The organism is Niallia yueguangensis (assembly GCF_052663115.1).
This window is the reverse complement of record NZ_JBQTCX010000004.1, coordinates 115,118-230,460: the sequence shown is the minus strand read 5'-3', so window position 1 is coordinate 230,460 and position 115,343 is coordinate 115,118. Positions and strand designations below refer to the sequence as shown.

Here is a 115,343-nt window from a genome sequence, read left to right as displayed (position 1 = left end):
AAAAACTGAAACCAATCGAACACTCGATCCGTCCAATTATTTGTTCAATGATTTCTGTAAACATATATTTTTGTCAGCAATGCATAAAGATGGATAATTTCTTTATTCTTTGCAGAGTGATTGATAGATAATAACGGCAAATTAGGGTTCATAAAGCGGTAGCTCCATTCTTTCGGCATCCAGCCTTTTTTTAGAGTTGCAAGCTCAATCCCTTTTGCATCATTAAATTGATAATCTGTAAATGCCAAGCTTTTTTTCATCATAATTTTATTTTTTTCATACATAAATTCAGTTTTCGTCACATTTTCTGTTTTTTGTTCTACTATTTTGCTGATCCTTTTTCCTTCTTTATTTTTAATTTCAATCACATTCCCTTTTATTGTAAATATATATTGAAGCATATCATGACTATTATAAAAGCCGTAGCTTTTTGGATAAAGCTTGTCCACAAAATAAGGAAGATACCAACGCAGCAGATGAAATTTTTCGTCTTTAATTTCTCCAACAACTATTCCTTCCTCGTCAAAAATCAACATTCTTAAAGAAGGTGCCGGAAGAAAAGTAAGTACAACCGTTTTTTTTTGCAAAAGGGATTTCTCTGCTCCTGTTGACCTAATAGCAGCTGCCTTTTGAGAGCGCTTTTGATGTATATAATAGAAAATATACGATGTTACACTGTAAACAACAAACGGAAAAAGATACCACAAACCATATTTACCGAAATGCATTTTTATAAAAAATATCACTAAAAACAAGAGAGGAATACAACTTATTAAACTAGCATTTAAAGAGGCTGCAGCAGTTTGTTTGTAATATTTTTGAATATCCATTACTTTATTCTCCTTACAGTAACAAAAGTTCAACAAATTGTGACGGAAGAAACATTTTTTTCTCAAGTGCATCTATTTTTATGTTCTTTGCTATCCACTTGCAAAGGAAGCTTAATAATATAATCTTCATTTACAAAAAAAGGTCCCTCTCCTTTTCAAGGATAAAGAGGCTAATAATAGTTATTCTATTATTTAAAAAATGAATCTATGAATAATTGGAGGAAGATTTTTTGAAGAAATTTTATTATTTACTATTATTATTGGCTATTATTGTTTTAATGATATCAACTTACTATTTTTATCAAATTAAAAAAACAGCGGATCAAACTCCACCTGATGATAGTCCGTATATAATTGTGTTAGGTGCAAAAGTAAATGGAGATACATTATCAAAAGCGCTGCGTTTTCGTGCAGAAGTAGCTTTTCAATATTGGGAAGATAATCAAAACACAAAAATAGTCGTTACAGGTGGACAAGGACGAGGAGAAAATATTACTGAAGCTGCTGCTTTAAAAGCTTATTTTCTTGATAAAGGAGTGGATGAAGATCATATATTAGTAGAAGACACTTCCACGACAACCTATGAAAATATTCAATTTTCACAAGAACTGTATGATATCAAGGAAGCAGTTATTGTAAGCAACGACTTTCACTTGTTTCGTGCAGTGACGATTGCCAAAAAAGAAGGAATAAAAGCATATCCACTTGCAGCTAAAACACCTGTAAGCGTCAAATTCCCTTTATATATACGTGAATATGCAGCTATTATTAAAATGAAGTTAAAAGGCTATTAAGTTAGGCTGTTTTCGTATAGATTGTTGCTTTTAAACGCGCAGCCTGCATACACTTCGTCCGTTTAGCGAGCGTCGAGCCTCCTCGTCGCATACGCTGAGGCCACTGAAAAAGTGAATGCTATAAAATATAGGTAGTGACAACCCAAGCAACGAAAAGGTTTTCGTTCGGTTTTCCGTGGCTTACCACACGCTTTCCGCGGGGCGAGCGCCGAGCCGCTTCGTCGCTACGCTCCAGCAGGGTCTCGCTAATCCCGCTGGAGTCGTGTGGACGCCTCTCCTAACCAACATGATGGTCGTTTTCAAACTCTCTATACCATTTTCACCACTTTGCATCAGCGAATTCTCGTTCAATGGTTTCTTTTCGCTTTGAAAATATTTGTTTGTCTTCTTGATGATGATGAAGATGATCTGTTTCTTCCACATACTCTTCCCACACATGTCTCTGATGCAGCCTCTATTTTACGAACTAAATGATTTTGTGGTACTAGTTAAATCTAAAGTGATCATTCCTTGTTGATCCCTTTGGATAGAATGATGTTTGGAAAGCATGTAGTCACCTCAAAAAATTTATTTTCTATTATTTAAAAACAAGGCTGTGTTCCATTCTATTGTTGATTTTGGTACTAGGTTGATTGGAGCGGAAGGCGTGAGACTCCTGCGGGATAAGCGAGTCAAAGGGAGACCCCACAGGAGCAAAGCGACGAGGAGGCTCCCGGACCGCCCGCGGAAAGCGAACGCCTGGAGCGGAAATTAACAGCTAAGTTTAAGAGAGCCTAAAACAAAAAAGACTGTAAGCAAACTCCCCTAAATGGGGTTTGTCTACAGTCTGAGGGGCTGTCACAAAAGGGTAAATCCATTGAAAATTGAAAAAAAGAATGTTGATATATCAGTAATCTTGAACATAAAAAGGGGCATCCAATAGCTGAAAAATCGACTTATTGGACAGCCCCTTTTAAAATTATTATTTAATAATCCGAAACACAAACGGAATTCGGTATTCTTTTCCTTCATAGCCTTTAATTGCGGCAATGATAGTAAACACAAGTATAAGCAAACCTATAAGTGGAGTTGTAACAAAACCAATCAAGATCAACATTAATATTCCGCTTATAAGAAGATAAACAGCATAGGATATCAAAAAGTTAAAGTACTCTTTCCCATGATAATCCACAAATTCGGAATCTCTTTTCAGCAGCCATATAATTAATGGCCCAACGATTACTGTAAACAGACTTGATACATAAATAAGCATAGCAAATAATTTTTCGTCATTGCTTACATTTTTTGAATATTCCATTATTATCCCTCCATAATAATAAAACTTGGTATTATTTCACTAACTAGTACAAATAATTGCCTCTGCTTATTAATACGGTCAGTCGTTAAAAATGTTTCATATAAATTTATAAATTTGTTGTCAGTTACAAGAAATATTTCTATCTTATAGACTTGTCCTGTATACTAATAAAGACATCCTATAAAATGTAAAAAAGATGTTGGAAAAACAAATGGGAGAGATTATTTTGAGTGAACTGGTTTCAAGTATTTTTGACTTTTTATCATCATTAGGTTATTTTGGCATAGCAATTGGCCTAATGATTGAAGTGATTCCAAGTGAAATTGTATTAAGCTACGGCGGGTACCTTATTCATTTAGGAGAAATCAACTTTATCGGCGCTCTGATTGCTGGTGTTATTGGCGGTACATTTGCGCAATTATTTATTTATTGGATTGCTTATTACGGCGGCCGTCCTTTTATTGACCGTTATGGAAAATACATACTAATCAAAAAAAAACATGTGGATGCTTCAGAGGCATGGTTTTTAAAATATGGGACTGGAATGATCTTTTTAGCAAGATTTATTCCTGTTGTCAGGCATGCCATTAGCATCCCGGCAGGATTGGCTAGAATGCCTGTCAGCAAGTTTCTTTTATATACAATCTCAGCCATTATACCATGGACGGTTCTTTTTTTAATGCTTGGAATGAAGCTGGGAGACCATTGGGACAATATTGAAACATATGCAAAACCGTATTTGACTCCCATTATTGTGATTGCCGCTGTTGCTATCTTGCTTTATTTTCTTTTTCAAATTCGCAAAAAATAATAATATAGGTAATTACAATTATTTAACATAAAATTAATATTTTCCTATTTCTATTTTAAACAATCTTTTGTATGATTATGTTTGTTGTTTAGTATAACAATATAATAATATCAACTGACGTCGTTGAGATGATAATACATGTTTAGGAAGTATGGGAAGGCAAATGGTGCGCCACCAAATTGGTTCTAGTGGGTTCGATTCCCACCCCGAAATTTTTTAGAAAGATAAAAAATTTCGAGGGTGGATTTCCTTTTGCTTTAAAGAAGAACTGCCCTCAAAAGTCAAATTGGAGGGATTTTTTTATGCTGAAGAAAAGAGAGATGGAAGACTGCCACGTATTATATGAACTAATGACACATCCAGATGTTTTCCCATTTGTTCGACAAAAAGCTTATTCTTACGAAGAATATCTTTTTTTAACAAAACAAACAATCGAAGCGGAAGAACGAGGAGAATTAATTTCACGAACAATCCTTGATGAATGGCAGCATCCAATCGGAACGATCAATTTATTTGATATTAAAAATAACGCTGGCTTTCTTGGTACATGGCTAGGGAAGCCTTATCATGGCAAAGGATATAACAAGCCGGCTAAAGAACAGTTTTTTGCAGAAATTTTTTATGAGATGAATATCGAAACGGTATTAATGAGAATTAGAGATCATAATGTACGTTCTCAAAAAGCAGCGGAAAAACTTCCTTATGTTGTATCAGCAAATGAAACGAGAAAAACGTTATTAAACGAACTTAATGCTAATGGCGCAAACTATCATTTATATGAAATTCCAAAAGATTTATATACCCTGCATACACGTCGAACTAGTACAATCGATGAAAAAATCACAGGCCGTTTAGAAGCATAAAAATAAGAAAGATTTGTTATTGCAGAGAAATAGACGCAGTAACAAATCTTTTTTGTTTATGAGGGCTCTAGCCCCTTAAATTAATGTTATAATACAATCGTTACTTAATAGAAAGAGGAAAAAAAATGAAACAAACACAAACAACAAAACAAAAATTACAGCAATTATTTATGATTTTACTGCCGATACTTGTAACACAAATTGGCATGTTCGGATTAACTTTGGTTGATACAATCATGGCTGGTCATTACAGTCCTATTGACCTGGCAGGCGTTGCTGTAGGTAGCTCGTTATGGATGCCTATTTATACTGGTTTAACTGGAATTTTATTAGCAATTCCTCCGATTGTGTCTCAGTTAATTGGCAGAAAAGAAGAAGCAAAGGCAAGTTTTTCTGTTGTACAAGCCGGTTATTTAGCGATAGCAATGGGCGTTATCCTTATTATTATCGGATATTTTGCGCTCGATCCAATCTTAAACAGCATGGGCTTAGATCACGAAGTACAAACTATTGCATTTCGTTATTTAACTGCATTAAGTTTTGGAATCATCCCTATTTTTATCTATTTTGTGCTTCGATCATTTATTGATACTCTTGGACAAACACAAGTCACCATGTTTATTACCTTGTCTGCCATTCCAATTAATATCGTTTTAAACTATGTATTTATCAATGGCATATGGTTTTTTCCAGAACTTGGCGGTGTTGGAACTGGCGTAGCAACTAGTATTACTTATTGGATTATTCTTTTAATTGCACTACATATTGTGTATCATCATCAGCCTTTTAGCCGTTTTAAGTTATTAAAAACGCTCCATCCTTTGTCGTGGACAAAATGGAAAGAATTATTAGTGATTGGTATTCCAGTCGGTTTTTCGATTTTTTTCGAAACAAGTATTTTCAGTGCCGTTACGATCTTAATGGGACATTATAATACGAATACGATTGCTGCACATCAAGCTGCTCTTAATTTTGCTTCCTTGCTATACATGGTACCACTTAGCATCTCTACAGCCCTTACCATTCTTGTCGGTTTTGAAGTTGGCAGTAATCGTTTAAAAGATGCAAAAATGTATAGCTGGATGGGTGTTAGTTTAGCTGTTGTCTTTGCCTTTATAAGCGGCATTATTTTATTTACGTTCCGAGCAGAAATTGCAAGTTTGTATACGAACGATAAGAATGTATTGCAACTAACGGCTCATTTCCTTATTTACGCAATTTTCTTCCAGCTTTCCGATGCGATTCAAGCCCCTATTCAAGGAGCACTGCGCGGATATAAAGATGTAAACAGCACATTTATTATGAGTCTTATTTCTTATTGGGTCATTGGCTTGCCGTTAGGCTACTACCTTTCTCAATATTCCAACTTTGGACCATTTGGTTATTGGATTGGATTAATAATTGGCTTAGCGACTGGAGCCATATTTCTTTCCAGTAGATTGTATTATATTGAAAAGAAACGTTTTGTGTTAAAAAGCGCATAATATCCATACTCTTTTAGAAAAAAGTGTTGCATTATCCTATAATGATGCAGCACTTTTTTCTTTTTCACTGACTACCCTGAAAATAAGCTCTGTTAAAAGGGGTTTTCCGAAGCTTATCGCTCGCTTTCCGCGGGGCGAGCGCCGAGCCTCCTCGTCACTTTGCTCCTGCGGGGTCTCGCCTGTCTCGCTAATCCCGCAGGAGTCGAGCGAACGCTTCTCCAAACCAATATCATTCTTAGCTCTAACTCCTTCTATCTTGACGCTGAATAAACACTACTTATTTTCATCTCCCATGGTGCGAATTTTTATTAACATGGGTGTCTCTGTTAAATTTCAGTGTTGATTTAGAATGGTCAGGAAATTCACTCGCTTTCTGCGGACGAACTGGCAAGCCTCCTCGCTTGTACCTCAAGGCCACTGAAAAAGTCCATAGGAAAGGAAAAAGATACGAATAACCTACTACATATAGAATGATAAACTCATTTATTATCTGTATATAGATAATAATTCAAGTTTTTTCAAAAATAATCAGTTTTTCAGTGGCCTATGTACCTCCCTGTGGGGTCTTTCCAGCCCGTTTTTCCGCAGGAGTCTCGCAAATTTCCTTCCAAAATCAACATTATCGTTTAACAGAGCCTTTTCAATAACAAATTGTTGTTATAAGCAACCTAAAAAATGAACAAAAATAAACACGATTTAGGCTAGGATGAATACGATAAAAAGAATGTAAAAATGATACATCGCGATTGATTAGGAAAGGATGAATTTCCAATGTTCCCATGGAATTTATTCCCTTTTAATAAAGATGCAAAATCGAAATTAAATCAAATGAAACCAGCAGATATCCAACAATATGTTCAAGAAATGATGGATAAATTAATGCCTGATTCTATGCAAAAAATGGATCCTCAAGATATGTTTCAAAGAATGTCTCCTACTAATGGAAATAATCAGCAAAATCAAACTAAGGTAAAAAAATTTGATTATGTCGCTTTTGAAACACATCACCATTGTTTTATTCGTATCCCGATTGTGGAGGAATCTTGGTTAAAAGTAGTCAGAATATATTATACTTCCAATCAAGTAATCATTGAACATATACCAGAACAACAAGATAAACATACGATTCTTCTGCCAACAACCGTAAGAAGAAAGGGCTCGACTGCTCATTATAAAGACAATATTTTAGAAATAAAAATTCAAAAAAACAACGACATGCAGTTTTCAGAGATAGATGTGTCAGACATTAATTAACAGGATAACGGATAGCTTATGTAGCATCGTTGTGGAGGAAGATAATGATGGGTTTTGATAATTTAAAAAAGATTTATCAATTTTCCGAAAAACATGGAGATGAAAATTATTGGAAGGATCTATTTCAACATCATACATTTCATAACTGGAATACAGCTAATTATTCTTCTATAACGAGTAGCTCCAATTTTCCTGCATGTGATGTTTATAGCAACAATTATTTTTTAGTCATTGAAATAGAACTTCCAGGAATGGATCTTTCTGCTATATCTATCAACTTGCAAGAGAATAATACGTTGGTTATAAGTGGTGAATATGCTACACTTCATGAAAATTGTGCTTACTATATAAAAGAAAGACAAAATCGTCATTTTTCGAAAAAAATCTCGATTCCTTTTCCTATAAAAGAGAAGGACATGAAGCATCGTTTTGTAAATGGTCTTCTTACGATTCAAATTGCTAACCATTAATAAACAGCAGATGTCCGTAAAGATTATTTTTCCATCATTCAATCTTTTATGTACAGGATAAAAGCAACTTTTTGGACATCAAATTTCTGTTTATTTCCATAGAATCGTCTATTCTCTCACAAAAATGATTTATCATAACAGTAAAATGGATTTTCTTTTCCCTCAAAATGAGTAGTTCCTACTTTATTATATCCATTTTTAACAAATAAGTTTTGCGCTTTATCATTTAAAGAATACGTATCTGTTTTTAAATAATAGATATCATGCTCAATGGCATAAACTTCTGCAAATGCCAGAAGCTCACTTGCAATTCCTCCCCCTCTAATTTCAGGATCTACCGCTAAGCGATGAATAACGAAAAAGTTTTTTTCCGCATATGTCCAATTAATATGTTCATAATTTTCGCCATTTTTGTTGTCTATTGTAATAGACCCAACTGGCCGATCGTCCTTAACAGCAATAAATAAGTTGTTGTTTTCGATATCTTTTTTAAAATCATCTTCTTGTGGATAGGTGCTCGTCCATTGATCATTTCCTTCGTTGCTCATAATATCAACCGTCTTTTCAACAAAATCCATAATAATTGGTAAATCACTTAATTGCCCTTGTCTTATTTTCACTTATCATTCTCCTATAACCATATTTCTTTTATTTTCCCCTTTCTATTTTAAAGTATTATAAAATGTTATGAAATGAAAAAAACAAAATAAGACTATTTTTGACTATTATGGTTATAGTAAGAAAAGCGTGAAACATCAGTCTAACGAACTTCAGAATACTTATGTTTTCATTGTAAAATGCTGGTTTCGTTCGGTTTTCCGAGGCTTACCACACGCTTTCCGCGGGGCGAGCGCCGAGCCTCCTCGTCGCTTTGCTCCTGTGGGGTCTCGCCTGTCTCGCTAATCCCGCAGGAGTCGTGCGGACGCCTCTCCTAACCAACATGATGGTCGTTTTTAAACTCCCTATACTATTTTCATCCACTAAATATAAGGGTTTTACTTATAATTTATTAATAAAACACTTCTTCCTCACATACGCTCCTGCGGGGTCTCGTCTTTCTCGCATTCCCACAGGAGTCTACGTGTATTCAGTCTGCTAAGGACTTCTTCTCCAATTTTTTATGTAAAAAACAACAATCTTTGAGAAAACAGCATTGTAAAAAAACCTAAAAGATCCAGAAATATCTTTTAGGTTTCATTCAATGACTATTATTTTCCAATAAATTGTTGTGTCCAGTAATTGCCGTTTTCAACATAACCTACACCGATATGCGTAAATTTATTGCTTAAAATATTTGCGCGGTGGCCTTCACTGTTCATCCATGCTTGGACTACTTCTTCCGGTGTTTTTTGTCCTTTTGCAATGTTTTCTCCAGCTGCTTTATAAGAAATGCCGAATTTTTTCATCATATCAAAAGGGCTTCCGTATGTTGGGCTATTATGGTCAAAATAATTATTTGTGCTCATATCTTGAGATTTTGCTTTTGCCACTTTACTTAATTCTGTATCTAACTGTAATGCTGGTAAACCATTTTTTGCTCTTTCTTTATTTGTTAATTCTACCACTTCTTTTTCGAAAGCACTTACTTCAGTTGCTGCTGTTGTTTCAGAAGCTGGTTTGCTTGCTGCTGGTGCTGGAGCATTTGCAGGTGCTGCTGCGTTATTTTTTGGTGCTTCTTCTTTCTTTACTGGCGCTGCTGCGTTATTTTTTGGTGCTTCTTCTTTCTTTACTGGCGCTGCTGCGTTATTTTTTGGTGCTTCTTCTTTCTTCGCTGGCGCTGCTGTGTTATTTTTTGGTGTTTCTTCTTTCTTTACTGGTGCTGCTGCTTTTGCTGGTGCTTGTTGTGAATTTTGTAATTCTGCTAAAACCTTATTAATGTCGATAGCATTCGATGTTTTATATTTATTTAAAATAGTATTTATTTGTTCTTGATTTAATTGTTTAGATTCTACTTTTACTTGATTCGCTGCAGGTTGACATTCTGCCGCTGATGCTTTGTTCACCATTGGACTAGACATTAATAATGCTGTAGCTGCTGCTGCTGATAAAATCATATTTCTTTTCTTCATATATTAAAATCCTCCTTGGATGTTGAACTTAGTAGTTTGTAAGATTGTTTGTTTCCGTCTTACAAACAAATCATAACACATGATTTTTGTCATTTTTGAGGAAATTTTTCTCAAAAACTCACAAAAATACTTCTATCTACAATAAAAATTCTATCTAAATAAGAGAATGCTAGATTTATCAATAGATAGCATGTATTTATTTTCCCTATAATTTCTATTGAAATATTATCCATAATTGGTTTCTACTATATTAACAACCCATAATTTAGATAGAAATTAGTATTGACACTTTTTCTTTAGCCTTTGAATTATGACTTTTATTACATAAAAATGACGAACAAAACATCCGAATGTTAAAAAAGACAATGTTTTTTACAGATTTCCGGAAAATTGATGGATACATTTTTTAAAAGGGATAATTTTAATGATGGAAGGAAAAATAAAATAGAAGGAATAATTGAAAGAATGGAGTAAATAAAATGAACACACCATATTGTTGTCCTAATTGTAAAACGAACAGAAGTCGTTTTAATATTATTGAACAAGTAGTACATTCCGTAAAATTAGATCCGCAAACTGGTGGTATTGTCGAAGAATATACTGCAGATAACTTATCACCTTTTCATATGGGCTATAATGGTCCCAGTTATCGAATACAATGTGCGGCATGTGGATTAGTGGAAGACGAAAAAACGTTTGCTAAATTTGGAGAGCGAAAGTAAGTTTGCAGTTGCATGTATTCAATAGTATATATTTTTGCAAACAAAACTCCCATGGAGACTCAGTTGACCTTGTCTCCATGGGAGTTTTTAGTGAAATAAATCTTTTGCTACAACTACTTTCCATTGTTCAAGTGGTGAGCAGCGCATTAAGGTTAGTATTGCATGTTGCTTAAACGGTTTTTTATTTTTTAGATACAACTGCCATTCTACTTCCACTTGAACCGAATTTTGTTTCATTGTTTCTTCTTCTGTCTTTTTTTCCTTGAGCTGTATTAATTGAATATTTTCTAAAGAAGATAGTTCTTTTTTCCAGTTAAGATTTTGCGCGGAAACATAAGATAAAATGAATTCATCTTGCTCTTTAACACCAGCAATAAAGGACTGTACTAGTTCCATTGCATTTAATTGATTTAAATAGCTTGGCAAAATTCCTGCTGCTTTATATACCATTAACATATGAGAAAGATCCATTTTATCTGTTTTATGAGTTGTGCTGCCAAGAAAATGAATGCAAAAGTGACCGGGAAAATTATTCTTTAATGCACCAGCACCATGAGGCATGCCGTGCATGGATGCAGCAATCCATTGATCATCTATCATTACAATAATAGCCCTCCTTTTCCAACTCCATTTCCCGTTATAAATATCTTTCATAATAGTTGTATCTGTTGGTGTTAACGGTTGAACATCTGCATGCTGGCTGCCAGCTCTTCTTTGTACTTGAAATTCTTTTCCTGTTTCGATATCAATAATTGAAAACTTGCTGTATCTCGGAATGAGGTAGTCTGCAGCTTTCCAATCCAGAAGTTGAAGCTCATAACTAATAGGAGAAAATAGCGTTTGTTGTTCGGCACTTATAGGGTCGTTTATCGTGCTAATGAAAAAAGAACAGAAAAATAACAGCATTATTTTTTTTATCATTTGAACCATCCTTCTTTTAAATCCTAATGAAAGTTTGCCCTTTTTTACAAACGATACTCTAAAGAAAACTTGGTAACAAAATGAAATTGTATACTCCTATTCCTATTCCTCTAATAGACTACAACGCATCTAATTGAGCTTCTATTTCACTCCAATTTATGCTTTCTCCAATAAACACCATGTTTAATGGCATCTTCATATATTCTTTCATAAAAATAGGTGTGCCATAAGAATATTGAAATAACTCTGGATAGTTTGACTGTGAAAAAAGAACATAGCCTTTTATTCTATAGATGGTTTCCGGCAAATTTCTTAAAAAAATGTCAAATTTATCAGCAGCAACCGCACGTTCAAACGTATAAACAAAAGAACTTAATTGCAAACGGGTAATTGTTGTTTTTTCCACTCTGCCATTAATATGTACATCCAATTCCTGTAATTTATGGTAGGGAACTTTGCTATAACTTGTTAAAATCGTAAAAGCTTGTGGATTAATCGACTGAATTTCAAAAGTAAGCGCTGCTTTTTCCTCTTCTTTTAATGTATCTTGTTTATTAATAAGGATTAAATTAGCATGTCGTGCTTGTTCTAAAAGCAATTGTTGGATAACAGGGCTATAACTTTTACGATTTAACCATTGTTTCCCGTCAATTACCGTGATTATTCCTTTAAGCTGCAGTTTGTCTATTAGAATTGGCGATAAAATACTATCCAATGTTTCAACTGGATGTGCTGCCCCTGTTGTTTCTAAATAGATGACATCAGGATTTTCTTCCATTAATAAAGTTTGAAGCTGTGCTTCTAATTTTTCTTGAATGGTACAGCATACACAGCCACCTAAAAGCTCCTTCAAAGGAATATCCTTGTCTACCTCATTGGAATCAATTGATATACTTCCAAATTCATTCATCATAACAGCTACTTTTCTGCCTGCTTCTTTTTCTTTTAATAGCAGCTCTTTTAATAAAGTAGTTTTTCCACTACCTAAAAACCCGGATAAAATGTACATTTCTGTTTTTGTCATTTTAGTTACTCCTTTAATCTGCGTTTTTAAAGGGTGAAAGCCCCCAGCTACTAGGAGAACTGACTATCCTACCTAGCCTATTTACTATAAAAAGCAGGGTGACACATAAATGTATCACCCCACGACGATTACTTTTTCATTTCCTCTTTTAGTACTTCTACCGCTTTTTTCATTTGTGTATCAGACTTTTGGATTTTGTCACGAAGCTCATTCATTAGCCTCACTGTCGTTTCCCCAGTAATTACGCCATTTTCCGTTAATTTCTCTTTTTTCTGGAATTCTATTGTTGCATTTTCAGTACTTTCATCAAAATATCCATTCGTATGATCTACCTTATATCCTAATGCTTTTAACATTTGTTGCGCTGTTTTTACTTCCTCTGAATTGCTGTCTTTTTTCAGTTTAGAATCAGGATTTATGATAGAAAGGCTTGCAAAGCTTGGCAGCTCTACTTTATAAGTTGGCTCAATCCCTTTGCCATGAATCCATGATCCGTTAGGTGTTAACCATTTATCTGTTGTGAATTTCAAATTGCTTCCATCGGATAAATCAGTAGCACGTTGTACTGTTCCTTTCCCAAACGATTTTACACCAACAAGTGGTACATCTGCCGATTGATTTACCGCAGCAGCTAATATCTCAGAAGCACTTGCACTCCCGCCATCAATCATAACAACAAGCGGAATATCTGTACCATTGTTATTTTCTGATACTGCTTTTTCCACTTTGCCATTTCGATGTTCTTCCTGGTAAATAATTTCTCCATTTGGAACAAATAAATTAGCTATTTTTTCTACTTCTGGCAATAAACCGCCTGGATTCTGCCTTAAATCCAGGACAATTCCTTTCATCCCTTTTTCTTGGAATTCATTTAATTTATTAACGAGCTCTACTGAAGTATTTTCAGAAAAACTCGTTATTTGTATTTCTGCAATTCCATCTTTTGTTAGCTTTCCGTAGACTGTTTCAATCGGAATTGTATCACGAACAATGGAAATATCCATCGGTTTTTGAACACCAGCTCTTTCAATTTCCAACTCCACTTTTGTTCCTTTTTTCCCTCTAATTAACAGCACAGCTTCCGAAGAACTCATCCCTTGAAGATTTTTTCCATCAACAGAAATAATTTTATCGTTCGGCTTTAATCCAGCTTTTTCTGCTGGTGACCCTTTGATTGGTGTAACAATCACAATATTGTCATTGCTTTGCTGAATCTCTGCCCCTATTCCTTCAAAAGAAGAAGAAATGCTTTCATGAAAACTTGCAGCTTCTTTCTCATTCATGTAATTAGAATAGGGATCATTTAAGGCAGAAAACATGCCGTCAATGGCTCCATTCACAAGATCCTTTGTATCGACATCTTTATAATAATTCTGTTTTAATGCATCATATGCTGCATATAATTTATTGAATTCGCTTCGATCTGTACCAACATTAACTGCTTTTTCATCACCAAATGATAAAGCTACTGTTGTAATACCAGCTGCTAATATAACTGTAAAAAAGAGAAGCATCACAAAATGAAATGTTTTCATCCTGATAAAACTTGATTCATTTTCTGATGGTTCCTTTACATTTTTTTCGTTTTCCAAATACTTTCACCACTTTCATTGACCAGAAACATTCTATTTGTAGTATTTTTTTTACAACTTATAAAGAAAAGCGGAAACACCTTGACCAGCCCCGAAGAAAATATTCTCTTTGCTCAAAAAGTTGTCATTTACTTTTAAAGCTAACTACAAAAATTAATGCTTTCTTAGCTTTTAAAAAAACGCTCTTTTCGTATAGATTGTTGTTATTTAACCTGCAGTCTGAATACACTTCGCTTTCCGCAGACAAGAGCCGAGCCTCCTCGTCGCATTGCTCCTGTGGGGTCTCGTCTTTCTCGCTTTTCTAAGCAGGAGTCTACGTGTATTCAGACTGCTCAGTGCTTCAGCCGTGTTTATTATTTTATTCAAAAACAACAAACTTTTAGAAAACAGCCTAAATAAAGATTAAAAAACAAATCGGAACTTTTTTGTAAAAAAGTATGAACAAATTATTAATATTTGTTCATACTGGTCACAATCGCTTCTTTATTATATTTTTCTCACTAATTGGAAATATTCTTCTAGTGTCCAACCATTCTCATATATATCTTTTGCTGATTTTTCCCCAACATAACGGAAGTGCCATGGTTCATATTTATAGCCTGTTACTGATTCCTTTCCTTGTGGATATCGTAAAATAAAACCAAAACGATGGGCGTTTTCACTTAACCACTTGCCTTCTTTTGTTTTGCCAAATTCATCTGTTAATAAAAAGTTAGAGCTTTCACTTGAAATATCCATCGCAAGTCCTGTTTGGTGTTCACTGTTTCCTGGATAAGCTACAGCTTGTATCGCCTTTTCTTTGCCTACTTTTTGAACTTCTGCATCATAGAGAACGGTTTGACGATTAAATGATCGATATCCTGAAACAGCATATAAGTTTATGCCAGCCTTTTTTGCTTCCTTAAACATATCTTCCAAACCTTTTGCCGCTTCTTTCCTTAAGTAGCTTTTTTCTATCTTTTCATCTCCAAAAGAAAAAGCAACATTCGGCCTTACTAAATCGTCGGGAGCATATCCATCAGGAAGACCAAATTCTTTATTTACTAATGAAACGGTATTAGTCGGATTTTGTATAATATTTCGTCCATCCACTACCTTTATTTCATTAAAATAAGAAGCTTCCAAAGTCCAAGGAAGTTCTTCCTGCGTTTGTTCCTCTTGTGGAGTTTCTTCTTTTTGAGAATCTTTTTCAGGCTGCTCTGGTGGATTTTCTGTTACATTCGTTTCTTTCTCTTCTGCTTTCTCATGTAAAAATGGAATTTTACTTTGTAATGAATCTAAATTTTTACATCCTGTTAATAGGAAAGCTAAAAGGAAAGTAACTACTGCTATTTTCTTCATTTTTTCACCTTAATTTTTATTAAATTTACATTTAATTACGTTATTTTGAACCATTATTTAATTGCTGCTTCTAACGCCACTTCAATCATGTCATTAAATGTTGTTTGACGTTCTTCAGCTGTTGTTTCTTCTCCTGTTAAAATATGATCGCTTACTGTTAATACAGATAACGCTTTCCGATTATATTTTGCAGCTAATGTATACAATGCAGCTGATTCCATTTCGATTGCTAATATTTGATATTTAGCCCATTTTTCTAATTCTGAATTATCATTATAAAACATATCAGCTGTAAATACATTACCAACTTTTAGGGGAAGGCCTTTTTCCAAACCTGAATCATATGCTTTTTTTAGTAACTCAAAATTTGCGGTTGGTGCAAAGTCAACACCGCCGAATGTTAATCGGTTCATTTGCGAATCGGTAGATGCACTCATTGCCAGAATGACATCACGAACCTTCACATCTTGTTGGATGGCTCCACATGTACCAACACGAATTAAGTTTTGCACATTGTAGCTAGCCATTAATTCATTAATATAAATAGAAATAGACGGAACACCCATACCTGTTCCTTGTACAGAAATTCTTTCTCCTTTATATGTACCTGTATACCCGAACATACTACGAACTTCATTATAGCATGTCGCATTTTCTAAAAAAGTTTCAGCAATATATTTTGCCCTTAAAGGATCCCCTGGCAATAGGACCGTTTCTGCGATTTCATTTTCTTTTGCTCCAATATGTACACTCATTTCTTAAACCTCCATAAATTAAAAAGCAATAGTTCATAATTATAGTATGATGATAATTTATCTACTAATTACTCCCTATTTGTACTATATCACATTCTATTTTTATGATAAACATATTTCATTTTAGGATAATATTACTCCCGGCGGATAAACTAAAGTTAGTTTTCCTTTTGAAGCGGAAAACAGGCTAGGAAAATAAACAGAAAAAAGGGGATATCCATGGGTAAAAAACATCGAAATCGTATAAATTCTCCGAAAAAAAATAATCATATTCCAAAAGAAGCGATTATTACAGAACAAGAAGCGCATGGAAAAGAATTTTCTGCAAACGAAAGAAAGAACTCTTAAAGAATATACTTGGCAACGAGCTTCAGTGGGAGAGAATGCATATCCACTGAAGCTTTACTGATTCCTAAAAATAATCCCTGTTAAAAGCGGTTTTCCGAAGCTTATCGCTCGCTTTCCGCGGACGAACTGGTAAGTCTCCTTGCTCGTACCCGTCTTGTGGGGTCTTTCCAGCCCGTTTTTCCGCAGGAGTTTCGCAAATTTCCTTTCAATCAACATTACCGTTTAACAGAGTCTATAAATAAAACACACTTCATGTCAAATTAAAAAAAATGATTCCTACTATTATTCATTTCCTTTAAAATTAACCTCACTCCCTCTTCAATTTTTGCCACTTCTACATTTGATACATTTAACTTCATAATCTTTTCCTGATGAACCCCTTTTAAATAATTTCTATCTATTGTATCTAATTGAATTTGTTGACTTCTTAAATTTTTAATTAGCTGGGGAACATTCACAGTTTTTGGCAAAATAAGATGTGCCATCATACATATGGAAGCCGGGCGAAGAAAAGTTCCATGCTCTAAATGGTTGGCTGCATACTTTTCAAGCGATTGATAAAGCATATTTGCACGTTCTAAGTAAGAAAGATTCACTTTATTTTTATGGCGTTCAAACATACCACTTTTTATGTAGATTTCTAAAGCTGCTTGAGATATCATCGAACTATCAATATCAGATATTCTTTTATATTGCTGGAAGCTCTCCATTAATAAGTCAGGTAAAACAGCTACCCCTACTCTTAAACCAGGAAAAATAATTTTTGAATAGCTTTTTAAATAAATAACTCTGTTATTTGTATCGTAGGAAAAAATCGGATCTATCTTCACATGTTGTTCGAAGTCCGCTAAATAGTCATCTTCTACAATGTAAACATCGTATTTCGTAGCAAGTTTGACGATTTCTTCTTTTTCTCTTTTGGAATAGGAGGTTCCCAATGGATTGTGAAATCTTGGCATGGTATAAAAAAATTTAATATCCTCTTCTCGAAAAATCCTCTCTAATTCGTCCAAGTTAATACCTCTTGCGGTTCGTTTTATCCCAACTGCTGGAACTCTATGGGCATTTAATTGTTCAATAAATAAGTGGTAGCTTGGCTGCTCGATTAAGATTTTTGTTTTGTTATTTGGAAATGCCAGCATACTCAATATGAAAAGTGCCTGCTGAACACCTGAGGTAATAAATATATTTTCCGTTTTGGTGAACACTTGATATATTTCAAGCTGTTTTTGCACCATTTTAATTAAGGAAGGCAACCCTTTCGGAGTTCCATACACAAACAAATCTTGCTGATACGTATCAATAGCTTTATTTAGACAATGTTGAAAATCTAAATAGGGAAATAGATTCCAATCTGGCGCTGAAGCAGCAAAATCTATCTCTTTTGTCAGAGTATTATTAGATTCAAACCTTTTTTTTACCACATAATATCCACTTTTAGGAACCGAGTACACCATATGTCTTTTTTCTAATTCCTTTAGTGCACTAATTACCGTACTTTTACTGCATTGGTGTCGTTCAGCTAGCGTACGAATAGAGGGAAGTTTTTCTCCTTCCTTTAACTGCCCTGATTGAATCAAAGATTCCAGATCATTTAACAGAGATAAATACTTAAACATAAATTTCTCCTTACCAACTGTACCGGTACAGATTGATTTTATTCATATTGTACACCATTTATACTTTACATAAAATACGGATATCCGGTCAGTTAAAAAAAGGAGGTCCCGAAAAATGTCTGTACAAAAAAAAGCATATGGTGCTGCTCTCTTATATGCTTTCATCATAGGTTTCTCGTTTATGTTCGTGAAAATAGCGTTAACAACAGCAAGTCCTATGGATACGTTAGCTCACAGATTTACCATTGCTTTATTAATCGCTACCATTCCAATTATATTCAGAAAGATCGAAGTAAAGATTACGTGGAAGGATATCCTGCCAATCCTTCCTTTGGCACTTCTCTATCCAACTTTATTTTTTACGTTTCAAGCGTTCGGTCTTGTATATACAACTTCTTCTGAAGCTGGAATTATACTAGCCGCTATTCCAATCTTTACTTTGATTCTTGCAACGTTTTTTCTAAAAGAATATTCCGGCAATATGCAAAAAGCTTCTATCTTTTTATCTGTAGTTGGTGTCATCTTTATTTTCATAATGAATGATTTGAATGTCGAGACCTACAGTTTAAAAGGATCTTTACTCATACTATTATCTGCATTAATGGCAGCTTTGTATAATGTTTTAGCTAGAAAGCTGACAAAAAAGTATTCATTATTTACTTTAACCTATGTCATGACATGCCTAGGATTCATTATGTTTAATGGGATTGCCATTACAAGTCATATAATGGAAAAATCCATAACTAGCTTTTTTTCACCATTCTTAAACATTTATTTCATTGCTTCAATCTTTTATTTAGGCGTTCTGTCATCTCTTTGTACCTCTTTTTTGTCTAATTATGCATTATCAAAAATAGAAGCTTCGAAAATAAGCGTGTTTAGCAACTTAGCAACATTGATCACCATCATTGCTGGTGTGGTTTTCTTACATGAAAAGATACAATACTATCACATCATTGGTGCAACAGTCATTCTTGTTGGCGTTATTGGTACTAATACGCCTGCCTATAAAAGGGCAAACTGACAACAGCCAGCGCGTTTCTTTAAAGAAACTTCCGCTGGCTGGATTAATATTTAATCCTTTTCATAAAGTATTTTGGAGATTCGATATAACCTGGTTTAAAACCTTCAAAACGAAAATATAAAAGAGTGATGCACATGCACATGTTCATCACTCTTCTAAGCTCCTAAATTCGTTAAAAATTCCTTTCAAGGATTGAATATTAAAATTATTCTTCCTCTTTTTGCTGAGAAGCGCTCGCTAGCTTGATAAATACATCGTTCATATTCTTCATCCGATGTTCTATTTTTTTTGCTGCGGCATCAAGCGTAAATCCTTCTTCTAGTAACTCCTGGATTAATAGGATTTTTTTTATATTTAAATAATTATATCTTCGAGTTGTTCCTTCGCCCTCTTTTTCAGACTCTAAAATTCCTTTTTCTTCCCAATATCGGATTTTTCTTGTCGGTACGCCTGTTATCTCAGACACTTCTCCTATGCCGACTACAAGCTTTTTTAACAAGTCAAAATCAAGCAATCCATCTAAATCTTGTTTATCACTCACATCTTTCCCTCCAATATCTATATCACTATTTTACAACAAATGTAGAATCGTTACAAATATTCCACGAAACTTATTGACTTGTTTTGTAATTTAGTTACAATATACGTAAGTAATATACATTAAGGAGGTGGCTTATTTGACGAAAAATCCTGATTATGAGCTGTTTAAAAAAGAATTTCCAGAACAGGCTAGAGTATTTGGTGAATTATTTCAAGCTGTGAGTTGTCATGCATTAGATGAAAAAACGAAGCAATTAGTATATCTCGGTATATTAACGGCAAATCGGTATGCCCCAGCTATACGAGTACATATTACGAAAGCATTAGAAGCAGGAGCAACAGCGGAAGAAATAAAAGAAGCCATGATGTTGGCAATCCCTGCAGGTGGCCTTTGTGATTTTCTTTCTATACTTCCAGAGATGCTGGATGAGCTAAACAAAAATTAGGGAGGTTTTACTTTTGGACGAATTGGCAAGTATTCAACATACAGTGAAGGAACAAAACTACTCATTTATTACAGCTATTTTATTTTGGTGTGGTCTTGTAGTTGTATCAAGTCTTTACCTAACCATTCCGCTACTTTCTATTTTTTCTAATAACTTTGATGTTACGGTTGCAGAAGCTGCTTGGACTAGCAGCGCTTTTTCCTTATTTTATGGCGTAAGTTCCTTATTTTACGGGCCTTTGTCTGATCGTTATGGGCGGAAACAAATTATTATATTAGGCTTAATTGTATTAACAGTTGTTTCTCCTATCTTAGGTTTTTTCGATAATTTATCTGCCTTAATTATCCTTCGAAGCATACAAGGAATTGCAGCGGCAACTTTTGCGCCAGTTGCTATATCTTACATTGTCGAAAGATTCCCTGTTAATAAAAGAGTAACGGCGATTGGATTTGTAAGTTCCAGTTTTTTAATGGCGGGGATTGTTGGGCAGGTTTTTAGCAGTTTAGTTACGCAGTTTTTAGGCTGGCAAAGTGTTTTTTATTGGATTGGGGCAATTTATTTAGCAACAGCAGTCCTTGTTGCTTTTTTCATCCCAAAAGGAGATATTCAAAACAAAAATGGAAATTTGCTCAGCTCTTTTAAACTGATAAGTTCGATCGAAGAGAAAAAAACATTAAGTCTTAGTTATCTCATTACGGTTACGCTGTTACTTGCTTTCGTTGGAATGTATACGGCATTAGGGAGTTATTTAATCGACAATTTTGGATTAAGCAGCCAACAAATTCTTTCCATTCGTTCTGTTGGTATTTTCGGTATGTTATTATCACCGTTTGTAGGGAGGTTCGTTGCCAAATTAGGGATTTATTATGTCCTTCGTGGAGGATTAGCACTTGCCGTTATTGGTCTGTCCTTGCTTGGTATTAGTTCAAATCTTCCTATACTGATCGTCATGAGCATTATCTTTGTCAGCGGTATATCTATTACAGTACCTACTCTTATATCATTAGTGGGGCAAATTAGCGGAAAAGCAGCAGGAATTGGTGTTTCTCTTTACACATTTATTTTATTTATCGGGGCTACGTTAGGACCAAATATTGCCATTACCCTTTTAAAAAGCGGCAGCTATATTTTAACATTTGAATTTCTGGCATTTCTGCTTAGTATTAGTTTGCTTGTTTCATTTATAATGAAAAGTCAACGAACTTAAATTTTTTTATCAGTGAAAAAGAGACTTGTAAGCTTCTCACACGTCTCCAATTAAATTCTTTAAGCATGTTGATCCATGATGGCATATAACTTTTGTTTCAAAACTGGTATTTCTTCGTCTGTAATCGTTACTCTCACAAACCGTTCATCCATATCAAAAGCTTCCGCAAATAACCCTCCTAAACCTCTTGCCTTTTTATCAATTTGAACAAGGATTTCCAGCCTATTTTCCTGAATGGATAAAAGCAATAGTTCTATTTCGTCCAGTCTGCCGTAAAAAGGACTTGTAACCGGCTTGTATTCTAGTTCCTGTAAAAAAGGTAATTGCTTTCTTTCATGAAAGGAAGCTGCTTTGCATCCTACTTCTCTTAATTGAAATCCTAACTCGGAAACTGTATTTAGTAGACTCGATAGCAAATGATTTGCTTTTACTTCCAAATAATCATTGTCAGTAGGATCGATGGCATTTTTTATATCTAATCCAGTTGAAATCCAAACCTTTGTTTTTCCCATTGTAAGAGGGGTATACGGTGATAATACAAATGAAAAAGGAATATTTTTCTGTTCATTTACGCCAATTGTCAGCTGTTTCGCTGCTAAAAAGGAGTCAACAACTGCTGTATCCGTATATTTTTTATCATCCGCTTCTCTTTCAAAGGTTGCATTAACTCGCAAATAAATCTTATCAATGTTTTGTTGTACGTTCCCTCCCTTGATGATAATTTCTCCGTTTACCATACTTCCAGGAGATAATACTTGTTGATGCAATACCGTATCTACTTTTGCTGCCCCAATTCCGACACTTGCTAATGCTTTTTGAAAAAATGACATTCCTATTCCTCCTCTAAATTTATTTGTTGTATAAAAGCTTTTTTTAATTGATGACTATTTTTAAAAGGTTCTTCGATTGTTAAAAGTTTTTTGATGATATGTTTCGCTTCATCTGATATTGGCAGTTCCTCTTGCCAGCTCGTTTCTTTTTTATTATTTTCCGGCTCATAAGTGGAATAAAATAAAAATAATAATATATGGCCAATGCCAGTAAAATCATATTGGAACATAGAATCATCGTTATTTTTACATATAGCAGCCAATCCAAAGTCAATGATGTTAGGACGATTATTTACCATTATTATGTTTGGAATATGTAAATCTCGGTGTGCTATTTCATTGCTGTGTAAATAATCAACCAATTCAAGCAGTTCCAGGCCAAAAAGAAAGGTTTGCTTTTCATTCCATTTATTTTGGTCATCAAATAAGTATTTTTCAAGTGTCTTTCCTTTTTTGAATTCCATTGTAAAATAAGGTATTTTCCCATCGATAAACCCGCTGTCGTAAAATGATGGAAAGCTTTTATGCTCTATTTTTTGCAAGATTTCCTGTTCTTGCTGAAATCTTTGTTGTTCTTTTTTTCGTAATCTTTTATGAAATCTGAGCGTTTTTAAGACAACATCCTCTTTTTTCAAAAAATCATAAACAATATACGTATAGCCATACCCTCCCCTTGCTAAGAAGAATTGTACTTTGTATCGATTATTTAAGATCGTGTTGACTTTAAATGGTTTTTCTATATACTTAAAAAGTTTACTAAGTTTCACTTAACTACTAAAGAAACTTGATGAAGAATGTTTTCTTCTTTTTCCCTTATAATAGTGATGGCCTCTATTCTGGTAATACTTATTTTTATGTGAGTTTCTCCATCGATCGCTGCTAGAAGAAGAATATCTGTAATGACTGCTTTTCCCAAAAATTTGTCTTAAAATTTTTTTTATCATCGTAATTCCCCTTTCTATTTCTTTTTACGTATGGCTTTAAAAAAAGTTTCATCAACATGAAAGATGACGAGAATAATTCTCGTCATCTTTCATGTTTTTATTTCAACTATATAAAAAGTCCTTACTATTCTTCACTTTCCTCATCAATAATACATTTTTCTAATAAATATTCAAAAGTAATGTCAGCTAATTCTTCCATTTCACCCTCGGTAGGAACGAATCCCCTTTTTAATAGCTCACGAAAGAAAAACTCTGCTATTTCCTCTGTATCTATTATTACGTCGATTTCTTTCAAGCTTATCGCCCCCTTTGTAAAGAATATATGTGACATATAAAAAAAAGATGATACTTTTGTACAAATTATCTGATAAATCAAAGTTTTTTTCAAGGAAAAAGAAAAGCGGAAGCGCCTTGTTCAGCCTCGAAGAAAAACTAGACACTCATCTAAGTTTAAAAAACTTATACTTTCTTCCCTTAAAATAGACATGTTTTGTACCTCTTATTCATATGGTTTTATATATACTTTTTAGGGGGATCTATTCGATGAACTATTTCCAGCATATAGTTGCCGTAATAAAAGAAGATGTAAATAAAGATAATAGTCAAATGCTAAGATTATTTCAGTTATGGCTAAATATCCTATTTGCTTTTATTGGCATCGTTAGTTTACCATTCTTTATTGCTTTGTTTTTTCCGTTTTAGAGGATGTTCAAAAAGGCACCAAACTAAAGCTGTGCATCTCTTCGTTGGCTTGCTTCTAATTTGTTACCATTTTGAACACATATTTTAATCATGTTTATATATATTTTTTTCATCCAAACTGCTGATAAGCTTTAACTTTCTTAACGTTAATTTCATCACCTGCTCATACTCTCGATCATGAAATAAATGAAATAAAATTCGATAATCATTATATATGTCTAATAGTCCATCAATTAATGCTTTTTTTTCTTTTGTTCGTTCAAGCAGCTCTTTTTCCGCTGCACGAAAAGAGCTGTTTGTTTTTTGCAGATCAACTGGGCGTTTCTTTTTATCCATAATATACAGTAGACCAAGTTTTTGAATAAAGGTATCGGCATTTTCTGCATCTGCAACTAAGGTTAGTTCCTCTTCCCCTGCTTCTAGCCATTCTCCGTCACTAACTCTTGATAATTCATAAATAATATCTTCCCAAGCGTCTGATTTATAACGCCATATTTCTGTACGAAATCCCATTATTTTAAATAAATTGCTTCCATATCCTTTTACTTTTACTAAGTCGCCAATAAAAAAGCTATATTCTATATCTATTTTCTCCGATTCCATTAATTCTCCATCATATTCTGATAACATTTGCAAACTGGACTCTAAATATAAACCCTCGCTTTTATTTACTTCATATACATGCATATCATCCAACCATTTAACATCCGTGATTTTTCCTACCGTTCCATATAAAATAATAACAACAGTGTCGCCTATTTTAAATTTTGGTTTTTTTCGATTTACCATCGCTTAATAGTCCTCTCTAAACTAGATTGTGAGTTTTAAACCGTACTTGCGGCCGATAAAACCCCCACACTCTTGCTTAAAGATGTTGAACAATTAAGGTGGGGGAAAATGTAAGGATATAACTCCTCTCAATAAGTTCCATCTGTTTTTCATCCTTTGTTTATTCACCCTAAAATTAGATTTCATTTTTATCATTATATGCAAGGAAACAACTTTCGCTAATCGTTCCATCGCTGCATATATACCATTTTTTAATTTCTCTCTTTTCGTATAGATTATTGTTATTTACCCCGCAGCCATGTTTATTATTTTATTCAAAAACAACAAACTTTTAGAAAACAGCCTTAATTTTTTTGAGCTTATCCATTAATTAATTGATTATCAAAATATTTGAAGGATCTCATTTATTAAAATTTATAATCGAAGGAAAGGAATTTGATTTGGAAAGTTTTCTTTATTATATGAGGGTATTTCATACAATATAACGACTACATTTGTAAGTGTAATAAATGAAAAAAAGCCTGCTTTTATTACAAGCAAGGCTTTTTTTCATTTTTCATGCAGAGTTAACCAGAAAATCCCATTAACTTAATCGAAGTATATATTTTTTTCTTCTTGAAACAAATAAGTTTCCCAAGCACGATCAAATATTTGCATACTCATTAAATAATGGCCATTTAATTCTAAGTAGCTGCTTATTTCCTCATAATCCGAACTATTCTTTGGAAAACCATGATCAACGTATGCATTATTTGCAAACTCACTTATATCATCTTTTGGTGAAGGATGACGAAACTTCATTAAAAAATGGTAAAAAGATTTAGACATAACCTTTCATCCTTTATCTAAAATAATATAAACCATACTATACCGAAGATAACAAAGTTCGTCCAGTAGAATAGTCAATAGTTAAATTGAACTCCCCCCACTTAGCAAGCTTGAAGTGGAGGATTCCTAAATCCAAAAAGCCAAAGGAACCTTATCCGCTCAACGAGATAAGTTAGCCATACAAGATGTTAGAAGAGTCTCTTTCGGGACAACCTGGCATACAGTTCTTTCCATGTAAGCAAATGCTTGTAGCTGGTACATCGACTTTCATTTGTATGGAATCGTTTGACACTCCTGTAATGCACCCAAAACCTAGACACGACATATATGCACGCATATATGCTTTTATATCTGCTCCGGTATCGTGAGTAAGTATTTGGTACAAGAGGTTCAAGTTATTTATTTAAGCGAAAACTTTCTTTAATTGTTTTGTTTCTATTTCAGTTAATCGTTGGTGTGTAAATTCAATACCATTAAATGGTTTATTTACATTAAATAATTGATAGAGCATTGTTGTTCGAACATTTAATTTCTTATTTAAGGCAGACCACTGCTTCCAATAAGGTTGTTGATGACGGACGATATGATGACGAAGTACCTGTGGTGCTTTTTCTTTATACCCTAAACCTTTTCGGCCAATGGTATAACTGGCTGCTTGATGAATAGAAATACCAAATTTACGCATATACTTGAGTTTTCCTGTAATGGATGTATAAGCTGGATTCACTTTTAAAACTGCCTCACCCATCTTTTCCGCACGACTTTCAATCGCTTTCGCCATTTTACGATAAGCGAATACACTTTTTAAACGGTTGGTGTTCTTATTTCCGTATACACTCCCCGTTTTAGATAGCGTGGTATCAATGTCTTCCATTACAATTGGTTTATAGCAATATCTACTAAGGCAATAGCTTCTGCTTCAATAGTTTTAATTGATTTACCAGTTGTTTTCCGATGTAATGAAAACTCCAATTTACCACTTTCTAAAAAGTTTCCATCCTTTGATATATTTGTCCACGCAAAGTGATTAACATTACAATCAACTCCAATGACACCATCAGAAGTAGAGAAGTTAACAAATGTCTCTTCTTCTACATCGATTAGGCACTTAATGATGTAATAATTACCGTGATCTTCGATGGACCACGAAATAGGTTTACCGTTCACTTGACTTCGTCCTTAACATTCCTTGAGGTGGGGGTCTTCTCGGTTAAAATAATAAAAGGAAACCTCGACCTTTTAAAATCTATTAATAAATTTATTCTCACTCTATTTTTTTCTTCTCATATTCTTTTTTTTACGATAGGATAAGAATATAAAAAAATTGTCTCCCTTGATTATGCATTTAAACTTACCAATGTAGTATAAAAAATAAAAACGGTGGAATGATGGATGTGTATATCGTTAAAAGATAGGCAATGATTTTTGGACAATTGAAAAACCCTCTACTTTGGAGAATAGCAAGGAACACAACATTTGAAAAACATTTATAGGAGTTAAATATGAAAGCAATAATTAAAAACTTTATCAACGGTATTATCACGATTGTCCCTATAATTTTAGTGATATATGTGATTTATCGAAGCTTTTTGTTTCTCGATAATTTATTAGGAAGTTTCCTAAGAAGTTATCTCAAAGATGAGTATATCCCGGGCATTGGTATTCTGCTAACACTCGTCTTAATTACCATTTTAGGATGGCTGTCTACTAAATTTATTATTTCTCATCTGATTGAATGGATCGATTTATTATTAGAAAAAATCCCGTTCATTAAAACGATTTATACGGTTATTAAAGATACGATTCATTCTTTTTTAGGAGAAAAGAAATCCTTTTCTAAAGTTGCGGTTGTCACTTTCCCCGGCACGGAAATGAAATCTATCGGCTTTGTTACAGCAGAAAATTTGGAAGACTTTTATGAGCCATTTAAAAATTATATTGCCGTATACGTACCGCAAACTTTTCAAGTAGCAGGATTTACTTATCTTATTCCGAAAGAAAATATTGAGTTTATTGATATAAAACCAGAAGATGCGATGAAGTTTGTTTTATCAGGCGGTTTAACTTCAAAGTAAGGATTTTTATGCAATTCAAAAAAGCTTATGTTTGGTATATGTTTTTGCACCAAACATAAGCTTTTTATAGATATGAATCCAGTAAAGCTTTATTTATTAAACGCTCTTTTCGTATAGATTGTTGTTATTTAACCCGCAGCCTGAATACACTTCGCTTTCCGCGGACGAGTGCCGAGCCTCCTCGTCGCTATGCTCCTGTGGGGTCTCATCTTTCTCGCTTTTCCCGCAGGAGTCTACGTGTATTCAGGCTGCTCAGTGCTTCAGCAATGTTTATTATTTTATTCAATAACAACAAACTTTTAGAAAACAGCCTTTTTAAATAATGACAAGTATTTTCCGTATCCCTTATCTTCCATTTCTTCTTTAGGAATAAATTTTAACGCTGCCGAATTAATGCAATAACGAAGTCCTTTTTCACCTGGACCATCTGTAAACACATGACCTAAGTGGGAATCTGCTTCTTTGCTTCTTACTTCTGTACGAATCATAAAATGGCTTGTATCTGTTTTTTCTATTACTTCTTCTTCCTCGATTGGTTTTGTAAAACTTGGCCAGCCACAGCCAGCATCGTATTTATCCAAAGAACAAAATAATGCTTTTCCAGACACAATATCTACATAAATCCCTTCTGAAAATTCATCCCAATACTCATTATGAAAAGGTGGTTCTGTCCCATTATTTTGCGTCACTTCATATTGGATAGATGTTAATTTTTCTTTTAAATTTTTATTGTTTGTCATTTACATCACTCCAGTTCTTCTTCGTAAAACTTGCTCGCCCTGAACCTACATGGTAGGCGTTATAATGAAGAGGATTTTTTTTATAATAATCTTGGTGATATTCTTCCGCACGATAAAATACATTCGCAGGTAAAATTTTTGTTGCAATCGGCTTGTCAAATCGCCCGCTCTCCGCCAATTGTTGTTTAGATGCTTCTGCCAGTTTCTTTTGTTCTTGATTATGGTAAAAAATTGCTGTTTGATATGATTGGCCTCTATCAAAAAATTGACCGCCGGAATCAGTAGGATCAATTTGCTGCCAATATACTTGCAATAGCTTTTCATAAGAGAAAATCGTTGAATCAAATGTAATTTGAACGGCTTCATAATGACCAGTTGTTTCCGAACAAACTTCTTTGTATGTTGGATTTTCTTTTCTACCACCTGTATAACCGGACACCACTTTTATAATACCAGGCTGTTGATCAAAAGGTTTTACCATACACCAAAAACAACCTCCAGCAAATGTTGCCACATCATATTCCTTCAATTTCTACACCTCCAGTAAAACGTGAATGAACACTTGAAAATAGCTTATACAAAAACGAAAAAAAATGCAAAAATTAGGTTTTAAACTAAGATAGGCACTTGCTTACTTTATACAGCATAAACTAATGCATCATGAGTATGCGAGGAGTGAATAAAATGACTCATAACGGTGAAATGAACCCATTATATGATGCGGGAATGTATGATTTGTTAGCCGATTATTATAAATACACAAATCCAGAATTGCATATTTTTTATTACCAAAAACATTTACAAAGTGTTAAAAAAGTATTGGAAACAACGCATTCTCCTATTCCTTATGTTCAAAGACAAAAAGAATATGGAAAAATAAGAATACTGCATGGATCTATAGAAACACCAAAAGTGGATATTTATATTAATGGAATGCGTATGTTTAAAGAAATGACATTTAAAAAGATGAGCAATGATTTAACGCTTCCAACTGGCAGGTACCAAATTGATATTTATGAAGCAGGCAAAATGGTGGACACTTATTGCAGTCAAAAAATTATTGTAGAAAGCAACATATATCATACTATGGCTTTTGTTGGTTCGAAAGAAAAATTAAAAATCTATTCATTTGAAGAGCATCCACATGTCCCCGTAACAGAAACAAAACTTCGATTTATTCATCTTGCACCAACTTTGTCGACCATTCATATTGCAGTGCAAAATGGAGATGTTATATTTCCAAAGGTAGAAGCAAAAACAGCATCTCCTTATTTAGGTTTGCACCCCATGACCGTCTATTTGGAAGCAAGAGCTTCAAGTACAAATGAATTGATCACTACTTTTTCACCCCTTGTTTTACAAGAAAACAAATCCTATTCTGCCATCATTTTAGAAAGCGATTCAGAAACAAGCAATGTCGAAACACTGCTTGTTTCCACTACATGATGATAAAAAAAGGCTGTTTTCTCAAAGTTAGTTGTTTTTACGTAAAAAAATGGGAGAAGAAGTACTCAGCAGACTCAATACACGTAGACTCCTGTGGGAATGCGAGAAAGACGAGACTTAAGCAGAGTGTATGCGACGAGGAGGCTCGACGCTCGCTAAACGGACGAAGTGTATGCAGGCTGCGGGTTTAACAGCCTAAAAAAATGACGCTATCCCTGAAGTATTTTCTTCTGGGACAGCGTCATTTAAATTAGAAACATACAAAACTATTCAGTTGGATGTATAATACTAAACTGTATTTGGTCGTTTGGAAGATTAAATTGTTTCATTTTTACCTTTAATCCACTTTCTGTTTTCATTTTTGTTAAATAAACATAAATTGTTTCTTTTTCTGGATTAATTTCCACCCACTCCGGCAATTTATATTGTTGTTGAATAAATTTCATCACATATGAAACCGGCAGTGGCAGTTGACCAATGCTGATTGATTTTTGCCGCAACACTAAATCTCCGTTTTCCAATGCTTCTGGTTCAAAAGTAAGGTTCATATTAATATCTTCATTAAAAACAGGTAGACTTCCATATAGCTCTACTTCGTCTGTTAAATTTATCTCATAATGGATTCGCCCATTCAATCCTTCTTTTTTAATGTAATGGTTAATAAGTTTAGTTAAATCGCTTTTATTTGTTGTTACATCTAAAGTAGCAGCCTTTGTTTGGTCCTCAGTTATGCCAGAATGATTTGTTTTATCACTTGGTAAAAAAATCAAAATGGATAATCCGATTACAATAATCAAGTTGATAGTTAATAATATTAAAAATGCGATTTTCCAACTATTTTTTTTCAATTTTATTCTCCTCTGCCTTCTTCCTCTGTAGTCCTTTTCGTTAAGATCACACTTATTGCTTGCTCTTTTAATTTCTTATATATTTTATCCGCAATAAGTTGATATCCTTTGTCGTTAGGATGAAAATAATCTTTAAAAAGCAGATTTTCTTTATCATTCGAAAAAATATCGTCGATGCGGACAAAATATGTTTGATCAAATAAGGTTAAAATATTTTCCCCGGTTGTATTCCATTCTGCAACTACTTGATTCAATTCATCTATATTAGAAAACCATTTTGTAAAAGGATTATATACACCAACTAATACAATTAGTGCATTAGGGTTGTAAGTTCTAATTGTTTTAAGTACTTCGTGTAGATTGCTCTCATAAAGTTTTTTTTGTTGTGAAAAATCGTCCAGCTGTAAATCAGACAAATGGTCACGTATTACTTTCATCATATCATTTCCACCGATTGTTAAAATGACCATATCTGCAGCTGCAATGGATTGATTTACTTCCTTTGTTTTTATTTTTTTTAATAACTGATCTGTTTTATTGCCTTTCACCCCATAATTTTCAATGGTTACTTCGCCTATTCCCCTATCCTGTTCTAATAATCTTGTTAAGTAAGGAATATATCCGCCTTTCCCTGTACTATCTCCGACCCCTTGTGTTAAAGAATCTCCAGCTGAAACAATTTTAACATCTTGAGGAAAAAAAGTTTCGGGAATATTTTCTTTATTCACAACCATCGTTTCTTTCACACCATTATATTGAAGCACCGCATCTTTCGAACAAGATGTTGCCAAAAGAAGAGACAGGCAAATAATAAGAAAGAGACTTGATTTCTTCATTATTAACCCCTACCTTTTTATCCGTAGTATTCAAAATCACCTTACAAAAAATTTGCAAATTTGTAAAGAACTTAAAGGAACATTGTTTTCTATTATAACATAGATTTAAGTGAAAGCATTTTGTTTACATTTATCATTTATCCATTTTTACACATCTATACATGATAGGTTTTACCAAATTAAACGATTCTTTTTTTGCTCATTTCCTAAATAAATACTAGAATGAACTTCTCCTCACAACTCCGTAAAGATAGGGAAATATGTAACACAGTCTCCTTTTTCCAATAATAAAAAAGCCAGACGCTTATATGTCTGACTCATTTCTAGAAGGAGTTTGTTTTATTAACTTTTCTCCTTTTTTTTCATAATAAAGATTTCGTAACACATATGTTTTATACAGTTCTAGCTTTTTATGTTCAATAGGATGTCTGTTTAGACCTAACGCCTTTAACTGGCTGATAAACCAACCTTTTGTCCCATAATAAGCCATATCCTTTCCCCCTTCTACTAATCTTTTATAGAATCCGAACTTAGAAATTTTTTCTTTAATTCACTATATGAAGGAAGAAAGAAAATATGACAAATAAGTGTATTTTATTCCATCGCGTACAAACAAAAAACCTTCACTCTTCCAAAAAAATAGAAGAACGAAGGTTTTTATTCACACTAGCAAATGGAATAAATTTGAATCTTTATTAATTTCCGTATAAGCAAATCCTTTTTTATCCATTCTTTCAATTAACCCTTTGTAATCCTCTGGATACTTTAATTCTAATCCAACTAACGCCGGACCACTACCTCTATTATTTTTTTTCGTATATTCAAATCTTGTAATATCATCGTCTGGACCCAATACCTCATCAAGGAACTCTCTTAGAGCACCAGCTCTTTGAGGGAATTTCACGAGAAAATAATATAATAATCCTTCATATAATAAGGATCTTTCTTTAATTTCCTGCATTCTGTCGATATCATTGTTTCCACCGCTGATGACAATCACTACATTTTTTCCTTTAATTTGCTCTTTATAAAAATCAAGTGCTGCGACAGGCAATGCACCTGCAGGCTCTGCTACTATGGCATGTTCATTATATAAAGAAAGAATAGATGTACAAACCTTTCCTTCTGGTACTAGTACAATATCATCTAAAAGTTCCTGACAGATTTCAAAATTCTTTGCGCCAACACATTTTACAGCAGCACCATCAACGAATTTATCAATTTCATCCAATGAAACAAGTTCTTTGCTAAGAATGGATTGTTTCATGGAAGGTGCACCTGCAGGCTCTACACCGATCATTTTTGTTAACGGCGAAACACTTTTAATATAAGTGCTTAAACCTGCCATTAATCCACCACCGCCAATGCTGGCGAATACGTAATCTATCTGCTCCTCGCAGTCATTCATAATTTCAATCGCAACAGTTCCTTGACCAGCAATAACATTTTCGTCATTAAAAGGATGGATAAACGCTCTCTCTTCCTTTTCTGCACAGGAAACAGCTTCTACATAAGAATCATCAAATGTATCTCCTACTAAAATAATTTCGACAAGATCTCTTCCAAACATTTTTACTTGGCTGACCTTTTGCTTTGGAGTAGTTGCAGGCATAAAAATTTTCCCATGAACACCTAAATAACGACAGGCATATGCAACTCCTTGTGCATGATTTCCTGCACTTGCACAGACAACCCCATTTTTTATTTGTTCCTTTTTCTGCATCTTCATCGAATAAAATGCACCTCTTAATTTAAAAGAGCGCACATGCTGCAAGTCTTCTCTTTTTAAATAGATATTACAATCATATTTTTCAGAGAGCCTTTCATTTTTTTGTAAAGGAGTATGGGCTACTATATCTTTAATTCCCTGGTATGCAATCATAATATCCTCCAACTGCACCCATTTTTTCATTACATTCTGTTCCATATCCTCAAACCTCATTTCTACCCATCTTAATTTGTACATTATAACATGTTCCCACATGTTTTCCATCCTTTAAGATTAATTTTTTAGATATTTTAAAATCTTGCTACACTTTTGGATGCGTAAAATTTTATGATTGGGTTATATTTGTTTTTAGTTATTTTTTACATTACAATAAAAATACGAGGAGTGATAAAGTGAATTTTTCTATAAAAGAGGAAATTGTGAATAGCATCACACACGGCATCGGTTTTTTATTAAGCATTCCAGCCCTTGTTATGTTAATTCTGTTTGCTGTGAAAACAGGCGATCCATGGAGAGTAGTCAGCTTTACCATTTTTGGATCCACAATGATTATTCTCTATTTATGCTCCACCCTTTTACATAGCATCACGCACAAAAAACTAAAAGATTTTTTCGAAATATTAGATCATTCTGCTATTTATTTATTAATAGCCGGAACCTATACGCCATTTGTGTTAGTTTCTATTAAAGGGGCTTTAGGCTGGACTTTATTTGGAATTGTTTGGGGACTAGCAGTTTGCGGCATTGTATTTAAATGCTATTTTGTGAAAAGATTTCTTATCATGTCAACCGTTCTTTATGTGATTATGGGATGGCTGATGGTAATCGGAATAGTGCCGTTATACCATTCAATTGGCACATCCGGATTTGTGCTACTATTTCTTGGCGGCATATTGTATACCGTTGGCAGTGTTTTTTACGTATTGCAAAAAATCCCTTATTTTCATGCTGTATGGCATGTATTTGTTTTATGTGGCAGCAGTCTTATGTATTTTTGTATTTTATTTTATGTATAAAAAAAGCGCAGGCGCCGGAGCTAGACAATTTTTAACTTTATAAATTTTATGCTTTCTTATCTTATAAAAAACAACGAAATTGCAGATGGCAATTTCGTTGTTTTTTTAGATGAGCAATTAATTACCTTTTCGTTCGTAAATAAAAAAGGTGTAATCTACATTATTTTTTTCATCTTTTATGCCTTTTTCCTCCGAAATGATTTTCCAATTACTCCAATCGAGGTCTGGAAAATAAGTATCTCCTTGGTACGCCTCATCAATTTTTGTTATATATAATCTATCTGCAATATTTAATGTTTCTTTAAATATTTCCGCACCGCCGATAATAAAAATTTCTTCCTCGTTTTTTGTTTCACTCCATGCTTTTAACTCTTCCATTGAATGTAAGATCGTGCAATCCTCACATTTAAACTGCTCATTTTTTGTTAAAATGACATTTTCCCTATTAGGCAAATTCCTGCCGATCGAATCCCTTGTTTTCCGCCCCATTACAATTGGATGACCTGTTGTTACTTTTTTAAAATATTTTAGATCCTCAGGAAGATGCCATGGAAGTTCATTTTTATATCCGATTACATTATTTTGATCCATTGCCACGATTAAGGAAATCATACACTTACCACTCCTTTAATATGAGGGTGCGCTTCGTAGTTAACAATTTGAAAATCTTCATAGCTAAAAGAGAATATATCTTTAACCTGCTTATTTATTTTTAATTGCGGCAGCGGTTTTGGATCTCTCGTAAGCTGCAATTTTATTTGGTCAAGATGATTGGTATAAATATGTACATCTCCGAAAGAATGAATAAATTCTCCAACTTCCAAATCGCATACTTGCGCAATCATATATGTTAACAAGCTATAAGAAGCTATATTAAAAGGCACACCTAAAAACACATCTGCAGAACGCTGATATAGCTGACAAGAAAGTTTGCCGTCTGCAACATAAAATTGAAACAAGCAATGGCATGGCGGCAATGCCATTTTTGGAAGATCTCCAACATTCCATGCACTTACAATTAAACGTCTTGAATCAGGGTTTGTTTTTAGCGTAGAAATCAAGTCAGATATTTGATCAATTACATCGCCGTCTCTAGAAGTCCATGAACGCCATTGATGTCCATAAACAGGGCCCAAATTACCGTTTTCATCCGCCCATTCATTCCAAATGCGCACATTATGATCTTGTAAGTATTTAATATTAGTATCTCCATTTAAAAACCATAATAATTCATAAATAATCGAACGTAAATGAAGCTTTTTTGTTGTAATAAGAGGAAAACCCTCAGCTAAATTAAAACGCATTTGATAGCCAAATGAACTGATTGTACCTGTTCCAGTACGATCCTCTTTTTTTACTCCTTTTTCCAAAATATGCTCACATAATTGCAAATATTGTTTCACAGTAATAACATCCTTTTTTGGTCAATATTTATTATAATATCATTTTAATGACTTAATAAACTCATACGTAAGTGGGGCAACGGTTTTTAAACGTTCTTTTTCCAAACCGCCTGTATAAAACATCGCAAATGTTTCAGCAAAATATTCCTCTGCATATAAGTGGAAATAAGGCCTATTTGGAAATAACACCCACTTTTCTTTATTCCATATATTTAAATAAGCTCTTTTTTTACTATAATGATTGAGTACTTTAGAGTCAATAGAGTGTGCTAGTTCATGATACTCTAAATTTACCGAACCATGTCCATTTCCCTTTTCGCTTGCACCGATTTTAACAAGAACAATCTGTCCTCCCCCAATGCCGGGCACGTTATCCCAAGTCTTTTTTGACTGGTAACCTCGTGGAATTACTCCAGCAAGGTTTTTTGCAGTTGGATTATCCGTTAGTTTTCCAGTATATAATTTCACTTTAATGCCTTTATCTATTATTTTTTTTATCAATGTAGCAGGCAGCTTGTTTAGTCTGTTTATAATCGCTGCTGCTTCTTGTTCATCAAAAGTTGATGCTGGCAAAAGAATCATGTTTTCCAAATTTTTTTGCGCGTCCGATGATAACTCTTTTTTTAATGGTGATAAAAACGGATAATTTTTTAATAATATCCCATCTAGCTGCAATTGGGAATTTCCCATTAGGATAGACACAAAGCTAATCATTAAAAACGGTAAAAAAATTTTTCGTTTCTTCATCCTGTCTCCCTCTTTCTCTATTTTTTCATCGTGTTGTCTGTTGTTTACGCTTCAAACAGAGAAGAGAAGCAAATATATGAATCTATTTATTTGATATTCTATCTATTATAACATAGATAGAATAGGAGAAAGAATAGCATGTAATGGTAGCTTCCAACAAAAAAGGCAATCCACCAAAGTGAAACAAAGCAATTTAGATAAAAATCGGTTGAAAACCCGCTTCTTATTTATTGTTTGTTTCACTAAGAGAATTACCTTTGTCTATTTATTTTTACTAGTTTTTAAACTTCTAATCCGTAATTACGGCATAATGCAGCAAGTCCTCCAGAAAAACCGCTGCCTATTGCATTAAATTTCCAGTCGCCATTATGTTTATATAATTCACAAATAACCACTGCTGTTTCGACAGAAAAATCTTCTCCTAAATCATATCGTAAAATTTCATTGTTTGTTTCTTCATTTACAACCCGAACGAATGCATTGCTAACTTGTCCAAAATTTTGGCTGCGCAGCGAAGCATCATGAATCGTAACTGCAATGCCAACTTTGTGAACATGTGCAGGAATTTTCGAAAAGTCGATGATAATTTGTTCGTCATCGCCATCTCCTACACCGGTGCGATTATCGCCAGTATGCTCCACTCCACCGCTCGGATGCTGCAAATTATTATAGAATACAAAATCGACATCATTTACTACTTTTCCATTCTCATTGGCTAAAAAAGCAGATGCATCCAAATCAAAATCAGCTCCACCATCATATCGGTTTGTATCCCAGCCTAATCCGATAATAGCTCTTTTTAAGCCAGGATTTGTTTTCGTCAAATCAATACGTTGTCCTTTTGATAAGTTGATACTCATACTCTTCCTCCTAATAGTTTGATAATGTCTCTATTACTTATTTATGAATACGACTTTACTACTTCTCCTAAACTTCCTGCACTTGTTCCCGTCCCAACTGCTGCAAATTTCCATTCTTGTCCGTAACGGTATAATTCGCCAACAATTAAACTCGTTGTTCCACTATAATCATCTGTTAAATTGTAATGAATTAAGCTGGATTGTGAATTTGGATTCACAATTCGAATAAAGGCATTTTGAATCATGCCGAAATGCTGCCTTCTTTTTACCGCATCGTAAATATTAACAACAAATACAAGCTTATGAATATTAGATGGAACACGGCTTAAATCTACATGTACTTGCTCATCGTCTCCATCTCCAGCACCTGTTAAATTATCACCAGAATGTTGAACACTGCCATCTTTACTTTTTAAATTTCCGAAATAAATAACATCACTATTATGTAGTACTTTATCATTTTCACCTAACATAATGACAGAGGCGTCACAATCTACATTGGCAGTTGAACCGCCACCAAATAAGGAACCTAATAGTCCTCCCCCTTTTTGTTGAACGGGATCCCATCCAAGACCTACCATTATTTTTGATAAACCAGGATTTCCTTTTGTTAAATCTACTCGTTGTCCTTTTTGCAAGTTAATCGCCATTATTTACCACTCCTATATTTTATTATCAGAATTTATATGTCTTAAGTTAGATAATTGTCTAGCTCCGACGCCTATCGCCTATCGTACTTCAGGTCTCCTCCCTACGATAAGTCAACCACCTGCGCTTTTCTTATTTATCCTTTTAATTTCATTTGCTTAAAATTATTTTGCAGTTGTTCTAGTTTTTTTGTCCCCTCTGCTCGAAGACGCTTATTTTCTTCTTCAATGGACTTCGTTTCCTGCATCCCCTTCATAATAATATTCCATGATTCTTCAATCGTTTCAATTTTAATGCTTGGAGCTCCTGCAAGTCTTGCAATATCTACACTTTGTTGGGAAATATTTTGGGCATTACGCACAAGCATTTCATTCGTGCGGCGATCTAATTCGCTCATACTGTCAGCCACTAGCTTTTGCCTTTTTGCAGCGACTGCTTGGATTAGTCCATTTTTAAAAATAGGAATCGTTGTCACAAATGCAGAATTGATTTTTCCAATCAATTTTGTATTCCCTCGCTGTAAAAGACGTATTTGCGGGGCTGTTTGCAGCGATACCATTTTTGCCATTTCCAGATCATATACGCGCTGGTCTAAAAGTTCAATCGCATTTCGTAAAGAGTCTAATTGCATTCCAGCAAGCTGATCGCCTGATGCTGCTTTTTGCTCAAGCTGGGGCAGCACATTTTGTTTCAGTTCGTCTGACTTTACTTGGCCTGCAACAGCATATTTTTCCAATGTTAAATAATATTGATAATTCTGCTCATACATTTCATCCAACATCGTAGTTGAGTCTACCATTTCTTTTTGATATTTGGAGATTTCCACATATACTTTATCAATCTCTTGGCCCATCGATTGATATTTTCCAAATAACTTTTCCATTATTTTTTCGCTTTTTTTAAATAATTTACCGAAAAAACCACCAGAAGACTGCTCAAAATCTTTTTTATCAAATTTATCCATGATGCGGCCAAGCTGTTTTAATAATTCTCCAGAGTCTTCCACTTTTGTGGTTTTCATATTATTTAAAATTTGATCTGAAAATCTGGATATTTGGACAGCAGGCTCTTTGCCAAACTCTAATATTTGAATTTGATCTCGTTCATCAATCGAGCTGGCTAATTGCAGCACTTCTGGTTCCTTTTTTAAGGCTAATTTAATTTCTGATACTCTATCTTCTGTTAATACATCTGTTTCTTGACTGCCTGCGAATGGCGAATTAGATGGTTGCATACTATTCATCGTAAATCTCCCCTTCTTTTATTTAAAATACCGTTATAAAATATTTTTTTAATGAAGGATTTTTCCTTAAACTCCATTTCAAAAACAACATCCTCTAATAAATGTTTATCAAAAAGGTCTTCTTTTACATAATTCTCTATATCCATATGGCCAGCTGGATTATAAAGTATGATATCAATGCCGAATGTATTAAGCAGCAGCAATACAGCTGCATCCTCCCTTGAAAAAACACCATTTTGTTCCGTCTTAAATAGGATCATACTCGGAACTTCTTGAGAATAGTCAAATTTCTGTAATAATTTTAAAATATCCGGCGGCAGTAATAGTCCTTGAGAAAATAAAAAGATAGCCGCTTCTTCTTCTGTTTCATTCAGAAGTGGTTGTAAAAATGGTTTATCACAAACAGTTCGGATCGCATGTGCAATTCCTTTTTGCAAACCGATTGGCAATCGTCCATAATTCCAATAATGGGCATTGATCATTAAGTCGCAATCCAATTTTCCATCTTTCCCTAAAGCATTTCGATAATGAAATCGAAAATCACTGACTACCGCACGAGTAAAAGGAAAATCTTTGATTAATAATGCATGTGGAGCAGACGAGATGGTGTGCAATCGATCCCAATATTCTTTACGGTTTTTGCTTACACCAAATACTTTAGCAAAAATAGTCGGAATTTTCACTTCCCCATTGCTTACCTCAAAGTTTGGACGAATCATCGCCATTTCTTTTTCTAATAAAAACAACTCATCATACGTTGTTTTTAAAGTTACCGACATCGGCAAATAGTTTCTCAGCTGCCATGGTTTATACAACCCAGAGCCTTCATGATTTAAAATGCTTTCTATTTCTCTTGAAGCTCTATATGCTACGGTTGCTGTTCGTCGTCTTTTTTCTGTCGGAAAGCTTTCTGCTTCTTTTGTTTGTGGATATTTATGTGTAAATGCTGTTTTCTCATGTAAGGATAACTGTTCCAACACATCTGTGCCATTCGGATGAACAAACACTAAATCACATCCTATTTCCTGCAAATACATTAAAAAGTAGGCTTGGCTTTTTTTCGCATGTCCGTACCACATAAATTTCGGCATTTGCCCGTTTATCATACTATTATTTAATGCAGGATCTAAATGATTGATGGACCATTTTATCATATCGACAAGTACTCTTCTTAGTTCACTATTTTGCATTCCGTTTGCTTCTACTTTAGCAAAATGCTGAAATACCGCATTCATTGCTTCTCGAATTTTGCGGTGAACAGATGGAATGCTTGACTTTAACAAGAGGTTTTCCCCATCTAAAAATGCAATAAACCGATTAATGGATAAGTTTTGATCTTGAAAAATATTCATCACTTTTTGAATAGCCTGAAAATATTTATTATCCATCACTCTGTTTAACGTTTCATCCGTTAATAAAATGAGACTATTCTCTTCTTGATAAATCCACTCAAATATTTGATTATAATATTCATCTTCATCAACAGGTATACCAAGCAGCTTTACCATTACTTGCCCAAATGTCAGGTTTCCATTGTCTTCTTTATAAGCAGGCCGATCTTTTATTGGTCTATTTAAAAGTTCATACCAGTTATCCAGTGACAAAGGAAGTATTTGATTATTAATTGTATGTACCTTTTCGTTCATTTTCTCCACTTCCCTTTATAAGCAAATAGGAGATTCTTTTTTACCATATATCTAAAAAAGAAATCTAATAAAGGTTGTTCAAAAAAATTTAGATTCTCGACCCTAGGCTCGATCCACTTTGATTATTCTTATTCTTGAACATTCACTTATTGCAGATGCAGATAATGTCTTATTATTTCACAAAATTACTACTTTTATCTTATCATAGCAAAAACATAATGCTAAATATTTTCCTATCTTTCATACGAATATGGTGATAAAAAAGTTTCATTTTTTATCAACCGCTTATGTTTCACATTGATCTGCCCTATTGCATATCATACAGTACTCTTGGCAAGTAGGTGTTGTTCTATGAGACTGTTATTTCGTAAATTTTCTTATCATGAGCTAGAATCAGAAATAAAGCTCGTTCAAACGATCTTAAGTTCGACTGTTTATCTTTTTATCGACCTGTTTATTATGAATTTAATTCTATGTTTTTTTGCTGGTGTTTTTTTTCATTCTTTTTTTATAGCATTTCTTCTGTTTATTACTGTCTATGCTTTTTTTGTATCCTTTTATTATCTATTAAACATTTGGTTTAAAAAACCTTCTGATTAACTAGCTGGTGAACCTTCTCGATAATTTCTTCACCAGCAAGCACTCCCTTACTCTTCGTTAAATAATAATGGTTGGCAAATTCTCTTTCGTAAGCAAGTTCTCCATGTGAAGGAATAAAAGGTCTCGTGCAACCTTCAAGCAAAGGAAAGTCTAATACAGAATCTCCTGCCCCTGCTACTGTTTTTATTCCTTCTCTGTTTTGAATAAATTTCATTGCTTCTCCTTTGCAAACAGGCAACGGCATAAAATAGAGCTTCCTTCCTTGCAATGAAACTTTCCAGCCGAAAGATTTGGCGAGATCTACAATAATTTCTTTCATTTCTCTACTGATCTCACTCTTTAATATATAATAAATAAAGAGATTATCTGCTATTTTTAACGTGCCGTTAATCGAGAACCTTTCTAGCTTCTGCAATAGCATTTCCTTTTTTAAGCATTCCATTTCCAATCTTTTTGCTACATGTTTTTTCCATTCTTCGATTTTTTTTCCTTTATAATAAATGACTGCTCCGTTACTGGAAACACTATACGATACTTTTATTTCCTTTTTAAAAATAAATACTCTTTCATATTGTTCAAAAGTTCGCGTGGTTACCGGTACAAAAAACAGTTGATTTGCTACCTCTTTTAAAAGTTGAAACGATCGTTCTGTCATAAAAGCGACGTTTTCCCCATTTTTTGTTTCCACTGCCACCAGCGTATGATTGATAAGGATATTCATTGATTCCAGCGCTCTTGTTGAATAAATGATCGTTCTGTCTAAATCAGATGCAAACATCATCCAGATTTCCCCACCTTTTTTATTAATCCACAGCAGGTATAGCTCATATGCTGATAAGGAATGATTTCAACGCCTTTTTCTTTTGCCAGCATCACAATATGCCTAACGTATGGACTATTAGGATCTTTTATTAATATTTTCCAAGGTACTCTTCTCAACAGCACCCTTGTTGTTTCCCCTACTCCTGGTTTCACGTAATGGATAGAATCAATTTGAAATTCTTCTTTTATCGTGAACACTTCCTCCATGCCTTTAAAAGTAATTTCTTGACCTTCGCTATTTTTAATCGTAGCTTCTGTAATTTCCTCTTGATTTAAGCCGTTAAATTCTGCTGTAATTTCTTCTAAATAATCGTTAGAAACATCAAACGGCAGCAGTTCTTGATAAAATTTTGCTCCATGAAAATCTTCTTTGCCAATATAAGCATCATTTAAGACGGTTCTGCTAATAAGTCCCGATACTGTTGAATTCAAACAAGCACTTGGGATTAGAAAATCCTCTCTAGTTCCAAATAAACTTGTACAATAGCCTGGGTCTGCAAGCACTGCCAATGTGTCATCCAACATAACTCCATATTTTTTATTAAAATGTTGGCAGGCCTTTGTTAGTTCATTCGAAATCGCCCCTTTGCCTGTCCATCCATCAATAAACTGAATACGGCAGTCTTTATGTTTTTGTAAAATATAAAGTAGTGCATTTTCGTCTATTCCTTTACCTCTAATAATAGAGATACTGTAGTGCGGCAAATTGACACCATATTGCATTTTTATGTATCTTTTTATTAATATTCCAATCGGAGTACCCGCTCTTGCTAATGATACAAGCACAGTTTGATTCCCTGTTTTTTGATAAATTTGTTCGGCAACAATTGCTGTACATTGTGCTACCTTTTGTTTATATTCATTTAATGCATTAGAAAACAACTGCAAATAATGTTCTGGGGGATTATATTCGATTGGCAAGGTTTCGCTGTAATGCTGGCCATTTTGAATCCGTTTCTCTCTGTCTACCGTTGAACCTTCCAATTGTAAATTGCTTAAATCTTTTAATAGGAATTGAACATCTTCTTTTTTATAAGAACCAAACTTTACGCTATTTTTCACTTCCACTTTTTCACCCTCCAAAGCAATAAACAATATTTATTTTTTTAATAGAAGTTTCTTTAAAAATGTTTATTAACTGCTGGATTTTATCTGAATCTACTTTTCTTTCAAAAAGGATAAAAACTTCTTCATATGGATGAGCTTCTAAATTATATAAATGATTGACGATGTGCTGATCTTCTGGATTCGGAAACGTAAAAGCAGTTTTTACGCCATAATGCGCTTCATCATTTGCATAGATGGGACTTCTAGTAGTCGACTGATAATAAATATTTTCGCCCATATAACTTGCTATTTTCATCGGAATATACATAAATTCACCTGTCCCGACAATTAGCGTTTTTTCTGCCTTTTTTTTGGAAGATAGATAGTATCCTGCCTTTTTTATCCACTGGTCATCTGTTTGGTTTGTTTCTATCCCAAACCGTCCTGTATCTAGTAAATAATGACAAGTATTTCGTTCACCCGAACAGGTGCACGATGTAAAAGGAATGATTCTATCAGCAGTAAATTCAGTAAGATCAACATATTCTATTTGAATCGCATGATCTTGCCACTCACTATGTGTTTTAGCAGAGGAATGAGTTAGGGAATAGCCATTGCCTTCATGAAGCTTAAAAGTACCTTTTAGCAAGCTGACAAAATGGACGTTAATGCCCAACTCTTCTTCAAGTTCTGCCATTGCTTTTTCCTGTTCAGCTGATCTCCAGTCAAGGATGGAAACGACCGTATATTTTTTGCGCGGATACTTTTTTTGAATCGCTCGGATAATATTTATTGCCGTATTGCCGGTTGTTAATTCATCATCCACTAAAATAACTTCTCTGTTATTATGTAACAATGACTCATCAACATAACAACGATGGGACGTGGCATGGGAATGCTCTTCCTCGAAAGAAATAACCGATGAAACTTCATTCACATTTTCCCTTGTTGTATGAAAAAAAGCGGCATCTTTAAATGCTTGATAAAAACTATGTCCAAGAGCAGTAGCTGTTTCTGCAAACCCAATAATGACAGGTGAAGATATCTCTTTATTTACAAAGGAAGTATCTTTAAAGTCGGATAAAAAATGGGGATAATAATTTAATAGCTCTGCACGTTTCAAAGACTTTTTTTCCGTCATAACTTCTACATATCGAGCCGCAAGCAAAAAACCTGTTAGCAATCCTGTTTTCGGATCTATTGGAATATGCTTTCCTAATAGTTTGCTGACAAATAAAAAAGACCGTTTCTTATTTATTCTCGCTGCCATACTAAAAAAATCTTCAATCGGCAGCTGAAATGGATTTTCCTCTATTTCTATTTCCATTTTCAATTCATCGATTATTGGCAGCAAAATTTTCTTGTTTAAGTAAGTCAATGTATGTAAATTCTTCATGAAACACCCCGTACACTTTTGATTTTAATAGTATTTTCTGCGCCCAATAATAATGGGGTTTAATTTCATTCATTTTATTGGAAAAACTGCTTTTCATGACACCAATTTCTCCATTATTACTGTCTACAATATTACAAGCATCATAATACTCTTCATAAGATACAACATTTAATGCTTGTACTGGTTTAATATGGGTAGGATGAATGATCGTTTTTCCAGTTAATCCATTAGTAATATCCATTAACACTTCACGAATTAAGCCATCCATATGCTTATCAATTAATTGTGTCCGCATTTTCATCCCTGCTTTACCGTATCGTTTGCGAAAAGGAGTTTCCCTTAACTGTGGAATCAGCATTCGTTCTTTTGCAGAAAAATATTCCCAAACAGGGCCAGAAACAACATAAGGGGTGTCCGCTCTAAGAAAAACGTTGACAATGTCACTAATACAATCCCGGATGATCGCGACGTCGTAAACGGTCGTATCAGTATTTCGGCGAATTCCGTATAATCCGCAAAAGTCTGTAGCTCCGATTCTAACATTTAAAATCAATTCTTTATATTGATCCAACACTTCTTTGATGGATAAAAGCTCTGCCAGCCTCGTTTCTTTTTCGATAATTTTTTTTGTTTCAAGAATAGGCATCGCATATAATACATTGCCACTATGATTGTGAAGCTTTAATTCTTTTAAAATAATCCTGCCAATGGCTGCATCAAATTTTGGGATAACAATACCTGTTAATAAGTCGAGACAACTTATTAATGATGTCTTCATTCTTAAAAACTGTTCAACCGAGCGAATTCGTATAAATAGTAAAGGAAGTTCATTTTTTATCACTTTGCCAGCATCTATCCCTTCCTTTATTTTTATTAGCTCTTCCACTAGTTTTTTTTCCGCTGATTCCACTTCGTGATCCCCAATAGAATCTTCTAAACAAATAACCATGGAAGTCAAAGAAGGATGTTTTTTGTTTAAAAGATCTTGATAAATAGTTGGTCTTGTAGCAGGCATATATAAAGTAGATGCCAATGCATAGGCTAGCAGTTCTTTATCCGAAGCAGTGGATAATTCTTCTGGTGCTTTATAAAATAGACGTTCTATTTGTTTTTCCGTTAAATCGGAGAATAATTTCATCCTGTTGGCCCCAATCTTTTATGTTTTTCATCACTTTTCATTTTCGTACAGGGAAACAGTTAAAAAAGAGGATTTATACTGGAGAGTTTTTCTTGTGGTATCAGCTTAATCTTTTTCGTTGCAAATTAGAGAAAGAAAGGGAACGGACCGATGTCTGAACCCTTTCTATAAAAATCATTATACTTCCTTTTGCTGCTCTTTCTTTTTATTCATAGCATGAACAACAAATGTTGCCGCAAATGCAATCAATAAAATGCCAAAGAAGACTATGTGGCTAATATGGATATGGAATACACCTAAAAACATTTTAACGGAAATGATAAGAATTAAAATATAGGCAGTTCCTTCTAATTCAGGTATACGGTCGATTAATTTTAAAAACACGCCTGCAACTCCACGCATCATTAATACCCCTAACATACCGCCTATTAGCAATACCCATACCTCATTACTTACCCCAAATGCTGCCAGCACACTATCTACAGAGAAGGCAATATCCATTAATTCTACCGAAATAACAGTACCCCAAAATGTTCCAAACAGACGAAGCAATAGTCCACCTTTATTGATGCCATGTTCTTCTTCCGCATCTTCTTCTGGACTGTTTTCTTTCCGTTTATCAATAAAGTACTTGATGGCAAGATACGCTAAATAAGCAGCCCCTAGTACTTTTACCCACCATAGCTTTATTAAAATTACACCGATTCCGATCGCAATAAAACGGAATATATAAGCTCCTAATAAGCCGTAAAATAATGCTTTTTTTCTTTTTTCCGGCGGTAAGTGTTTGACCATTACTGCAAGAACAAGCGCATTATCTGCAGATAATAAACCTTCTAAAATAACTAACGTGCCAATCAATCCCCAGCTTACTGGATCTGATAAAACTCTCCCCCACATTCCCCAGTCAAAAAACTGGGAATACGTATGGATAAAACTTTCAAAAATCCCCATTCTAATCTGTTCCTCCTGTTTGCTTGCAATTTACTGTTTATTAACCAACTTGTAAACCAAAATCTGTTGCAAGAGCAGCTAAACCGCCTTGATAGCCACTGCCGATTGCACTAAATTTCCATTCATTATTATGACGATATAATTCCCCAACCACAAGTGCTGTTTCAATGGAGAAATCTTCTCCTAAATCATAGCGAATTAGTTCTTCGTTATTTTGCTCGTTTAAGATACGAACATATGAATTGGAAACTTGCCCAAAGTTTTGGTTTCTAGCCTCTCCATCATGGATTGTAATAGTAAAAGTAATGCGTTTAATTTCATTAGGCACTGCTTGAAGGTCAACAATAATTTGCTCATCATCCCCATCACCAGCACCAGTGCGGTTATCACCTGAATGAACAACAGCACCATTCGCACCTGTCGCATTATTATAAAAAACAAAATCTTGTTCAGATGTTACTTTTCCATTGTCTCCTAATAAAAACACGGAAGAATCTAGATCGAAATCTTTACCTCCATCGTACTTATTTACATCCCAGCCAACTCCGACAACAACTTTTGTTAGTCCTGGATTACCTTTTGTTAAATCTACTTTTTGACCTTTTGATAAACTGATTGCCATGATTCATACCTCCAAAAATCTTTAGAATATCTTATCTACGTTCATTTTCAATAAAAGTTTCAGTATTTTTAAAAATAATGATATACTAACTCATCCATTTAGGTGGAGTATTTTTATCCCAATATATTTCCCCTAAATAATAATGGGAGTGAAAATCGTCATGATACGTATGATAATGAAAATTAAACCAATATCCCTCTTGTGGGGGGCGATCCCGTCTTACATGGAAACGAATGATGTCTTTCCCTTCTTTCCTAATATGAAATATTTTCTCTGAATTTCCAGCACTAGGAAATTCCGTAACGGCTAATGCACTTAAATCTTCTTCTGGATAAATACTCGTTACTTCTTTAATCGCTTTTTCCATATTAGGAAGAATGGCAACACGAAATTCATCTTCTATAGCCGGCTTAATTTTACTGCCGAATTTTGTATAGCTTTGTGTCTCCGCCTCTTGCATCATTTTCAATAAAAACCGATCTCTTTCACTTATCCTGTCTACATCAACGTTTTGTACATTTAAATCTTCTGTTGATACAGGAGCTTCTCTTTCATCTGTCGGCTTCTTGTCATTATTATTAGCGTTATAAATCGAAGAAGGCGTTGGAGAAACAAGTCCAAAAGTTAAAATCGAAACAAAGACAACAAGACTTTTTCGAATCCAGTTAGGCATAAAACACCTCGCTTTCAAACCATCTTGCTTCAGTTAACAATATCATGTAATGTTTTACATGCCTTGCAATATTTCTTTTATCATATAATTTGACCCTATCATTATATAATAAATTTTTATCACCTATCTACCATTTTGCTTTTAATGATAGAATTATGTATATGTATAACGGAAGCCTTTTTATGTAAAATTATTGCAATCTTTTTAAGAAGAGGCTGTTTCCGTATAGATTGTTGCTTATAAAATCGCAGCCTGCATACACTTCGCTTTCCGTGGGCGAGCGTCGAGCCTCCTCGTCGCATACGCTCCTGTGGGGTCTCGTCTTTCTCGCATTCCCACAGGAGTCTACGTGTATTCCGTCTGCTGAGTACTTCTTCTCCCATTTTTAACAAACTTTGAGGAAACAGCCTAAGAAGATGAATGATTAACTATGCTACCATTCATTAGTGAACATTAGCATTTTTCAAAATAATTCCATAATGAAATTTGGCTGATTTTCTTTTCAGTACAGAAAAACCAAATTGTTCAAATCGCTTACTTCGAAAATGATCCTTTAATACGACTCTATCTTTAGCAACTCTTATAGCCTCTTCCACTGTCTCTTTTGTCAAATCATCGTAAACCGCAAGCTTGCGCAGTGGATTAATCCCATCAGAAGATAAAATTTCCGTTTCAAACATCGGATCAAAATAAACGCAATCAACACTACCTTCTTTTCTTGACTTTAAGTCTGATAATGCTAAACGGTTATTCACCGTTATTCTTTGCATGGCATCGTTTATATTCTCTGAATCTGTTTTCCATGCATGCAGACCTTTCTTCACTAAAAATGAAAGGACCTTGCTTGCTTCGTTCCCTTCTGTTCTTCCTTCTTTTCCCGTAACATAACTTGCAACAATGCTGTCAGATCCTAAGCCAACGGTACAATCTAAAAAGGAGCTTCCTTTTCTAATATTAGTTGCTTCTGCAAAGGGATCATGTTCCTTTTTTTGTATTCTTTTGATACGAAATACAGCCGAATTAGGATGGAAGAAAAATGGTTGCTGCGAATCTTTTATAAATAATTCATAACGATTTTTTCCAATTACTAATACATCATCGTTGTATTCTTTTTTTAACTTATCTACAGATTTTTTCGTTCGCTCTATATATAGAAATTGCAGTTCTTCTGCAATTTCTTTTGCTAGTGATATCATATTGGCATCTGTTCTTCCTGCCGTTGTTACAATCATCTTATTACTCCTGGTTAGCTGCTCTTTTTTTATGGCTGTTTTCGTATAGATTGTTGCTTTTAAACGCGCAGCCCGAATACACTTCGCTTTCCGTGGGCGAGCGTCGAGCCACCTCGTCGCATACGCTCCTGTGGGGTCTCGTCTTTCTCGCATTCCCACAGGAGTCTACGCGTATTCGGTCTGCTGAGTACTTCTTCTCCCATTTTTTTACGTAAAAAACAACAAACTTTGAGAAAACAGCCTTTTTATACACGAAAAGAACACCTTTTACGAGAGATGTTCTTTCAGGCTGTCGACAAACGCTTGCTTTCTTCGTTGTTCGCCTTACTCGGATGCTCATTACCAGGTAAAAGAGGATGAACGACTAAGTACGTCACGTCCTGTGACAACGTCGTTCTGACCAACATCCTGTTGCCCGCCGCTCCTCCCAAGGCTTCACGCCTCGAAAGACAAACGTTTTCAATCAGCCTGAAGTTTCTGCAAAAATTGGTTTGTCTACACTCTGAAAGAACATCTATACGGAAGATGTTCTTTTCGACCATTAAAATGCATGATTATTTAATAACTTTTGTATCGTTTAGCAATATAACTCAAACGCGGATACTAAGTTTTCCATAATGGCTTCCATTGAATTTCCTTCAATATCGTAGCGATGAATAAAATGAACGACTTTATTGTCTTTTATTACTGCCATTGAAGGGGACGATGGCTCGATGTCACCAAAAAATTCACGCATTTTTGCCGTTGCTTCCTTATCCTGACCAGCAAATACCGTAACAAGATGATCAGGTTTTTTCTCGGAAACTAAAACCGCTTGTGTTGCAGCAGGTCTAGCAAGTCCTGCTGCACATCCACAAACAGAATTTACGACAACTAGTGTAGTACCGTTGCTTGTTTCGATAAAGCTTTCTACTTCCTCTTCCGTTGTTAACTCTTTAAAACCTGCTTGCACTAATTCTGCTCTCATTGGTTTCACCATTTGTTTCATATATTCTTCATATGCCATTGACATTATTTTTTCCTCCTTTAAATACTACTTTTGCATTCATCATACTATATAATAAAAACCTTTTGCAATTTTACGGGCTTATCTCGCTTTATCATTAGATACTTATTTTCTTGCTTCTGTCATCTGTTTCCAAACAGAACCTTTTGCTTCCTCTCCTAGTTCGATTCTCTCGATCGCTAGTTTAATTTGTAAACTGACTTCAAACTCTGGATCATTTTCATGGTCTTTTAATGCTGCTAATGCCCGTTCATCTCCTACTTCATAAAGATACATTGCTGCCCGCCATCTCACTAGCTTGCTTGAGTCGCTTAAAGCTTGCATCATTTCAGGCATTGCTTCAGGAAAACCTAAATCGGATAAACAATCTCCTGCTGTTCTTCTTACGGTAATCGTTTTATCCTTTAAAGCTTTATAAAGAGACGGCAATACGTTTTTATCTTCAATCATGCCTAAATAAACAGTTGCTAACCTGCGAATAGACGGCTTTTCATCGTCTAAAGCCTTTGTTAAAACAGGAATATCATCAACTGTAGGGTCTTCACTTTGTTCTAGCTTTTGATAGCGGATTTTCCAATCTGGATGATCTAGATCCTCTAATGTAAGTTTCGTCTTTTGACGAATTATTTTTGTTTCATCCGATGTTTCTGGATTTTTTGCCAGTTTTACTAAACTTTCTATTCTGTTGTCGGGATATGCTGCCAGCAGCTCTTCTACCATCACATTTCCGATTTCGTCAAACTCACCGTATCGAACACCAAATTCTTTCCACCTTCTGCTTGTTACGACATTATCATTAGGCATTCTTACCTCTGTTACAGCTTTCATGAATTGGTCCGGCAGCCCGTATCGTTTTTCTTCCTCGCCGTCTGACAGTTTAATCTGCATCGGAATTCCTTTATACATTTGGACAAATACTTTTATTTCACCAAAATGATCATTTGCTTTATTGTCAGCTAATAATTCTTCTGCCTCTTCTCCAAAAGCATGTCGAACTTGTGCAAGCAGATCCTTCCAATCAAATCGAGCATTTCTTTCAACTGCTAAAAAATCAGCAACATGATATACCCCTTTGATTCCTTCAATCGATAAAATCGTGCGAATTATTTCAGGTGCATCTTCTTTGTTTTCTTGTTTATAATTATTGCTTTTTCCCATCGGCAGTTCTTCATCCAAATTTATTTTCATCGTATTTGGACTAGGTGTTGGTTCAATAGAAATAATTCTCACTATAATCCCCCTCATATACTATATTTTTCATCTTATCATAGTATAAACATATTATAATCCTTGCTTTTCCGCAATTTCTGATAGATAACTCCATCTCTCAATTAAATATTCTAACTTTTCGTTTAGCTCTTCTGCCTCTTTTAGAAGATTATTTGCTTTTTCAAAATCACTGCCTGCTTGTTCCAATTCCCCATCAATTTCGGTAATTCTTGCTTCCACTTTTTCAATATCATCATCAATTGTGGCCCATTCACGTTGTTCATTATAACTAAGTTTTACTTTTTTTGATTTTGGAAGAGCAGGTGTTTCCATTTGTTTTTCTTTTTTTACTTTTTCCATTTCTGTTTGTTCATTTCTTTTTTCTGCTTCTAGAAACTCGGAATAATTACCATAATACGAATCAATCACGCCATTGCCTTTTACGATTAACAATTGCTCTGCCACTTTATCTAAGAAATAGCGGTCATGAGAAACCGTAATCACAACACCTTCGAAATCATCTAAATAATCTTCGAGCACCATTAATGTTTGCGTATCTAAATCGTTTGTTGGTTCGTCTAATAATAAAACATTTGGTTCACCCATCAAGATTTTCAGTAAGTACAGTCTTCTTCTTTCACCGCCAGAAAGTTTGCTGATAATCGTGCCATGGGTATGCATTGGAAAAAGAAATCGTTCCAGCATTTGTGCAGCAGATATTGTTTTGCCATCTGATGTTTGAATGACTTCCGCTGTTTCTTTTAAATATTCAATCATCCTTTTCGACAAATCCATCTCTTCATTTTCTTGTGTATAATAAGCAACTTTTACTGTTTGACCTATCCTATACTCACCGGAATCTAAAGGGATTTTTCCCGCTAAAATATTTAATAGCGTAGACTTTCCAGCACCATTTTTCCCAATAATTCCAATTCTGTCTCCAGGCTTCACTAATAAATGAAAATGATCGAGAATCTTTGTATCTGCATATTTTTTGTTTGCATCAACTAATTCAAACACTTGTTTTCCTAGGCGGCTTCCTTTTAATGAAATATCAAGCTTTTCTTTTGTTTGTACGGATGAAAGCTTTTCATCCAACTGGTCAAAACGTTGTATTCTTGCTTTCTGTTTTGTGGAGCGTGCTTTTGCCCCTCGTCTTATCCATTCTAGTTCTCTTCTGAATAAGTTTTTTTGTTTATCAAGTGTTGCCGCTTCATTTTCTTCTCTTATTGCTTTTGCTTGCAAAAATTCCGAATAATTCCCTTTATAGCTGTATAGGTTGCCTCCATCTAATTCAAACATGCGATTAGTGACAGCATCTAAAAAATACCGGTCATGTGTAACTAAAAGTAGTGCACCATGAAACCTGCCTAAATAATCTTCGAGCCATTTCACTGCTTCAAAGTCTAAATGGTTTGTTGGTTCGTCTAAAATCAGCAAGTCAGGATTTTGAATTAACACTTGAGCGAGCGCTATTCTCTTTTTTTGTCCGCCAGAAAGCTCTTCCACTTTTTTATCCACATTTTCGATGCCAAGCTTTGTTAAAATCGTTTTTGTATTTGTGTGAACGTCCCAGCCGTTTAACGCATCGATTTTTTTTTGCACGTCAAACAATTTTTCATGTAAAGAAGCATCCTCTGGATAGGTGTTTAACTGCAACAGCAATGCTTCATAATCTCTAATTAACGTTAAGACGGGTGCATCACTTTCATACACTTGGTCTAAAACCGTCATTTCTGGATTTACTTCTGGACTTTGAGCTGAATAGGCAATTCGATAATCTTTTGGCGCAATTATTTCGCCGTCATCTGGCAAATCAATGCCTGCTACAATTTTAAGCAATGAGGATTTCCCAGTACCGTTTATTCCTATTAACCCAACCCGTTCTTTTTCGCTGATTGCAAACGAGATATTTTGAAAAAGCTCTTTTTCTCCATATGTTTTTGTTAAATTTTCAATCGAAATACTCTTCATAATTCCCATTCCATTCTTTATAAAATTCTCGTAAAAATAATTCCATGAATTGATGTCTCTCATCGGCTATGTTTTTTGCTGTTGTTGTATGTAATAAAGATTTTAGCTTTAATAATTTTTCATAAAAGTGATGAACAGATGTTGATTTGCCGTTTCGGTATTCTGCTTCAGTAAGCTCTTGTCTAACGGAAACAGCAGGATCATACATTAGCTGGCCTTTTTTTCCTCCATAAGCAAATGTTCTTGCAATGCCAATGGCGCCAATTGCATCTAAACGGTCTGCATCTTGAACAATTTTTGCTTCAATAGTCGCTGGCGGAATGCCATGACCTCCATTATAAGAAACAGACTTTATTGCAGCAAGAATATGGTCTTTGTCTTCTTCTTTAATAGGAAGTGTATGTAAAAAAGCTAATAAGTTATTTTGTCCCTCTTCTTTTGTATTGTTTAACTTGATATCAGCAACATCATGAAGCAATGCTGCCATTTCAATAATAAACGGATTTCCGTTGTTCTCTTTTTTCCCAATATATAAAGATGCTTTTCTAACTCGGTCTATATGGTACCAATCGTGACCAGAAGCATCATTTCCCATTTTTTGTTTTACAAATTGTTCTGTTTCTGCAATTATCGTCATTTACATTAGAACTCCAATCTTTATATTAACGTCCATATTGTATCATGAAAGGGATAAAACAAACATAGAACGACAAATCTTGAGTTATATTAAAAAGACTAAACAGAATAAGGAATCTGTTTAGTCGATGATGATTCAATATTTTTTCTTTTCGCTTGTTACTCTGGTAAAAACTTTTTTATCTTTGGAAATATTTTTATTGCGGTTCGATAAAAAACATCTTCATGATATTCTGCTGGAATGTAGTTTTTTACAAATTCCTTGTATTCATGAAAAGGGGCAAGAGGCCAGTCTGTGCCAAATAATAATTTATGATAGGAATTAGAATACACTAGGGCATGTTTTAAATGATTAAAAAAGATACCTTCCTGTGCTTGATTGAGTTCTTTTTTTGTTCCGACAATTAAACCGGATAAATCTGCATACACATTGGCATTTTTATAAATGATTTCAGCAGCTGTTAATGTCCATGGGTCGCCAAAATGGGCCATCATAAAGTTGACATTTCGATGTTTCACTGCAACTTCATCAATCGTAAGAGGATGGGAGTATTTTAACAGTCCTCTTTCTGAATACGTATCACCAGTATGGAAAACCACAGGCAGTCTATACTTTTCTGCCAGTTGATAAACTGGTTCATATACCTCATCATATGCATAAAATGGATAATAGCCTAAATAAATTTTTATGCCTACTACATAATCTTTTTGAATTTCTTTTTCTAATTTTTCGACCGCATCTTTTCCCATATCATATGGATTAATGCCAGCACAATAAACAACCTGATCGGGTATGCTTGGATGTAAATCCAACCCCATTGGAGTTTTTGCCTCGTTATCCGGAAAACCGATATTTGCTGTTTCTGTTACACCCATTCCGATAGCTAAAACAATATTCGCTTCCTTCATTTCTGCAATTAAACCTTCATAACTGTAGTCTACTTTGGAAAGATTGGCTGCTGTATGCTGAAATGATTTGATGTTGGAAAAGTGAATATGTGCATCAATTATTTTCATAACTGCTCCTTTTCATTTCATTCTTTTCCTCTTTATCTTATCTCGTTCAAACATAAAGAAGCAACATCATTCCTTTGTTTTATTATTTAATTTTCGTATAAGTGTGTGTTCAAAAAGGTAAAAAATTAGAAACAAGCCAACGAAGAGATTCGCCGCTTATCATTTGGTGCCTTTTTGAATATCCTCTATAAGTCAAAAATAGAACTATCTCAACAAAACTAGACAAAGCTCGCTAAAGGAATTTTTTTGCTTTTACCGAAACTAATAATATAAAGAATTTAGTATTCTCAGAGTTTCGAAAAAGTAAGACCGCAAACTTTCAGGCTGAATGAAAACGTTTGTCTATCGAGGAACGACCCTTTTTGAGGAGCGGCGAGCAACAGGACGTTGGTCAGAACGACGTTGTCACAGGACGTGACGTACTTAGTCGTTCATCCTCTTTTACCTGGTAATGAGCACCGCAAAAAACGGGGAGTGACGAAGAGAGCGAACGTTTTTCAACAGCCTGAGAATTAGTATTCTGTCTCTCTTGTTTTTGGTGCTAATTTTTACAATTCAAATTAAGAAGGGTGCTGTTACCATGAATGAAATAATGAATACCGTTGAATCAAATGAGACAAAAGCCTTAAGTGTAAAAGAAGCAGCAGATTATATTAACGAAAGTCCTGGAGTTGTTAGAAACTGGTTAAGAGAATTAAAGTCTTTTATTCCAACGATTATCGGGAATCATGGCTACAGATATTTTGATGAAGAAGGTATAGATATGCTCATAAAAGTTCAAAAATTAAGAACAGAAGAAAACCTTTCCTTAAGTCAGATTGCAGAAAAGCTTTCTTCCTCTGAGCAGCCGTCTATACCACCTCAATCGGATACGACGGAAAAAATTCAACAAGATATACAAAACATCAAAGAAAAACTTGAACTGCAAGTCAATTTTAATCAAGTATTAGTACAGCAATTAAAAAAACAACAAGAGCATATTGATGAACAGCAGCAGTTTATTCAACATCAAAAAGAGCATATCTCCGCGCTATTGGATAACAGCAGCGAAAAAAGCATGAATTCTTCTATGACAAGTCAACCAGCTCACGACGAATCTAGTTCCAATAAACCAGCATTTTTGCGGTTATTTTCGTTTCGGTAAACTTCAAGTGCGCAGAGTGGCGTAAACAATTAAACCATTAATAAAAGAGGATCAGTAAATTGTCTGGCAATTAACCGATCCTCTTTTTTACTTTTCTGCTATATGATAAGAAAATTTGGCAAAAAAGTCGCTGCTATGTAATAGACAGCATCTCTTTATTTTTTATTATTTGCTGTAAAGTTGCTTCCATGTAGTCAACCATCATAACTAAATCATCTATTTGTTCTTCTGTAATGATGCGATTAAAAAGAATAGTAAGATGATTTTCCAGTTTATTATCCATTGAAAAAGGATTTAGTCTTATTTCTTGCTTAATTTTACGTTCATTGCCCCAAATTCTTTTCAGCATCTCTTCTAATGATAGAAAAACATTTTTTTCATTCCGATGACATACCACAAGATGGATCGCCATATAACAGCCAATCTCCTTCTCATTCATCACTTTCGGTAACAGTTCTGCCGCTAAATTAGCAAGGTTTGCTTGTAAGGAAAAAGTCATTCTAGCATTTTGTTGGTTACTTAACGAAAAAGTAATCGAAAACTCTCTAGAAAGTTTGCTGCTGTTAAGAAGATCATTACGATCCAATATCGTAATCCTTCCATCTAAATCTCTATCATAAAAAGCACCTTCCATCACAGTTTTCAAATTATCAAACGCTGTCGGATCAAACATAAAATATCCTTTCTAAGAAAAGTGGAAGCGCCTTGCTCAGCCCTGAAACTGGACATCAATCTATTTTTCTTTCTTCATTAAAATAAACCGATCGCCTTACCTGCTTTATCCACATCCATATTTAATGCAGCGGGCTGTTTCGGTAAACCAGGCATTGTCATTACATCCCCTGTTAATGCGACAAGAAAACCTGCTCCTATTGATGGCTTTAATTCTCGAACCACAATTGAAAACTGTTCAGGTCTTCCTAACAGAGAAGGGTCATCCGATAAAGAATATTGTGTTTTTGCCATACAAATCGGCAAATTCCTCCATCCATATCGATCAAAATCTAAGATTTGCTTTTTCGCTTTTGAAGAAAATTCCACACTTTTCGCCCCATAGATACATGTAGCAATAGTAGTGATTTTTTCCTCAATAGATGCTTCCACCTCATATAAGTGGTGAAAGTCCTGTTTATTTTCATCCATTAATTGCAATACTTTTTCTGCAAGCTCTATTCCGCCTGCCCCTCCTTTTTCCCAAACTTCTGTTAAGGCTACCGGGATATTTTCTTGTTCACATAGTTGTTTTAATACATTAATTTCATTTTCCGTATCTGTATAAAATCGATTAATGGCAACAACAAATGGCAAACCGAATTGTTTAATGCTATCAATATGTTTTTGCAAATTTGCAAACCCTTTCTTTATAGCATCGATATTTTCAGCAGCCAACTCACTTTTAGAAACGCCTCCATGCATTTTTAATGCACGCAATGTAGCCACAATGACAACTATTTCTGGGTTTATCTCTTCATTTCTTGCTTTTATATTTAAAAACTTTTCTGCACCTAAATCTGCCCCAAATCCTGCTTCGGTTACAACATAGTCTGCTAATTTAGAAGCGGCTGTTGTTGCTATTACACTGTTGCATCCATGAGCAATGTTGGCAAATGGACCGCCGTGAATAATCGCTGGCGTATGCTCAAGCGTTTGCACAAGATTTGGTTTAATCGCATCTTTTAATAATAACGTTAAGGCACCCTCCACTTTTAAATTACCGACCGTAATGGGATTTTTATTTGTGTCATATGCAACAACCATTCGTGCAAGTCGCAGCTTTAAATCATCGATATCTGAAGCTAAACATAAAACAGCCATGATCTCTGATGCAACCGTAATATCGAAGCCATCTTCCCTTGGAATTCCTTGTAAAGGCCCTCCCAATCCGATAACTACTTTACGAAGTGCCCGGTCATTTAAATCAACTGCACGCTTCCATACAATTCTTCTTTGATCTATATTTAATGCATTTCCTTGATGGATATGATTATCAATTAGTGCTGCTAATGCATTATTTGCTGTTGTAATAGCATGCAAATCACCTGTAAAATGAAGGTTGATATCTTCCATTGGCAAAACTTGTGCATATCCTCCTCCGGCTGCTCCTCCTTTTATGCCCATTGTTGGCCCTAAAGAAGGTTCCCTCATTGCAATGATTACTTTTTTATTTAATTTTTGCAGGGCATCACCTAACCCTACTGTTACAGTGGATTTTCCTTCTCCGGCAGGTGTTGGATTAATAGCAGTTACTAGAATTATTTTTCCTGACTTATGCGTTTTTAATTGTGCTAATTTTTCAGATGTAATTTTTGCTTTATATTTACCATAAAGCTCTATATCTTCTTCTGTTAAATTTATTTTGTTTGCAATATGTACAATAGGCCTCATTTCTGCCTGTTGTGCGATTTCAATGTCTGATTTAATGGTTACTTTTTGCTGCATGTAAGGTCCTCCTGCTATTATGATGCTTCCATTGTACAAAATAACGATATAAAAAGAAATAATGTCAACAAAATGTTCCTTTTTTAGAAATATTTATTTCCCTTTTATAACACATGAAAAATATACTATCAGAGTGTAGACAAAATGATTTTTGCAGAAACTTCAGGCTGATCGAAAACGTTTGTATTTCGAGGCGTGAAGCCTTGGGAGGAGTGGAGTTACCGTGGTTGGGTAATGAGCATCCGAGCAAGGCGAACAACGAAGAAATCGAGCGTTTGTCGACAGCCTGAAATATACTATTTCCTATTTTTCCAAATTTCTAAAGATTAAACGTTGCGAGGATGGATAACTAATCTTATAATTAGCTATGTCACATTTTACTTTTTGTATTTTCTTAACCTTTTATAAGAAAATAGTAGACAAAATAAATTATACTTATTTCTTCTTTATTTACCATTTTTCATAAGAAACAACTACTGTATAAACAGTTATAACATTGCAAAAAAGGAGGCTTTTTTATGCCAATTAAGATCCCATATCTTCTGCCAGCACGCGAAATATTAGAAGAAGAAAATATTTTTATTATGGATGAAAACCGTGCGAATACACAAGATATTCGTCCTTTAAATATACTAATTCTTAATTTAATGCCAGAAAAACAAAAAACAGAAGTCCAAATTTTACGATTATTAGGAAATACCCCTTTACAACTAAATATCTCTTTTTTACGAACAGCTTCCTATGAATCAAAGAACACAAGTCCATATCATTTAGAACAGTTTTATACAAGCTTTGAACAAATAAAAAATAATAAATATGATGGAATGATTATTACAGGAGCGCCAATTGAATTATTAAAATTTGAAGATGTTCAGTATTGGAAAGAGCTAACAGATATTATGGAATGGTCAAAAAACAATGTAACATCGACTCTTCATTTATGTTGGGGAGCACAAGCAGCCTTGTATTATCATTTCGATATTCATAAATATGAATTGGATAAAAAATGCTATGGTGTCTTCTCTCATTATTTATTAGACCCATCAGACAAGTTATTAAGAGGATTTGATGACAATTATTTAGCACCACACTCCCGCCATACTGATGTACAAATGGAAGAAATAATGAACCATCCTGATTTAAAATTACTGTCTGCATCGGAAGAGGCTGGAGCATTCATCATAAGCGGAAATAATGGAAAACAAATTATGGTAACTGGTCATTTAGAATATGATTCTTGTACACTTGCAGATGAGTATACGCGTGATCAAGCAAAAGGACTCGATACTGATCTTCCAATTGATTATTTTCCAAATGATGATCCGAATGAAAAACCATTAAACAGCTGGCGTTCCCATGCATATTTACTATTTTCTAATTGGTTAAACTACTTTGTGTACCAACAAACGCCTTATGATTGGAAATGAAAGAACCTTTATGGAAAAGGTGACGGAGCTTCGCCAGCTTTATTGAAAAAATAAACAATCGTGTTTTGTAGTTTGTTTTTTATTCTACCTAAGTTTTGGAATGGCTCCGCTCGCGCCGCCTTTAAAACATTTTTAACCAGCACGCCTTCGTAGGTTGCTGGTTTTTCTTTTATTCTCTTTAACTTTTGTTTTCAGAATAATAAACTTCCTCAAATGGCTGCACGACAACAAACCCTTCTCCAGTAAACTTCATTTGAATAGATTCGCCGCTTCCTCTTCCAAAAAAAGTTTTTAAAGATATATCCGTCACAAATTCTGGCTGTAAATTGCCTGACCAGGCAACCGTTGCGTTTGGATCCGTAAAAACAGGACTGTCTGGAGTTACTTTTAATGTTAGCGGTTCATAATGGGAGGTGATAGCGATCATACCTTGACCTGATAAATGAATATTAAATAAACCACCTGACATCATACCGGCAATTCTTTTCATTAATTTAATGTCCCAGTTGATGCTTGGTTCAAAAGCTAATAAATCATTGCCGTTTACGTATAAAGATTCATTTTGCAATCGCAGGATCGATATTTTTTTCCCTTGATCGGCAACATATAATGTACCACGTCCATTTGCTTTCATTAAAGAAGCACCTTCACCTGTTAACGCTTTTTTAAACATTTTCCCAAGTCCATGTTCAAAAACACCTTCTCTTGTAAACTTTATATTGCCTCTGTAGGAAACCATGCTTCCTGCTTTTGCCCATATTTGGTCGGATAAGTTAATTTCAAGCATTCTTGGTGTTTCTAATTCAAATAATCCTTCGCCTTTATCTTTTTGTTCCGTTTGTGCAACAAAATCCTGTAATGAATATCTTCCCATTAAATATCTCTCCTTACTATTTTTGTATTTATTCCCGGCTGGTTATAGTCATTTTTTGTCCTTTATGTATGCAATTTTCTCCCAATAAATCATATGTTAAATAGAAACCATTTTTAACAAATGCTTACTGGAAACTTTATTTACATAAATTACGTTACATTTGTATAAAAGTTTCATTTTTTAGCATAGATTGAAAAAATAATCATTTATCGACAAAAACAACTATAAAATGGTTTTTGGCTGTTTTCTCAAAGTTTGTTGTTTTTTACGTAAAGTAATGGGAGAAGAAGTACTCAGCAGACTGAATACACGTAGACTCCTGTGGGAATGCGAGAAAGACGAGACCCCACAGGAGCGTATGCGATGGCACTGAAAAAGTGTTTTATTAGATAAATTATAAGTGAAACACTTAATTTTATTAGGGTAAAAATGGTATAGAGAGTTTGAAAACGACCATCATTTTGGTTAGGAGAGGCGTCCGCACGACTCCTGCGGGATTAGCGAGACAGGCGAGACCCTGCAGGAGCGTAGCGACGAAGCGGCTCGGCGCTCGCCCCGCGGAAAGCGTGTGGTAAGCCTCGGAAAACCGAACGAAAACTTCTTCGTTGCTTGGATTGTCACTACCTATATTTTAAAGCATTCACTTTTTCAGTGACCTCAGCGTATGCGACGAGGAGGCTCGACGCTCGCTAAACGGACGAAGTGTATTCAGGCTGCGCGTTTAAATGCAACAATCTATACGAAAACAGCCTAGTTTTTTGTTTAAATGATGAGCTTTTGTAAATACTATTGGCGTGATAAAAGAAAGGGAGGAAAAATAGATGGAGCAGCTTGTTGCGGTAGAAAGAAATCAAAATGGACAAATTATTAGTTTTAAAACTTCTGGTGGAAGAGTTATCTCGTATAGAAAAGCATTATTGGACGTGGAAAATGGCATAATTGATGGGGTAACAATTACGGAAAATCAGGAACAAAACGGACTGCAAGCATATTTTGAAAATTCATTTGATGATTACCCGTTAATTTATTCATTATGATGAATGCTAAGAGACTATACGCTCAAAAAAGAACCGTTGTTTTTATCCTTTTTTGAGAGTATAGTCTCTTAGTCTTTATTCTATTTCTTCATTTTTTTGCTGAATAATGGTTAATGCTTGAATTCTCGATTCGTCCTCTTCAAAATATTGAACCAAATCTCCTACACGGTCAATGGCATCCCAGCTTAAATGATGTTCTATTCCTTCGACATCGTGATAGATGTTTTCTTCTTTAACACCAATAATTCGTAATAGCTGCTCTAATAATTCATGGCGATATACTAATCTTTTGCCGATTTTTTTTCCTTTTGAAGTTAAAATTAATCCTCGATATTTTTCATAAACAAGATAGCCGTCTTTATCAAGCTTCTGAACCATTTTTGTTACAGACGATGGATGGACAGATAATGCTTCTGCAATATCAGAAACACGCGCATATCCTTTTTCTTCAATTAATTTATAAATTTGTTCAATATAGTCTTCCATACTAGGTGTTGGCATGTTGGAAAGTAGCCCTCCTATCACAATACACTTGCTTTGATTCTCAGGCTGTTGAGAAACGCTCGATTTCTTCGTTGTTCGCCTTGCTCGGATGCTCATTACCAGGTAAAAGAGGATGAACGACTAAGTACGTCACGTCCTGTGACGACGTCGTTCTGACCAACATCCTGTTGCCCGCCGCTCCTCCCAAGGCTTCACGCCTCGAAATACAAACGTTTTCAATCAGCCTAAAGTTTCTGCAATTATTACTTTTCCTACAATCAATGAAAACTTCCAACTAGGAAGTTTCTAGATGTTGATATACGTTCACATTATATATTTCATACAAATAAACCTTTTTCATTTAGAACATTCTTACTTTCACCTATGCTCAAACATTCACTTTTATTAGTGTTTCACTCTAATATCTTATAAAAATAAAAAAGGTTTAGGTCATATATTTAATAAAGTTCCTACCCCTTATGCATTTTACTATATAAAAATACATGAAACAAGCAATACTCAGCCAGATAATGAAAACGACAAATAATCTTATCATGTTTTCAGCTTTTTATCTATACTAATAACATTTTTTGATTCTCCAACGTTAATTCTCAAATACAAATTTAATCTTATTTTCTTGTAATTCTAATTTTGCATCAAAGGTTTTTTCTCCTTTTTTAAATCCTTTGATAAGGTTACTCTTTCCTTCTTTTAGTAACTTTTTTACATTAGCCTGAGAAATTGTTTTACCTAGAATTTTTTTCGAGATAGTAAAGTCACAGTTGGCAGCAGTGTAATTAGAACACCCATAAAATGATCCTTTATCCACTACATCTCCATCGCATTTTTTACATTTTCCAACTTTCGTTCCTGTTGACTTGCCTTTTCCTCGTCTTTTACCACTTTCTCTTTTGAATTCGCTTAGATCGAATTTTTCAAAAGACCATACTTCACTTTCTCTTTTTGCATCCTCTATAAATTTAATAGCTAATTTTTTCACTTGTTCCATAAACTCTTTAGGGGATGCTTTGCCTTCTCCAATTTCGTTTAAACGCTGCTCCCATTTGGCCGTCATTTCGGGAGAAGCTAAGATGCTTGAACCAATAGATTGAATCAGCACTCTTCCTTTATTAGTAGCAAATACTTGATTCTTTTTCACATCTATATACTTTCTATCTCTTAATACGCCAATAATTCCAGCTCGAGTTGCTTCTGTACCTAAACCTTGTGTTTTATTTAAAACCTTCACTAACTCTCCATCTTCTAAATGTTTTCCTGCTGTTTTCATTAACGTGATTAACTGGCCTTCAGTGTAGCGTTTTGGAGGTTGGGTTTTACCTTCTTTCACTTTTACGTCCTGTACATTCCCTTTTTCACCATTTTTGAGATTAGGCAATTCCTGTTCATCTTCATCAGCTTCTTGTTCTTTTTGACTACTGTAGATAACTTTGCGCCAACCTTCTTGAATTTGTGCTTTTCCTTTAGAAATAAATGTTGCTCTTCCTTCAACCAATGTATTAATCGTTGTATAATCTAAAATAGCTTTATCGTAATGAGCTGCAATTAATCTTTTTACAATAAGCGTATAAATATTTGCTTCTTCTCCAGACATCTTAGATGGATCAGTTACTTGTTCCGTGGGAATTATTGCATAGTGATCCGTTACTTTTTTTTCATTTACATATCTTTTATTTTCTATAATGGAAACAAAAGGCAATGGGAAATATTGTTTAAAGTCATCGAATCGACTGATTTTTTCCAATGTATCTGGAAACATTGCTGCTTCTTCTTTTGTTACATAACTAGAATCTGACCTAGGGTAAGAAATAATACCTTTAACATAGAGCTTTTGAGCAACTTCAAGCGTTTTTTGTGGTGAATATTTAAACATCTTATTTGCCGTAGCTTGCAAAGACGATAAATTAAAAAGAAATGGAGGATGAAACTCTTTTCTTTCTTTGTCAATTGAATCAATGACTGCTTCTTTCCCTTTACAAAATTGCATAATCTTCTGCGCCATTTTGTCGTCATTTAAACGAGTATCTCCCTCTTTATGCCACTTGCCCCTATATTGCTTGTTATCCATGTTAAACGTAGCAACAACCTCCCAAAAAGGCTCAGATTTAAAATTTTCAATTTCAATCTCTCTTTTTACAATTAAAGCAAGGGTTGGTGTCTGAACGCGCCCTGTTGAAAATACATCTGATACCCCTTTTTTTTGCAGCAACAGTGTATATGCTCGAGACGCATTCATTCCTACAAGCCAATCTGCACAAGCTCTGCTTAAAGCCTCAAAATATATATTTCTAGTCTCGTGTTCTTCAAGCAAATGTTCAAATCCATTAACTACAGCTTTTGGAGTAAGCGAAGAAATCCATAGACGTTTCATCGGCTTTTTATTTTTACATAGAGCAAGAATGACTCTTATAATAGCTTCTCCTTCTCTTTCTGCGTCTCCGGCAATGATAATTTCATTTATTTCCTTGCGATGAACTAAATCTTTGATTATGTTAAACTGTTTCCATTTTGATTTTGTCACTCTATGTTGAAATTTTGTAGGAACAATTGGCAAGCTATCAAGAGACCATTTTTTCCATTTCGGATCATAATCTTCCGGGGGAATCAATTCGCATAAATGACCAATCGCCCATGTTAAAAGGCCGCCCTCTGGGAAAATATGATTGGGCTCTATTTCTACATACCCATCCTTTTTTTTAAAAGAAAAAGGCGAAGCAAGCTTTAAGCCTTGATCTGGTTTTTCTGCAATAATTAATTTCATAAAACATCTCCTAATATATATAAACGTACAGTACTGTATAATTTTTAGACATTCTATATTGTAATACTAAAAGTCCTTTTGATAAAATATTTATTTTTCCACTAAGGCATAAAAGCTGTTTAAACATAGGAATGGGTTGGGTAGGTTAATTCTACATGTTTTAAGCTCTTGAAGGGAATAGTACAAGTATCAAAAATAAGGAGATAAAATTTTATGGGTTACAATTTGTTTAAGTCAAAAAATACGGACCACTTTTCACTAATGGATATTCTCATGATATTCATTTCAAACAAGGCTCGTTATGTGTTTATTTTTGTTTTAATTTTTATGTGGTTTCGAAGCGATTCGAATAAAAAAGTGGTGGTACATGCTATAAAATCTTCGGCAGTTGCTTTGTTGATTAACACTTTTATTAGATTGTTTTATTTCAAACCTCGTCCGTTTATGAAACGGCGTGTCGGTATCCTTATCCCCTCGAAGATGGATTCCTCCTTTCCTAGTAAACACACGTTACTCGTGTTTGCTGTATCGACTTCTATTATACTACGTGAACGTATGCTTGGGTCAATCATGTGGGGATTGTCTATGTTGACAGGGCTGTCACGTATTTGGGTGGGACATCATTATCCTTCTGATATTATTGGAAGTGCCTTTATTGGCAGCTTCACAAGCGTCGTAATGAACAAATGTTCACGATTATTTAATAATTTTGTAAGATGCTTATATAAAGATGGTTAGTATTACCTCTGACATATGGATTTTAAAGATAGGGACTAACTCATTGTTTGAGTTAGTCCCTATCTTCATTTTTGATCATTTTTATTGTTTATAACTTGAGGTGTTAGTTCTTTCGCAAATTCACTAGCAAAATTCATTTGACTTTGTATTGGTCTTTTCGTGTTATTTCGAAGATTGTTATAAACTTCTTGGATTTTGTGCATCCATCTTGTATTTCGGCTGCCGATTACTCCAAGTGTTGTTAAACCAAGCAATGACCATGCTATCATGCTCCAGTTATTATTTCTTCTATTTAAAAGCATATTAAAGAAGCGTCGACTTCTTCTTCCACCCATTAAGGAAAACAGAGTGTTTATAGTGTTCATATTCATTACCCCCTATTTCGTATTTTTTGAATACAATCATATTTTGTGTTAAATCTACAGAAAATAGTGTTGGTAATTATTTATACTTTTTTCTAAATTAAAGATAGAATCCAGTCTTTTATATCTAAAATACGTAAATTTTTCGGCTTTGTATCTGTTCCGGTTACAATCATCGAAACAAGTGAATCTTGTTCATGCAATCCTCCGTGGCTGGCACCCCCTACATGTGTAGGAGATCCTTCGCCTATAAACTCATGTCCTGGTTTGGCATTAACAACAAGATAGTCTCCTTCATGCGAAAAAAAGGTTGTATAAAGCCTTGCCAATGCGTCTGGATATGTTCCATAACTAATGTTTTTTTCATTTATGGAAAGATCTAAAAGTTTTCGTTCTCCTTCTACATGCCAAGATTGACCATAATGATCAATAAAATCTCCTTCAGTATGAAAAGTGAGCTGTCCATCTTGAATACCGGAAGCTACGATTATCGAATTTCCTTTTTTCCAAGCGATAACATCAATCCTTTCATCTTTTTGCAAAACTTTTGCAAGTTCTTCTAAAGGGACAGCCTTAGCATCCAGAGAATAAATAAAGGCCATCCTTTCATTTACACCAAACACCACCTGATCGGAAGAAGTGATACGCTTTTTTAATTTTGGTATTTGATAAGCACTCAACAATTTTCTTAGGTCAATTAATGCTGCCTTACGATCATCATCAATCCACGCTTGACCATTATCCCCTAAAATAATCCAGATATTATTTGTTAAGGCCTCTTCCCACGTACGATAAGTGTTGAGGATCTTTTGCAATTGCTTGTCTACTTTTTCAATTCCTTTACTATCCATTCTCCCATGTTTATGTATACGTTGATCTAAATTAGGAAAGTAAGCAATGGTAAGTGCCGGAAGCATTTCCATCTCAATAAGATACTTCAATTCGGTTGCTGTAAATTTGTCATTAAATCCATACTTCTGCCAAAAATAGGAGTACCTTTTTGATGGATTCAACTTTTCCATAGACCCGTATGAAAAAACATCTGGCGCGTACGCATCTATTTTCCTTCTCATTCCGGTTACCAATGACATAAGGAGAGGAAAGGTTATTTGTATAGATTGATTGCCTCTGTACATTAACGCATTAATGGAAGCTGTTGGAATATTTTGTTCCCTAAGGATTTCATGAATCGTCTTATAATTTTTACTTAAATGGTTATGATTCAAATGATAAAAAATATCTTCCATGGACTGTTTTAATCCTAATTTTATTAGTTCTTTCACATGTCCCCCATAATTAATAATTCGATTTTCCTTTTTGTTAAACCAAACTAAGCCTGGGACTTTATGTTGATCACTATAAACACCTGTTAATAATGTACTATCAACATTTACGGACATCGTTGGAAATGGACTTACGACATTTGGAATGTTATAACCATTTTCGATAAAAAATTGTAATGCAGGAGCTTTTCCATTTTTTATCGCTTCCTGCATTGTTGGATTCATTAATGTATCAACAATAAGCATGATAATATGCTGCTTTTCTTTTCGATCAACGTTCATTTAAAACTCTTCCTTTCACAAAAACAATTCTTTTTTCTATCCAAAGAAAAGCTTTTGCAGACATATAAAATAATGACATGAAAAAACAAGGACAAACAATACACTAACCTTATATTTCCCATAACAGTAGATATTATTACCAATTAAAATCATTGTGAACTAGAGCAAGAAGTTGATCTAGTTATTCGGGATGAAAGTTCCAATAACTGGCGATAATAGCATATATAGAATAAAATAAAGGATGATATCGTGATTTATATATATAATGATTATGGTGGAACACATACTACAGCCTTAGCAGCAGCTTATCATTTAAAAAAATTGCCTGCAGATCGAAGGCTAACGAAGGAAGAAATATTAAATGTTAACAACTTTAATAAATTAACGACTTCTGATATGGGAAAGATTATTTTTCATGGGATAGATGAGGATGGAAATTCTGTTTATACAATTGGTCGAAAAAACTCCAAACTAGTTGTTCCAGCTTTAAAGAACCTAAGTTTATTATGGCAAGATAAATATAATAGTGATGAAAAAGTAGTTTTTTCCAATACCTCTCCAACTGTTCCATTTGCTATGACAATAGGAGGATTATTTTCTAGAGGGTTAAAAATCGATTTCATCGGGGTTCCGCTATTAGTTATAGGAGCCAAACAATGCTGTGATAATATTCATCAACTCGTTGAACACACGAAACAAGTTGGAAAATCGAGTCATGACAAAGTAATTGTATTAGAAAATACACAATTTAAGTAACATTTATATAGACAGAGAAAATAAAAAAGAGTGAAATATAAACAGATGCTCCATTCTGCCAACAATAATGCAGATTTAAGCATAGCTGTTTATACCACTCTTTCTTATTAAGAATACGCAACTTTTAACGATTTTTTTATTTCCAAATATAGTTCAATTTCTTTAATTACATAATATATTTGCGCCTGCTCTTCAAAAACATCCCAATTGTGAGGAAGCGATTCTCTTTTTATTATTTCTTCTATTTTTTGAAGTTTGCTTAAAAAAAGCTGAGCCGTATTTCCTGGATGGATACAAAGACTTAATTCTTCTAAAAAATCGGCAACTACTTGCCTTTGTTCTGATAATATTTGAACAGACGTTACTCGATTAAATAACCGTTCCATTATATCTAACTGTTTTTCACGAATGGTAAAATATTTATAATAATAATTTTCCTTTCGTGTAAAATGATTTTGCACATCCCTAAATGCTAAACTTTTGGCGATTTGCACTTCTTTTGCCGTACTTTTTAATTTGCTTTGATAATTACTATCACATTCATTAGTTCGTAAAAAATCTACCATTTCCATCAACAACTCCCGGAAATGTTTTTCGATCTTCATTTGATATTCTTTCATTTGTTTATCTAAGCTAGGCATATAACTGTTTACAAGCAATGCAGCTCCTATACCTATTACAATTAATCCAAGTTCATTAAGAATAATATCCCAATTCATATTATTTCTTGAATATATATGGAGAATGATTACTGTACTTGTTACTACCCCTTCGTTTACTTTTAATAATACGGTGGTAGGAATAAACAAAAGCAACAATAAACCAATAACATATGGTTTATAGGCAATCCCTTCGAAAAAAATAAATGAAAAAGGAATAGACAACATACAAGCAACAAATCGAGCAAAAGCACTATTAAGCGATTTTTTCTTTGAATTCTGAACACATAATATCGTAATAATAGCAGATGATACAAAAAAATCCAATTTGCATAATTGAGCCAAACTAATGCCAACACTTACTGCTACTGCAGTTTTAGCAGTACGATAACCGATTTTATACTTTTTTAACCTTTTTAATGCTATATCCATAATCAATCACAACCTGTTACTAACAAGTCATCCTGTAAAGAAGCAAGCTTTGTCTGTATTGAAATTTTGTCACCAGGTTTAACTAAAAGCGAAACAACAGATCCACTAAATGGTACAGCGATATCTTTAATTTCGCCACCATTTGTCTTAACTGTTAATATTGTTTCCCACTCATAAAAATAAGCATTTTCTTGAATCAATATTTGATCTACCATTCCTTCAAAAGGGCTTAAAATTATCTGGTCTTCACTTGAAATTTCATAATATGGACTTTGACTGCTTTTTACAATCGTTTCAATCATTTTTTTAAAACTTCCTTTTTTATTTAGTTTTGGAGGATGTTCAAAAAGTCACTCATTTTGAACATACACATTTAGTTTTTACAAATTAAATAATAAATATCATGTTAATAAAAACACATTTCTATACACATTTCAATGCTTTCTTGCAATCTTTTTTATTTTTTTACCATACCAAATTAAGGGAATGAAATCCGACATAATATAACGTAGAAAGACGGATTTCCTTACATCTTCACGCTATATTTTTTCCATTTAAAAACTAGTCACTAAGGATAGGGTTTGATCTCATTTTTCTTTTAAACTAATTGAACTGACAGCCAACTATTTTATCATTTCCTCGTAAACGATAAAAAAACTGGTAAAAACCAGTTTAAAAGTTATATCTTATCACGTTGTTTTCTAACTGCATATACCAATTTTCCTTTTCAATAATAGTTGAGACCGTTAATATAGAGGAAGGAATTTTTTCAACGTAAAAGACAATTAACCCCATCTCTTTATTTAAAATAACACAAGAGTTTCCATGTGAAAATGTTGCTAAGTCTTTTCCCATTAAGAGAATGCTTTTTACTATTACATGTTTTCTTTCCTCTTCCAAAACGATATTTGGTAAAAATCTTAAGATCCAATTCTCCTTTTCCATAGAAAACCGATACATTTATCCACCCTCTTATTCCCTTTTAAATGCTTCCATTACGATTCCTGCATAATTACTACATTATTATGAAGAAACTGCATTTTTCATGATAAAAAAATAGTGGAAAAATCCAACTCACACTCCATTTAATGAGGAGGGTATGCACCCTTTTAAAATGAAGGCTCTGTTAAATTTCAGTGTTGATTAGAATGGTCAGGAAATTCACTCGCTTTCCGCGGACGACAGGCAAGCCTCCTCGTCGCTTTGCTCCTGTGTGGTCTCGCCTGTCTCGCTAATCCCGCAGGAGTCGTACTGACGCCTCTCCTAACCAACATGATTGTCGTTTTCAAACTTTATATACCATTTTTATCCAACTAAATATAAACTTTACCTATTATTTATATAATAAAACACTTCTTCAGTGGCCTCCGTACCTCACTGCGGGGTCTTTCCAGCCCGTTTTTCCGCAGAAGTCTCGCAAATTTCCTTCCAATATCAACAATATCGTTTAACAGAGCCAAAATGAAAAGAGAAATATTACCCTGCCAATAAATCCTTCATCATTTTTTATGATAATGTATGCGTTTCCTTTAGAAAATTTTTCAAGTATAAATATGTAAAAAATTGATGAAACTTTTCTGAAAAACGACCTTGAAACCTTGACTGTAAAGGGTTATTCGTGTATATTATAGACATCATTTAACAAAATTCTGAAAAATCTTTTTCTATTAGTGTGTATTCTAAAAAGAGGACAAAGAGAGCGGAGAAAATCGAAATGCGGGTGTCTCGAAACCCAGTGCGCAATAGTACTTTATAAGGACTCGATTGACGTTGCAACGAAGAGATTCGCAAGCTATTGTTTCTAGACTTTTTTGAATAACCTCTATTATTATTTTGTTCTATGAGAATATTTATTTTATAGGCACAAAGAGAGTGTCTTGAAAGGCTTAGGAGGAATTTTATTATGCAAAACGGTAAAGTAAAATGGTTTAATAACGAAAAAGGTTTTGGATTTATCGAAGTTGAAGGTGGAGACGATGTATTCGTACACTTCACTGCTATTCAAGGTGAAGGATTCAAATCATTAGAAGAGGGACAAGAAGTTTCTTTTGAAATCGTTGAAGGTAACCGTGGACCTCAAGCTGCTAACGTTGTAAAACTATAATCGAAAATATTATTTTATAAATAATATTATGCTAGAGCTGACTATTCAGGTCAGCTCTATTTATTTCCTTCTTCATCCCCTAATATTTTTTCTCCATATTTTTTTATTCTTTCCCCAACCGTACATTGTGAAATACAGAAACGATGTGCATATCTTTTACCTTTATCGATTTTATTATGTTGATACAAAAAACAGTCTTTACAATAATCATTCATTAATTCTTCCACTTCATGAATCCATTTTTTTCTTCCCAATTTTCCATCCCCGCTTTTTTGTTATTCCCTTTGATAATAGGTGATTATTTCTATGATGTAGTCGGATCCAAATTACATCTATCGTGAAATAATTTGCATTTTACTGTATATTTTTTTGCCTTGCAGTGCCTGTGTTGCTAATTTATCTGCTTCTTTATTATCATTCCTGCCAATAGGTGTGTAAATACTATACAATTTTAGCATAGTTATTTTTTCTTCTATCCTATCCAGCCAATTGCTTAAGTCTTTTTCATAACATGGCCATTCTCCAGCTAATTGTTTTAAAACAACTTGAGAATCGCCTCTAAATTCACATGTAACCCCATGTGCATTTAATTCTTCCAGTAAATTAAGTGAATGATAAAGCGCAGCATATTCTGCTTCATTATTTGATTTCATCTCATGAAATAATTCATTTGCTCGAATTCTGTATTTCTTTTTTCCTTGATAAAAAAATAATACAACGCCAATGCCTGCGATTTCTTCTTCTTTATCATAACCACCATCAAAATATATGACAAAATCATGTGGCTCATCTTCTATTATTTCAGACAATTTTTTTAACTCTTTTAAATTCCACTCCGTACCTTTTTCATCATAATAAAACAACTCTTTTCCTTTTTTGCTTTTTTCAATATCTTCCCCTACTGTAATTGCTATATTAACTGGCATCCAATCAGAAGTAAAATAAGCTTCCTCTTTTTTATTTAACACATATTTCCATTCTAATTTATACTTCATATTCATTCCACCTTTTTATTCTCTTTTATGTCTACGTTTTATTTACACTTATTCATTTCACGTTATAATAAGTGATGTCTGTCTTCTTTTATTTTAGGCTATGTGTTAAAAAGCTCGTTGTTGATTTGGGCACTATGTTGATTGGAGTGAAAGGCGTGAGACTCCTGCGGGAAAAGCGAGTCAGAGGGAGACCCCACAGGCGCATAAGCACCGAGGAGGCTCCCGGATCGCCCGCGGAAAGCGAACGCTATCACTGCAATCAACAGGCAAGTTTAACAGAGCTAATTTTTAAAATGGTACTCATATGGATTATTATATGTAGAACGGAGCCTTTGCAATAATCGATTCCATCCGTCTCCATGTCTGTACGTAATATTACAAAGAAGTCTATTTTCCAAAAATGGAGGTTAATATGATAGAAGTATACATTGATGGTGCCAGTGCAGGAAACCCAGGTCCGAGTGGCGCCGGCATTTTTATAAAAGGTCATGGTAGTGCTGAAAAATACTCTATTCCGCTTGGAAATATGAGTAACCATGAAGCAGAATACCATGCTTTTATTAAAGCTTTAGAATTATGCATTGAAAAAAAGTATCAAACTGTAAGTTTTCGAACAGATTCTCAATTAGTCAATCAAGCAGTAGAAAAGGAATTTGTAAAAAACAAACAGTTTGCTCCATTATTAGAACATGCTTTATTATTAACAAAAAAATTGGATTTATTTTTTTTAAAATGGATTCCCAGCAGTCAAAACAAAACAGCTGATGAGCTTGCACGTATGGCAATTAGACTAAATTCCTAAAACACCTGCTGTTTGTAAATTAAATTTACTTCAAAAAAAAATTCCTGCTATTTTGAACAAAATGCAAGTTCTTTATAGCGGGAATAACTTGTTGTGTTTAATAAAATGGATTGCTTGCTTTTTTGTCATAACATTATTATTTACAAACATCTCCAGTAATGATACATAGAAACTTCCATCAAATCGTTTCTGAATTTTTAACGTGCATTCTATTGCAGCCATACTTATTTCATCTGTTGCATTCGTTAAAGCTTTTCCGAAATAGATAAAACCAACATAGTCTTCCCCAATCGAAAAGCCTTTGCTTTGTAGAAATAGCAAATACTCTTCTAATGTTTTCAATAAACGCCAAATCCCCTCTTATTTCATCCTATTATAAGATTACTTTATTTTCCGACTATTTTCTATCCTTTTCTATTGAAAAGAGGACGGAGCTGCGTCATTTTATATGGAAAAAACTAACAGTGGTGCTTCGTATGTTGTTGTTTATCCTTATGAGTAAAGAGCAGCTCCGCTTACCTCAACTTTATTAAGTTAGAATCTACCCTTGGTAGTGAAGGCAAAGGATTAGACTTTATGTGAGTTTTCTGAACATAAATATCCCAAATATCCAATGAAGAAACCAAGAAGAGCACCACCTAACACTTCCTGTGGCTGATGTCCGAGCATTTCTTTTAATTTTTTTGGCTGTTTCTCTACAAAAGGTACTTTTTCATCCTTTTTTATTCTTTCAACTAACTCTCCTAAATCATTTACTTTCAGTGTTAATTCACCTGTTTGTCTTCTTATTCCTTGTGCATCATACATCACAATTAATCCGTATACAAGAGAAAGGGCAAAATCAATCGATGAAACACCTTTTTGCAAGGCAATATACGTTGTCAGCGACGAAACACCTGCTGAATGGGAACTCGGCATTTCACCTGTTTGAAAAAACAATCCTGGTTTCCACTTTCCAGTTTTAAAAAAATAAAGTGGGATTTTTAAACCTTGAGCTGCAGCAATACTCGTTAACGCAACATAAACACCTTTATTCATTTTCTCACCTCAAAGATTATTTTTCATAATCAACGGGTAAATTATGCGATAATGCGAATACTACTTATATAATTTTATTTCCATATCAGTGTTTATAAATGATAAAGGCGGTGTGAGCGGAGCCAAGCTTTTCTATATACAAAGTAGGCTATTTTTATCCAGCTTATTGAGAGAAGGCGTAGCCCCAGCCCCTTTTCCCCAAAAAAAGAAAGGATGTTAAGAATGAGTATAAAAAATCACACAAATAAAGGAACTGCTGCACGCAGTGTAAATCCGCAAGGCTTCGGTCAAGATGAAAGAACGGCAAAACCAAAAAGCAAATTAGAAAACGCAGCGAAAAAAAAGAATACGAAATAAGTTCGATTCTTCCCTATCCACTCCTTGCAGCCTAAAAATAATTTGTCCTTGTTGCAAGGAGTAAACTACAGAAAAATTATTGAATAGTAATTTCTTGATTTTTTTTGACATATCGATGAAAATGTTTAAATTCAAGTTCATTAAATTTTTTGATCGCAACGTCTGGATTGATTTCAAAGATACTCTCCTCTAATAAACAATCAACTGGAACATCACATTTTATCTCTGCTAGAAGCCTGCTTAAATGCAGCATATCTATATCTGCTTCAATTTTTAACTGTTGGCTTTTTGTGAGTTTAGCAATATTTGCAACGATCCCATCCACATTTGTATGTTCTTGCAGTAGTCTTAATGCCGTTTTTTCACCGATTCCTTTCACACCAGGATAATTATCACTTGGATCACCCATTAATGCCTTTAGATCAATCATTTGTACTGGTTGAATACCTTTTTCTGCAAAAAAAGTTTCCGGTGTATGCACTAGATAATTACCATAACCTTTTTTTAACAATGCAACCGAAATATGTTCGTCTAACAGCTGTAAAATATCTTGATCGCCTGTTAAAATAGTAACTTGCACCTTTCCTCTCATCTTTTTAGCAATTGTTCCAATACAATCATCTGCTTCAAATCCCACAACACCAATATTAGGTACATGAAAGCTTTCCACCACTTCTTTGACTAATTCAAATTGTGGAAGAAGTTCCACTGGTGCTTCAGATCGGTTGGCTTTGTAGGAAGGATACATTTCTGTTCGGAATGTCGTGCTTCCCATATCCCAACAAACTGCTACATGTGTTGGATTAAATTGTTCTATCGCTGTAAAGAAATGCTTTATAAATCCATAAATAGCATTTGTTGGTACCCCTTTACTATTAATCATAAATTGTCCCGTAACAGCTGTCGCAAAATAAGCACGAAATAATAATGCCATTCCATCTACGAGCAGAAGGGAATTGTCATTTCTTTGATTCAAATTATTCATCTCCTTTTTACCCAATTTTTAATGGGCAATAATTCCCCAGTAATGGAAGTTTCACTTTATCTAAAAGTACATTATAACAGATTTATGACCTTTTCAAATTGGTACGTTTTTTCAATTTTACACAAATAGCTCCTTTACCTTCTAATAAAATAGTTTTATTCACAAGCTTTTCTTTATTATTCTCTTCCTTTTACATTATTCCTGTTCTTAAATGATGATTTTTCCCAATAAAAAAAATCCAATTTTATCATCGGATTTTATCAAAACAATTATATGTTATATGTAAGTTGCGATTATTTTTGATGTGCTGCTTTGCTAACATTATTTAGAACATGTTTCATAACAAATAAATAACCAACTACCGTTAAACCGATGGAAATAGCTACCATTCGTAACACCTTCTTTCTGTCAATGAGAATAATATTCAACTTCAATTACATTTTATCATTAACGATAATCATTTTCAATACACCTTATAAATATTTCGAATTTTTTTTCTTTTTTACACTGAATGTTCATAGAAAATTCATAAAAAAAAGGATTATCCTAATAAGGACATCCTTAAACGTTTTGAAGGAGTTGCTGTGCAATAATAATTATAAAGTTTTTTCGCTAATCATTCATCGTTAATAATTTCCAATGTTGTTCTACAAATTTTTTATTTTACTACATCTGTAAAAATAATTCCAAGTAGGTATTTATCACTAAAAGAAATCAAGGCTAAATGAACTAATTTATTTTGATAATTTTTAATTTTACATATCCTAATATGTCGAAAACTGTGATAAAATGATGATACTTGATGAATTTGGAGGAATGATTGGTGACAGTAACAAAAAGTGCAACAGAAATATTAAACGGGACTATTGAATCTGTTAAAGAAGTCCTCCCTTTTGACATTTCCATCGATAAACCTACACTAATTTCTGCACCTTTTACGCAACAATCAATTGGGGTATTAATAGGATTAACCGGAGATTTTCGTGGGAGGATTATTATAGACGGCAATGAAGTAGTTTTTGGTAAAATTGGTGAATCAATGTTTGGAATGGCTCTTGAAGGTGTTATGCTAGAATCTTTTTCTGGTGAGCTTGGAAATATGATTGCCGGAAATTTAACTACTTTTGTTTCAAAAAATGGAATAGAAATGGATATTACACCACCAACCGTTCTAATTGGAGAAACAAAAATGTATGGTTTTAACAAAGCACTCCGTTTACCTATTTCCCTTCCATCTATTGGTGAATTAACGATTATCTTAATGTTGGAAAATTAAAAACATCAAAAATAATAAAAGGGGGGTTATCTAAAGACATCCTCCCTCCTTTTATAGATTAATCTTTTTGTTTTTTACTTTCCTGACTTTGCACTTCAATGTTAATTTTATTTTCTACCTTTTTTCCACAAACCGTACAGGTTGTAGGCTCTTTGTAAATAATTCGGCAATGTTCACAATAATAGTTCTCCATATTTTCACATCCACTTTTTAATCCATTTATATTAAGATATTTAGCATCTAAAAAATTTGTGCTATCATTTTATTAAAAAAAGTGAACATTTATTACTTCCTTACATTTGTCGATATCATTGCTTATATTACCTTTCTATTCCTTCATCCAACCTGACCAACTAAAAAGCTGTGACTATAAATTTTAGTAAATATTAAAAAGCCTCGTAAAAAATTTATTTTACGAGGCTGAAATTGCATTCCAAAAAGAATATCTACTAATTTATAGCTTATATACATCTCTGTATTTGTCAGATAAATAGTTAATTAAATAAGTTGGATTTAACCCTTCACCCGTTACGTCATTTAATATTTCAAGTGGTTTTTTTGTTTTACCATACTGATGAATTTTTTCATTTAGCCACTCTTTTATTAATTGCAACTCTCCTTTTTCTAATAATGCATCAAAATCAGGAATATCTTTTAATAAGGTTTGTTTAATTTGAGCTGCATACATATATCCTAATGCATAGGAAGGAAAATAACCAAAGCTTCCGCCGGCCCAATGAACATCCTGCAATACTCCTTCTCCATCATTTCCAGGAGACATACCTAAATACGATTGATACTTTTCATTCCATAATGCTGGTAAATCTTTCACCTCAATTTCATCATTAAATAATCCTTTTTCTAATTCATATCGAATAATGATATGTAATGGATACGTAAGTTCATCTGCTTCAATGCGAATAAGAGAAGGTTTTGATTCATTTATAGCACGATAAAAATCCTTGCCTGAGATTTGATCGAACTGACCGTTACTATATGATTTTAACTTTGTAAAATTTTGTTTCCAGAAAGAATAATTCCTTCCTACAAAATTTTCATAAAACAAAGACTGCGACTCATGGATACCCATGGATGTACCTGTACATAACGGGGTTCCCACCAGTTCTTTTGCAATATTTTGTTCATATAATGCGTGTCCTACTTCATGAATTGTTCCAAAAACCGCTACTCTAAAATCAGATTCTACATATTTTGTTGTGATACGAACATCTCCAGGATTAATCCCCGTAGCAAATGGATGTACTGTTTCATCTAATCTTCCTGCCTCAAAATCATAACCAATTTGCTTTAATATTTCTAAACTAAATGCACGCTGTTTCTCTTTTGGAAATTGCTCAAATAAAAAAGACGTTTCAGGCTGATCATCAGCTTCGGCAATCTGTTGGACTAACGGAACGATTTTACTTCTTAATTCTGCAAACACTTTATCCAAAATTTCTACTGTAATGCCTGGTTCATACATATCTAACAATGTATTATATTTGTTGCCTTCATATCCCCAATAACCAATAAATTTTTTCGTTATCGCCACTAGCTTTTCTAGATAAGGATGGAATAAAGAAAAATCCGCTTTCTCTTTCGCTTCTTCCCATACGCTTTCTGCTTTAGACTGAAGCATCACATATTCTTTATATTCTGTTGGAGGAATTTTTTTATTGCGATCGTAGTCTTTTTTTACTTCTTGAACGGTTTTAATGGTCACATCTGATAATTCAGTCTGTACTTTTTCATCCGTTAATTGTGATATGTATGTTTCTAGCTCTCCAGATGTAGACATATTAAATAGTTCAGATGATAAAACACCAATAACTTCTGTTCGCTGATCCACACCTTTTTTAGGAGCTCCAGTTCTTAAATCCCAATAAATTAATGCCAACGCTTCATTATAAGCACCCATTTTTTTCACATAGTCTAAAAATTCTTTTTCTAATTTTGTAATTGAATTGCTCAAAAAATCAAGCCTCCTTACGATTAATAAAACTATCTTACCATATTTTTCTATAGTAGTAATAACTTAAAGCTTAAGATGATTAGACAAAAAAACTGCATGTCCATGATGACGAATTGTCTATCATAAACATACAGTTTTTACGAATTCTCCCTACCTTTTTTAGAAAAATAGGCTTATAAAGAACCCGCTATACAGAATTCGGCTTTCTATTCGTTTATAGCATGGATATGCTTAACAGGCAATGCAGCTTCTACTGCATTCAAAACAGATTCCTTTTCCTTATTATCAACAAGAATATGAACGTTCCCTCTGTCTTCATGTGTTCGGATTAAACGCCCAATTCCTTGTCTTAACCGTAAAATCATATAAGGCATGTCCACTTCTAAAAACGGATCGATGCTGTTTTCCCTTTTTGATTTATAAACAGGATCATTTGGCGGAAATGGCAAGGAAAATAAAAAGACATTTTCTAATGATCTGCCTGGAACGTCTAAACCTTCCCATAAATTCACTGCACATAAAACGGATTCTTCTTCATTTTGAAATTTTGAAACAAGTCCGCTTATTTCGCCTTCGCCTTCGTAATAAACAGGAAAATGAAAATCTGCTGGCCTATTTTCTTTAAAGTTCTGTAAATCTTCTTTATTGTTAAATAAAACTAATGAGCGACCATTTGCTTTCTCAATTTGTTCATAACAATATTGTTGCTTTCGTACTGAATCTTCTTTAGAAAAAGATTCCACAAAAACATTCATACTTTCTTCGTATTCAAATGGTGAATCTACAGAAAACGATAAATAATTAGTTGCACCTAAACTATTTGCCATATATGCAAATGATTTATTTTCAGATAATGTTGCAGATGAGAAAATAATCGGCTTCTTCTGGCTAAATACATCATCTTTCATGATATCTTTTACAAGCCTTGGCATTATAACTAAAGTACGTTCCCCATTGTTTTCTTCAAACCATGTAATGCCATTCATTTCTTTCAAGAAAAGACTAAGCGAGTGAGAAATTTGTTCTAAATATTCTTCGACAACCTTCAATTCATACTCATTAATTACATACATTTCACTTTCAAACACAAGCTCTTCTTCTAAGTCGGAAATGAATTGTGCTAATTTTTTTCCTTCTGCCATTACTGTTGCTGTTTTTTGAATTTCTTGTTTATCCGAACCCTTCGTCTGAAAAGATGCTTTCGTCAGCTCTGCAAAAAACTGCTCATTTTGATAAATAGTATCTTCCATCATATTTAATGTTTTTTCTCTCACATCGTTTGCCATTAATTTCGTTAACAGCTTTTCAAGATTTTGTTCTGTTAAACGATAGGTTAACGCTTTTTGAGCAGCGTATTCTAATAAATGTCCTTCATCAAATACAATACAAGAACTTTCCGGCAGCAAAGGAAGTTGTCCTTCTCTTTTTCGCGATTCTTTTGTCCAAATATGCTCCATATAAAAATCATGCGAACAAATAATTAAATCTTTTGCATTACGGTAATAATCACGATGCAGCGTTTGCCCACAGCGATGCCTTTTTTCACATGTAAAACAGTCTTGAAGAGAATCCCAAGCCACCTCATTCCACTCTGCATCACGAAGTTCCGGGTAATCCTTTCGATCCCCATATCGTGTAAATGACTGAAGTGATCCCGAACCATGAACAAAATCAGGAAGGGAATCATAAATGCTATTAAACGTATCTTCCACTATAATTTGTTTATCTAATTTATTTAAACATAAGTATTGATTTCTAGATTTCGCTAACCGAACATCTACATTTAAATTTAATACTTTTTCCAGCTTGGCAATATCTCCTTCTTTTTTTACCAGCTGTTCAATAAGTGTTTCATCACTGCATGCAATAATAGCAGGTTTATTCATATAGCGCGCGTAGCAAATGGCATATAATAAATAAACAAATGTTTTCCCTGTCCCAACACCAGCTTCAGCAAAAATCGTATTTTTTTCTTTAAACGCATTTTCCAACTGGTATGCCATATACACTTGTTCATCTCTTAATTCAAATCCAGCTTCAGGGAGAATATCGTAAAAAACATCTCCAATCCATTCTCCTAATTTTTCATAAAAAGATTCTGTTTTAGCCACTTCAAACGGCAGGTTGTTTTGCATGGTACCCCTCCAAAAAGTAAAATATTCTCTCATTTAATGAAAATGAGAGAGTATTTTTGGTTTCTATCTAACTTTAAAATTTTTTGCTTTCTTATCTTTCAAGAAAAAGAAGGGTGTGCAAAAGAATTAAGCACCCTTCTCTAGTTTTTCCGTCTGATCAGCGCTTTTCTTAATAGCCACTGTCACGAGATAAAGTAAAAGACATTGCTTGTTGAACTGTTTGTTGTGCTTCTATTAATGCTTTTTGCCCTTTATTTACAGTGTTATCTGCTTGAATAATTTCCAAAGACTGATTTAATGCATGTATTATTTTATCATAATCTATAGTAGCATCCTTCATTCTATCCCTCCAGGTTGATATCTATAGATAAAATATATACAAAAAATCAAATAATATACTATCATGCTTTCGACTAGCCTGAAGATTTGCAGTTTTTTTGCTACACGTTGCACACTACTTATGCAATTTTTGCTAAATCGTTCGCTTTTGATAACTATTTTTTTCTTTTACCCCAATATTGATAATAATCTGTTTTAATAAAGCCGTTGAACAGTTTTCTTTTTTTGGTAGCTTTTTTGCCATAATGTGTTTCAAACTCTTCATCAGATGTCAGCATATAGATAGACCAGCTGTCTAATGGTTCAAATGCTTGTCCCATATCATGATACATTTTTTGAACGGATGGTTTATCTCCAAGTCTTTCCCCATATGGTGGATTGCCGATAATAACTCCATTTTCTTTCGTTGTAGTAAAATCTTTTACTTGCATTTGTTTAAAGGTAATCAAATCACCTAAACCTGCTTCAAAGGCGTTTTCCTCTGCAATTTTCACCATTTTATGGTCAATATCTGTCCCAATTATTTCAAGCGGCTGATCATAGTTTGCTTTATCTTCTGCCTCTGTACGAACTTCATCCCAAATTTTCGCTGACATCCAATCCCAGTCTTCTGAAATAAACGCTCTATTAAATCCTGGTGCAATATTTTGACCGATTAATGCCGCCTCAATCGGAATCGTACCGGATCCACAAAACGGATCAACTAACGGACGGTCAGGCGCCCAATGGGTTAATAATAGTAAAGAAGCTGCCAGTGTTTCTTTTATTGGTGCTTCACCTTGCCCGACACGATATCCCCTGCGATGTAATCCATGCCCAGAAGTATCAATGGTTAATGTTACAATATCCTTTAAGATCGATACTTCTAGTTTAAATAAGGCACCGTTTTCTTCTAACCATCCCGTTTTTTTGTAATAAGAGCTAATCCTATTTACAACCGCTTTTTTAACAATTGCTTGACAGTCAGAAACGCTAAAAAGCTTCGATTTTACTGATTTCCCTGAAACAGGAAACTGCGCATTAACCGGCAAATATTCTTCCCAGCGCAATGCTTTTGTTTTTTCGAATAGTTCATCAAAGGTAGTTGCTTTAAACTCTCCAACTTTAATTTTTATTCTGTCTGCAGTACGAAGCCACATATTGCTTCTTGCAATCGCAAGCTCATCACCTGAAAATAAAACCTTGCCATTGTCGACCGTACATTCATATCCTAAATTCCTTACTTCTTTTGCAACAATTGCTTCAATCCCCATTGCAGCTGTGGCAATTAAATCAAATTTTTTCATTTTTTCACCCTTATTTAAAAATTCATTTACGATAGTGTTTATTTTTTATTCCTAATCTATGTACTGTAAATAAAAAGGATGACCCTCAAAAATATGTCTGACATCCCTAACAATAGAAAACGTATACCTTTTTCTATTTGTATATGAAGTCAGACCCTTCTAGTGAGTCACCCTTATCCTTATTCCTTTATGTCATCAACATTAACGCTTTGTAAGCCATGTTCTGTTCCTTTGTACTCAGTCGACATTGTCTCGTATAAAGGCGGTAATCATCTATCTACAGAATCATCTTCTGTCCTTCTCTTAAGTTCAATTCCTCAGAGAAAGTTCCCCTACCATAATTTGGGTTTCTCGCTCGTGGGGTTTACCTCGTTCCACCCTTTTCATTTCTGAAAAGGCTCCGTCACTGTGGCACTTTCAAGGTATTCATACCATATCAAATGACTTAGGTATTTTCCCTGCCGTCAGCAAAGATCCACTTTGCTGCCCTAGCTTATTTTTTGGCTAGGCACGAACACTACAAGCATCTCAGCTTGTGCGAGCATGGACTTTCCTCTACAAAACCAATGTTTTGCAGCGATTACCCCAGCGTTTTTATTGACTACAGATGCTATTATATTATGTTCATCATGGAATAGCAATGGGAAATAAAAGAATTTTTCTTAGGCTATGTTTCATACCTCGAAATACATACGTTTTCGATCAGCCTTAGTTTGTGTAAATTCTACTTTTTTTGCATACTAGAGTTTTTCGTTTCATTCATATAACTTGCTGCCAAAAACATGCTTTTCTAAATTTGATAATCTCTTTAATATATCAAAATTCGTTGTTCCAGCAGCGCTTGGTGCTGGTTGCCGTCTAGAGGCTTCTTCTGCTTGTTTTTTTAAACGCAGATTTTCTTGTTGAAGCTCTTCAATCTCTTGATGCAATGTTTCATAATCTTTAATAATTAAATCTAAAAATTTATCAACATCTTCTGGTTTATAGCCTCTCATGCTTGTTTTAAATTCTTTTTCTAAAATATCTTTCGCCGTTAATTTCATTTTATCTGATAACATAATACGTTCACCTCAAGTATTACCATAATCTTATTTATTTTTTCAAAAAATGTTCACTTTGTCAATTTCTATTAGAACTGTTCATTAAATTGCATCTCTTCTACAATAGATTGTAAATCAGAAAAAGTAATCATGCGGATTTCATAATCCTTTTTTTCATTATATTGTTTAGCAAGATGATATAAATATTTTGAACTTCCTTCTTTTTCTTCATCATAAAATAATAATAATACATCACTTTTTTGAAGGAGAAAGATATTGTTTGCTTTTAATTGGCTTGGATTTTCATACGGTTTTTTTGAAACAGAATCAATATAATCCGCTTGCATTAATACCTCTTCATACCATTCTTTATTTGCTTCTTTCCAGCGTAGCTCCTGATCTAAAAATGGAGTAAATACTCCCACTTTTAAATTAGGATATTTTTCGGCTTGTAATTCATATGCCACTTCTGCTGCCCAAAGCTCTGTTCCAATCTGTCCACTAATTAATATCCATTCCAGTCCTTCTTCGACCATCATCTCGATATTTTTTCTAATCGCCTCTTTTATGTAAAAAACGGCTTCATCCTGCTTATTAAAAATGCCTATTTCATAAGGTTTATAACCCGAAATGACAGCAACTTTCATGCACTTGCATACTCCTTTATATAATAAAATGAAGGTAATCTATGTCAGAACAACCTCTATATTATACTGTATTTCCTGCTAATAGAGAAAATAACACTAAAAAGCAAAAATAATAATTACTCATCGCAACCGCATTTTTTACGGCATTCTATCCTTATATTATAAGCACTTCTTTACAAAAGAGAAACTAGTTTCATTATTTTTTTTACAATCGCTTTAGTTTAGTTATAGATACAAACAAAATTTTCCTAATAGTAAAACAAGGACCATAATCGGCCCTTGTTTGTTTTTTCCTTTATTTTCTTCTAAACGGGAAAGCTCCTGGCATTTGACCAGGTGCTCCCGGAATTTGACCTGGCGCTCCTGGGTATAGTTGACCTGCAGCAGTAAAAGGTATTCCCCCCGTAGGCGGTTGTTGAGGTGCTGGACCTGGCGCTGGGTATGGAGCAGGTGCAGGCCCCATATTAGCTTGTGTGTTCGTTACAACATTTTCAACAGATTGTGTTTGCGGGAAGTAATGTTGATGCTCATAATTCACATGATTTACAGTTGTTGTATGTGTTGGATGAATATGAGGTACAATATTGTTTGAAAATGTGTGATTTACACAACATTTTGTAGGGTGAACTACAGCAGGCAATACACAACTTGGTCTAGGTTTGCAATGCATAAAGAAAATCTCCTCTCATTAGTTTAATTATCTTACATTAACAACTTATGATGAAAGAGATAATCTTGTACTAATACAAACACCTAATTTACTTTAGTTTCTGTATGGAAAAGGGAAAGGAGCTTCTCCTTTTTTATATGGAAATTATACTAAGTCCAAAATATTACAATCTATAACATCGCATACAAGCTTTCTTTTAATGTTGTAAAAAGAATCGCAGTCAAACATACAACGACAAAAAATAATAACATAACCACTTTATACAAAAAAGCACACCTCATTGCAAATATTTTCACTACCTTACTATTTTAATAAGATAATAGAAAACAAACAACTAGGAATTTGCGGAAAATTTTTAAGACGAATCTTTTTTATTCGATATTTTTCTATTCAGCCGTTCGATTCGTTTTATAAACTGTCGCTGCTGATTGTCTTTTTGGTTTTCGTTTTGTTCTAACCATAGTTGATAAGCATTATTTGTCCATTCAAGTGCTTGAACAACGTTTTTTTCTTGATGCTCCGCTACTTTAGCTAATTCAATATAAGCATCTATTATGATTTTATCATTTGTTTTCTCTGTATTATTTTCAATTATATTTTTCCATAAAGAAACAGCTTCCGCTTGCTTTTTTTCTTTTTTTGCATGTTTGGCGAGGATTGATTGTGCCAAAAGTGTTTCCTCTTTATTCGTTTCTTTAATACGATTTAGACTTTCTTTAGCTGCATCGACCTCACCTAAGGCGGAATACCAGCGGCCAACCTCTAATGTTTCCTTTGGAGTTATGTGACGATCCTTTTGCAACAACTGGCAACTTAAATGAGTATATAGTGTTATTAACGATAAAATATCTAATTCATTATGCTTTAATATTGCCAGCATGCCTTCTGGATTTTTTCTTTCCACAAAATCAAAATAAATCATCGGTGCTAAAAAACCAGGGACATCATCTTGGCGTATTACATCTAACACTTCTTCTTCAACAATCGACAGCTTTATACGTTCCAACCGATGTTTCCACATTCTTCTTGCCCCATGATATAAGTCAAAATGGCCAAATTCAGGAAGCTTCGGAACATGTTCCTTTACAAACATATGCCTTGTTTTTACTTGCGGCCAATCGAAAGCTTTTCCGTTATACGTAACTAGTGTTGTATAATCGACATTTTCTAAAAAACTTTTAAATAAAGGTACTTCTCCACCCGGATATGAAAGTATATGCTGTTTTAACACAACATGTTCTTCCATAATTTGTGCATATCCTAAAATGAAAATAGTATTGCCTGCTCCTCCACCTAAACCTGTTGTTTCCGTATCAAAGAAAAATAGTTCGTTTGCTTTATGCCCGTTTGCAGATAAAGGATGAGTAAAATTGGATTGATTCCATTCCTTAACGGCGTCTATACATTGACGAAACGAATACTTGCCGTGTTTATATGCTAGTGGATATTTTACTTCTCGAATTAAACAATAGTCGTTATCCACCCAATATGGATGAACATTTTCCTTATTCCAGACCGTTAAATAAGGAATTTCCTTATATTCCTGTTTTTTTAATTGTTCAACTGGTTTTGCATCTGTTTTTAGATGTGGTTTTAATCGATTCAACTTATTTTTAATACTCATTTTATCCCCTATATTTCGGTGTTACTTGAACAAAGAAAGAATGTTCAGCACCTCTTTTTTATGATCATCATTTATACCTTCCAAACCAATACAAGATGGACAGCCATTTGGACAGGAACAATTTTTGATCATTTTTTTTGCTTCTTTTAACACCATTGGCATTTCTTCATATAATTTCTTACTTAAACCGATTCCGCCAGGATAACGATCATAAAAAAATATCGTCGCTTTTTCATTATGTGGTGCTTTCACTTGCGGAACTACCTGAATATCACTTGGATCAGCCATTACTAATAATGGGGCAATATGCTTTAAAGCATGGGCAGCACCAAGTAATCCTTGTTCGGTTCGATCATCATTAATTGGGAGATTATTGGGATCAAATGAAATCCACGCTGCATTTGTATGAAGCTCTTCTTCAGGTAAGCTTATTGGGCCTGAACCGATATTTTCATGTGTTTCAAACTTAATTTTTTTAAAAATCGTGCTCATTGCGGTAATGCTGACATCACCATACCCAACTTCCACTTCTTCCACTTTTTTCAGTTCATCCACTTCGAGTACTTTTAATGAAACAGCTAAATTTGCATCTGTATAATAATCGACACTAACCTCCCTGACAAACGCCTTTTTTTCTTCCCAATCTAGTTTCTCGACTTGATATTGAATGCCTTGGTGCAAATAGATTGCTTCTTCATGGAGCAATGTCATCGCAGAAAATCGGTCGCTTTCCCCGATTACTCTTGATTTGCTGACATCAGAAATATCGATAATCACGACATTTTCCTGTGAGGCGGACCGCAAACTGATATTATGCGCTGGAAAAGAATCATTCATCCAATACCACTTATCCCCATTTTGAAAGAGCACTCTTTCTTCTGTTAAATATTCGAGTATTTCTGTAATTTCGCACGTACCAAATGAGTCGCCTTTTTGAAAAGGCAGTTCGTATGCCGCACATTTCATATGATCAATTAAAATGATTAAGTTATCCGGATTAATCCTGGCAGTTTCTGGATTTCGATTAAAAAAGTATTCAGGATTTGCGATCATATATTGATCTAAGGGGCTCGAACTAGCCACCATGATTACTAAGGACTCATCATGTCTTCGTCCAGCCCTGCCTGCCTGCTGCCAAGAACTCGCTATCGTGCCTGGATACCCTGTCATGATGCAAGCTTGTAATTGTCCGATATCAACACCAAGTTCCAATGCATTGGTGCTTACTACTCCATAAATATCGCCTTGCCTTAATCCCTTTTCAATATCTCTTCTTTCTGTAGGCAAATATCCGCCTCTGTAGCCTCTGATTGCTTTTGGTCCCAATTGGTATTTCACCAATTCTTGCAAATAGGTCAATAAAATTTCGACTCTCACACGGCTTTTCGCAAAAATAATCGTTTGAATTTTATTTTTTAATAGCTCGCCCGCTAGTCTTCTTACTTCCAACGTAGCGCTTTTCCTTATATTAAGAGGAATGTTTACAATCGGCGGATTATAAAAAACAAAATGCTTTTTGCCGCTTGGAGCACCGTTGTTATTAATTAATGTCATTTTTTCTTCTGTTAAGTTTTCAGCAAGTTCCAGCGGGTTCGCAATGGTTGCGGAAGTACAAATAAAGATTGGATTGCTGCCGTAAAATGCACAAATTCTTTTCAGTCTGCGAAGAACATTTGCAACATGACTGCCAAATACACCGCGATAAATATGGAGCTCATCAATCACGACATATTTTAAGTTTTCAAACAAACTCACCCATTTTGTATGATGAGGCAAAATAGCCGAATGGAGCATGTCTGGGTTGGTAATGACAATATGCCCTGCCTTCCTTACTTTTTGCCTGATAGCAAAAGGGGTATCTCCATCATATGTATAACTGTTTATTTGTAATTCTGCACTTTCTATTAATTCATTCAATTCACTTTTTTGATCTTGAGCCAGCGCTTTTGTCGGAAAAAGATACAACGCTCGCGTTTGTTCATTTTCTGTTATCGATTGAATAACAGGCAAATTATAACAAAGTGTTTTTCCAGATGCAGTAGGTGTTACAGCAACCAAGCTGTTATTTTTTTTAACCTCCTCATATGCAGATTTTTGATGCGTATATAAACGAGTTATGCCTCTTTTTTGCAAAGCAAATTGGATTTTAGGTGATAAGCCTTCAGGTAGAGGAACAGTTTCAGCATCTTTTGCTTCGATTGTATGCCAGTAGGCAATCCTGTCTTTATATTCTTCCATATTATTTAAATCAGCAATAAATGCTTGGAGATTTTTTCGAACCTTCATGTATTTTCACCTCTTATATATTCCATTTTACCGAATAAACGTTCCTGTTTAAAGAGGTATTATCCTTTAATAGAATGAATTTTTTTGAATTGGCGACTATAGTGTTACTTTTAGGCACATCGACCATTTTTTCGCATAAAATAATCAAAAAAACGTTTCAAAAAGGAGTTGACAGCATTGTCTAAAAACTTCCCAATTGATCCAAACAAAAAGGATAAAACAGAACCATTTGGGGGGATTATTCAATCAATGAATACCTTCTTTCAAGAAAAACCAGTAAAAAATTTTCTGCAAAGCATGGATGATTTTTTCAACAACCCCTTTCCAAATATGGCATTCCCGCTTTCGATAAAAGAAACAGAAACTGCAAATATTATTACTGCTGAATTGCCGGGGGTTAATAAAGAACAAATTACTATTGATGTGTATGACCGCCACATCACGATAAGTGTAAACTACCATGATCAAATAACCGAAGAAAACAAACAACAAAATTTATTCCGATCCACCCAAACTTATAAAAGGAACAGCAGAACCGTTACATTACCTTATCTTATTAACGAACATAAAGTAAAAGCCTCGTACCAAAATGGATTGCTTTCTATCAGCATCCCGAAACAAAAAGGGAAAAAAATAAGTATTGATGAAAAGTAATAAAAAAAGATGTTCGTTTAAAAAAGAATATGATGCATATACTACTAGTGATATTCTAATGACTGTTCTACTGACAAACAGTTATTAGAGTATCACTAGCTTCTTTACAAACCCTACTTCCGAGGTGATTAGATGAGCTACAAAGAACAGTTAGATTCTCATTCTTCCCTTTTTCATCATAATTGGACAAGACCAAAACGGGCAAGTTCCCAAGTAAACGGGCATACCGAAATGTCTAAACCCAATTTTATTTTAAGAAGGAATGCAAGAGCATACCGATATATGTAAAACAAATTTTGTTTTATTAGGAATGCAGGAGCACACCGATGGTTAGGACAAGAAACTAGAAAAAGAGGGCATCCTCCTTAAACAAAACACTTCACATATGTGTGAAGCTATGCTTGGAGGATGCCCTCTTATCCTTTTACTAATGGTATTATACTTTAAATATTCCTCCTACCCCTTTTACAAGTCCAGTAACTTGGTTCATCGCACTCATCATCATTCCAGCAGTATCCATCATTTTATTAAAATCAAAAGAACCGTCCTGTGATTTAAATGAATTCATGATGTTTTGCATTCCACTTTGTTTTTTGGGAATAAATGATTGCTTTGGATATGGATTCATATAGCTTTGTTGGTAATTATTTTTTGGAGCATTTGATACATACGATTCATTTTGATATTGCAATGGATTCTGAAATACATCATGAGACGATTTAGGATAGTTATTTTGCGGATGAAAATATGGTTGTTCATAATTTCCATATGTTCCAGGCAACGTCATCTGCTGGCCGTAATATGGATGCATATTTTCCATAGATCCATTCCACATTGGAACATTCATATAAGGGGTATATTGTCTGCTGTTCAAGTATGGATAAGCTGCCGAACCATTATTTATATGTGATGGAGTCCTATTTAAATATGGCAAATAATTTGGTCGTCGTGCTATGTTCATTTAAACATATCCTCCTCCAAAAGTAATTCCTTCTCTATCCTATGAATAAAATGCCTAGCTGGTGCAAATAACAACACTGGGTTTAGCCAAGAAAAAAACCGCAAAAAAAAACTGCCAACAAAGGCTCTTCTAGGTAGCCTAAAGGTTTGCAGATTGGCTTTCTTTATTTTTTGAACATTTTATAGACAGCTAAGATGAATCCCGATGTCAACTAATAATAAAGCACATCTATTGTTCACCAGTTTTGCCACCTTTATTTAGTTCATTTAATAACGCTTGAAGTATATATTGTACAGATTTTGCTGCATCAAGAAATCTTTTTTTACTCGTTTCCGGATAAAATGCCTGAATGGAGATTATTTCAATATGATCGGATGCTGAAAGTATTTGGGCACCATTAAGATATACTGGCCTTTTGTCATTTACCCATTTTAATGCAAGTTCTTTCCATTCATCGTTCAGCTGCTTCACTTTATTTGCATAAGGGTGCACTACTTCATAAAAATCTTTTGCTTCTCCTGTTGTTTTCACTTGATGAAATGTTCTTATTAAATCTTCAGCTGCTTCCGCCAGCCTTACTGTATCTTCTTTTAACTGATGATCGTTATCCATTTATTGTTCACTGCTTCCTATAAATGCTTTGTTGTATCTATGTTAGTTATTTTAGAGAAATCATGAACCTAGTTCAAGTTTAAAAATTGCTTTTCTTTTTATTTTTTGGAATTTCTCTATCTTTCTAGCTTCCTCCATCCATTTTTGCTCAAATTCAGAAAAAGCTGACTCCAATGTATTTAGATGAATAAGATGTTCTTCTACTTCCATTTTTTTCTTTTCCTGTATTTCCATTATCATAATGTCTAACTCTTCCAATTCATCATTCATCGTTTTAAGTATTTTTAAAAGCTCTTCTTTATTATATACTTCCTTCATTTCAATCCCCTCCCATCTTTGATACTAAATATGTTCGAGGTGATTCGGTTTGCACCTGCACCATTGACAAAACTAGAAGTGATTCGTCAAAGAAAGAACGGATTCCCCAAAACAATAGCGGAATTCGACACGAATAGCTTATATATTATTGAAACAATCTTGTTTCTAATGGAATATATACGACCATAATGATTACGACCATGTATGGGAAAAATAAACCAAACGTTCCTACTTATTTCCTTCACTCGAATGGTAAAATTTGAAAAAAATAAAAAAATGAAACATAAGTGCCCATAAATTCGTCGAATGATGTAAAGGACTCTTGAACTTTGACTCGCAATAAAATACAATGAACATTCTTTTTTTACGGTATAATAGTGACAAAAAGTTTCCGTTCTTGATATTTATTGGGGATTGCTTGGATCTTTTTGGCTAATTTTCGTTAGCTTTTGAACCAAAATAATGAAAAATACCTGCCATATAAGTCACTTTTTCTAAGAAGCTCTATATGATAATATTGTTTGTTGTTAGAAAACACTTATATTGTTTTGCTGGCAGCAAAAAGAGGTGATAAAATGAAACTTCATTACCCAAATGGGAAAAAATATACTCCCATTGCTGAACAAACGAAAAACACATCGAAAAAAAAACATAACTACGGTAATAGAGGGATGACATTAGAAGAGGACATTAATGTCACCAATCAATTTTATTTAGAAATTGGGAAAGCGGTCATTCATAAAAAACCAACTCCCGTTCAAATCGTTCAAGTGAATTATCCGAAAAGAAGTGCAGCAGTTATTAAAGAAGCCTATTTTAAACAAGCTTCAACTACTGATTATAATGGTGTCTACCGTGGAAAATATATTGATTTTGAAGCAAAGGAAACGAAATCCTCCACTTCATTCCCATTAAATAACTTTCACGATCACCAAATTAATCATATAATGTTAGTCGAAAAACAAATGGGTATTTGTTTTGTCCTTATTCGTTTTTCATCCACCGACGAAATCTTCTACCTAGAAGCAGAAAAACTGATAAAATTTTGGCATAGAATGAACCAAGGAGGAAGAAAATCGATAACAAAAGAAGAATTGGCAACACATGGTCATCCCATATCACTTGGTTTTCAGCCGAGAATTGACTATATTAAAGTAATAGATTATCTTTATCATTTCGATTGATACAGCTTTTGATTGTTTTGCATACTAGAAAGGTAGGAAAGAACATGGCAGAAAAATATGAAACAAGAGAGGAGCGCCGAAAAAGGCTCCAATCTGTAAAAAAGAAATCAACATCAAAAAAGAATAAAAACGGCAAACAAATTTTTAAAAAGATTTTTTTAACGTTAATAACAATAGGAATTATTGGGATGATTGGGGGAGCTATTACATTTGGCATCATGGTAAAAGGCGCTCCTAAACTGGATGAAGCGACTTTAAAGGACTCCATTTCCTCTACATTTTATGATTCAGAAGGAAAACCAATTGCGAAAGTTGGAGCTGTTAATCGAGATTATGTCGATTATAAAGATATACCTGATTTAGTCAAAAATGCTTTTATTGCAACAGAAGATTCCCGCTTTTTTAAACATCATGGCATTGATCCAATTCGATTAGGTGGTGCCGTTGTCGCTAATGTTAAAGAAGGATTTGGAGCGGAGGGAGCAAGTACGATTACACAGCAAGTGGTGAAAAACTTCTTCTTTAATCAGCCGCAAAAAACGCTGTCTCGTAAAGCACAAGAAGCGTGGCTTGCTATTCAGTTAGAAAGAAAGTATTCAAAAGAAGAAATTTTTGAAATGTATGTGAATAAAATTTTTATGTCTGAAAATGTCAGTGGTGTTAAAACGGCAGCTGATATATACTTCGGAAAATCACTTGATGAATTAACATTGCCGGAAGCAGCACTTCTTGCGGGAATGCCGCAGGCGCCAAATGCCTACAACCCATTTAATAATCCAGAGCGTGCCGAAAAACGACGCAATATCGTTCTGTCATTAATGCATCAGCACGGTTATATTTCAGAAGCAGAAATGAAAGAAGCACAAAAAGTACCTGTTACTAATACTCTTTTAACGAAAAAAGAAAGAAAAAGCACAGAACTTCCTTATGATTCTTTTATTAAAGAAGCTATTGCGGAAATAGAAAAAAAATATCCTGATATTAATGTTTATACAGATGGCTTATCTATTCAAACAACAATCAATACGAAAGCACAAAAATATGTAGATAAAATTATGTATGAAAACAAAATTGTTCCTTTTCCAGATGAAAAATTTCAAGCTGGAATTACATTATTAGACACAAAAACAGGAGCAATTTTAGCAATAGGAGGTGACCGTGATCCTAAAGTTAAATTTGGCTTTAACTATGCAACAGAACAAAAACGCCAGCCAGGATCCACGATTAAACCAATCCTTGATTACGGTCCTGCTATCGAATATTTAAAATGGGGAACATATCATACGTTAGAAGATAAACCAACAACCTATTCTAACGGCACCCCTATTAAAAACTGGAATGGAAAATACCTAGGTTCTATGACGATGCGCAGCGCGTTGGCACAATCAAGAAATATACCAGCCTTAGAGGCATTTAAAGAAGTTGGGAAGGATAAAGCAAAGGATTTCGCTGTAAATCTCGGCATTCCTTTAGATGATATTCAAGAAGCATACTCTATTGGTGGACTTAAAAATGGGGTCACCAGTAAAGAACTTGCGGGAGCATACAGTGCTTTCGGCAACGAAGGCGTTTATAATGAGCCGCATGCTGTTACTTCCTTTACGTTAAAAGACGGATCAAAAATAAACATGGAACCAGAATCAAAAGTGGTTATGCAAGATTACACCGCTTTTCTAATCACTGATATGTTAAAAGATGTCGTAAACTCTTCCTACGGTACTGGGACCTATGCAAATGTCCCTGGATTGCCGGTTGCCGGTAAAACAGGAACAACAAACTATACAGATAAAGAGCTGTCTGAGTATCAAATTCCAACAAGTACGGCAGTTCCAGACGCATGGTTTGCAGGATATACAACAAACTTTACGATGGCAGTGTGGACCGGATATGAAACACGTAAAAATTATATTGACCCAGGAATGGATCAAAAAGTAGCCCAACAGATCTTTAAAAATGTGATGCAATATATTTCAAAAGATGTGAAAACAGCTGATTTCACTAAACCAGCTAGTGTTGACACAGTTTATATTGAAAAAGGTACATTTCCTGCACAGCTTGCAGGATCCTATACTCCAAAAGATCAAATTCTTACAGAGTATGCGGTAAAAGGAAATATTCCGAGCCAAGTTTCCGAGAGATATAATAAACCTAGTGCACCAACAAATCTTTCTGCACAATATAATAAAGACAATGATGAAATAGAACTTTCTTGGAATTATGGTGACAAAAAAGACGCTAAATTTGCAGTCACTGTTAGTGTTAATGGAGGCGCTGAAGAACAATTAACCGAAACACAAGATACAAGTTTAAAAATTCCCAAACCGGCACCTGGCAGCAACTATACATTTACTGTTAAAGCAATTAAAAAGGATCAATCCAGTGATCCAGCTACAGCAAGTGTAGCCGTTCCTCAGCAAGAAATAGAGGAACAGCCCGTTGATGATGAAGACGAAATCGGAGATGACAATACGAATCCCGAAGATAATCAGCCGACTGATAATCAGGACCAAAACAACAATAATGGCAATAATCCTGATAACAATGGCAACGGAAATGGCGATGGAAACGGGAATGAAAATGGCAATGGAAACAACCCTGATAATAACAACAACAATGGGAATGGGAACAATAATCCTAATGGCAGCCCAGAAAATAACACCAATAGCCCTACAAATAATGAAAACAACAATGGAGATCAGTCAACACCTACTAATAATATTGATGGGAATACTGGAGGATAACACAAAAAAAGCTGACGTCAGTCGAAAGATTCGACTTTGCGTCAGCTTTTTCTTTTGATTTTTTTTATCGCAAATTGTTTTTCTAGTTCCATAAATAATGCTTCTAATTGCTTAAAAGAATGGTAGCCATTTAACCTTGATAGAATAAATGTAAGTCTTTCTCCTACATTAATCGGCTTTATGCTTATCTCTTGGCTTATTAAACCACTTTCAAACGATACAGGAAGCTCGTTTGTCCAATATAAACTTTGCAAAAAGTATCCTATACCTTGTATCATCTTTATACGAGTTTCTTGTTTATGTTCATTTTTGATACTTATGCCTATCTCTTCTTTCAGCGTTTGCCATTGTTTTATTGTTTCGGTAACACATAATTCTATATTTTGTTTTTCCCAGGGCTTAAATGTTTTTATTTGCTGAAAAAAAGCAGCTTCATGAATAAAGGGGACATTTAGTTGAAAAGTTTCTAATATAGAAATGTTATGAAGCAGATATTCCGTTGGTACATCAAGGTTATCGTAACGTAGAAACGAAGGCAATGTTAATGTAAATGCTTTTCCCATTACGTCACACCTATTTTTCTCATTCTTTTTTTCCCTTCTCTGCAAACAGTCAACAATGGACATTCTGTACATTGTGGATTTTGCGCTTTGCAATGATAACGACCAAAAAATATTAATCGATGATGGGTTACCGACCATTCTTCCATCGGAATTTTTTTCATTAATGTTTTTTCTACTTCTAAAACCGAGTCTTTCCAACGACAAAATCCTAATCGTTTGCTTACCCTTTCAACATGTGTATCCACTGCTATGGCAGGTATATGGAATGCGACAGAAACAACAACATTTGCCGTTTTTCTTCCCACACCTGGCAAGTTTATTAATTCATCTCTGTCTGATGGAATTTCTCCATTATATTTCTCTATTACCATTTGGCATAATTTTTGAATATTTTTTGCTTTATTCCTAAAAAGTCCAATTGATCTTATATCTTGCTGCAATTCTTCTAATGATACATTTAAATAGTCTTCCGGTTTTTTATATTTTTGAAATAAGTTTTTTGTCACCTTATTTACAAGTGCATCGGTACATTGTGCAGATAATGCAACCGCAATAACTAATTCAAATGGATTGGAATGAATCAACTCACAATGTGCATCGGGAAACATATCTCCCATTGTGTCTAAACATAATCTAATTTCAGCTTTTTTTAACATATTCCTCCACCATATCTTTTGCCCTATTTTTTCTAATGTCTGTTTTCGTATAGATTAGATTGTTGCTTTTAAACTCGCAGCCTGAATACACTTCGCTTTCCGTGGGCGAGCGTCGAGCCTCCTCGTCGCATACGCTCCTGTGGGGTCTCGTCTTTCTCGCATTCCCACAGGAGTCTACGTGTATTCAGCCTGCTGAGTACTTCTTTTCCCATTTTCATGTGAAAAACAACAAAATTTGAGAAAACAGCCTTTCTAATTTTTTTGTATTCTTCTAAATAGCCATTTAATTTTTTGCTCCTTTTTACAGTAAAGTAAGGATTTGCTAAATTCCATTGTTGATTTTCAAAAGGTCAGAGAATCCACTCCTTTTCCGCGGACATTCTTTCAAGCCTTCGCTCGTACCTCACTGTGGGTCTTGTCAACCCGTTTCTTATAAACAACATTATTGTTTAACAGAGCCTACAGCAAAGAAGAGAATCCTGTGGATCCTCAAAAAATTAAACTGTAAAATAGTTTGTTTAAGGCTCTAGCCAATTAAAAAATGGCACTGATTTACTTGTTGTTGGCTGTTCTTGTAATTTCATAGCACTTTGATTTTGTCTAAATTTTTTCCCGTAGCTTTTCGCTTGCTGTATTGTTTTTATCCCGTTTTTCTTCCATTCAAATAGAATACGGTCTATATAGCGAAAATTTAACTTTCCTGAAATGACAGCCTCTCTTAATGCTGCCTTGACGATAACAGGTTCGTGTTGATCATCATCCAGCCACATACTTAACGATTCAATTTCGAAAGGAGATAAAGGTCTTCCAAACTCATTTTCGAAACATGCGTATAAATCACTTTCTTCCTTTTTTGTATGCTGCGCATCTTCTTTTTTCGTTATCAGCAAGTATACATCAATGAGCTTATTCCATAATGGCTCCAATGAATATTGTTCATAGCGAATGCCCTTTTCATTGTTCCCATCTATAATTTCTAGAAAACCTCTTTTAATAAGCTGACTTAACATTTCATGACATTCCATTGCATCTATCGTCATAAAAGCAGCAAGTTCCATCGGAGTAGGAAAATTATTCCCTTTTTCAAAAAAGGAAAAAATTTGCAGCAATAACACTAATTCCTTTTCATTCAGTTTAAGTATTTTATAATGTGCTAAAAGTGTTGTCGGGATATTGATGCTTCCTTCTTGCAACCATTTTAGCATAATTGTTTTATTCATACAGACACCTCTAATACAGTATATCATGTCATCCAAATGCTTGTAATATGTAATAGTAAGCAATTGTTGGCATCACCAATCTCCATATTTGTCGATATTAATGAGTGGAACAAATAAGAAAAGCGCAAGCGCCTTGAACAGCTCTGAAAAAAAATGTTCCCATGACTCAAAAAGTGCTTTTTACTTTTAGAGGCATGGGGTTATTTTTCACAAGAGCTAGGCGCTGGAGCTAGACAGAAAATAAACAAGGAAGAATTAACTAATATTCCTTGTTTATTAGAGGAATATAAAGTAAATTCTTCCTTTTCACTTTTACCCTTTTATGGGTATAAACGATTTAGTAATCTTGGGAAAGGAATGGTTTCACGAACATGCTCTACTCCACTAATCCAAGCAACTGTTCTTTCTAAACCAAGTCCAAATCCAGAATGTGGTACAGAACCGTATTTTCTTAATTCCAAATACCACTTATACGTTTCTGAATCAAGCTGATGTTCTTCTAATCGCTTGTTTAACAAGTCCATGTCATGGATACGTTCTGATCCGCCAATAATTTCACCATATCCTTCTGGTGCAATCAAATCGGCGCATAAAACGACATCTCCGTTATTTGGATCCGGCTGCATATAAAATGGCTTTAATGTTGTCGGATAATGCGTAATAAAGACGGGTTTATCATAACTCTCGGCAATAGCAGTTTCATGCGGAGCTCCAAAATCATCTCCCCATTTGATATCATTAAAACCTTGCTGATGTAAAAACTCTAGAGCATCATCGTAACTGATTCGCGGAAATGGTGCTTGAATTTTTTCTAGCTTCGAAAGATCTCTGCCCAGCGCTTTTAATTCCAATGCACAATTTTTTAATACAGATTGCACGACGTAACTAACATATTGTTCTTGTACGACTAAATTATCTTCAAACTCACAAAAAGCCATTTCCGGTTCAATCATCCAAAACTCAATTAAATGACGGCGTGTTTTTGATTTTTCAGCACGGAAAGTTGGTCCAAAGGAAAACACTTTTCCAAGAGCCATTGCCGCTGCTTCCATATAAAGCTGGCCACTTTGTGAAAGATAAGCATCTTCATCAAAATATTTTGTGGCAAACAGCTCTGTTGTACCTTCCGGCGCACTTCCAGTCAAGATTGGCGGATCTACCTTTACAAACCCATTTTCATTAAAAAACTCATACGTTGTACGAATAATTTCATTTCTAATTTTCATCACTGCATGTTGACGTTTAGAACGAAGCCATAGATGACGATTATCCATTAAAAATTCTGTACCGTGTTCTTTTGGAGTAATTGGGTAATCAACTGCACTTTGGATTACTTCGACAGCTTTTACAAGCAGCTCGTAACCAAATGGAGAGCGTTCATCTTTCTGAACAACACCAGTAACATTAACAGAAGATTCCTGTGTGACTGTCTTTGCTGCTTGAAAAACTTCTTCTGCTACTTCACTTTTTACGACAACCCCTTGTACAAAACCTGTACCATCACGAAGCTGTAAAAAGGCAATTTTTCCACTTGAACGCTTATTTGCAATCCAAGCACCTATTTTTACTTCTTTATCTACATTTTTAGGTAATTCAGCAATAGTTGATTTAATCACAATATACTCCCCCATAACAATTATGTAAAAAGAAAAGCGGAAGCGACTTGTTTAGCCCCGAAGAAAAATGTTCTCATGACACAAAAAGTGTTTTTACTTTTTGGCTACCCTGAAAATAAGCTCGGTTAAAAGAGGTTTTCCGAAGCTTATCGCTCGCTTTCCGCGGGGCGAGCGCCGAGCCTCCTCGTCACTTTGCTCCTGCGGGGTGTCTCGCCTGTCTCGCTAATCCCGCAGGAGTCGAGCGAACGCTTCTCCAAACCAACATCATTCTTAGCTCTAACTCCTTCTATCCTCACGCTGAATGAACACTACTTATTTTCATCCCCCATGGTGCGAATTTTTATTAGCATGGGGGTCTCTGTCAAACTTGCCTGTTGATTGCAGCGAGAGGCGTTCGCTTTCCGCGGGCGGTCCGGGAGTTTCCTCGGCGCTGTGCGCCTGTGGGTTCTCCATCTGACCCGTTTTTCCCACAGGAGTCTCACACCTTCCACTCCTATCAACATTGTGCCAAAATCAACAATGAACTTTAACATAGCCTGCTTTTTAAAGGAAAATGGTTATTTTTCACAAGGAATTGTCTACCTTTTAATACTTTTCTATCATAATATTATACTCCTCTTATCAAGCACAATCAACAAAAGAGGGCATGCCAACAATGATAACTTTTGGCATACCCTCTAGATAAATGTTTTTCTGTAAGGCTCTGTTAAATTCCATTGTTGATTTTCAAATGGTCAGGGAATCCACTCCCTTCCTATAAACAACATTATCGTTTAACAGAGTCTTCTGTAAAAAACTATTGTTCGTTAAAAAAGCTTAATTTATTATTTCGCAATCTTTTTTTCAACAAACTGATGAATGCGATCTACTGCTTTTTCTAAATTTTCTAAAGAAGTAGCATATGATAAACGAAGATAGTCGTCTGTACCAAAACCGGATCCAGGAATTACCGCAACTAATGCTTCCTCTAATAATGCAGCAGCAAATTCATCGACATTTTTATAGCCAGTTAATTCAGCAGCTTTTTTTGCATTTGGAAATAAATAGAATGCACCTTTAGGCTTTAGGCAAGAGAACCCAGGAATTTCTGTCAATTTCTGATGGATAATATTCAGTCTGTGCTGAAATGCTTGATTCATTTCTGTTAACGCATCTTGTGACCCTCTGTATGCTTCTATTGCACCATATTGTGCTGTTGTTGTAGGGTTTGATGTACTATGGCTTGCTAAGTTTGTCATAGCAGTAATAATGTCTTTATTTCCTGCTGCGTACCCAATTCTCCAACCTGTCATGGAATGAGATTTCGAAACACCATTTATTATGATAGTAGCTTCTTTTAATTGCGGAGATAAAGTAGCGATTGAAACATGCTTAGCTTCCCCATATACAAGTTTTTCGTAAATTTCATCGGATATAATCAAAATATTATGCTCTAAACAAACTTCTCCAATTGCTTTTAGTTCCTCTTCTGTATAAATCATACCCGTTGGATTGCTTGGTGAGTTAATAATAACTGCTTTTGTTTTTGCTGTGATTGCTTGTCTTAATTGTTCTGGTGTAATTTTAAACTCATTTTCTTCTAATCCATCCACATAAACTGGAACGCCGTCTGCAAGCTTTACTTGTTCAGGGTAGCTAACCCAAAATGGCGTAGGAATGATTACTTCGTCTCCTTCATCTAACAACACTTGAAACAATGTGTATAATCCATGTTTTGCACCATTTGTAACAATGATTTGTGAAGCTTCATAATCTAATCCTTGATCTTTTTGAAATTTACGGACAATTTCTTCTTTTAATTCTGGTAAACCTGCAGCTGCAGTATATTTAGTTTGTCCTTCATTCATGCTATTAATAGCTGCATCAATAATATTTTGCGGTGTATTAAAGTCCGGCTCGCCCGCCCCTAAACCGATTACATCATAGCCTTCTGCTTTTAATGATTTTGCTTTTGCTGTGATTGCTAAAGTAGTAGATGGTGTTAATGCATTAACTCGTTGTGCCAATTGAATATTCATGTACTTTCTCCTCCAACCAAAACCTTTGAATTATATATTTTCAATATTTAAAAGTAATTCTTCACCTGTTTCAAAATCTAAATAATAATAATTTATTAAATTATTATCTGAATGAGTATTAATTTCCCAAGATGGAATGCCTCGTATCATGCTTAAGCGAACAGTGTTTATTTTCGCTGGTGATCTTTTCGCTAATAATTTATTAATCGCTTGTTTTTTAGTTATCCCATCTTTTTGTTTTCTAACAGTAATTGTATGGTTTTTTTCTTCAATCCAAACAATCATGTTTTCATTTTTGCTATTTTTTCCTTCTACAATATAATAAGTGTTTTTATCTGTTCCGTGAAACAGAGTAAAATTATCTACTGTATGTATATCTGCTTCCTTTTTGGCAATCGTTTCAGCCTCAGAGCTTGCCGCTTTTACTGGTTCCACAGCGTTTAAATAAATATTTATTACGAATCCAATTATAATAAAGGAAACAATAGCCAGTATCCAAATCCATTTTTTCATCTAATTCATCACTTCTTTTTATTCATTCTATTGTCATAGGCTGTTTCTCAAAATTTGTTGTTTTGCACATAAAAAATCGAAAAGAAGTACTCAGCAGGCTGAATTCACGTAGACTCCTGTGGGAATGCGAGAAAGACGAGGAGGCTCGACGCTCGCTAAACAGACGAAGTGTATTCAGCCTGCGAATTTAAAAGCAATAATCTATACGAAAACAGCCTAAAAAAATACGTTTGTATTTCAACATCCATATAAAGTTGTTTTATATGATTAATTTTATATTTTAACCCATTTCATGTAAATAAATTGTTTATACTCATCAGTTATTATAACAGCATACCTGAACAGAAAGGAACAATTTTAGGTTGAAATTAGGCAAAACGATTAAATTTTTTTATTCATTTCCTCATCTTGTTTTGTACAGCAGCTTTTCACGATAACCATTCTTTAATAATGCCAATCATTTCATTTAGCGGCATTGTTTTTACAGGGACTGCAGGAATGGATTGCAAAAACGTTTTTCCGTAAGAAGTAGTAATAATTCTCCTGTCAAAAACGACAATAAACCCTTTATCTTGTTCTGTACGAATTAAGCGGCCGAATCCTTGCTTAAATCGTAATACCGCTTCAGGCAAACTGTTTTCTAAAAATGGATTTCCAGCATTTTGCTTAATTTGTTCATTTTTTGCTTCCGTAAGCGGATCATCAGGTGATGAGAATGGCAAACGAACCATAATTAAGCATGTTAAATCCTCGCCTGGTATATCGATTCCTTCCCAAAAGCTGTTTGTTCCAAGCAAAATTGCTTTATCATACCGTTGAAAATTTCTCGTTAATCGCATTCTGCTTCCCGTTGTAATGCCCTGCGCTAAAATGGCGTAGTCTTCTAAACAACCACTTTCTTTCATTAAATCGTACGTTTTACGCAGCATGTCATTAGCTGTAAAAAGGATTAACATTCTTCCATTTGTCGCTTCCGCTATCCGGATGATATGTTCTGTAATAGATACAATATAATCTTCTAACGGCACCTTATTAATTTCCGGCACCCCTTCTGGTATGAACAATCTTACTTGCTTTTCATATGGAAAAGGGGAAGGAATTTGTTTCTCTACATAATGACTATTTGTTAATCCCAATGAATCAACATAATAATGAAAAGAGTTATTTACTGACATGGTCGCAGAAGTAAATATAATGCTGCTTTTTTGTGTGAAAAAATCTCTTTGCAACCTGCCTGCAACAGAATATGGCTGTGCATATAAAACAGCGTTATTTGGATACGTTTTTAAATCTGCTTCCAACCAGGAAATATTATCTTCTTCTCGTAAAAAAATGTTGCGAAGGGAGTTCATATAATCGTCCCATTCTTTTTGAATAGCTGTAATTCTTTCTACAAGCATTACTTGCTTGGATGATATTACTTCATTTAAACTTTTTAATTCATTTATTGTTTCTGTAACTGCAGCATGACAATCTTTAAAAAGAAATACTAATCTTTCTGCAACACTTCGTAAATGATTCCATTCTTTTGATCCATCGCTTTTTAAGCGAAAGCTAGTTTTTATGACAGCATGTTTCCGTCCATTTTTTTTCGCATATCGTAAAAGGGAACGAAAGAATTCTTCTAGCTCTGCTTGTAAATCATGAAACAGTTGATTATATTTACCCTTATTTTTTTTGTCCTCGGAAGCTATTAATAATTGCAGCTGATAGAAATATTGCTTTTGTTCTAATGTTCCAATTGCGTTTATACTTAATTTGGCTGCTACATATGGAAGCTGATATCCAAACTGCTTCGTTGCCGTTTTTTCAAAATGATGTCCTTCATCGATAATGGCATATTCATATGTAGGAAGCAACTTCTGTTCAGTAGTTAAATCTTTTAAAAGAAGCGCATGATTTGTAATAATTAACTGCGCTTTTTGTGCAGCATTTCTTGTTTTACGATAAAAATCTTTTGGAGCCCATGCTTTTGACATAGATAATGAGAAATTCCCATCATTTTTTATTTTATCCCAATAAATGACGCCGCCGCTTGAAAGATTTAATTCATCTTTATCGCCTGTTGATGTCTCTGTTAACCAGATAAGAATTTGCATTTTAGTCAAAATAATATCATAGTTATCATCTTGTTCACAAAGGGAAACTTCGAATTTATCCAGGCTAATATAATGGTTTCTTCCTTTTAATATCGTATAAGAAATAGAAAATGGTAATATATGTTTTAATAGCGGCAAGTCTTTTCGGATTATTTGCTCTTGTAATTGGGTCGTATACGTGCTAATAACGATTTGTTTCTGATTATTTACTGCGAAATAGGCCGAAGGAATTAAGTACGCTAATGATTTTCCAATCCCCGTCCCAGCTTCAATTAAACTATGTTGATTTTGTTCAAATGCTTGATAGATCGTTTCCATCATATTTATTTGCCCTTGTCTTTTCCGATAAAAAGGAAGCGCTATACTCATTGCTTCATCCATTTGTTCTGCTGCAAATGGGGCTGAATTATTTGAGTGATTATGTTGGACCTTTTCATTATGTTGGACTTTTAATGCTAATCCACGATAGATTTCTATATGTTCTGGTATGTATTCGACCTTTTTTTGTTTTTCATCTATAATCCCTTCCAACAATAAATCAGCATCACTTTTTAAGGAACCACTAAGCCTTTTTAACTGTTTAATCGTTTGCAAAGGCAAGCTTTTTATTTTTTTTAATAAAAGTAGAAGTAATTCTGCTGTTACGTAGGCATCGCTATCCGCCTGATGAGGTCTTGTATGATCAATTCCCTCTTGAACTGCCAAATCGGTTAATTTATAACTATCTGCAGTCGGAAATAAAATTCGAGCTAATTCTACTGTATCTAAAACCGGTCCATAAAACGGTTCATATCCTGCATATTGCAATTCTTCTGATAAAAAGGATAAATCAAACAAAACATTATGTGCTACAAAATAGGCGTCTTTTAGCAAAAGAGAAATTTTGTCCGCTACTTCTTTAAATAATGGTGCTGATTCGACCATTTTATCATTTATCCCTGTTAATTCTTCTATAAACGGCGAAATTGGTTGTAAAGGATTAATAAATGATGAAAATTCTTCCACAATTTCCCCATTTTCAACTACAACAGCAGCAAATTGAATCATTCTATCCCCTTTTTTTGGAGAATTGCCGTTTGTTTCTAAATCAATTACAACAAATTTATTCTCCATTACATCCACCTCTTACTTTCAGTCATTCAAAAGGTAACATAAAATCGAAAAAAGGAAAAGATATTACTTTTATTTGACCTGTTAAATTCGATTGTGATTTAGGCTGTTTTTGTATAGAATGTTGCTTTTAGAATCGCAGCCTGAATACACTTCGTCCGTATGAACATCATAAAAAGCTTACAATTAAATTCTTTTACATTACTTCTTATTACTCAAACTTCGCACCTTCAAATTCGTTTGCAAATCTTGATAGGACTTGGTTTAGAACAATAAAAAGGAAGGCTTGTTTTTTATTGTTGAGGTTGCTTTCCACTACGGGTTGCTTCGCTTTCCGCGGGGTGGGAGCTGAGCCTCCTCGGCTTTGCCTTGCGGGGTCTCAGCCTTCCCACATTTCCCGCAGGAGTCTTCGCACCCTCCGTTACAAGCAACTTGTTTTAAAATAAGTTCTTGTTTTCGAATTTCATAAGGTATTATTGCTAAACAATAGTAGCGTTGATTTTTTTCATGTTATTATTCAACGTTGTTCTACCAAAATGTGCCGCTTGAGTCTATTTCTATAAAGTGGGTGTTTTTACCAGTTCAACGACAGCAACTAATTAATAAAACGGCTTGATTGAAGTGGAAGGTGCGAGACTCCTGTGGGATTAGCGGGTTAGATGAGACCCCGCAGGCGCAAGCGCCGAGGAGGCTCATCGCACGCCCCACGGAAAGCGAGCATCCTGAAACGGAAAGCAAGCCCCTATTTGTAAGGAATAATATTTGCAAAAAAACACCCTAAAAGACTATTCAATCACTCTTTTCTAATTAGCTCTAAACCAAGTTATGACAATACATGAAGAGGAATTTATAACTGCGAAGTTTGAGTTATTATTCCATCTTTACAGCAAAAATATAAGAGGTCTGCCCTTAAAGAACAGACCTTGCTCACTTTATTGCTACCTGCTTTTTACATAATTGTTTTTTCAGGCTCTTGGTGCAACAATGTTTTTATTTTATTATGTTCATCCATAATCGCTACTTTTGGTTGATGATCGTGAACATCTTCATTTGCTACTAATGCATAAGAAATGATAATAACAATATCTCCTTCTTGAACTAGCCTTGCAGCAGCTCCATTTAAGCAGACTGTGCCGCTTCCACGTTCTCCCGGAATGATATATGTTTCTAATCTTGCCCCATTATTATTGTTGACAATTTGAACTTTTTCATTTGCTGCCATTCCAACCGCATCCAATATTGCTTCATCGATTGTAATACTGCCGACATAATTTAAATTAGCTTCTGTGACGGTTGCTCGATGAATTTTTCCGTTCATCATAGTTCGAAACATGTTTACACCTCTTCCCCTAATTAAGATCAAAAATTATATTATCAATTAATCTGGCAGATTTAAATTGTACAGCGATTGCTACAATGATCTTACCATCAAGCTGCTCTATTTTTTGCAAGTCAGGATAAGTTAATATTTCCAAATAATCAACAATACCGCTTGATTCTATTTCTACTTTGTTTTTTAAAGTATTGATAAGCTGTTCTATTTGATGATTTCCTTTTATTAACTCTTCTCTTGCAAGGGCAAGTGTTTGATATAAAATGCCTGCCTCTTTTCTTTCTGCTGGAGAGAGGCGAACATTTCTTGAACTTTTTGCTAAACCATCTTCTTCCCGAACTGTCTGCACTGCTACAAGTTCCGTCGGAAAATGAAAGTCTTTAATTAATCCATCTACTACTGCAACTTGCTGTGCATCTTTTTGTCCAAAATACACATGGTGCGGCTGAACTAAATGAAAAAGCTTCGTTAATACGGTTGCAACCCCATCAAAATGGCCAGGTCGCGTGCGGCCGCATAATACATCTGTTCTAGTTTGCACCTTTACCGTTACCGAAGGGGAGGAAGGATACATTTCTTCCACTGTTGGATAAAAGAGATAATCTACTTGTTCTTCGTACGCAACAAGTTTATCGTGCTCAAAATCCCTTGGATAAGAATCTAAATCTTCTGAAGGTCCAAATTGCAACGGATTAACAAATATACTTAATATCACAATATCATTATTTGCTCTTGCTTCCTTTAACAAAGCACGATGCCCTTCATGAAGATAACCCATTGTTGGTACAAAACCAATGACTAGCTGCTCTTTTTTAAGCGTTGTTGTTAATCTTTGCAGCTCCTCTGTTGTTGTTACTATTTTTGTTTTTGTTAATATATTCATTGTTTTCCCCCATAAAGACGACTCAGTTCTTCTGCTTTCATCGTAAAACTATGTTTCATTTCAGGAAAATCACTTGTTTTCACTTCATTAATATATTGTTTTAATGCTTTTTCTATCGGTTCATTTATATTAGCATACTGTTTTACAAATTTAGCCACTCGTTCAACCCCATACGTTACAAGATCATGATAAACAAGGACTTGGCCATCTGTATCAACACCTGCCCCAATTCCGATCGTTGGAATTTGCAGCTTATTGCTGATCTCTTTTGCAAGCTGCATCGGAACACATTCTAACACAACAGCAAATGCGCCTGCTTGTTCGCATTTTACTGAATTTTCTATTAAGGCACTTGCTTCTTGATGGTTTTTTCCTTGGACTTTGTATCCGCCTAATACGCCAACTGTTTGAGGAGTTAATCCTAAATGTGCCATCACAGGTATTCCTGCATTTGTTAACAGTTTTATTTTTTCAATCACATCATCGGCTCCTTCAAGTTTAACAGCATTTGCACCTGTCTCTTGAATAAGCTTCGTTGCATTTAATAAAGTGTCTCTTTCAGAAAGATGATAACTCATAAAAGGCATATCGATGACGATAAAAGTATTTTTCGCACCACGTTTTACCGCTTTGCCGTGATGGATCATATCGTTCATTGTTACAGGAATCGTCGAATCGTATCCAAGAACAACCATTCCTAATGAATCGCCAACTAAGATCATATCTGCCGCAGCATTTTCCACTTGTTTTGCAGAGGGATAATCATAGGCTGTTACCATACTAATTTTTTCTTTCTGTTGTTTCATTTTTAAAAAGTGTGTTGTTGATTTCATTATTTCCTCCTTTATTTGGAAGAGGGTAGTACAAAAACACAACAAAAGAGGCTCTCCCAACTAATTCGGCCTTATCCAATCAGCAAAAATACAACAATAACCAAACAACTATTGTTATTATTTTCCTAATATAGATATGGTCTTATGCTGTTGGGACAGCCTCATTACTTTGATTTTTTCGTTTCCTCCCTCTGTCCTTGTCCTTTTAGGATCTAGGCAGATATGAAAAGCGTAGGCACCTTGCTTAGTCGCGAAGAAAAATGTTCTCTTGGCTCAAAAAGTGTTTTTTACTTTTAGAGACAAGAGGTTACTTTCACAGGGGCTAGGCGCCGGAGCTAGACACTCATCTAAGTTAAGAAATTTTTATGATTTCTTATTAAAACTAAAAGGTGCAGTTCCTTTAAGATACTGCCCAACAAAAGCATTATAACAAAACTATACAATTCTTACTAGACTAAGATATCTGCGGAATAAATTTGATGAGTAACTCCATCTTCATCCTCTAGCAGCAATACTCCTTCATCTGTAATTCCTAGAGCAACTCCGTATAAATTTCCTGTAAGAGTTCTTGCCGTAACCTTTTTTCCGATACTAATGGCATAGCTCTCCCATAATATTTTAATTGGATAAAAGCCGTTCTCTAAATAGACAGTATACAGCTTTTCTAATTGCAAAAGGATAGCTTGAATAATATTGGCACGATTCCATTTTTCTCCTTTTTCAATCAAGAGAGACGTTGCAAGCGATTGAATTTCTTCTGGATAATCCTCAAGCTCCTGATTTACATTAATGCCAATCCCGACAATAACCGATTGGATACGATCACTGTCCGCTTGAATCTCCGTTAAAATGCCTGTTACTTTTTTGTTGTTTATTAATAGATCATTTGGCCATTTAATTTGTGCTTGCAAACCGGTTACTTCTTCGATTCCTTGTACAACTGCAACAGCTGTTAACAATGTTAATTGCGGTGCTTGTAGAATTGGAATATTCGGTCTTAATAATAAACTCATCCAAATCCCTTTATATTTCGGCGAATGCCAGTTCCGATTCAGTCTTCCTTTACCGCCAAGCTGTTCTTCTGCTACAACAAGTGTTCCTTCTTCTGCACCTTCTAATGCCAGCTTATGTGCAATTTTTTGAGTTGACTCCACTGTTTCCTCATAATAGATATTTCTGCCGAAATTTTTTGTTATTAAGCCAAATCGAATTTCATCTGGAATAATTTTTTCTGGAACATCAATTATTCGATAACCTTTTTTACGGACTGCTTCCAATGTAAAACCGTCTTTTCTAAGTTCCTCTATATGTTTCCATATTGCCGTTCGGGAGCATCCTAATACATTTGCAAGTTCTTGGCCGGAAATATATTGATTCGGCTTACTTGTAAAAGCTTCCAGCAATTGTTTTCTTAAATCTGATGACATGTTTGTAGCCACTCCTTTATTGCCTGCTTATCGTTTCGAACTTTTTGTTCGACGACTGCTTGTTCGACAACATTCAAAACTTCTCTTATCCAAGGTCCAGAAGGTTTATTGCTCCAAGCCATGATGTCTCCTCCACCAATAACAAGATCTGCTTTTTTCTTTATTGGCAGTTTTTCATATCTTGCTTTTATATGTTGTATATCTACATCTTTTTTTTGTTGCCAAAAAGCTTGAGAAACTTTTTCTGTACTGCAGGCAATACATAAAGTAGCTTCATATAAATCGATGTCTGTCCAGGAATTGTTTTGTTTTTTGTAAACAAAAAACATGATTTTTTGGATTTGTTTTATTTGTTTCACCGGCAGCTTCCAAGCGCGTAAAAACTGTTCTATCAGTTTATTATCTTTTATTTTCAAACATAATAAACATATAGCCCACATTTCATTTCCATTTAAGAAAGCAGTATGCATAGACGACCATTGTACTAATGCATCCTCTTTTCCTTTTAATTGTGGCAAGTACTCATAAATCTTTGTCTCAACGACATGTTTTAAAGCTTCTATTCTTGCAGGACCATTCAGCAATTTTTCAAATTCAGCCGTTATTCTTTCGACTGCAATTTCTCTCAACAACTGACGATTTTCTGTAATAGATTTTTTTGTATTATCTTCAATAGAAAAACCTAATGTACTAACAAAACGAATCGCCCGCATCATACGAAGAGCATCTTCCTGAAAACGTTCGTTTGGATTGCCGACTGTGACAATTTGTTTGTTTTGCAGGGCATCTTCCCCTTGAAAATAATCAATAATGCTGCCATTTTTGTCCATTGCCATGGCATTCATCGTAAAATCTCTCCGTTTTAAATCATCGCGTAAATTCCTAATAAAAAATACTTCAGAAGGTCGACGATGATTTACATATGTAGACTCTGTTCGAAACGTTGTAATTTCGTAAGAACGATGATGAAGCAACACCATTACCGTTCCGTGCTGAATGCCGATATCAATCGTACGGTCAAAAATGTTTTTTATTTCGTCTGGTGTGGCAGCGGTAGCAATATCAATATCGTTTATTTCTTTGCCTAACAAAAAATCCCGTACAGACCCTCCAACAAAATACGCCTCATACCCAGCTTGTTCGATTTCTCTTATGATCGGTAATGCTTCTTGGAATACGTTATTCATCATTAATCACCAGTTTTCATTAACGTCTCATATATTTGTTCATACTGGCTAACAATTAATCCTGCACGGAAATGGTCTTGTACTCGTTGAATGGAATGATAGGAAAACTGTTGATGCAGTTCCTTATTACTTAATAAGGCAGCTGCCTTTTCGCCAATTTCTTCAGCATTTCCTAATTCACAAATATAGCCAGTTTCACCGTCCACAATTACTTCCGGAATACCACCAATATTTGTTCCAATGCAAGGTACGCCACAAGCCATTGCTTCTAATGCTACTAAACCAAAACTTTCTTTTTCAGATAGCAACAGCATTAAATCACTAATTGAATACAACTCTTCTAAATTTTCTTGTTTTCCTAAAAATAATACTCGGTCTTTTATTTGCAATTCATCTACCAGCTTCGTTACATTTCTCATTTCAGGGCCGTCTCCTACAAGCAAAAGCTTGGACTGTACCTTTTCAGAAAGATGATAAAATGCTTTGACAACATCCGGTACTCGCTTTACACTGCGGAAATTGGATACATGAATAACAACTTTCTCTGCTGTCTGTATGCCATATTCGTTTCGCAAATGAGTCGATTCTACTTTTTGATATACTCGCTCATCAATAAAATTGTACAATACTTCAATTTGCTTATTAGGATGAATTACATCATATGTTTGTTGTCTTAATGATTCTGAAACTGCTGTCACCACATCTGATTTTTCAATACCGAAACGGATGCTATCTGTTAAAGATGGCTCATATCCTAATACAGTAATATCTGTGCCATGTAAAGTAGTGACAATTTTCACATCTCTTCCGCTCATCTGTTTTGCTAAAATTGCACATACAGCATGTGGAATTGCATAGTGCACATGCAGCAAATCTAATTTTTCCCTTTTTATCACTTCAGCCATCTTGCTGCTTAAGGCAATATCATATGGGGGATATTGAAAAACAGAATATTGACTAACCTCTACTTGATGGTAATAAATATTGTGATACATTTTTTTCAATCGAAAAGGAAGGCTGGATGAAATAAAATGAATTTCATGCCCTTTTTCCGCGAGCATTTTCCCTAATTCTGTTGCTACAACACCTGATCCTCCAACTGTCGGATAACATGTAATTCCTATTTTTAATTTCTTCATTCTTTTCCACCTAATAAATCATGATGCAATAATAGCGGCTTTTTCTTCATAAACCCTTCAGCAAAAGATACTCCTGCTTCTTGCCCAAAGAGTTTTTCCCGTGCTTGAATGTTTTCGATATAACCGTTAACAAGCGGTGTATCCACACTTTCTGTTGATTTAATAAATTGGCTCTTATAACAATTTAATGCATCGATTTTTTGATTCATATATTCACTTGTATCAATCACAAAATCCGGCTTATGAAAACCGTTGATCATATAATAATAGACATTCTGCACTCGATGTGCCAATCCGTTTTCTGTCTGAATATTTATTATTCCTGCCGAAAATACTGCTTCATCTACTAATTTCGCACAATTACCATGATCTGGATGACGATCGAATAAAAATGGAGCAAAAACGATTTTAGGCTTATATAGACGGATAATCTCTACTATTTTTTTGATTGAAGCTTCTTGTAAAAACAAGCCTCTATCTGGAAGATCGAGTGTGACTCTTTCCGTAATGCCGAGAACGTTCCCTGCTTCGAGCGCTTCTTTTTTCCGTATATCGATCGTCCCATTTGAAGACAGTTCACTTTTTGTTAAATCGCAAACAACAATTTTTTTGCCTGCTTTTGCGTATTTAGCAATTGTTGCCCCCATCCCTATTTCCACGTCATCGCTATGTGCGCCAAATGCTAATATATCAATAGTCTCCCATTTACTTTTCTTTAAATTTTGCTGTTTTTCCATGTACAACATTTCTCCATTCTATATCACCGTGCTCAAGTCCTCGGATTAATACTTCCCCTGTCCCCATATTGGTTGCAAGTGGAACTGAATATACATCACATAATCGTATTAATGCGGTAACATCCGGTTCATGAGGCTGAGCCGTTAATGGATCTCGAAAGAAAAAAACCATATCCATGTTATTATTGGCAATTTTCGCCCCTATTTCCTGATCGCCGCCAAGGGGGCCGGAATGAAAGCGATGTACTTCTAATCCAGTTGCTTCTTTTATTTTTAAACCAGTTGTTCCTGTTGCAAATAAAGAGTGTTTTGAGAAAATTGATTCATATGCAGTCACAAATCGGACCATGTCATCCTTTTTTTTGTCGTGAGCAATTAAAGCAATATTCATTTTTCACACCCCTATTCCATAATATTTTCAAGTCCGTAAACAAGCACATTTACTTTTAATACTTCTTCTACCGCCAATTTTACACCTGACATAAAGGAAGTGCGATTATAAGAGTCATGTCTTAGTGTTAATGATTCTCCATCTGCGCCAAACATAACTTGTTGATGGGCAATTAATCCAGGCAAGCGAACAGAGTGTATGCGCATTCCATCAAAATCTGCACCTCTTGCTCCAGGAATCGTTTCTTTTTCTTCTGGGTGCCCTTGTTTTTTCGTTTCCCTAACTTCCGCAATCAGTTCCGCTGTTTTCACAGCTGTACCAGATGGAGCGTCCAATTTTTGATCATGATGCAACTCGATAATTTCTGTATCTTGATAATATTTTGCAGCAAGCTTGGAAAACTTCATCATAAGAACTGCTCCTACTGCAAAATTAGGTGCGATAATGCAGCCGCGGTTCATTTCTTCGCATAAATTTTCTAATTCCTGCAAATTTTCTTTCGTAAAGCCAGTTGTGCCAACTACTGGGCGGACACCGTAGCTAAGAGCTGTTCTTGCATGATGCATGCCAAATTCCGGTGTGGTTAAATCAATCAACACATCTGGTTTTTCTGTTTGCAAACAAGTGTCAATATCGGTATAGATCGGCACGTCATAGGAAGCAAACCCATCTAATTCACTTAATTTTTTTCCCTCATATTTATGATCCAACACACCGACTAATTGAAAATGTTCAGTACGCCCTGTTAAATAAACTGCTTCCTTTCCCATTCTTCCTCGTGCTCCTGCAATGACAATTTTGACTTTTTCCAATGTAAACGCTCCTTTATGTATGTTCTATGTAATTATGTTGTTGTTTTAATAACTCATTACTGCTTTTCTATGTCCAGCTACAGCACCTAGCCTTTATGAAAAATAACCCTTTGCCATGAACATTTTTCTTCAAGGCTGAACTAGGCGCTTCCCCTTTCTTATTGCTCTTTTCTTGTCCAACGATTTTTGTCTCTTGTGTTAAATTTGTGCATGACTCTATCATGTGCTTCCTCTAAGTCTATATGTAAAGAATTAGCAAGGCAAATTAATACAAATAGCATATCTCCAAGTTCATCGTTGATTTCTTTTTCTTCTTCTGTTGTTTTCTTCGGCTTTTCCCCATAATGATGATTTATTTCACGTGCCAGTTCACCTAATTCCTCTGTTAACCGCGCTAGCATCGCAAGGGGGCTAAAGTATCCTTCTTTAAACTGTCCGATATATTCATCGACTTCTTTTTGTAATTCTTTTAATGTTTTCTCTTGCTTCACCCATTCCACCTCATACCGTAAAGTATTCAACACATCCATTTACATGTTAGCTAATCTAATAGGTTTTTACAAACATTTTAGCATTTCTTTTAAGAAAAGTGGAAGCGCCTTGTTCAGCCCCGAAGAAAAATGTTCTCATGACTCAAAAAGTGTTTTTTACTTTTAGAGGCATGAGGTTATCTTTCACAGGGGCTAGGCGCTGGAGCTAGACACCTGTCATACTTAAGAAAACTTTTCTTATCTTTAGAAAAAACCAAAAGGAACAAGAATGCACGACTTCTTGTCCTTTGTTTTTTCATATAGAGTTTGTTCAACAGTTCTTATTAATGATGTTGATGGATTTCTTTCACTCGATTATCTGTTGGCAATAACAACGTTAATAGACCGCATAGCGGTAATGCACTGCATAACAGCATGATGGTTTGCAAGTCATACTTATCTCCAATCACCCCTAAGATAACGGCTCCAAGTGCGCCCATGCCAAACGCTAATCCAACAATTAACCCAGAAACAAGGCCAATCATACC

At 34.6% G+C, this 115,343-nt stretch carries 118 protein-coding genes and 1 other RNA gene (1 of these 119 cut by a window edge); 28 read left to right on the top strand and 91 right to left on the bottom strand.

Going from position 1 to position 115,343, the window contains the following annotated elements; translation table 11 throughout:
- Window positions 1-44: 44 nt before the first annotated feature.
- A complete protein-coding gene (locus ACTYA4_RS05995) occupies window positions 45-830 on the bottom strand; it encodes a hypothetical protein (RefSeq protein WP_443479842.1) in 786 nt (261 codons plus the stop codon).
- Window positions 831-1,060: 230 nt separating this feature from the next.
- Between ACTYA4_RS05995 and ACTYA4_RS05990 the strand changes: the two genes are divergently transcribed.
- Entirely contained in the window at window positions 1,061-1,624 is a 564-nt protein-coding gene (locus ACTYA4_RS05990; RefSeq protein WP_443479843.1) for a YdcF family protein, read from the top strand.
- A gap of 961 nt (window positions 1,625-2,585) precedes the next feature.
- On the opposite strand, the gene ACTYA4_RS05985 is transcribed toward ACTYA4_RS05990, so the two are convergent.
- Complete coding sequence (locus ACTYA4_RS05985; RefSeq protein WP_443479844.1) at window positions 2,586-2,921, bottom strand: DUF4870 domain-containing protein; 336 nt, start codon at window positions 2,919-2,921, stop codon at window positions 2,586-2,588.
- A gap of 226 nt (window positions 2,922-3,147) precedes the next feature.
- On the opposite strand from ACTYA4_RS05985, the gene uptA reads away from it, so the two are divergent.
- The 5 genes from uptA (at window position 3,148) to ACTYA4_RS05960 (ending at window position 7,803) form a co-directional block, all read left to right on the top strand.
- Complete coding sequence (gene uptA / locus ACTYA4_RS05980) at window positions 3,148-3,732, top strand: undecaprenyl phosphate transporter UptA (RefSeq protein ID WP_443479845.1); 585 nt, start codon at window positions 3,148-3,150, stop codon at window positions 3,730-3,732.
- 302 nt (window positions 3,733-4,034) lie between these two features.
- Complete coding sequence (locus ACTYA4_RS05975; protein ID WP_443479846.1) at window positions 4,035-4,595, top strand: GNAT family N-acetyltransferase; 561 nt, start codon at window positions 4,035-4,037, stop codon at window positions 4,593-4,595.
- Between the two features lie 125 nt (window positions 4,596-4,720).
- Window positions 4,721-6,079, top strand: a complete 1,359-nt coding sequence (locus ACTYA4_RS05970; RefSeq protein ID WP_445505577.1) for an MATE family efflux transporter — start codon at window positions 4,721-4,723, stop codon at window positions 6,077-6,079.
- A 771-nt stretch (window positions 6,080-6,850) separates the two neighbouring features.
- On the top strand, window positions 6,851-7,333 hold the full coding sequence (locus tag ACTYA4_RS05965) for an Hsp20/alpha crystallin family protein (protein ID WP_443479848.1): 483 nt from the start codon (window positions 6,851-6,853) through the stop codon (window positions 7,331-7,333).
- Window positions 7,334-7,377: 44 nt separating this feature from the next.
- On the top strand, window positions 7,378-7,803 hold the full coding sequence (locus ACTYA4_RS05960; protein WP_443479849.1) for an Hsp20/alpha crystallin family protein: 426 nt from the start codon (window positions 7,378-7,380) through the stop codon (window positions 7,801-7,803).
- Window positions 7,804-7,919: 116 nt separating this feature from the next.
- Here the strand turns inward: ACTYA4_RS05960 and ACTYA4_RS05955 are convergent, their stop codons facing one another.
- Together ACTYA4_RS05955 and ACTYA4_RS05950 are read right to left on the bottom strand one after the other, a co-directional pair.
- Window positions 7,920-8,423, bottom strand: coding sequence for a GNAT family N-acetyltransferase (locus ACTYA4_RS05955; protein ID WP_443479850.1), 504 nt, complete (start codon window positions 8,421-8,423; stop codon window positions 7,920-7,922).
- A gap of 588 nt (window positions 8,424-9,011) precedes the next feature.
- Complete coding sequence (locus ACTYA4_RS05950) at window positions 9,012-9,872, bottom strand: CAP domain-containing protein (RefSeq protein ID WP_443479851.1); 861 nt, start codon at window positions 9,870-9,872, stop codon at window positions 9,012-9,014.
- Between the two features lie 479 nt (window positions 9,873-10,351).
- Between ACTYA4_RS05950 and ACTYA4_RS05945 the strand changes: the two genes are divergently transcribed.
- Window positions 10,352-10,594 carry a DNA alkylation repair protein gene (locus ACTYA4_RS05945; RefSeq protein WP_443479852.1) on the top strand — a complete coding sequence of 81 codons (243 nt, stop codon included), beginning with the start codon at window positions 10,352-10,354 and terminating at the stop codon, window positions 10,592-10,594.
- Between the two features lie 87 nt (window positions 10,595-10,681).
- On the opposite strand, the gene ACTYA4_RS05940 is transcribed toward ACTYA4_RS05945, so the two are convergent.
- The 5 genes from ACTYA4_RS05940 to deoD form a co-directional block, all read right to left on the bottom strand.
- Window positions 10,682-11,515, bottom strand: a complete 834-nt coding sequence (locus tag ACTYA4_RS05940) for a hypothetical protein (protein ID WP_443479853.1) — start codon at window positions 11,513-11,515, stop codon at window positions 10,682-10,684.
- 118 nt (window positions 11,516-11,633) lie between these two features.
- On the bottom strand, window positions 11,634-12,539 hold the full coding sequence (locus ACTYA4_RS05935; protein ID WP_443479854.1) for a CobW family GTP-binding protein: 906 nt from the start codon (window positions 12,537-12,539) through the stop codon (window positions 11,634-11,636).
- Window positions 12,540-12,667: 128 nt separating this feature from the next.
- Entirely contained in the window at window positions 12,668-14,131 is a 1,464-nt protein-coding gene (locus tag ACTYA4_RS05930) for a lmo1851 family serine protease (protein ID WP_443479855.1), read from the bottom strand.
- Between the two features lie 486 nt (window positions 14,132-14,617).
- Window positions 14,618-15,472: a M15 family metallopeptidase gene (locus ACTYA4_RS05925; RefSeq protein ID WP_443479856.1), complete on the bottom strand. Its 855-nt coding sequence runs from the start codon at window positions 15,470-15,472 to the stop codon at window positions 14,618-14,620.
- A 53-nt stretch (window positions 15,473-15,525) separates the two neighbouring features.
- On the bottom strand, window positions 15,526-16,227 hold the full coding sequence (gene deoD / locus ACTYA4_RS05920; RefSeq protein WP_443479857.1) for a purine-nucleoside phosphorylase: 702 nt from the start codon (window positions 16,225-16,227) through the stop codon (window positions 15,526-15,528).
- A gap of 219 nt (window positions 16,228-16,446) precedes the next feature.
- On the opposite strand from deoD, the gene yoyE reads away from it, so the two are divergent.
- Window positions 16,447-16,575, top strand: a complete 129-nt coding sequence (yoyE, locus tag ACTYA4_RS05915) for a protein YoyE (protein ID WP_443479858.1) — start codon at window positions 16,447-16,449, stop codon at window positions 16,573-16,575.
- Between the two features lie 260 nt (window positions 16,576-16,835).
- On the opposite strand, the gene ACTYA4_RS05910 is transcribed toward yoyE, so the two are convergent.
- Window positions 16,836-18,194 carry an aminotransferase-like domain-containing protein gene (locus ACTYA4_RS05910; protein WP_443479859.1) on the bottom strand — a complete coding sequence of 453 codons (1,359 nt, stop codon included), beginning with the start codon at window positions 18,192-18,194 and terminating at the stop codon, window positions 16,836-16,838.
- Window positions 18,195-18,309: 115 nt separating this feature from the next.
- Here ACTYA4_RS05910 and ACTYA4_RS05905 point away from each other — a divergent pair, with 115 nt between their 5' ends.
- Complete coding sequence (locus ACTYA4_RS05905) at window positions 18,310-19,218, top strand: DMT family transporter (protein WP_443479860.1); 909 nt, start codon at window positions 18,310-18,312, stop codon at window positions 19,216-19,218.
- Window positions 19,219-19,423: 205 nt separating this feature from the next.
- On the opposite strand, the gene ACTYA4_RS05900 is transcribed toward ACTYA4_RS05905, so the two are convergent.
- The gene (locus ACTYA4_RS05900; RefSeq protein WP_443479861.1) at window positions 19,424-19,759 is read right to left on the bottom strand and encodes a MerR family transcriptional regulator; all 336 of its coding nucleotides are present in this window, start codon (window positions 19,757-19,759) and stop codon (window positions 19,424-19,426) included.
- 136 nt (window positions 19,760-19,895) lie between these two features.
- Here ACTYA4_RS05900 and ACTYA4_RS05895 point away from each other — a divergent pair, with 136 nt between their 5' ends.
- A complete protein-coding gene (locus ACTYA4_RS05895; RefSeq protein WP_443479862.1) occupies window positions 19,896-20,204 on the top strand; it encodes a carboxymuconolactone decarboxylase family protein in 309 nt (102 codons plus the stop codon).
- Between the two features lie 13 nt (window positions 20,205-20,217).
- Window positions 20,218-21,411 (top strand): MFS transporter, encoded by a 1,194-nt coding sequence (locus ACTYA4_RS05890; protein ID WP_443479863.1) that lies wholly within the window; start codon window positions 20,218-20,220, stop codon window positions 21,409-21,411.
- Window positions 21,412-21,470: 59 nt separating this feature from the next.
- Here the strand turns inward: ACTYA4_RS05890 and ACTYA4_RS05885 are convergent, their stop codons facing one another.
- From ACTYA4_RS05885 to ACTYA4_RS05875, 3 genes are all read right to left on the bottom strand, one after another.
- Complete coding sequence (locus tag ACTYA4_RS05885) at window positions 21,471-22,241, bottom strand: sporulation protein (RefSeq protein ID WP_443479864.1); 771 nt, start codon at window positions 22,239-22,241, stop codon at window positions 21,471-21,473.
- 2 nt (window positions 22,242-22,243) lie between these two features.
- Entirely contained in the window at window positions 22,244-23,008 is a 765-nt protein-coding gene (locus ACTYA4_RS05880) for a protein kinase domain-containing protein (protein ID WP_443479865.1), read from the bottom strand.
- Window positions 23,009-23,309: 301 nt separating this feature from the next.
- Window positions 23,310-23,480 carry a YozD family protein gene (locus ACTYA4_RS05875; protein WP_443479866.1) on the bottom strand — a complete coding sequence of 57 codons (171 nt, stop codon included), beginning with the start codon at window positions 23,478-23,480 and terminating at the stop codon, window positions 23,310-23,312.
- Between the two features lie 248 nt (window positions 23,481-23,728).
- Here ACTYA4_RS05875 and ACTYA4_RS05870 point away from each other — a divergent pair, with 248 nt between their 5' ends.
- Complete coding sequence (locus ACTYA4_RS05870; RefSeq protein ID WP_443479867.1) at window positions 23,729-23,887, top strand: hypothetical protein; 159 nt, start codon at window positions 23,729-23,731, stop codon at window positions 23,885-23,887.
- A gap of 84 nt (window positions 23,888-23,971) precedes the next feature.
- Here the strand turns inward: ACTYA4_RS05870 and yodN are convergent, their stop codons facing one another.
- The 4 genes from yodN to ACTYA4_RS05850 all read right to left on the bottom strand — a co-directional run bounded on the left by yodN (window position 23,972) and on the right by ACTYA4_RS05850 (window position 26,671).
- The gene (gene yodN, locus ACTYA4_RS05865; RefSeq protein WP_443479868.1) at window positions 23,972-24,676 is read right to left on the bottom strand and encodes a germination protein YodN; all 705 of its coding nucleotides are present in this window, start codon (window positions 24,674-24,676) and stop codon (window positions 23,972-23,974) included.
- A gap of 588 nt (window positions 24,677-25,264) precedes the next feature.
- On the bottom strand, window positions 25,265-25,504 hold the full coding sequence (locus tag ACTYA4_RS05860; RefSeq protein WP_443479869.1) for a YozE family protein: 240 nt from the start codon (window positions 25,502-25,504) through the stop codon (window positions 25,265-25,267).
- A gap of 403 nt (window positions 25,505-25,907) precedes the next feature.
- Window positions 25,908-26,378: a hypothetical protein gene (locus ACTYA4_RS05855; RefSeq protein WP_443479870.1), complete on the bottom strand. Its 471-nt coding sequence runs from the start codon at window positions 26,376-26,378 to the stop codon at window positions 25,908-25,910.
- The gene (locus ACTYA4_RS05850; protein ID WP_443479871.1) at window positions 26,378-26,671 is read right to left on the bottom strand and encodes a hypothetical protein; all 294 of its coding nucleotides are present in this window, start codon (window positions 26,669-26,671) and stop codon (window positions 26,378-26,380) included. Before ACTYA4_RS05850 ends, ACTYA4_RS05855 begins: the two co-directional genes overlap by 1 nt.
- Window positions 26,672-27,006: 335 nt before the next feature.
- Between ACTYA4_RS05850 and ACTYA4_RS05845 the strand changes: the two genes are divergently transcribed.
- A complete protein-coding gene (locus ACTYA4_RS05845) occupies window positions 27,007-27,579 on the top strand; it encodes a DUF502 domain-containing protein (protein WP_443479872.1) in 573 nt (190 codons plus the stop codon).
- A 299-nt stretch (window positions 27,580-27,878) separates the two neighbouring features.
- Here the strand turns inward: ACTYA4_RS05845 and msrB are convergent, their stop codons facing one another.
- Both msrB and msrA read right to left on the bottom strand, forming a co-directional pair.
- On the bottom strand, window positions 27,879-28,319 hold the full coding sequence (msrB, locus tag ACTYA4_RS05840; protein ID WP_443479873.1) for a peptide-methionine (R)-S-oxide reductase MsrB: 441 nt from the start codon (window positions 28,317-28,319) through the stop codon (window positions 27,879-27,881).
- Window positions 28,306-28,800: a peptide-methionine (S)-S-oxide reductase MsrA gene (gene msrA, locus ACTYA4_RS05835; RefSeq protein ID WP_443480161.1), complete on the bottom strand. Its 495-nt coding sequence runs from the start codon at window positions 28,798-28,800 to the stop codon at window positions 28,306-28,308. The genes msrB and msrA overlap by 14 nt, the downstream gene beginning before the upstream one ends.
- Before the next feature lie 203 nt (window positions 28,801-29,003).
- On the opposite strand from msrA, the gene ACTYA4_RS05830 reads away from it, so the two are divergent.
- Window positions 29,004-29,765: a DUF4397 domain-containing protein gene (locus tag ACTYA4_RS05830; protein WP_443479874.1), complete on the top strand. Its 762-nt coding sequence runs from the start codon at window positions 29,004-29,006 to the stop codon at window positions 29,763-29,765.
- Window positions 29,766-30,031: 266 nt separating this feature from the next.
- Here ACTYA4_RS05830 and ACTYA4_RS05825 read toward each other — a convergent pair whose 3' ends face one another.
- The 4 genes from ACTYA4_RS05825 to ilvA all read right to left on the bottom strand — a co-directional run bounded on the left by ACTYA4_RS05825 (window position 30,032) and on the right by ilvA (window position 33,376).
- Window positions 30,032-30,613 carry a YpmS family protein gene (locus ACTYA4_RS05825; RefSeq protein ID WP_443479875.1) on the bottom strand — a complete coding sequence of 194 codons (582 nt, stop codon included), beginning with the start codon at window positions 30,611-30,613 and terminating at the stop codon, window positions 30,032-30,034.
- Between the two features lie 2 nt (window positions 30,614-30,615).
- Window positions 30,616-31,449, bottom strand: coding sequence for an SGNH/GDSL hydrolase family protein (locus ACTYA4_RS05820; RefSeq protein WP_443479876.1), 834 nt, complete (start codon window positions 31,447-31,449; stop codon window positions 30,616-30,618).
- A gap of 304 nt (window positions 31,450-31,753) precedes the next feature.
- Window positions 31,754-31,939, bottom strand: coding sequence for a YflJ family protein (locus ACTYA4_RS05815; RefSeq protein WP_443479877.1), 186 nt, complete (start codon window positions 31,937-31,939; stop codon window positions 31,754-31,756).
- Window positions 31,940-32,110: 171 nt separating this feature from the next.
- Window positions 32,111-33,376, bottom strand: a complete 1,266-nt coding sequence (ilvA, locus tag ACTYA4_RS05810; RefSeq protein WP_443480162.1) for a threonine ammonia-lyase IlvA — start codon at window positions 33,374-33,376, stop codon at window positions 32,111-32,113.
- A gap of 194 nt (window positions 33,377-33,570) precedes the next feature.
- Between ilvA and trhA the strand changes: the two genes are divergently transcribed.
- On the top strand, window positions 33,571-34,194 hold the full coding sequence (gene trhA, locus ACTYA4_RS05805; protein WP_443479878.1) for a PAQR family membrane homeostasis protein TrhA: 624 nt from the start codon (window positions 33,571-33,573) through the stop codon (window positions 34,192-34,194).
- A gap of 117 nt (window positions 34,195-34,311) precedes the next feature.
- Here the strand turns inward: trhA and ACTYA4_RS05800 are convergent, their stop codons facing one another.
- From ACTYA4_RS05800 to ACTYA4_RS05705, 20 genes are all read right to left on the bottom strand, one after another.
- Complete coding sequence (locus ACTYA4_RS05800; protein WP_443479879.1) at window positions 34,312-34,806, bottom strand: dihydrofolate reductase; 495 nt, start codon at window positions 34,804-34,806, stop codon at window positions 34,312-34,314.
- A complete protein-coding gene (locus ACTYA4_RS05795; RefSeq protein ID WP_443479880.1) occupies window positions 34,803-35,597 on the bottom strand; it encodes a thymidylate synthase in 795 nt (264 codons plus the stop codon). Before ACTYA4_RS05795 ends, ACTYA4_RS05800 begins: the two co-directional genes overlap by 4 nt.
- A 39-nt stretch (window positions 35,598-35,636) precedes the next feature.
- On the bottom strand, window positions 35,637-36,344 hold the full coding sequence (locus ACTYA4_RS05790) for an anthrax toxin lethal factor-related metalloendopeptidase (RefSeq protein ID WP_443479881.1): 708 nt from the start codon (window positions 36,342-36,344) through the stop codon (window positions 35,637-35,639).
- Between the two features lie 281 nt (window positions 36,345-36,625).
- Window positions 36,626-37,204, bottom strand: a complete 579-nt coding sequence (locus tag ACTYA4_RS05785; protein ID WP_443479882.1) for a TerD family protein — start codon at window positions 37,202-37,204, stop codon at window positions 36,626-36,628.
- A 41-nt stretch (window positions 37,205-37,245) separates the two neighbouring features.
- Complete coding sequence (locus ACTYA4_RS05780) at window positions 37,246-37,854, bottom strand: TerD family protein (protein ID WP_443479883.1); 609 nt, start codon at window positions 37,852-37,854, stop codon at window positions 37,246-37,248.
- A 134-nt stretch (window positions 37,855-37,988) separates the two neighbouring features.
- Window positions 37,989-39,086 (bottom strand): toxic anion resistance protein, encoded by a 1,098-nt coding sequence (locus ACTYA4_RS05775; protein ID WP_443480163.1) that lies wholly within the window; start codon window positions 39,084-39,086, stop codon window positions 37,989-37,991.
- Between the two features lie 5 nt (window positions 39,087-39,091).
- Window positions 39,092-40,741, bottom strand: a complete 1,650-nt coding sequence (locus tag ACTYA4_RS05770; protein ID WP_443479884.1) for a YceG family protein — start codon at window positions 40,739-40,741, stop codon at window positions 39,092-39,094.
- A 580-nt stretch (window positions 40,742-41,321) separates the two neighbouring features.
- Window positions 41,322-42,122, bottom strand: coding sequence for a hypothetical protein (locus tag ACTYA4_RS05765; RefSeq protein WP_443479885.1), 801 nt, complete (start codon window positions 42,120-42,122; stop codon window positions 41,322-41,324).
- The gene (locus ACTYA4_RS05760) at window positions 42,119-43,231 is read right to left on the bottom strand and encodes a cysteine protease StiP family protein (RefSeq protein WP_443479886.1); all 1,113 of its coding nucleotides are present in this window, start codon (window positions 43,229-43,231) and stop codon (window positions 42,119-42,121) included. The genes ACTYA4_RS05765 and ACTYA4_RS05760 overlap by 4 nt, the downstream gene beginning before the upstream one ends.
- 4 nt (window positions 43,232-43,235) lie before the next feature.
- Entirely contained in the window at window positions 43,236-44,606 is a 1,371-nt protein-coding gene (locus ACTYA4_RS05755) for a phosphoribosyltransferase family protein (protein WP_443479887.1), read from the bottom strand.
- Window positions 44,545-45,744 carry an HpcH/HpaI aldolase/citrate lyase family protein gene (locus ACTYA4_RS05750; protein WP_443479888.1) on the bottom strand — a complete coding sequence of 400 codons (1,200 nt, stop codon included), beginning with the start codon at window positions 45,742-45,744 and terminating at the stop codon, window positions 44,545-44,547. The genes ACTYA4_RS05755 and ACTYA4_RS05750 overlap by 62 nt, the downstream gene beginning before the upstream one ends.
- 177 nt (window positions 45,745-45,921) lie before the next feature.
- The gene (locus ACTYA4_RS05745) at window positions 45,922-46,698 is read right to left on the bottom strand and encodes a MeeY/MeeF family manganese export membrane protein (protein ID WP_443479889.1); all 777 of its coding nucleotides are present in this window, start codon (window positions 46,696-46,698) and stop codon (window positions 45,922-45,924) included.
- A 40-nt stretch (window positions 46,699-46,738) separates the two neighbouring features.
- Window positions 46,739-47,320 (bottom strand): TerD family protein, encoded by a 582-nt coding sequence (locus ACTYA4_RS05740; RefSeq protein WP_443479890.1) that lies wholly within the window; start codon window positions 47,318-47,320, stop codon window positions 46,739-46,741.
- Between the two features lie 85 nt (window positions 47,321-47,405).
- Window positions 47,406-47,993 (bottom strand): YpjP family protein, encoded by a 588-nt coding sequence (locus ACTYA4_RS05735; protein WP_443479891.1) that lies wholly within the window; start codon window positions 47,991-47,993, stop codon window positions 47,406-47,408.
- Between the two features lie 443 nt (window positions 47,994-48,436).
- On the bottom strand, window positions 48,437-49,225 hold the full coding sequence (locus ACTYA4_RS05730) for a class I SAM-dependent methyltransferase (protein WP_443479892.1): 789 nt from the start codon (window positions 49,223-49,225) through the stop codon (window positions 48,437-48,439).
- Between the two features lie 577 nt (window positions 49,226-49,802).
- Window positions 49,803-50,237, bottom strand: coding sequence for a BrxA/BrxB family bacilliredoxin (locus ACTYA4_RS05725; RefSeq protein ID WP_443479893.1), 435 nt, complete (start codon window positions 50,235-50,237; stop codon window positions 49,803-49,805).
- A 99-nt stretch (window positions 50,238-50,336) separates the two neighbouring features.
- On the bottom strand, window positions 50,337-51,461 hold the full coding sequence (locus tag ACTYA4_RS05720; protein WP_443479894.1) for a conserved virulence factor C family protein: 1,125 nt from the start codon (window positions 51,459-51,461) through the stop codon (window positions 50,337-50,339).
- A 51-nt stretch (window positions 51,462-51,512) separates the two neighbouring features.
- Complete coding sequence (locus ACTYA4_RS05715; RefSeq protein ID WP_443479895.1) at window positions 51,513-53,414, bottom strand: ABC-F family ATP-binding cassette domain-containing protein; 1,902 nt, start codon at window positions 53,412-53,414, stop codon at window positions 51,513-51,515.
- Window positions 53,395-54,051 (bottom strand): HD domain-containing protein, encoded by a 657-nt coding sequence (locus ACTYA4_RS05710; RefSeq protein ID WP_443479896.1) that lies wholly within the window; start codon window positions 54,049-54,051, stop codon window positions 53,395-53,397. Before ACTYA4_RS05710 ends, ACTYA4_RS05715 begins: the two co-directional genes overlap by 20 nt.
- Before the next feature lie 158 nt (window positions 54,052-54,209).
- Entirely contained in the window at window positions 54,210-55,067 is an 858-nt protein-coding gene (locus ACTYA4_RS05705; protein WP_443479897.1) for an amidohydrolase family protein, read from the bottom strand.
- A gap of 580 nt (window positions 55,068-55,647) precedes the next feature.
- Here ACTYA4_RS05705 and ACTYA4_RS05700 point away from each other — a divergent pair.
- On the top strand, window positions 55,648-56,211 hold the full coding sequence (locus tag ACTYA4_RS05700) for a MerR family transcriptional regulator (protein WP_443479898.1): 564 nt from the start codon (window positions 55,648-55,650) through the stop codon (window positions 56,209-56,211).
- Between the two features lie 133 nt (window positions 56,212-56,344).
- Here ACTYA4_RS05700 and ACTYA4_RS05695 read toward each other — a convergent pair whose 3' ends face one another.
- Both ACTYA4_RS05695 and ACTYA4_RS05690 read right to left on the bottom strand, forming a co-directional pair.
- Window positions 56,345-56,884: a hypothetical protein gene (locus tag ACTYA4_RS05695; RefSeq protein WP_443479899.1), complete on the bottom strand. Its 540-nt coding sequence runs from the start codon at window positions 56,882-56,884 to the stop codon at window positions 56,345-56,347.
- Window positions 56,885-56,961: 77 nt separating this feature from the next.
- Window positions 56,962-58,650, bottom strand: a complete 1,689-nt coding sequence (locus ACTYA4_RS05690; RefSeq protein ID WP_443479900.1) for a formate--tetrahydrofolate ligase — start codon at window positions 58,648-58,650, stop codon at window positions 56,962-56,964.
- Between the two features lie 518 nt (window positions 58,651-59,168).
- On the opposite strand from ACTYA4_RS05690, the gene metA reads away from it, so the two are divergent.
- Window positions 59,169-60,077: a homoserine O-acetyltransferase MetA gene (metA, locus tag ACTYA4_RS05685; RefSeq protein WP_443479901.1), complete on the top strand. Its 909-nt coding sequence runs from the start codon at window positions 59,169-59,171 to the stop codon at window positions 60,075-60,077.
- Window positions 60,078-60,255: 178 nt separating this feature from the next.
- Here metA and ACTYA4_RS05680 read toward each other — a convergent pair whose 3' ends face one another.
- A complete protein-coding gene (locus tag ACTYA4_RS05680) occupies window positions 60,256-60,951 on the bottom strand; it encodes an AIM24 family protein (RefSeq protein ID WP_443479902.1) in 696 nt (231 codons plus the stop codon).
- 821 nt (window positions 60,952-61,772) lie between these two features.
- On the opposite strand from ACTYA4_RS05680, the gene ACTYA4_RS05675 reads away from it, so the two are divergent.
- Entirely contained in the window at window positions 61,773-61,988 is a 216-nt protein-coding gene (locus ACTYA4_RS05675) for a DUF3892 domain-containing protein (RefSeq protein ID WP_443479903.1), read from the top strand.
- A gap of 75 nt (window positions 61,989-62,063) precedes the next feature.
- Here the strand turns inward: ACTYA4_RS05675 and mntR are convergent, their stop codons facing one another.
- Together mntR and ACTYA4_RS05665 are read right to left on the bottom strand one after the other, a co-directional pair.
- Entirely contained in the window at window positions 62,064-62,489 is a 426-nt protein-coding gene (gene mntR / locus ACTYA4_RS05670; RefSeq protein WP_443479904.1) for a transcriptional regulator MntR, read from the bottom strand.
- A gap of 586 nt (window positions 62,490-63,075) precedes the next feature.
- Entirely contained in the window at window positions 63,076-65,250 is a 2,175-nt protein-coding gene (locus ACTYA4_RS05665; protein WP_443479905.1) for a DNA topoisomerase III, read from the bottom strand.
- A gap of 213 nt (window positions 65,251-65,463) precedes the next feature.
- Between ACTYA4_RS05665 and ACTYA4_RS05660 the strand changes: the two genes are divergently transcribed.
- Window positions 65,464-65,988: an undecaprenyl-diphosphatase gene (locus ACTYA4_RS05660; RefSeq protein WP_443479906.1), complete on the top strand. Its 525-nt coding sequence runs from the start codon at window positions 65,464-65,466 to the stop codon at window positions 65,986-65,988.
- A 65-nt stretch (window positions 65,989-66,053) separates the two neighbouring features.
- Here ACTYA4_RS05660 and ACTYA4_RS05655 read toward each other — a convergent pair whose 3' ends face one another.
- Together ACTYA4_RS05655 and ACTYA4_RS05650 are read right to left on the bottom strand one after the other, a co-directional pair.
- Entirely contained in the window at window positions 66,054-66,353 is a 300-nt protein-coding gene (locus tag ACTYA4_RS05655; protein ID WP_443479907.1) for a hypothetical protein, read from the bottom strand.
- Window positions 66,354-66,445: 92 nt separating this feature from the next.
- Window positions 66,446-67,915, bottom strand: a complete 1,470-nt coding sequence (locus ACTYA4_RS05650; RefSeq protein ID WP_443479908.1) for an alkaline phosphatase family protein — start codon at window positions 67,913-67,915, stop codon at window positions 66,446-66,448.
- Window positions 67,916-68,164: 249 nt separating this feature from the next.
- Between ACTYA4_RS05650 and ACTYA4_RS05645 the strand changes: the two genes are divergently transcribed.
- Window positions 68,165-68,671: a DUF3189 family protein gene (locus ACTYA4_RS05645; protein ID WP_443479909.1), complete on the top strand. Its 507-nt coding sequence runs from the start codon at window positions 68,165-68,167 to the stop codon at window positions 68,669-68,671.
- 107 nt (window positions 68,672-68,778) lie between these two features.
- Here the strand turns inward: ACTYA4_RS05645 and ACTYA4_RS05640 are convergent, their stop codons facing one another.
- The 3 genes from ACTYA4_RS05640 to ACTYA4_RS05630 all read right to left on the bottom strand — a co-directional run bounded on the left by ACTYA4_RS05640 (window position 68,779) and on the right by ACTYA4_RS05630 (window position 70,722).
- Window positions 68,779-69,762: an aromatic acid exporter family protein gene (locus ACTYA4_RS05640; protein WP_443479910.1), complete on the bottom strand. Its 984-nt coding sequence runs from the start codon at window positions 69,760-69,762 to the stop codon at window positions 68,779-68,781.
- Window positions 69,763-69,764: 2 nt separating this feature from the next.
- Entirely contained in the window at window positions 69,765-70,064 is a 300-nt protein-coding gene (locus ACTYA4_RS05635; RefSeq protein ID WP_443479911.1) for a hypothetical protein, read from the bottom strand.
- A 370-nt stretch (window positions 70,065-70,434) separates the two neighbouring features.
- A complete protein-coding gene (locus ACTYA4_RS05630) occupies window positions 70,435-70,722 on the bottom strand; it encodes a hypothetical protein (protein ID WP_443479912.1) in 288 nt (95 codons plus the stop codon).
- A gap of 943 nt (window positions 70,723-71,665) precedes the next feature.
- Here ACTYA4_RS05630 and cspD point away from each other — a divergent pair.
- On the top strand, window positions 71,666-71,866 hold the full coding sequence (cspD, locus tag ACTYA4_RS05625; protein WP_009332654.1) for a cold-shock protein CspD: 201 nt from the start codon (window positions 71,666-71,668) through the stop codon (window positions 71,864-71,866).
- A 56-nt stretch (window positions 71,867-71,922) separates the two neighbouring features.
- Here cspD and ACTYA4_RS05620 read toward each other — a convergent pair whose 3' ends face one another.
- The gene (locus ACTYA4_RS05620) at window positions 71,923-72,120 is read right to left on the bottom strand and encodes a zinc-finger domain-containing protein (protein WP_443479913.1); all 198 of its coding nucleotides are present in this window, start codon (window positions 72,118-72,120) and stop codon (window positions 71,923-71,925) included.
- Window positions 72,121-72,198: 78 nt separating this feature from the next.
- Window positions 72,199-72,861, bottom strand: a complete 663-nt coding sequence (locus ACTYA4_RS05615; RefSeq protein ID WP_443479914.1) for a reverse transcriptase-like protein — start codon at window positions 72,859-72,861, stop codon at window positions 72,199-72,201.
- A gap of 412 nt (window positions 72,862-73,273) precedes the next feature.
- On the opposite strand from ACTYA4_RS05615, the gene ACTYA4_RS05610 reads away from it, so the two are divergent.
- A complete protein-coding gene (locus ACTYA4_RS05610) occupies window positions 73,274-73,663 on the top strand; it encodes a reverse transcriptase-like protein (protein WP_443479915.1) in 390 nt (129 codons plus the stop codon).
- A 72-nt stretch (window positions 73,664-73,735) separates the two neighbouring features.
- Here the strand turns inward: ACTYA4_RS05610 and ACTYA4_RS05605 are convergent, their stop codons facing one another.
- Together ACTYA4_RS05605 and ACTYA4_RS05600 are read right to left on the bottom strand one after the other, a co-directional pair.
- Window positions 73,736-74,005 (bottom strand): DUF6123 family protein, encoded by a 270-nt coding sequence (locus ACTYA4_RS05605; RefSeq protein ID WP_443479916.1) that lies wholly within the window; start codon window positions 74,003-74,005, stop codon window positions 73,736-73,738.
- Window positions 74,006-74,230: 225 nt separating this feature from the next.
- Entirely contained in the window at window positions 74,231-74,701 is a 471-nt protein-coding gene (locus ACTYA4_RS05600; protein ID WP_443479917.1) for a divergent PAP2 family protein, read from the bottom strand.
- Window positions 74,702-74,923: 222 nt separating this feature from the next.
- On the opposite strand from ACTYA4_RS05600, the gene sspL reads away from it, so the two are divergent.
- A complete protein-coding gene (sspL, locus tag ACTYA4_RS05595; protein ID WP_443479918.1) occupies window positions 74,924-75,058 on the top strand; it encodes a small, acid-soluble spore protein L in 135 nt (44 codons plus the stop codon).
- A 76-nt stretch (window positions 75,059-75,134) separates the two neighbouring features.
- Here sspL and ACTYA4_RS05590 read toward each other — a convergent pair whose 3' ends face one another.
- A complete protein-coding gene (locus ACTYA4_RS05590; protein WP_443480164.1) occupies window positions 75,135-75,992 on the bottom strand; it encodes a 5'-3' exonuclease in 858 nt (285 codons plus the stop codon).
- Between the two features lie 874 nt (window positions 75,993-76,866).
- On the opposite strand from ACTYA4_RS05590, the gene ACTYA4_RS05585 reads away from it, so the two are divergent.
- Window positions 76,867-77,319, top strand: a complete 453-nt coding sequence (locus ACTYA4_RS05585; RefSeq protein ID WP_443479919.1) for a chemotaxis protein CheX — start codon at window positions 76,867-76,869, stop codon at window positions 77,317-77,319.
- A gap of 58 nt (window positions 77,320-77,377) precedes the next feature.
- Here ACTYA4_RS05585 and ACTYA4_RS05580 read toward each other — a convergent pair whose 3' ends face one another.
- From ACTYA4_RS05580 to ACTYA4_RS05530, 11 genes are all read right to left on the bottom strand, one after another.
- A complete protein-coding gene (locus tag ACTYA4_RS05580; protein ID WP_443479920.1) occupies window positions 77,378-77,512 on the bottom strand; it encodes a hypothetical protein in 135 nt (44 codons plus the stop codon).
- A 261-nt stretch (window positions 77,513-77,773) separates the two neighbouring features.
- Window positions 77,774-79,291: a carboxypeptidase M32 gene (locus ACTYA4_RS05575; protein WP_443479921.1), complete on the bottom strand. Its 1,518-nt coding sequence runs from the start codon at window positions 79,289-79,291 to the stop codon at window positions 77,774-77,776.
- 206 nt (window positions 79,292-79,497) lie between these two features.
- Window positions 79,498-81,426, bottom strand: coding sequence for an ATP-dependent DNA helicase (locus ACTYA4_RS05570; protein WP_443479922.1), 1,929 nt, complete (start codon window positions 81,424-81,426; stop codon window positions 79,498-79,500).
- Window positions 81,427-81,595: 169 nt separating this feature from the next.
- Window positions 81,596-81,766, bottom strand: coding sequence for a hypothetical protein (locus ACTYA4_RS05565; protein WP_443479923.1), 171 nt, complete (start codon window positions 81,764-81,766; stop codon window positions 81,596-81,598).
- A gap of 154 nt (window positions 81,767-81,920) precedes the next feature.
- Complete coding sequence (locus ACTYA4_RS05560) at window positions 81,921-83,051, bottom strand: THUMP domain-containing class I SAM-dependent RNA methyltransferase (RefSeq protein ID WP_443479924.1); 1,131 nt, start codon at window positions 83,049-83,051, stop codon at window positions 81,921-81,923.
- Between the two features lie 207 nt (window positions 83,052-83,258).
- An RNA gene (gene rnpB, locus ACTYA4_RS05555) (RNase P RNA component class B) lies at window positions 83,259-83,643 on the bottom strand.
- Between the two features lie 163 nt (window positions 83,644-83,806).
- The gene (gene gpsB / locus ACTYA4_RS05550) at window positions 83,807-84,109 is read right to left on the bottom strand and encodes a cell division regulator GpsB (protein WP_443479925.1); all 303 of its coding nucleotides are present in this window, start codon (window positions 84,107-84,109) and stop codon (window positions 83,807-83,809) included.
- 71 nt (window positions 84,110-84,180) lie between these two features.
- Window positions 84,181-84,738: an SLOG family protein gene (locus ACTYA4_RS05545; protein ID WP_443479926.1), complete on the bottom strand. Its 558-nt coding sequence runs from the start codon at window positions 84,736-84,738 to the stop codon at window positions 84,181-84,183.
- Window positions 84,739-85,033: 295 nt separating this feature from the next.
- Window positions 85,034-85,408 carry a CotD family spore coat protein gene (locus tag ACTYA4_RS05540; protein WP_443479927.1) on the bottom strand — a complete coding sequence of 125 codons (375 nt, stop codon included), beginning with the start codon at window positions 85,406-85,408 and terminating at the stop codon, window positions 85,034-85,036.
- A gap of 355 nt (window positions 85,409-85,763) precedes the next feature.
- Window positions 85,764-87,032 (bottom strand): ribonuclease H-like domain-containing protein, encoded by a 1,269-nt coding sequence (locus tag ACTYA4_RS05535; RefSeq protein WP_443479928.1) that lies wholly within the window; start codon window positions 87,030-87,032, stop codon window positions 85,764-85,766.
- Window positions 87,033-87,053: 21 nt separating this feature from the next.
- On the bottom strand, window positions 87,054-89,318 hold the full coding sequence (locus ACTYA4_RS05530; RefSeq protein ID WP_443479929.1) for a DEAD/DEAH box helicase: 2,265 nt from the start codon (window positions 89,316-89,318) through the stop codon (window positions 87,054-87,056).
- Between the two features lie 177 nt (window positions 89,319-89,495).
- Here ACTYA4_RS05530 and ACTYA4_RS05525 point away from each other — a divergent pair, with 177 nt between their 5' ends.
- Both ACTYA4_RS05525 and ACTYA4_RS05520 read left to right on the top strand, forming a co-directional pair.
- On the top strand, window positions 89,496-89,972 hold the full coding sequence (locus tag ACTYA4_RS05525) for an Hsp20/alpha crystallin family protein (protein ID WP_443479930.1): 477 nt from the start codon (window positions 89,496-89,498) through the stop codon (window positions 89,970-89,972).
- Between the two features lie 132 nt (window positions 89,973-90,104).
- The gene (locus ACTYA4_RS05520) at window positions 90,105-90,260 is read left to right on the top strand and encodes a YpzG family protein (protein ID WP_443479931.1); all 156 of its coding nucleotides are present in this window, start codon (window positions 90,105-90,107) and stop codon (window positions 90,258-90,260) included.
- Window positions 90,261-90,408: 148 nt separating this feature from the next.
- Here ACTYA4_RS05520 and ACTYA4_RS05515 read toward each other — a convergent pair whose 3' ends face one another.
- The 3 genes from ACTYA4_RS05515 to ACTYA4_RS05505 all read right to left on the bottom strand — a co-directional run bounded on the left by ACTYA4_RS05515 (window position 90,409) and on the right by ACTYA4_RS05505 (window position 91,863).
- Entirely contained in the window at window positions 90,409-90,933 is a 525-nt protein-coding gene (locus ACTYA4_RS05515) for a YppG family protein (protein WP_445505576.1), read from the bottom strand.
- A 228-nt stretch (window positions 90,934-91,161) separates the two neighbouring features.
- A complete protein-coding gene (locus tag ACTYA4_RS05510; RefSeq protein WP_443479933.1) occupies window positions 91,162-91,545 on the bottom strand; it encodes a YppE family protein in 384 nt (127 codons plus the stop codon).
- Between the two features lie 60 nt (window positions 91,546-91,605).
- Complete coding sequence (locus tag ACTYA4_RS05505) at window positions 91,606-91,863, bottom strand: hypothetical protein (protein ID WP_443479934.1); 258 nt, start codon at window positions 91,861-91,863, stop codon at window positions 91,606-91,608.
- Between the two features lie 575 nt (window positions 91,864-92,438).
- Between ACTYA4_RS05505 and recU the strand changes: the two genes are divergently transcribed.
- Window positions 92,439-93,047, top strand: coding sequence for a Holliday junction resolvase RecU (recU, locus tag ACTYA4_RS05500; protein ID WP_443479935.1), 609 nt, complete (start codon window positions 92,439-92,441; stop codon window positions 93,045-93,047).
- Between the two features lie 44 nt (window positions 93,048-93,091).
- The gene (locus ACTYA4_RS05495) at window positions 93,092-95,788 is read left to right on the top strand and encodes a PBP1A family penicillin-binding protein (protein WP_443479936.1); all 2,697 of its coding nucleotides are present in this window, start codon (window positions 93,092-93,094) and stop codon (window positions 95,786-95,788) included.
- A gap of 41 nt (window positions 95,789-95,829) precedes the next feature.
- On the opposite strand, the gene ACTYA4_RS05490 is transcribed toward ACTYA4_RS05495, so the two are convergent.
- From ACTYA4_RS05490 to ACTYA4_RS05405, 18 genes are all read right to left on the bottom strand, one after another.
- A complete protein-coding gene (locus ACTYA4_RS05490) occupies window positions 95,830-96,351 on the bottom strand; it encodes a YpoC family protein (protein WP_443479937.1) in 522 nt (173 codons plus the stop codon).
- Window positions 96,351-97,007, bottom strand: coding sequence for an endonuclease III (nth, locus tag ACTYA4_RS05485; RefSeq protein ID WP_443479938.1), 657 nt, complete (start codon window positions 97,005-97,007; stop codon window positions 96,351-96,353). The genes ACTYA4_RS05490 and nth overlap by 1 nt, the downstream gene beginning before the upstream one ends.
- 518 nt (window positions 97,008-97,525) lie before the next feature.
- Complete coding sequence (locus ACTYA4_RS05480; RefSeq protein ID WP_443479939.1) at window positions 97,526-98,227, bottom strand: DnaD domain-containing protein; 702 nt, start codon at window positions 98,225-98,227, stop codon at window positions 97,526-97,528.
- A gap of 320 nt (window positions 98,228-98,547) precedes the next feature.
- Entirely contained in the window at window positions 98,548-99,858 is a 1,311-nt protein-coding gene (asnS, locus tag ACTYA4_RS05475) for an asparagine--tRNA ligase (protein ID WP_445505575.1), read from the bottom strand.
- A gap of 809 nt (window positions 99,859-100,667) precedes the next feature.
- Entirely contained in the window at window positions 100,668-101,855 is a 1,188-nt protein-coding gene (locus ACTYA4_RS05470; RefSeq protein WP_443480165.1) for a pyridoxal phosphate-dependent aminotransferase, read from the bottom strand.
- 36 nt (window positions 101,856-101,891) lie between these two features.
- Complete coding sequence (locus tag ACTYA4_RS05465) at window positions 101,892-102,374, bottom strand: cell wall elongation regulator TseB-like domain-containing protein (RefSeq protein WP_443479941.1); 483 nt, start codon at window positions 102,372-102,374, stop codon at window positions 101,892-101,894.
- A gap of 428 nt (window positions 102,375-102,802) precedes the next feature.
- Window positions 102,803-105,586 (bottom strand): ATP-dependent DNA helicase DinG, 3'-5' exoribonuclease type, encoded by a 2,784-nt coding sequence (dinG, locus tag ACTYA4_RS05460; protein ID WP_443479942.1) that lies wholly within the window; start codon window positions 105,584-105,586, stop codon window positions 102,803-102,805.
- A gap of 946 nt (window positions 105,587-106,532) precedes the next feature.
- Window positions 106,533-106,916 carry an aspartate 1-decarboxylase gene (gene panD, locus ACTYA4_RS05455; protein ID WP_443479943.1) on the bottom strand — a complete coding sequence of 128 codons (384 nt, stop codon included), beginning with the start codon at window positions 106,914-106,916 and terminating at the stop codon, window positions 106,533-106,535.
- 16 nt (window positions 106,917-106,932) lie between these two features.
- Entirely contained in the window at window positions 106,933-107,799 is an 867-nt protein-coding gene (gene panC, locus ACTYA4_RS05450; RefSeq protein ID WP_443479944.1) for a pantoate--beta-alanine ligase, read from the bottom strand.
- The gene (gene panB / locus ACTYA4_RS05445) at window positions 107,796-108,632 is read right to left on the bottom strand and encodes a 3-methyl-2-oxobutanoate hydroxymethyltransferase (protein ID WP_443479945.1); all 837 of its coding nucleotides are present in this window, start codon (window positions 108,630-108,632) and stop codon (window positions 107,796-107,798) included. The genes panC and panB overlap by 4 nt, the downstream gene beginning before the upstream one ends.
- A 449-nt stretch (window positions 108,633-109,081) precedes the next feature.
- Window positions 109,082-110,059 (bottom strand): biotin--[acetyl-CoA-carboxylase] ligase, encoded by a 978-nt coding sequence (locus ACTYA4_RS05440; RefSeq protein ID WP_443479946.1) that lies wholly within the window; start codon window positions 110,057-110,059, stop codon window positions 109,082-109,084.
- On the bottom strand, window positions 110,044-111,246 hold the full coding sequence (locus ACTYA4_RS05435) for a CCA tRNA nucleotidyltransferase (protein ID WP_443479947.1): 1,203 nt from the start codon (window positions 111,244-111,246) through the stop codon (window positions 110,044-110,046). Before ACTYA4_RS05435 ends, ACTYA4_RS05440 begins: the two co-directional genes overlap by 16 nt.
- Before the next feature lie 2 nt (window positions 111,247-111,248).
- Window positions 111,249-112,385 carry an N-acetyl-alpha-D-glucosaminyl L-malate synthase BshA gene (gene bshA / locus ACTYA4_RS05430; protein ID WP_443479948.1) on the bottom strand — a complete coding sequence of 379 codons (1,137 nt, stop codon included), beginning with the start codon at window positions 112,383-112,385 and terminating at the stop codon, window positions 111,249-111,251.
- A complete protein-coding gene (bshB1, locus tag ACTYA4_RS05425; RefSeq protein ID WP_443479949.1) occupies window positions 112,382-113,122 on the bottom strand; it encodes a bacillithiol biosynthesis deacetylase BshB1 in 741 nt (246 codons plus the stop codon). Before bshB1 ends, bshA begins: the two co-directional genes overlap by 4 nt.
- Entirely contained in the window at window positions 113,091-113,513 is a 423-nt protein-coding gene (gene mgsA / locus ACTYA4_RS05420; RefSeq protein WP_443479950.1) for a methylglyoxal synthase, read from the bottom strand. The genes bshB1 and mgsA overlap by 32 nt, the downstream gene beginning before the upstream one ends.
- Before the next feature lie 11 nt (window positions 113,514-113,524).
- Window positions 113,525-114,325 (bottom strand): 4-hydroxy-tetrahydrodipicolinate reductase, encoded by an 801-nt coding sequence (gene dapB, locus ACTYA4_RS05415; RefSeq protein WP_443479951.1) that lies wholly within the window; start codon window positions 114,323-114,325, stop codon window positions 113,525-113,527.
- A gap of 158 nt (window positions 114,326-114,483) precedes the next feature.
- The gene (locus ACTYA4_RS05410) at window positions 114,484-114,816 is read right to left on the bottom strand and encodes a nucleotide pyrophosphohydrolase (protein ID WP_443479952.1); all 333 of its coding nucleotides are present in this window, start codon (window positions 114,814-114,816) and stop codon (window positions 114,484-114,486) included.
- 323 nt (window positions 114,817-115,139) lie between these two features.
- Window positions 115,140-115,343 carry the end of an MFS transporter gene (locus ACTYA4_RS05405; protein ID WP_443479953.1) on the bottom strand. 1,017 nt of this gene lie beyond the right edge of the window, so 204 of the gene's 1,221 nt are visible here — the last part of the coding sequence; its start codon lies off the right edge, out of view — the gene reads right to left on this strand; it ends in the stop codon at window positions 115,140-115,142.

Coding starts and splice junctions, on each gene's coding strand:
- ACTYA4_RS05535 (WP_443479928.1), bottom strand. CDS start 87,032: ATGAGTATTAAAAATAAGTTGAATCGATTAAAACCACATCTAAAAACA.
- ACTYA4_RS05495 (WP_443479936.1), top strand. CDS start 93,092: ATGGCAGAAAAATATGAAACAAGAGAGGAGCGCCGAAAAAGGCTCCAA.
- ACTYA4_RS05885 (WP_443479864.1), bottom strand. CDS start 22,241: ATGTCATTTTTTCAAAAAGCATTAGCAAGTGTCGGAATTGGGGCAGCA.
- ACTYA4_RS05815 (WP_443479877.1), bottom strand. CDS start 31,939: ATGGCTTATTATGGGACAAAAGGTTGGTTTATCAGCCAGTTAAAGGCG.
- ACTYA4_RS05725 (WP_443479893.1), bottom strand. CDS start 50,237: ATGTCAATGGCATATGAAGAATATATGAAACAAATGGTGAAACCAATG.
- ACTYA4_RS05530 (WP_443479929.1), bottom strand. CDS start 89,318: ATGAAGGTTCGAAAAAATCTCCAAGCATTTATTGCTGATTTAAATAAT.
- ACTYA4_RS05960 (WP_443479849.1), top strand. CDS start 7,378: ATGATGGGTTTTGATAATTTAAAAAAGATTTATCAATTTTCCGAAAAA.
- ACTYA4_RS05610 (WP_443479915.1), top strand. CDS start 73,274: ATGATAGAAGTATACATTGATGGTGCCAGTGCAGGAAACCCAGGTCCG.
- ACTYA4_RS05545 (WP_443479926.1), bottom strand. CDS start 84,738: ATGAAAGTTGCTGTCATTTCGGGTTATAAACCTTATGAAATAGGCATT.
- ACTYA4_RS05630 (WP_443479912.1), bottom strand. CDS start 70,722: ATGTATCGGTTTTCTATGGAAAAGGAGAATTGGATCTTAAGATTTTTA.
- dinG (WP_443479942.1), bottom strand. CDS start 105,586: ATGGAGAATAAATTTGTTGTAATTGATTTAGAAACAAACGGCAATTCT.
- ACTYA4_RS05965 (WP_443479848.1), top strand. CDS start 6,851: ATGTTCCCATGGAATTTATTCCCTTTTAATAAAGATGCAAAATCGAAA.
- ACTYA4_RS05615 (WP_443479914.1), bottom strand. CDS start 72,861: ATGAAGTATAAATTAGAATGGAAATATGTGTTAAATAAAAAAGAGGAA.
- ACTYA4_RS05510 (WP_443479933.1), bottom strand. CDS start 91,545: ATGGATAACGATCATCAGTTAAAAGAAGATACAGTAAGGCTGGCGGAA.
- ACTYA4_RS05785 (WP_443479882.1), bottom strand. CDS start 37,204: ATGAGTATCAACTTATCAAAAGGACAACGTATTGATTTGACGAAAACA.
- ACTYA4_RS05870 (WP_443479867.1), top strand. CDS start 23,729: ATGAACTATTTCCAGCATATAGTTGCCGTAATAAAAGAAGATGTAAAT.
- ACTYA4_RS05740 (WP_443479890.1), bottom strand. CDS start 47,320: ATGGCAATCAGTTTATCAAAAGGTCAAAAAGTAGATTTAACAAAAGGT.
- ACTYA4_RS05695 (WP_443479899.1), bottom strand. CDS start 56,884: ATGTTTGATCCGACAGCGTTTGATAATTTGAAAACTGTGATGGAAGGT.
- bshA (WP_443479948.1), bottom strand. CDS start 112,385: ATGAAGAAATTAAAAATAGGAATTACATGTTATCCGACAGTTGGAGGA.
- ACTYA4_RS05820 (WP_443479876.1), bottom strand. CDS start 31,449: ATGAAGAAATCAAGTCTCTTTCTTATTATTTGCCTGTCTCTTCTTTTG.
- sspL (WP_443479918.1), top strand. CDS start 74,924: ATGAGTATAAAAAATCACACAAATAAAGGAACTGCTGCACGCAGTGTA.
- ACTYA4_RS05590 (WP_443480164.1), bottom strand. CDS start 75,992: ATGGCATTATTATTTCGTGCTTATTTTGCGACAGCTGTTACGGGACAA.
- ACTYA4_RS05845 (WP_443479872.1), top strand. CDS start 27,007: ATGAAAGCAATAATTAAAAACTTTATCAACGGTATTATCACGATTGTC.
- ACTYA4_RS05860 (WP_443479869.1), bottom strand. CDS start 25,504: ATGTCTAAATCTTTTTACCATTTTTTAATGAAGTTTCGTCATCCTTCA.
- ACTYA4_RS05565 (WP_443479923.1), bottom strand. CDS start 81,766: ATGAAGGATGCTACTATAGATTATGATAAAATAATACATGCATTAAAT.
- ACTYA4_RS05855 (WP_443479870.1), bottom strand. CDS start 26,378: ATGGAAGACATTGATACCACGCTATCTAAAACGGGGAGTGTATACGGA.
- mntR (WP_443479904.1), bottom strand. CDS start 62,489: ATGCCAACACCTAGTATGGAAGACTATATTGAACAAATTTATAAATTA.
- ACTYA4_RS05465 (WP_443479941.1), bottom strand. CDS start 102,374: ATGAAAAAATGGATTTGGATACTGGCTATTGTTTCCTTTATTATAATT.
- ACTYA4_RS05540 (WP_443479927.1), bottom strand. CDS start 85,408: ATGCATTGCAAACCTAGACCAAGTTGTGTATTGCCTGCTGTAGTTCAC.
- yoyE (WP_443479858.1), top strand. CDS start 16,447: ATGGGTAAAAAACATCGAAATCGTATAAATTCTCCGAAAAAAAATAAT.
- bshB1 (WP_443479949.1), bottom strand. CDS start 113,122: ATGGAAAAACAGCAAAATTTAAAGAAAAGTAAATGGGAGACTATTGAT.
- panC (WP_443479944.1), bottom strand. CDS start 107,799: ATGAATATATTAACAAAAACAAAAATAGTAACAACAACAGAGGAGCTG.
- ACTYA4_RS05480 (WP_443479939.1), bottom strand. CDS start 98,227: ATGAATAAAACAATTATGCTAAAATGGTTGCAAGAAGGAAGCATCAAT.
- ACTYA4_RS05490 (WP_443479937.1), bottom strand. CDS start 96,351: ATGGGAAAAGCATTTACATTAACATTGCCTTCGTTTCTACGTTACGAT.
- ACTYA4_RS05570 (WP_443479922.1), bottom strand. CDS start 81,426: ATGCAAAACAACCTGCCGTTTGAAGTGGCTAAAACAGAATCTTTTTAT.
- ACTYA4_RS05650 (WP_443479908.1), bottom strand. CDS start 67,915: ATGAACGTTGATCGAAAAGAAAAGCAGCATATTATCATGCTTATTGTT.
- ACTYA4_RS05765 (WP_443479885.1), bottom strand. CDS start 42,122: ATGATGTTTGCATCTGATTTAGACAGAACGATCATTTATTCAACAAGA.
- cspD (WP_009332654.1), top strand. CDS start 71,666: ATGCAAAACGGTAAAGTAAAATGGTTTAATAACGAAAAAGGTTTTGGA.
- ACTYA4_RS05665 (WP_443479905.1), bottom strand. CDS start 65,250: ATGAAATTAATTATTGCAGAAAAACCAGATCAAGGCTTAAAGCTTGCT.
- ACTYA4_RS05635 (WP_443479911.1), bottom strand. CDS start 70,064: ATGATTGAAACGATTGTAAAAAGCAGTCAAAGTCCATATTATGAAATT.
- ACTYA4_RS05985 (WP_443479844.1), bottom strand. CDS start 2,921: ATGGAATATTCAAAAAATGTAAGCAATGACGAAAAATTATTTGCTATG.
- ACTYA4_RS05790 (WP_443479881.1), bottom strand. CDS start 36,344: ATGAAGAAACGAAAAATTTTTTTACCGTTTTTAATGATTAGCTTTGTG.
- ACTYA4_RS05560 (WP_443479924.1), bottom strand. CDS start 83,051: ATGAAAAAATTTGATTTAATTGCCACAGCTGCAATGGGGATTGAAGCA.
- recU (WP_443479935.1), top strand. CDS start 92,439: ATGAAACTTCATTACCCAAATGGGAAAAAATATACTCCCATTGCTGAA.
- ACTYA4_RS05520 (WP_443479931.1), top strand. CDS start 90,105: ATGAGCTACAAAGAACAGTTAGATTCTCATTCTTCCCTTTTTCATCAT.
- mgsA (WP_443479950.1), bottom strand. CDS start 113,513: ATGAATATTGCTTTAATTGCTCACGACAAAAAAAAGGATGACATGGTC.
- ACTYA4_RS05970 (WP_445505577.1), top strand. CDS start 4,721: ATGAAACAAACACAAACAACAAAACAAAAATTACAGCAATTATTTATG.
- ACTYA4_RS05580 (WP_443479920.1), bottom strand. CDS start 77,512: ATGGAGAACTATTATTGTGAACATTGCCGAATTATTTACAAAGAGCCT.
- ACTYA4_RS05780 (WP_443479883.1), bottom strand. CDS start 37,854: ATGGCGATTAACTTGCAAAAAGGACAACGAGTAGATTTAACAAAAGGA.
- ACTYA4_RS05710 (WP_443479896.1), bottom strand. CDS start 54,051: ATGACGATAATTGCAGAAACAGAACAATTTGTAAAACAAAAAATGGGA.
- ACTYA4_RS05640 (WP_443479910.1), bottom strand. CDS start 69,762: ATGGATATAGCATTAAAAAGGTTAAAAAAGTATAAAATCGGTTATCGT.
- ACTYA4_RS05905 (WP_443479860.1), top strand. CDS start 18,310: ATGTCTGTACAAAAAAAAGCATATGGTGCTGCTCTCTTATATGCTTTC.
- ACTYA4_RS05735 (WP_443479891.1), bottom strand. CDS start 47,993: ATGCCTAACTGGATTCGAAAAAGTCTTGTTGTCTTTGTTTCGATTTTA.
- ACTYA4_RS05935 (WP_443479854.1), bottom strand. CDS start 12,539: ATGACAAAAACAGAAATGTACATTTTATCCGGGTTTTTAGGTAGTGGA.
- ACTYA4_RS05830 (WP_443479874.1), top strand. CDS start 29,004: ATGACTCATAACGGTGAAATGAACCCATTATATGATGCGGGAATGTAT.
- ACTYA4_RS05515 (WP_445505576.1), bottom strand. CDS start 90,933: ATGAACATAGCACGACGACCAAATTATTTGCCATATTTAAATAGGACT.
- ACTYA4_RS05690 (WP_443479900.1), bottom strand. CDS start 58,650: ATGCAGCAAAAAGTAACCATTAAATCAGACATTGAAATCGCACAACAG.
- ACTYA4_RS05940 (WP_443479853.1), bottom strand. CDS start 11,515: ATGATAAAAAAAATAATGCTGTTATTTTTCTGTTCTTTTTTCATTAGC.
- ACTYA4_RS05600 (WP_443479917.1), bottom strand. CDS start 74,701: ATGAATAAAGGTGTTTATGTTGCGTTAACGAGTATTGCTGCAGCTCAA.
- asnS (WP_445505575.1), bottom strand. CDS start 99,858: ATGGGGGAGTATATTGTGATTAAATCAACTATTGCTGAATTACCTAAA.
- deoD (WP_443479857.1), bottom strand. CDS start 16,227: ATGAGTGTACATATTGGAGCAAAAGAAAATGAAATCGCAGAAACGGTC.
- ACTYA4_RS05975 (WP_443479846.1), top strand. CDS start 4,035: ATGCTGAAGAAAAGAGAGATGGAAGACTGCCACGTATTATATGAACTA.
- msrA (WP_443480161.1), bottom strand. CDS start 28,800: ATGGTAAAACCTTTTGATCAACAGCCTGGTATTATAAAAGTGGTGTCC.
- ACTYA4_RS05750 (WP_443479888.1), bottom strand. CDS start 45,744: ATGAAATTATTCTCCGATTTAACGGAAAAACAAATAGAACGTCTATTT.
- ACTYA4_RS05755 (WP_443479887.1), bottom strand. CDS start 44,606: ATGAAGAATTTACATACATTGACTTACTTAAACAAGAAAATTTTGCTG.
- ACTYA4_RS05440 (WP_443479946.1), bottom strand. CDS start 110,059: ATGTCATCAGATTTAAGAAAACAATTGCTGGAAGCTTTTACAAGTAAG.
- gpsB (WP_443479925.1), bottom strand. CDS start 84,109: ATGTTATCAGATAAAATGAAATTAACGGCGAAAGATATTTTAGAAAAA.
- ACTYA4_RS05700 (WP_443479898.1), top strand. CDS start 55,648: ATGAATGAAATAATGAATACCGTTGAATCAAATGAGACAAAAGCCTTA.
- yodN (WP_443479868.1), bottom strand. CDS start 24,676: ATGGTAAATCGAAAAAAACCAAAATTTAAAATAGGCGACACTGTTGTT.
- ACTYA4_RS05660 (WP_443479906.1), top strand. CDS start 65,464: ATGGGTTACAATTTGTTTAAGTCAAAAAATACGGACCACTTTTCACTA.
- ACTYA4_RS05655 (WP_443479907.1), bottom strand. CDS start 66,353: ATGAACACTATAAACACTCTGTTTTCCTTAATGGGTGGAAGAAGAAGT.
- ACTYA4_RS05715 (WP_443479895.1), bottom strand. CDS start 53,414: ATGAAGAGTATTTCGATTGAAAATTTAACAAAAACATATGGAGAAAAA.
- ACTYA4_RS05680 (WP_443479902.1), bottom strand. CDS start 60,951: ATGGGAAGATATTCATTACAGGATTTTGTTGCACAAACGGAACAAAAA.
- ACTYA4_RS05775 (WP_443480163.1), bottom strand. CDS start 39,086: ATGCAACCATCTAATTCGCCATTCGCAGGCAGTCAAGAAACAGATGTA.
- ACTYA4_RS05950 (WP_443479851.1), bottom strand. CDS start 9,872: ATGAAGAAAAGAAATATGATTTTATCAGCAGCAGCAGCTACAGCATTA.
- ACTYA4_RS05910 (WP_443479859.1), bottom strand. CDS start 18,194: ATGTTTAAGTATTTATCTCTGTTAAATGATCTGGAATCTTTGATTCAA.
- panB (WP_443479945.1), bottom strand. CDS start 108,632: ATGAAATCAACAACACACTTTTTAAAAATGAAACAACAGAAAGAAAAA.
- ACTYA4_RS05675 (WP_443479903.1), top strand. CDS start 61,773: ATGGAGCAGCTTGTTGCGGTAGAAAGAAATCAAAATGGACAAATTATT.
- ACTYA4_RS05995 (WP_443479842.1), bottom strand. CDS start 830: ATGGATATTCAAAAATATTACAAACAAACTGCTGCAGCCTCTTTAAAT.
- ACTYA4_RS05800 (WP_443479879.1), bottom strand. CDS start 34,806: ATGATTTCCTTAATCGTGGCAATGGATCAAAATAATGTAATCGGATAT.
- ACTYA4_RS05945 (WP_443479852.1), top strand. CDS start 10,352: ATGAACACACCATATTGTTGTCCTAATTGTAAAACGAACAGAAGTCGT.
- ACTYA4_RS05705 (WP_443479897.1), bottom strand. CDS start 55,067: ATGAAAATAATTGATGCACATATTCACTTTTCCAACATCAAATCATTT.
- nth (WP_443479938.1), bottom strand. CDS start 97,007: ATGTTAAAAAAAGCTGAAATTAGATTATGTTTAGACACAATGGGAGAT.
- ACTYA4_RS05925 (WP_443479856.1), bottom strand. CDS start 15,472: ATGAAGAAAATAGCAGTAGTTACTTTCCTTTTAGCTTTCCTATTAACA.
- ACTYA4_RS05730 (WP_443479892.1), bottom strand. CDS start 49,225: ATGATTGTAACAACGGCAGGAAGAACAGATGCCAATATGATATCACTA.
- ilvA (WP_443480162.1), bottom strand. CDS start 33,376: ATGGAACAGAATGTAATGAAAAAATGGGTGCAGTTGGAGGATATTATG.
- metA (WP_443479901.1), top strand. CDS start 59,169: ATGCCAATTAAGATCCCATATCTTCTGCCAGCACGCGAAATATTAGAA.
- ACTYA4_RS05745 (WP_443479889.1), bottom strand. CDS start 46,698: ATGGGGATTTTTGAAAGTTTTATCCATACGTATTCCCAGTTTTTTGAC.
- msrB (WP_443479873.1), bottom strand. CDS start 28,319: ATGACAAACAATAAAAATTTAAAAGAAAAATTAACATCTATCCAATAT.
- ACTYA4_RS05505 (WP_443479934.1), bottom strand. CDS start 91,863: ATGAAGGAAGTATATAATAAAGAAGAGCTTTTAAAAATACTTAAAACG.
- ACTYA4_RS05435 (WP_443479947.1), bottom strand. CDS start 111,246: ATGAATAACGTATTCCAAGAAGCATTACCGATCATAAGAGAAATCGAA.
- panD (WP_443479943.1), bottom strand. CDS start 106,916: ATGTTTCGAACTATGATGAACGGAAAAATTCATCGAGCAACCGTCACA.
- ACTYA4_RS05770 (WP_443479884.1), bottom strand. CDS start 40,741: ATGAACGAAAAGGTACATACAATTAATAATCAAATACTTCCTTTGTCA.